The sequence below is a fragment of the Pseudomonas taeanensis MS-3 genome, from assembly GCF_000498575.2.
Classification (GTDB): Bacteria; Pseudomonadota; Gammaproteobacteria; order Pseudomonadales; family Pseudomonadaceae; genus Aquipseudomonas; species Aquipseudomonas taeanensis.
On record NZ_AWSQ01000001.1, the window covers coordinates 574,755 to 689,525 of the forward strand.

104 protein-coding genes (1 of these 104 cut by a window edge) are annotated in these 114,771 nt (G+C 61.6%); 59 read left to right on the forward strand and 45 right to left on the reverse strand.

The window, feature by feature from the left end:
- From TMS3_RS02440 to prlC, 15 genes are all read right to left on the reverse strand, one after another.
- On the reverse strand, positions 1–232 hold the start of the coding sequence (locus TMS3_RS02440) for a carbonic anhydrase (protein ID WP_025163655.1). Its footprint begins 488 nt before the window's first position; the window shows 232 of its 720 coding nt (coding positions 1–232); its start codon is at positions 230–232; the stop codon falls past the left edge of the window.
- Between the two features lie 400 nt (positions 233–632).
- Positions 633–1,892: a maltoporin gene (locus tag TMS3_RS02445; RefSeq protein WP_025163656.1), complete on the reverse strand. Its 1,260-nt coding sequence runs from the start codon at positions 1,890–1,892 to the stop codon at positions 633–635.
- Between the two features lie 180 nt (positions 1,893–2,072).
- Positions 2,073–3,737: a glucose-6-phosphate isomerase gene (gene pgi, locus TMS3_RS02450; protein ID WP_025163657.1), complete on the reverse strand. Its 1,665-nt coding sequence runs from the start codon at positions 3,735–3,737 to the stop codon at positions 2,073–2,075.
- Between the two features lie 50 nt (positions 3,738–3,787).
- The gene (locus TMS3_RS02455; RefSeq protein ID WP_025163658.1) at positions 3,788–4,729 is read right to left on the reverse strand and encodes a carbohydrate kinase family protein; all 942 of its coding nucleotides are present in this window, start codon (positions 4,727–4,729) and stop codon (positions 3,788–3,790) included.
- Positions 4,730–4,820: 91 nt separating this feature from the next.
- A complete protein-coding gene (gene xylB, locus TMS3_RS02460) occupies positions 4,821–6,305 on the reverse strand; it encodes a xylulokinase (RefSeq protein ID WP_025163659.1) in 1,485 nt (494 codons plus the stop codon).
- Between the two features lie 83 nt (positions 6,306–6,388).
- Positions 6,389–7,861: a mannitol dehydrogenase family protein gene (locus tag TMS3_RS02465; protein ID WP_025163660.1), complete on the reverse strand. Its 1,473-nt coding sequence runs from the start codon at positions 7,859–7,861 to the stop codon at positions 6,389–6,391.
- 32 nt (positions 7,862–7,893) lie between these two features.
- Positions 7,894–8,997, reverse strand: coding sequence for an ABC transporter ATP-binding protein (locus tag TMS3_RS02470; RefSeq protein WP_025163661.1), 1,104 nt, complete (start codon positions 8,995–8,997; stop codon positions 7,894–7,896).
- 15 nt (positions 8,998–9,012) lie between these two features.
- The gene (locus TMS3_RS02475; RefSeq protein WP_025163662.1) at positions 9,013–9,846 is read right to left on the reverse strand and encodes a carbohydrate ABC transporter permease; all 834 of its coding nucleotides are present in this window, start codon (positions 9,844–9,846) and stop codon (positions 9,013–9,015) included.
- Between the two features lie 13 nt (positions 9,847–9,859).
- The gene (locus TMS3_RS02480) at positions 9,860–10,789 is read right to left on the reverse strand and encodes a carbohydrate ABC transporter permease (RefSeq protein ID WP_025163663.1); all 930 of its coding nucleotides are present in this window, start codon (positions 10,787–10,789) and stop codon (positions 9,860–9,862) included.
- A 92-nt stretch (positions 10,790–10,881) separates the two neighbouring features.
- Positions 10,882–12,192, reverse strand: a complete 1,311-nt coding sequence (locus TMS3_RS02485; protein WP_025163664.1) for an ABC transporter substrate-binding protein — start codon at positions 12,190–12,192, stop codon at positions 10,882–10,884.
- Positions 12,193–12,405: 213 nt separating this feature from the next.
- Positions 12,406–13,311, reverse strand: a complete 906-nt coding sequence (locus tag TMS3_RS02490) for an AraC family transcriptional regulator (protein WP_025163665.1) — start codon at positions 13,309–13,311, stop codon at positions 12,406–12,408.
- Between the two features lie 207 nt (positions 13,312–13,518).
- Positions 13,519–14,577, reverse strand: coding sequence for a PA0069 family radical SAM protein (locus TMS3_RS02495; RefSeq protein WP_025163666.1), 1,059 nt, complete (start codon positions 14,575–14,577; stop codon positions 13,519–13,521).
- A 142-nt stretch (positions 14,578–14,719) separates the two neighbouring features.
- Entirely contained in the window at positions 14,720–15,217 is a 498-nt protein-coding gene (locus TMS3_RS02500; RefSeq protein ID WP_025163667.1) for a VOC family protein, read from the reverse strand.
- A 169-nt stretch (positions 15,218–15,386) separates the two neighbouring features.
- Complete coding sequence (locus TMS3_RS02505) at positions 15,387–15,668, reverse strand: YheV family putative zinc ribbon protein (protein WP_025163668.1); 282 nt, start codon at positions 15,666–15,668, stop codon at positions 15,387–15,389.
- Positions 15,665–17,728, reverse strand: coding sequence for an oligopeptidase A (gene prlC, locus TMS3_RS02510; RefSeq protein ID WP_025163669.1), 2,064 nt, complete (start codon positions 17,726–17,728; stop codon positions 15,665–15,667). The genes TMS3_RS02505 and prlC overlap by 4 nt, the downstream gene beginning before the upstream one ends.
- A 282-nt stretch (positions 17,729–18,010) precedes the next feature.
- Between prlC and TMS3_RS02515 the strand changes: the two genes are divergently transcribed.
- Together TMS3_RS02515 and TMS3_RS02520 are read left to right on the forward strand one after the other, a co-directional pair.
- Positions 18,011–18,556 carry a gamma carbonic anhydrase family protein gene (locus TMS3_RS02515; RefSeq protein ID WP_025163670.1) on the forward strand — a complete coding sequence of 182 codons (546 nt, stop codon included), beginning with the start codon at positions 18,011–18,013 and terminating at the stop codon, positions 18,554–18,556.
- Between the two features lie 189 nt (positions 18,557–18,745).
- Positions 18,746–19,393 (forward strand): HAD family hydrolase, encoded by a 648-nt coding sequence (locus tag TMS3_RS02520; RefSeq protein WP_025163671.1) that lies wholly within the window; start codon positions 18,746–18,748, stop codon positions 19,391–19,393.
- 283 nt (positions 19,394–19,676) lie between these two features.
- On the opposite strand, the gene TMS3_RS02525 is transcribed toward TMS3_RS02520, so the two are convergent.
- Both TMS3_RS02525 and TMS3_RS02530 read right to left on the reverse strand, forming a co-directional pair.
- Positions 19,677–19,907 carry a DUF1161 domain-containing protein gene (locus tag TMS3_RS02525; RefSeq protein ID WP_025163672.1) on the reverse strand — a complete coding sequence of 77 codons (231 nt, stop codon included), beginning with the start codon at positions 19,905–19,907 and terminating at the stop codon, positions 19,677–19,679.
- A 62-nt stretch (positions 19,908–19,969) separates the two neighbouring features.
- Positions 19,970–21,034, reverse strand: a complete 1,065-nt coding sequence (locus TMS3_RS02530; protein WP_043301802.1) for an aminopeptidase — start codon at positions 21,032–21,034, stop codon at positions 19,970–19,972.
- Between the two features lie 98 nt (positions 21,035–21,132).
- Between TMS3_RS02530 and TMS3_RS02535 the strand changes: the two genes are divergently transcribed.
- Together TMS3_RS02535 and TMS3_RS02540 are read left to right on the forward strand one after the other, a co-directional pair.
- The gene (locus TMS3_RS02535; protein ID WP_025163674.1) at positions 21,133–21,555 is read left to right on the forward strand and encodes a PA0061/PA0062 family lipoprotein; all 423 of its coding nucleotides are present in this window, start codon (positions 21,133–21,135) and stop codon (positions 21,553–21,555) included.
- 144 nt (positions 21,556–21,699) lie between these two features.
- On the forward strand, positions 21,700–23,010 hold the full coding sequence (locus TMS3_RS02540) for a cation:proton antiporter (protein WP_025163675.1): 1,311 nt from the start codon (positions 21,700–21,702) through the stop codon (positions 23,008–23,010).
- Here TMS3_RS02540 and TMS3_RS02545 read toward each other — a convergent pair whose 3' ends face one another.
- The 4 genes from TMS3_RS02545 to TMS3_RS02560 all read right to left on the reverse strand — a co-directional run bounded on the left by TMS3_RS02545 (position 23,011) and on the right by TMS3_RS02560 (position 26,003).
- A complete protein-coding gene (locus tag TMS3_RS02545) occupies positions 23,011–23,436 on the reverse strand; it encodes an OsmC family protein (protein WP_025163676.1) in 426 nt (141 codons plus the stop codon).
- A 119-nt stretch (positions 23,437–23,555) separates the two neighbouring features.
- Positions 23,556–24,551, reverse strand: a complete 996-nt coding sequence (locus TMS3_RS02550) for an LLM class flavin-dependent oxidoreductase (RefSeq protein ID WP_025163677.1) — start codon at positions 24,549–24,551, stop codon at positions 23,556–23,558.
- A 229-nt stretch (positions 24,552–24,780) separates the two neighbouring features.
- Positions 24,781–24,996, reverse strand: a complete 216-nt coding sequence (locus TMS3_RS02555; RefSeq protein WP_025163678.1) for a dodecin — start codon at positions 24,994–24,996, stop codon at positions 24,781–24,783.
- A 116-nt stretch (positions 24,997–25,112) separates the two neighbouring features.
- On the reverse strand, positions 25,113–26,003 hold the full coding sequence (locus tag TMS3_RS02560; RefSeq protein WP_025163679.1) for a LysR family transcriptional regulator: 891 nt from the start codon (positions 26,001–26,003) through the stop codon (positions 25,113–25,115).
- Positions 26,004–26,135: 132 nt separating this feature from the next.
- On the opposite strand from TMS3_RS02560, the gene trpB reads away from it, so the two are divergent.
- The 7 genes from trpB to TMS3_RS02595 all read left to right on the forward strand — a co-directional run bounded on the left by trpB (position 26,136) and on the right by TMS3_RS02595 (position 33,616).
- Positions 26,136–27,347 carry a tryptophan synthase subunit beta gene (gene trpB, locus TMS3_RS02565; protein WP_025163680.1) on the forward strand — a complete coding sequence of 404 codons (1,212 nt, stop codon included), beginning with the start codon at positions 26,136–26,138 and terminating at the stop codon, positions 27,345–27,347.
- Positions 27,344–28,153 (forward strand): tryptophan synthase subunit alpha, encoded by an 810-nt coding sequence (gene trpA, locus TMS3_RS02570; protein WP_025163681.1) that lies wholly within the window; start codon positions 27,344–27,346, stop codon positions 28,151–28,153. Before trpB ends, trpA begins: the two co-directional genes overlap by 4 nt.
- 178 nt (positions 28,154–28,331) lie before the next feature.
- Positions 28,332–29,246 (forward strand): LysR family transcriptional regulator, encoded by a 915-nt coding sequence (locus TMS3_RS02575; protein ID WP_025163682.1) that lies wholly within the window; start codon positions 28,332–28,334, stop codon positions 29,244–29,246.
- A 6-nt stretch (positions 29,247–29,252) separates the two neighbouring features.
- Positions 29,253–30,158: a LysR family transcriptional regulator gene (locus TMS3_RS02580; protein ID WP_025163683.1), complete on the forward strand. Its 906-nt coding sequence runs from the start codon at positions 29,253–29,255 to the stop codon at positions 30,156–30,158.
- Positions 30,159–30,328: 170 nt separating this feature from the next.
- Positions 30,329–30,955 carry a glutathione S-transferase family protein gene (locus tag TMS3_RS02585; protein WP_025163684.1) on the forward strand — a complete coding sequence of 209 codons (627 nt, stop codon included), beginning with the start codon at positions 30,329–30,331 and terminating at the stop codon, positions 30,953–30,955.
- A gap of 67 nt (positions 30,956–31,022) precedes the next feature.
- The gene (locus TMS3_RS02590; RefSeq protein WP_025163685.1) at positions 31,023–33,110 is read left to right on the forward strand and encodes a 2Fe-2S iron-sulfur cluster-binding protein; all 2,088 of its coding nucleotides are present in this window, start codon (positions 31,023–31,025) and stop codon (positions 33,108–33,110) included.
- 29 nt (positions 33,111–33,139) lie between these two features.
- Positions 33,140–33,616 (forward strand): nuclear transport factor 2 family protein, encoded by a 477-nt coding sequence (locus TMS3_RS02595; RefSeq protein ID WP_025163686.1) that lies wholly within the window; start codon positions 33,140–33,142, stop codon positions 33,614–33,616.
- Between the two features lie 308 nt (positions 33,617–33,924).
- On the opposite strand, the gene pbpG is transcribed toward TMS3_RS02595, so the two are convergent.
- Positions 33,925–34,839 (reverse strand): D-alanyl-D-alanine endopeptidase, encoded by a 915-nt coding sequence (gene pbpG / locus TMS3_RS02600; protein ID WP_025163687.1) that lies wholly within the window; start codon positions 34,837–34,839, stop codon positions 33,925–33,927.
- A gap of 133 nt (positions 34,840–34,972) precedes the next feature.
- Entirely contained in the window at positions 34,973–35,893 is a 921-nt protein-coding gene (locus TMS3_RS02605; RefSeq protein WP_025163688.1) for a choline sulfate utilization transcriptional regulator, read from the reverse strand.
- A 110-nt stretch (positions 35,894–36,003) separates the two neighbouring features.
- Here TMS3_RS02605 and betC point away from each other — a divergent pair, with 110 nt between their 5' ends.
- The 3 genes from betC to TMS3_RS02620 all read left to right on the forward strand — a co-directional run bounded on the left by betC (position 36,004) and on the right by TMS3_RS02620 (position 40,340).
- Positions 36,004–37,512 carry a choline-sulfatase gene (gene betC, locus TMS3_RS02610; RefSeq protein WP_025163689.1) on the forward strand — a complete coding sequence of 503 codons (1,509 nt, stop codon included), beginning with the start codon at positions 36,004–36,006 and terminating at the stop codon, positions 37,510–37,512.
- Positions 37,513–37,577: 65 nt separating this feature from the next.
- Positions 37,578–38,504, forward strand: coding sequence for a choline ABC transporter substrate-binding protein (gene choX, locus TMS3_RS02615; RefSeq protein WP_025163690.1), 927 nt, complete (start codon positions 37,578–37,580; stop codon positions 38,502–38,504).
- A 267-nt stretch (positions 38,505–38,771) separates the two neighbouring features.
- Complete coding sequence (locus TMS3_RS02620; RefSeq protein ID WP_025163691.1) at positions 38,772–40,340, forward strand: SulP family inorganic anion transporter; 1,569 nt, start codon at positions 38,772–38,774, stop codon at positions 40,338–40,340.
- 36 nt (positions 40,341–40,376) lie between these two features.
- On the opposite strand, the gene TMS3_RS02625 is transcribed toward TMS3_RS02620, so the two are convergent.
- The 5 genes from TMS3_RS02625 to hemF form a co-directional block, all read right to left on the reverse strand.
- Positions 40,377–40,982 (reverse strand): hypothetical protein, encoded by a 606-nt coding sequence (locus TMS3_RS02625; RefSeq protein WP_025163692.1) that lies wholly within the window; start codon positions 40,980–40,982, stop codon positions 40,377–40,379.
- Entirely contained in the window at positions 40,979–42,262 is a 1,284-nt protein-coding gene (locus TMS3_RS02630) for a peptidylprolyl isomerase (RefSeq protein ID WP_025163693.1), read from the reverse strand. The genes TMS3_RS02625 and TMS3_RS02630 overlap by 4 nt, the downstream gene beginning before the upstream one ends.
- A complete protein-coding gene (locus TMS3_RS02635) occupies positions 42,243–43,229 on the reverse strand; it encodes a phospholipase C/P1 nuclease family protein (protein ID WP_025163694.1) in 987 nt (328 codons plus the stop codon). The genes TMS3_RS02630 and TMS3_RS02635 overlap by 20 nt, the downstream gene beginning before the upstream one ends.
- Before the next feature lie 137 nt (positions 43,230–43,366).
- Complete coding sequence (gene aroE / locus TMS3_RS02640; protein WP_025163695.1) at positions 43,367–44,191, reverse strand: shikimate dehydrogenase; 825 nt, start codon at positions 44,189–44,191, stop codon at positions 43,367–43,369.
- A 194-nt stretch (positions 44,192–44,385) separates the two neighbouring features.
- Positions 44,386–45,303 carry an oxygen-dependent coproporphyrinogen oxidase gene (hemF, locus tag TMS3_RS02645; protein WP_025163696.1) on the reverse strand — a complete coding sequence of 306 codons (918 nt, stop codon included), beginning with the start codon at positions 45,301–45,303 and terminating at the stop codon, positions 44,386–44,388.
- A gap of 180 nt (positions 45,304–45,483) precedes the next feature.
- Here hemF and TMS3_RS02650 point away from each other — a divergent pair, with 180 nt between their 5' ends.
- A complete protein-coding gene (locus TMS3_RS02650; RefSeq protein ID WP_025163697.1) occupies positions 45,484–46,461 on the forward strand; it encodes an NADPH:quinone reductase in 978 nt (325 codons plus the stop codon).
- 95 nt (positions 46,462–46,556) lie between these two features.
- Here the strand turns inward: TMS3_RS02650 and TMS3_RS02655 are convergent, their stop codons facing one another.
- The 3 genes from TMS3_RS02655 to TMS3_RS02665 form a co-directional block, all read right to left on the reverse strand.
- Positions 46,557–47,114, reverse strand: a complete 558-nt coding sequence (locus tag TMS3_RS02655) for an L-threonylcarbamoyladenylate synthase (protein WP_025163698.1) — start codon at positions 47,112–47,114, stop codon at positions 46,557–46,559.
- Positions 47,115–47,160: 46 nt separating this feature from the next.
- Positions 47,161–48,261: a DNA-processing protein DprA gene (gene dprA, locus TMS3_RS02660; protein WP_025163699.1), complete on the reverse strand. Its 1,101-nt coding sequence runs from the start codon at positions 48,259–48,261 to the stop codon at positions 47,161–47,163.
- Positions 48,262–48,353: 92 nt separating this feature from the next.
- Complete coding sequence (locus tag TMS3_RS02665) at positions 48,354–49,379, reverse strand: LysM peptidoglycan-binding domain-containing protein (protein ID WP_025163700.1); 1,026 nt, start codon at positions 49,377–49,379, stop codon at positions 48,354–48,356.
- Positions 49,380–49,532: 153 nt separating this feature from the next.
- Between TMS3_RS02665 and def the strand changes: the two genes are divergently transcribed.
- From def to TMS3_RS02690, 5 genes are all read left to right on the forward strand, one after another.
- Positions 49,533–50,039 (forward strand): peptide deformylase, encoded by a 507-nt coding sequence (gene def, locus TMS3_RS02670; protein WP_025163701.1) that lies wholly within the window; start codon positions 49,533–49,535, stop codon positions 50,037–50,039.
- Positions 50,040–50,237: 198 nt separating this feature from the next.
- Positions 50,238–51,179 (forward strand): methionyl-tRNA formyltransferase, encoded by a 942-nt coding sequence (gene fmt, locus TMS3_RS02675; protein WP_025163702.1) that lies wholly within the window; start codon positions 50,238–50,240, stop codon positions 51,177–51,179.
- A gap of 13 nt (positions 51,180–51,192) precedes the next feature.
- Positions 51,193–52,503, forward strand: a complete 1,311-nt coding sequence (gene rsmB, locus TMS3_RS02680) for a 16S rRNA (cytosine(967)-C(5))-methyltransferase RsmB (RefSeq protein WP_025163703.1) — start codon at positions 51,193–51,195, stop codon at positions 52,501–52,503.
- Positions 52,504–52,515: 12 nt separating this feature from the next.
- Entirely contained in the window at positions 52,516–53,889 is a 1,374-nt protein-coding gene (gene trkA, locus TMS3_RS02685) for a Trk system potassium transporter TrkA (RefSeq protein WP_025163704.1), read from the forward strand.
- Between the two features lie 47 nt (positions 53,890–53,936).
- Positions 53,937–54,260 carry a tetratricopeptide repeat protein gene (locus tag TMS3_RS02690; protein ID WP_025163705.1) on the forward strand — a complete coding sequence of 108 codons (324 nt, stop codon included), beginning with the start codon at positions 53,937–53,939 and terminating at the stop codon, positions 54,258–54,260.
- A 5-nt stretch (positions 54,261–54,265) separates the two neighbouring features.
- On the opposite strand, the gene TMS3_RS02695 is transcribed toward TMS3_RS02690, so the two are convergent.
- The 3 genes from TMS3_RS02695 to TMS3_RS02705 form a co-directional block, all read right to left on the reverse strand.
- Positions 54,266–54,529: a PilZ domain-containing protein gene (locus tag TMS3_RS02695; protein WP_025163706.1), complete on the reverse strand. Its 264-nt coding sequence runs from the start codon at positions 54,527–54,529 to the stop codon at positions 54,266–54,268.
- Between the two features lie 129 nt (positions 54,530–54,658).
- A complete protein-coding gene (locus TMS3_RS02700; RefSeq protein ID WP_025163707.1) occupies positions 54,659–55,546 on the reverse strand; it encodes a lysophospholipid acyltransferase in 888 nt (295 codons plus the stop codon).
- A gap of 74 nt (positions 55,547–55,620) precedes the next feature.
- Complete coding sequence (locus tag TMS3_RS02705) at positions 55,621–56,181, reverse strand: DNA-3-methyladenine glycosylase I (RefSeq protein WP_025163708.1); 561 nt, start codon at positions 56,179–56,181, stop codon at positions 55,621–55,623.
- 83 nt (positions 56,182–56,264) lie between these two features.
- Here TMS3_RS02705 and glyQ point away from each other — a divergent pair, with 83 nt between their 5' ends.
- Genes glyQ through TMS3_RS02725 form a run of 4 tightly spaced genes read left to right on the forward strand, consistent with a single transcriptional unit; the run spans position 56,265 to position 60,711 of the window.
- Complete coding sequence (gene glyQ / locus TMS3_RS02710) at positions 56,265–57,257, forward strand: glycine--tRNA ligase subunit alpha (RefSeq protein WP_025163709.1); 993 nt, start codon at positions 56,265–56,267, stop codon at positions 57,255–57,257.
- Positions 57,254–59,368, forward strand: a complete 2,115-nt coding sequence (glyS, locus tag TMS3_RS02715; RefSeq protein ID WP_025163710.1) for a glycine--tRNA ligase subunit beta — start codon at positions 57,254–57,256, stop codon at positions 59,366–59,368. The genes glyQ and glyS overlap by 4 nt, the downstream gene beginning before the upstream one ends.
- 3 nt (positions 59,369–59,371) lie before the next feature.
- On the forward strand, positions 59,372–59,902 hold the full coding sequence (gene gmhB, locus TMS3_RS02720) for a D-glycero-beta-D-manno-heptose 1,7-bisphosphate 7-phosphatase (protein ID WP_025163711.1): 531 nt from the start codon (positions 59,372–59,374) through the stop codon (positions 59,900–59,902).
- 35 nt (positions 59,903–59,937) lie between these two features.
- Positions 59,938–60,711: a lysophospholipid acyltransferase family protein gene (locus TMS3_RS02725; RefSeq protein WP_025163712.1), complete on the forward strand. Its 774-nt coding sequence runs from the start codon at positions 59,938–59,940 to the stop codon at positions 60,709–60,711.
- Positions 60,712–61,007: 296 nt separating this feature from the next.
- On the opposite strand, the gene TMS3_RS02730 is transcribed toward TMS3_RS02725, so the two are convergent.
- The 5 genes from TMS3_RS02730 to dnaA form a co-directional block, all read right to left on the reverse strand.
- On the reverse strand, positions 61,008–62,168 hold the full coding sequence (locus TMS3_RS02730) for a BCCT family transporter (RefSeq protein WP_025163713.1): 1,161 nt from the start codon (positions 62,166–62,168) through the stop codon (positions 61,008–61,010).
- Between the two features lie 1,674 nt (positions 62,169–63,842).
- Positions 63,843–66,260 carry a DNA topoisomerase (ATP-hydrolyzing) subunit B gene (gene gyrB, locus TMS3_RS02735; protein WP_025163714.1) on the reverse strand — a complete coding sequence of 806 codons (2,418 nt, stop codon included), beginning with the start codon at positions 66,258–66,260 and terminating at the stop codon, positions 63,843–63,845.
- A 3-nt stretch (positions 66,261–66,263) separates the two neighbouring features.
- Positions 66,264–67,367, reverse strand: a complete 1,104-nt coding sequence (gene recF / locus TMS3_RS02740) for a DNA replication/repair protein RecF (RefSeq protein WP_025163715.1) — start codon at positions 67,365–67,367, stop codon at positions 66,264–66,266.
- A 7-nt stretch (positions 67,368–67,374) separates the two neighbouring features.
- Positions 67,375–68,478, reverse strand: coding sequence for a DNA polymerase III subunit beta (gene dnaN, locus TMS3_RS02745; protein ID WP_025163716.1), 1,104 nt, complete (start codon positions 68,476–68,478; stop codon positions 67,375–67,377).
- A 31-nt stretch (positions 68,479–68,509) separates the two neighbouring features.
- The gene (gene dnaA, locus TMS3_RS02750; protein WP_025163717.1) at positions 68,510–69,976 is read right to left on the reverse strand and encodes a chromosomal replication initiator protein DnaA; all 1,467 of its coding nucleotides are present in this window, start codon (positions 69,974–69,976) and stop codon (positions 68,510–68,512) included.
- 537 nt (positions 69,977–70,513) lie between these two features.
- On the opposite strand from dnaA, the gene rpmH reads away from it, so the two are divergent.
- The 26 genes from rpmH to TMS3_RS02870 all read left to right on the forward strand — a co-directional run bounded on the left by rpmH (position 70,514) and on the right by TMS3_RS02870 (position 95,305).
- Entirely contained in the window at positions 70,514–70,648 is a 135-nt protein-coding gene (gene rpmH / locus TMS3_RS24420; protein ID WP_003213577.1) for a 50S ribosomal protein L34, read from the forward strand.
- Between the two features lie 13 nt (positions 70,649–70,661).
- Positions 70,662–71,063 (forward strand): ribonuclease P protein component, encoded by a 402-nt coding sequence (gene rnpA, locus TMS3_RS02755; protein WP_025163718.1) that lies wholly within the window; start codon positions 70,662–70,664, stop codon positions 71,061–71,063.
- Entirely contained in the window at positions 71,056–71,301 is a 246-nt protein-coding gene (gene yidD, locus TMS3_RS24425) for a membrane protein insertion efficiency factor YidD (RefSeq protein WP_235576597.1), read from the forward strand. Before rnpA ends, yidD begins: the two co-directional genes overlap by 8 nt.
- A gap of 2 nt (positions 71,302–71,303) precedes the next feature.
- Positions 71,304–72,977, forward strand: coding sequence for a membrane protein insertase YidC (gene yidC, locus TMS3_RS02760; RefSeq protein ID WP_025163719.1), 1,674 nt, complete (start codon positions 71,304–71,306; stop codon positions 72,975–72,977).
- A gap of 87 nt (positions 72,978–73,064) precedes the next feature.
- Entirely contained in the window at positions 73,065–74,432 is a 1,368-nt protein-coding gene (gene mnmE / locus TMS3_RS02765; RefSeq protein WP_025163720.1) for a tRNA uridine-5-carboxymethylaminomethyl(34) synthesis GTPase MnmE, read from the forward strand.
- A 565-nt stretch (positions 74,433–74,997) separates the two neighbouring features.
- Positions 74,998–76,890, forward strand: coding sequence for a tRNA uridine-5-carboxymethylaminomethyl(34) synthesis enzyme MnmG (gene mnmG, locus TMS3_RS02770; protein ID WP_025163721.1), 1,893 nt, complete (start codon positions 74,998–75,000; stop codon positions 76,888–76,890).
- Positions 76,890–77,537, forward strand: a complete 648-nt coding sequence (rsmG, locus tag TMS3_RS02775; protein WP_025163722.1) for a 16S rRNA (guanine(527)-N(7))-methyltransferase RsmG — start codon at positions 76,890–76,892, stop codon at positions 77,535–77,537. Before mnmG ends, rsmG begins: the two co-directional genes overlap by 1 nt.
- A 12-nt stretch (positions 77,538–77,549) precedes the next feature.
- Complete coding sequence (locus tag TMS3_RS02780) at positions 77,550–78,338, forward strand: ParA family protein (RefSeq protein ID WP_025163723.1); 789 nt, start codon at positions 77,550–77,552, stop codon at positions 78,336–78,338.
- Positions 78,339–78,348: 10 nt separating this feature from the next.
- Positions 78,349–79,221, forward strand: a complete 873-nt coding sequence (locus TMS3_RS02785; RefSeq protein ID WP_025163724.1) for a ParB/RepB/Spo0J family partition protein — start codon at positions 78,349–78,351, stop codon at positions 79,219–79,221.
- A gap of 154 nt (positions 79,222–79,375) precedes the next feature.
- The gene (locus TMS3_RS02790; RefSeq protein WP_025163725.1) at positions 79,376–79,783 is read left to right on the forward strand and encodes a F0F1 ATP synthase subunit I; all 408 of its coding nucleotides are present in this window, start codon (positions 79,376–79,378) and stop codon (positions 79,781–79,783) included.
- A gap of 16 nt (positions 79,784–79,799) precedes the next feature.
- Positions 79,800–80,669: a F0F1 ATP synthase subunit A gene (gene atpB / locus TMS3_RS02795; protein ID WP_025163726.1), complete on the forward strand. Its 870-nt coding sequence runs from the start codon at positions 79,800–79,802 to the stop codon at positions 80,667–80,669.
- A gap of 158 nt (positions 80,670–80,827) precedes the next feature.
- Positions 80,828–81,085 carry a F0F1 ATP synthase subunit C gene (gene atpE, locus TMS3_RS02800; protein WP_003097235.1) on the forward strand — a complete coding sequence of 86 codons (258 nt, stop codon included), beginning with the start codon at positions 80,828–80,830 and terminating at the stop codon, positions 81,083–81,085.
- 56 nt (positions 81,086–81,141) lie between these two features.
- Complete coding sequence (locus tag TMS3_RS02805) at positions 81,142–81,612, forward strand: F0F1 ATP synthase subunit B (RefSeq protein WP_025163727.1); 471 nt, start codon at positions 81,142–81,144, stop codon at positions 81,610–81,612.
- Between the two features lie 14 nt (positions 81,613–81,626).
- The gene (locus tag TMS3_RS02810) at positions 81,627–82,163 is read left to right on the forward strand and encodes a F0F1 ATP synthase subunit delta (protein ID WP_025163728.1); all 537 of its coding nucleotides are present in this window, start codon (positions 81,627–81,629) and stop codon (positions 82,161–82,163) included.
- 21 nt (positions 82,164–82,184) lie between these two features.
- The gene (atpA, locus tag TMS3_RS02815; protein WP_025163729.1) at positions 82,185–83,729 is read left to right on the forward strand and encodes a F0F1 ATP synthase subunit alpha; all 1,545 of its coding nucleotides are present in this window, start codon (positions 82,185–82,187) and stop codon (positions 83,727–83,729) included.
- A 50-nt stretch (positions 83,730–83,779) separates the two neighbouring features.
- The gene (gene atpG, locus TMS3_RS02820; RefSeq protein WP_025163730.1) at positions 83,780–84,640 is read left to right on the forward strand and encodes a F0F1 ATP synthase subunit gamma; all 861 of its coding nucleotides are present in this window, start codon (positions 83,780–83,782) and stop codon (positions 84,638–84,640) included.
- Between the two features lie 30 nt (positions 84,641–84,670).
- Positions 84,671–86,047, forward strand: coding sequence for a F0F1 ATP synthase subunit beta (atpD, locus tag TMS3_RS02825; protein ID WP_025163731.1), 1,377 nt, complete (start codon positions 84,671–84,673; stop codon positions 86,045–86,047).
- Between the two features lie 39 nt (positions 86,048–86,086).
- Positions 86,087–86,515, forward strand: a complete 429-nt coding sequence (locus TMS3_RS02830) for a F0F1 ATP synthase subunit epsilon (protein WP_025163732.1) — start codon at positions 86,087–86,089, stop codon at positions 86,513–86,515.
- Between the two features lie 181 nt (positions 86,516–86,696).
- On the forward strand, positions 86,697–88,061 hold the full coding sequence (gene glmU, locus TMS3_RS02835; protein ID WP_025163733.1) for a bifunctional UDP-N-acetylglucosamine diphosphorylase/glucosamine-1-phosphate N-acetyltransferase GlmU: 1,365 nt from the start codon (positions 86,697–86,699) through the stop codon (positions 88,059–88,061).
- Positions 88,062–88,386: 325 nt separating this feature from the next.
- Entirely contained in the window at positions 88,387–89,157 is a 771-nt protein-coding gene (locus TMS3_RS02840; RefSeq protein ID WP_025163734.1) for a DeoR/GlpR family DNA-binding transcription regulator, read from the forward strand.
- A gap of 10 nt (positions 89,158–89,167) precedes the next feature.
- Complete coding sequence (gene glmS, locus TMS3_RS02845) at positions 89,168–91,030, forward strand: glutamine--fructose-6-phosphate transaminase (isomerizing) (protein ID WP_025163735.1); 1,863 nt, start codon at positions 89,168–89,170, stop codon at positions 91,028–91,030.
- 343 nt (positions 91,031–91,373) lie between these two features.
- Positions 91,374–91,625: a BufA2 family periplasmic bufferin-type metallophore gene (gene bufA2 / locus TMS3_RS02850; protein WP_025163736.1), complete on the forward strand. Its 252-nt coding sequence runs from the start codon at positions 91,374–91,376 to the stop codon at positions 91,623–91,625.
- A 72-nt stretch (positions 91,626–91,697) separates the two neighbouring features.
- Positions 91,698–92,543, forward strand: a complete 846-nt coding sequence (gene bufB / locus TMS3_RS02855) for an MNIO family bufferin maturase (protein ID WP_025163737.1) — start codon at positions 91,698–91,700, stop codon at positions 92,541–92,543.
- Positions 92,534–93,319: an HvfC/BufC N-terminal domain-containing protein gene (locus tag TMS3_RS02860; protein WP_025163738.1), complete on the forward strand. Its 786-nt coding sequence runs from the start codon at positions 92,534–92,536 to the stop codon at positions 93,317–93,319. Before bufB ends, TMS3_RS02860 begins: the two co-directional genes overlap by 10 nt.
- 80 nt (positions 93,320–93,399) lie before the next feature.
- Positions 93,400–94,584, forward strand: a complete 1,185-nt coding sequence (gene cfaB, locus TMS3_RS02865) for a C17 cyclopropane fatty acid synthase CfaB (protein WP_025163739.1) — start codon at positions 93,400–93,402, stop codon at positions 94,582–94,584.
- A 133-nt stretch (positions 94,585–94,717) separates the two neighbouring features.
- Complete coding sequence (locus tag TMS3_RS02870; RefSeq protein WP_025163740.1) at positions 94,718–95,305, forward strand: LysE family translocator; 588 nt, start codon at positions 94,718–94,720, stop codon at positions 95,303–95,305.
- Here the strand turns inward: TMS3_RS02870 and TMS3_RS02875 are convergent, their stop codons facing one another.
- The gene (locus tag TMS3_RS02875; protein ID WP_025163741.1) at positions 95,306–96,136 is read right to left on the reverse strand and encodes an AraC family transcriptional regulator; all 831 of its coding nucleotides are present in this window, start codon (positions 96,134–96,136) and stop codon (positions 95,306–95,308) included.
- Between the two features lie 300 nt (positions 96,137–96,436).
- Between TMS3_RS02875 and TMS3_RS02880 the strand changes: the two genes are divergently transcribed.
- The 5 genes from TMS3_RS02880 (at position 96,437) to TMS3_RS02900 (ending at position 103,694) form a co-directional block, all read left to right on the forward strand.
- A complete protein-coding gene (locus TMS3_RS02880; protein ID WP_025163742.1) occupies positions 96,437–98,191 on the forward strand; it encodes a sensor histidine kinase in 1,755 nt (584 codons plus the stop codon).
- A 188-nt stretch (positions 98,192–98,379) separates the two neighbouring features.
- Positions 98,380–99,723: a sigma-54-dependent transcriptional regulator gene (locus TMS3_RS02885; protein ID WP_025163743.1), complete on the forward strand. Its 1,344-nt coding sequence runs from the start codon at positions 98,380–98,382 to the stop codon at positions 99,721–99,723.
- A gap of 407 nt (positions 99,724–100,130) precedes the next feature.
- Complete coding sequence (locus TMS3_RS02890; RefSeq protein WP_025163744.1) at positions 100,131–101,084, forward strand: TAXI family TRAP transporter solute-binding subunit; 954 nt, start codon at positions 100,131–100,133, stop codon at positions 101,082–101,084.
- Between the two features lie 163 nt (positions 101,085–101,247).
- Positions 101,248–103,275 (forward strand): TRAP transporter permease, encoded by a 2,028-nt coding sequence (locus TMS3_RS02895; RefSeq protein ID WP_025163745.1) that lies wholly within the window; start codon positions 101,248–101,250, stop codon positions 103,273–103,275.
- Positions 103,272–103,694: a DUF1850 domain-containing protein gene (locus TMS3_RS02900; RefSeq protein WP_025163746.1), complete on the forward strand. Its 423-nt coding sequence runs from the start codon at positions 103,272–103,274 to the stop codon at positions 103,692–103,694. The genes TMS3_RS02895 and TMS3_RS02900 overlap by 4 nt, the downstream gene beginning before the upstream one ends.
- A 131-nt stretch (positions 103,695–103,825) precedes the next feature.
- Here the strand turns inward: TMS3_RS02900 and TMS3_RS02905 are convergent, their stop codons facing one another.
- Positions 103,826–104,563 carry a substrate-binding periplasmic protein gene (locus tag TMS3_RS02905; protein WP_025163747.1) on the reverse strand — a complete coding sequence of 246 codons (738 nt, stop codon included), beginning with the start codon at positions 104,561–104,563 and terminating at the stop codon, positions 103,826–103,828.
- A gap of 86 nt (positions 104,564–104,649) precedes the next feature.
- The gene (gene cls, locus TMS3_RS02910) at positions 104,650–106,089 is read right to left on the reverse strand and encodes a cardiolipin synthase (protein WP_025163748.1); all 1,440 of its coding nucleotides are present in this window, start codon (positions 106,087–106,089) and stop codon (positions 104,650–104,652) included.
- A 233-nt stretch (positions 106,090–106,322) separates the two neighbouring features.
- On the opposite strand from cls, the gene TMS3_RS02915 reads away from it, so the two are divergent.
- On the forward strand, positions 106,323–107,990 hold the full coding sequence (locus TMS3_RS02915; protein WP_025163749.1) for a BCCT family transporter: 1,668 nt from the start codon (positions 106,323–106,325) through the stop codon (positions 107,988–107,990).
- A 77-nt stretch (positions 107,991–108,067) separates the two neighbouring features.
- Here TMS3_RS02915 and TMS3_RS02920 read toward each other — a convergent pair whose 3' ends face one another.
- Complete coding sequence (locus TMS3_RS02920; RefSeq protein WP_025163750.1) at positions 108,068–108,805, reverse strand: 3'-5' exonuclease; 738 nt, start codon at positions 108,803–108,805, stop codon at positions 108,068–108,070.
- Positions 108,802–110,694, reverse strand: coding sequence for a DUF294 nucleotidyltransferase-like domain-containing protein (locus TMS3_RS02925; RefSeq protein WP_025163751.1), 1,893 nt, complete (start codon positions 110,692–110,694; stop codon positions 108,802–108,804). Before TMS3_RS02925 ends, TMS3_RS02920 begins: the two co-directional genes overlap by 4 nt.
- 780 nt (positions 110,695–111,474) lie before the next feature.
- On the opposite strand from TMS3_RS02925, the gene zigA reads away from it, so the two are divergent.
- Both zigA and TMS3_RS02935 read left to right on the forward strand, forming a co-directional pair.
- On the forward strand, positions 111,475–112,683 hold the full coding sequence (zigA, locus tag TMS3_RS02930; protein ID WP_025163752.1) for a zinc metallochaperone GTPase ZigA: 1,209 nt from the start codon (positions 111,475–111,477) through the stop codon (positions 112,681–112,683).
- Complete coding sequence (locus TMS3_RS02935) at positions 112,683–113,315, forward strand: DUF1826 domain-containing protein (RefSeq protein ID WP_025163753.1); 633 nt, start codon at positions 112,683–112,685, stop codon at positions 113,313–113,315. The genes zigA and TMS3_RS02935 overlap by 1 nt, the downstream gene beginning before the upstream one ends.
- Before the next feature lie 14 nt (positions 113,316–113,329).
- Here the strand turns inward: TMS3_RS02935 and TMS3_RS02940 are convergent, their stop codons facing one another.
- On the reverse strand, positions 113,330–113,683 hold the full coding sequence (locus TMS3_RS02940; protein ID WP_025163754.1) for a hypothetical protein: 354 nt from the start codon (positions 113,681–113,683) through the stop codon (positions 113,330–113,332).
- A 116-nt stretch (positions 113,684–113,799) separates the two neighbouring features.
- Here TMS3_RS02940 and TMS3_RS02945 point away from each other — a divergent pair, with 116 nt between their 5' ends.
- A complete protein-coding gene (locus TMS3_RS02945; protein WP_025163755.1) occupies positions 113,800–114,765 on the forward strand; it encodes a CobW family GTP-binding protein in 966 nt (321 codons plus the stop codon).
- The last annotated feature ends 6 nt before the right edge of the window (positions 114,766–114,771 follow it).

Consider the following 114,771-nt stretch of genomic DNA (forward strand, 5'->3'; position numbering starts at 1 on the left):
ACAGGTCGCCGGGATCACTCTGGGTAATCAGCTCGGGGACGATGCGCGAGTCGGCACAGGTGATGAACATCGCCCGCGGCGTCTGTTCATGGGCGAGCTTCTTGAACAACGCCTGTTGCTGCGGCACGACCTCCTCACGAAAGCGTCGAAAACCCTCGACAATGTTGTGCAGCGCCTCCTCGGCGCTCTCAGTCACGGTCACTGGCGTGGCGCTGTGCTGTTCGTTATCCATACTGGCAACCTCAATAAAACTGCGGAAATCACAATCGCCCGACGTGGCAGGTGCTCTGGGCAGGTTGTTACATACCCTAAGTGGACACTCGCCGCGAACCTTCGGTCACCACGCGTCCTTCCAATAGTCACCCGCGCCCCCAGATACAACCCTGCCAGGAGATGCTCAACAGCAGCCCCTGGCAGTATTGTCGGCGCACCAGGCAAGCGCCGCAGTCTAGTGGTCTGGGTGGCAAGTTCACCTTAGTCAAGTTCAGCGAGTGAGGCCCCGGTACTGCGTTGCCGCTCCTCGCCATAGCCTGCTATGACTCGTCGCAGCGTCTGGTCTCGGAACCTCAACCATCCGAACTTGAGTTAACCAACTATCCGTACAGCCCACCAGTCGCTAGCGTAACTGGCGGTCACCACCAGTACTCGACCTGCGCACCGAAGTTGGAGCCATGCAGCGCGGTCTCGAAGGCACCGCTGTCGGACAAGGCAGAACCTGCTGCCAACTCACTGGCTGCACGCTGTGCTGCCTGGTTCCAGGTGGCATAGGTGTAATACAGGCGGAACTCGGGGCGTACCCAGAAACCAGGACCGGCCGGCGACCAGGTCGGTGCGATGGTGAACTTGGTCAGCTTGCGGGTGCCGCCCGGCGCCTGGACCTGATCACGACCCAGTTCGCCAATCAGCTTGAACTGCTCGGTGAAGGCATACGTCGTCCGCCCACCCACCGACAACCAGTTCTGGTAGCTCTGGTCCATTTGCTTGTCCTTCTGGTAGACCACCTGAAACTGCCCACCGATACGCGGAGTCATCTGCCAATCGAAGAACTCGACCAAGCGATAGCGTTTGGCGCTGTCGTCCAGGTTGACATCGCCGGTAGAGCCCAGCGCGGTACCGGGGCCAGCACCGTACTGCAGGGCAAAGGTGTTGTTGGCGCCGGAGCCGAAAACATCCTTCTGCTTATGCTGAGCGGTGATCGACCAGCCGCTGTAGGCGCCTTCGATATGGCGCGGCTTGTCGATATAGCTCAGGCCGAATTCCAGCTCACCCCCCGGATTGGTATCGAAGCCGGCCACGTTGAAGTCGTGACGGTTGATGTACTCCTGCTGGAACACACTGTCCTTACGCGAAAAGGCGTAGCTGTACTTCAGGCCACCCAGCTCGTAGTCCTCGATACCGGCGCCGGTGGCGCTCTGGTTCCAGTAGAAGAAGTCGGAGATATGGATGTCGTTGCGTTTGTAGAAGCGTCGTCCGGCCCACAGCGAACCGCCATTGAGCGCCGGCACGTTGCTCCATTCGGCGAACATCTGGTTCATCCGGGTAAAACCATGCTCGCCGGTGAACTCAGGCGTATGGCCGTACTCGTTGAACAACTGCGCCATGGCCTCGACACTCACCACCGAGCCGTCATCCAGGGTCAATAGATCCTGACGCAGGTCGAGCTCGGAATACTGCTCGCATTCGTTGCCCAGGCGATATTTCGATTGGGCACCGGGCAATTGGAAGCAGGACTGACTGCCATTGCCGTCCGCACTACCCACACCGCTGCGCACATAGCCGGTGAACTCCAGGGCCTGGACCTGGGGCAAAGCCAGGGTCAGGGCCAGCAGGTAGGGGGCGACGCGTACAGCGCCGGGTAGACGCGATGACCGAGGGTTGAGACTGATCTGCATGATTACTCCTGATTGTTTTTATTGTGTGAGGTGCTTCGGATAACCGCCGAAGCGACGGGTTGTTGCGGGTTATTCAGGCGCACAGCCTCCCTACCGAGCGGCGAATCGCTCGGCTTTGCGCACATGTAATGACTTGAGGGGGACGCTGCCGCGTTTTACTTCAGGCTTGGCGGCGTCCTATCAGCCACGATGACGACCGCGGAAGAAGTCGATCAAACCCTGGGTCGAGCCATCTTCGGCGGCACCTGTGTCGCTGCCGACCAGACGTGAATACACGCCCTTGCCCAGCTGCTTGCCCAGTTCCACGCCCCACTGATCGAAGGCGTTGGTGCCCCAGATCACGCTCTGGGCGAACACCTTGTGCTCATAGAGCGCAATCAAGGCGCCGAGCCGGCGCGGACTGACCCGTTCCATCACCAGGGTGTTGCTCGGCCGGTTGCCCGGGACCACCTTGTGTGCTGCCAGGCGCTGCACCTCGTCTTCGCCCAGGCCCTGGTCACGCAGCTCCCGCTCGGCCTCATGCAGGGTCTTGCCGAGCATCAATGCCTGGCTCTGCGACAGGCAGTTGGCGAACAGCCACTGGTGGTGATCGGCGACCGGGTTATAGCTGCTCACCGGCACGATGAAATCCGCCGGAATCAGCTGGGTGCCCTGGTGCAGTAACTGGTGATAGGCGTGCTGGCCGTTGCAACCGACCCCGCCCCAGATCACCGGGCCGGTTTGGAAATCCACGGCGCTGCCGTCCTGACGCACGCGCTTGCCGTTGGACTCCATGTCCAGTTGCTGCAGGTGCTTGGTGATATTGCGCAAATAGTGGTCGTACGGCAGGATCGCCTGGCTCTGCGCGCCCCAGAAATTGCCATACCAGATGCCCAGCAAGGCCAGCAGTACTGGCATGTTGCGTTCGAACGGCGCGTTCTGGAAGTGCTGGTCCATGCGGTAGGCACCGGACAGCAGCTCCTTGAAGTTGGACATGCCGATCGACATGGCGATGGGCATGCCGATTGCCGACCACAGCGAGTAGCGACCACCGACCCAGTCCCACATCGGCAGAATGTTCTCCTCGCGAATGCCGAAGGCCACTGCCGCGGGCGTATTGCTCGACACCGCGATGAAGTGGCGGTGCAGCTCGCCCTCGGTGCCGCCCTGGGCCAGATACCAGCCGCGCGCCGCCTGGGCGTTCTTCAGGGTTTCCAGGGTATTGAAGGTTTTCGACGAGACAATGAACAGGGTGGTTTCCGCGCGCAGCTTGGCCGACAGCTCATGGAACTCGCTACCATCGATATTGGCCAGATAATGGCAGCGCACACCGCGCTGGGCGAAAGGCAAGAGGGCTTCGGATACCAGCTGCGGTCCGAGGAAGGAGCCGCCGATGCCGATGTTGACCACATCGGTGATCGGCTTTTCGCTGTAGCCACGCCACAGGCCGTCATGCACACGGCCAACCAACTCGGTCATTTGATTGAGCACGCGATGCACCTCGGGCATCACATCCACCCCATCGACCAGCACCTTGTCGCCAATCGGTCGGCGTAGAGCCGTATGCAGGGCCGGGCGACGCTCCGAAGCGTTGACCAGCGCACCGTCGTACAACGCGTGAATCGCACGCTCCAGACCCGCTTCGCGCGCCAGACCGACCAGCAACTCGCGGGTCTGGGTGGTGATCAGGTTTTTCGAGTAGTCGAGGAACAGCCCGCAGTCTTTAAGGGAGAATTCGTCGAAACGCTCAGGCTGCTCGGCGAATGCCTCGCGCATGCTGAAACTGCCAAGGCTCTCGCGGTGCGCAGCGAGGGCCTGCCAACTGGGCAACTGGGTAACATCGAACGGTGACTGGGGGTACTGCATAACGACTCCTGCGGACGTGGATGCAAAAAAGGGTGAGGCCGCGGCCTGGCTCATGGCTGTTCCAGCTCATGGGCGTAGGGCAGATCCGGCCCGACCCGCGAGCAGGTCACTGCGGCTGCGCGGACGGCGTAGCCGAGCATTGCCTCGATGTGCCCGCGGGACAGCTCGGCCAGCGCCGCCGGGCTGTCCAGCCCATAGCGGGCCAGGTAGGCGAGCAGCGCGGCCTGGAAGGTGTCACCGGCGCCGACGGTATCGCGGGTCTGCACCGCCTGCGCCGGCACCGACCAATGCCCGTGCTGGCGGCTGTGCACGCTGGCACCGTCGCTGCCGTGGGTGAGGAACACCAGCTGACAACGCTGACCGAGCCACTGGCTGACGACCTCCTCGGGCTTGCGCTGCGGGTAGAGCAGCGCCAGGTCTTCCTCGCTGACCTTGATCAGGTGCGCCTGGGCGGCGAATGCCTCGATGCGCTGGCGCCACAGTTCGATACTGGGCTCGACGCCGAGGCGCACATTGGGGTCGAGGCTGATCAGGCGCTGATCGCACTCGCGCCGCACCAGTTCGAACAGGGTATCGGCGATGGGCGTCACCACCAGGGAGTAAGAGCCGACATGGATGCCGCGCACCTGCGTATCGAGTGCCGGCAGATGCTCAGTGCGCAGCTGCCGATCGGCGCAGCCCTCGCCGCGAAAGCTGTAGTGCGGCACGCCCTGGGCATCCACAGCGACCATCGCCAGGGTGGTTGGCGCGTCGCTGTCGACCAGATAGCGCTCGCTCACGCCTTCCTCCTGCAACACCCGGCGCAGCCGGGCACCGAGGAAGTCGCTGGACATCCCGGCGAACAGGGCCGAGTCGCTGCCCAGACGGCGCAAACCGACCGCCACATTGAACGGCGAGCCGCCGGCAATCGCCTGCAAATCCAGCTGACTGCTGCGCGCGCCGGCCGCCAGGCTGAAGACATCGAACAGGGCTTCACCACACACTAGATACATAACCGTCTCCGCTTCGGGGAAAGGCGCCGCAGCGCACAGGACATTCAGGTTCGGCGTAGCGCGTCTGGCTGGCAGACCCGCCGCCGGGTATTTATTGCAGCTGCTGCACCTGCTCGCGATAGCGCTGGTACACCACCTCATAGCGCGCACTGCGTTCAGGGTCCGGCTCGGTTGCGCAGCTCTCATCGAGGCTGACGCAGGTCGCACACAACTCGTCCAGGCTGGTGCTGCGCCCCTGTTCACGCGCCAGGCTCCAGGCCGCCTGAATCGCCGCACCGAGCGCCGCCGCCTCGGTATGCCGCGGACAGACCAGCGGGGTGGCCATGATGTCGGCGACGATCTGTCGCCATATCGGACTATTAGCGCCGCCACCGATCAAGCGGATGCTGCGGCATTCGATACCGCTGGCGCGCAACAGATCGAGGCCATAGCGCAGGCCGAAGCTGGTGCCTTCGACCACCGCCCGGCAGAGGTTGGCGCGGGTCAGGTTGTCGCTGGTCATGCCGAACAGGCTGGCGCTGGCATTCGGCAATGGCGGCACCCGTTCGCCATTGAGGAACGGCAACATCAGCAGCCCCTCGGCGCCGATCGGCGCTTGTGTCACCAGGGCGCCGAAGCTGGCCAGGTCCAGCTCCAGCAATTGCTGGATGGCGCCCGTGGCGTTGGTCAGGTTCATGGTGCAGATCAACGGCAGCCAGCCGCCGGAAGACGAGCAGAAACTGGCGACCTGCGGCTGCTGGCTGACCTGCGGTTGCTCGGCATAGGCGTACAGAGTGCCGGATGTGCCCAGGCTCATGGTGATCGCACCGGGGCGGATGTTGCCGGTGCCGATGGCCCCCATCATGTTGTCACCACCGCCGCTGGCCACCAGCGCACGCGGGTTGAGCCCCAGGCGCTGGGCGACTTGCGGGCGCAGCGGGCCGAGGCAGCGACCTGACTCGATGAGCTCCGGCAGGGCCGCCACCAAGCGCCCCGACGGATCGATATGCTCGAGCAAGGCGCTATCCCAGCGGCGCCGACGCACATCGAAATAGCCGGTGCCGGAAGCATCGCCATACTCGCTGCAGTAACGGCCGCTCAGCCAGTAGTTGAGGTAGTCGTGGGGCAGCAGGATATGGGCGATGCGCGCGAAGACGTCAGGGTGCTGCTCCTGGGTCCAGAGCAGTTTGGACACCGTGTAACCAGGCGCGATGGCCACGCCCAGACGCTCCAGCGAACCCGCCTCGCCGCCTAGGTAGTCGAGCAGGCGCTGATTCTGCGGCGCCGATTCGGTATCGCACCACAACTTGGCCGGCCGCAACACCTCGCCCTGCTCATCGAGCAACACCAGGCCGTGCTGTTGACCGGACACACCGACCGCGAGAATGGCGCTGCCGGGCACCCCGGCCTGCTCCAGGGCGGCGCGGGTGGCCTGCTCGAACGCCAGCAGCCAATCGGCCGGCTGCTGCTCGCGCTTGCCGTTAGCCGCGCTGATCAGCCGGTGCGCGGCACTGCCTTCGCCGAGTACCCGGCCGCTGTCGGCGTCCAGCACCAGCGCCTTGGTGCCCTGGGTTCCGCAATCGATGCCTAGAAACATACGCGTCTGATCCCGTGAATTCAGCCCAGGCTCTGCACTTTCAGTTGTTCGAGCAGGCTGGACATATGGGGGCTCCTGGTGGCTTAACCGAGCAGGGTTTGCAGGGTGGCGCTCACGCCCTGGCTGCGCAGGCTGTCAAGGTTGCGCTGGAAGGCCGCAACGAACGCCGCCGACTGCGGGATCGCCGTGCCGAAGATCGCTTCGGCCCCCAGCAGCTTGACGCTGATCTGCTCACGCTCGGCGACCAGCGCCTGGCAATAGTCTGCACGCGGATCGACGATGTTGAAGCGCTCACCACGCTCATCGACGCCTTCGAGGTACAGCGCCCAGGCCGCTATCACCAGCGCGACCCGCTCCAGCGGGCGACCGTCGGCGATCAGCCGGTTGAGGGTCGGCACGATGAACTTGGGCAGCTTCGACGAACCATCGGAGCAGATCCGCTCCAGTTGATCGGCGATGGCCTGGTTGGAGAAACGCTCGATCAGCGTGTCCTTGTACACATCCAGGTCGATACCCGGCACCGGCGCCAGTTGCGGGGTGACATCCAGGTCCATGAAGGTCCGCACGAAACGCCGTAGCAACGGATCGTTCATGGTCTCGTGCGCGAAGCGATAACCCTTGAGAAAGCCCAGGTAAGTCAGCGCCAGATGGCTGCCGTTGAGCAGCTTGATCTTCATCTCTTCGTAGGGCGTGACGTCGTCGGTGAACTGCACCCCGACCTTTTCCCAGGCCGGCCGACCGTTGACGAACTTGTCCTCCAGCACCCACTGCACGAAGGGCTCGCAGACCACCGGCCAGGCGTCCTCGATGCCGTGGCGCTCGGCCAGTTGCTGGCGGTGCGCGTCACTGGTCATGGGGGTGATGCGGTCGACCATGGCATTGGGGAAACTGACGTTGGCCTCGATCCAGGCCGCCAATTCGGGGTCGGCCAGGCGAGCGAAGCTGAGCAGCGCCTTGCGCGTCACCGCACCGTTGTGCGGCAGGTTATCGCAGGACATCAGGGTGAAGGCCGGGGTGCCGGCGGCGCGGCGCTTGGCCAAGGCCGTGCAGAGAAAGCCGAAGACGCTGCGCGGGGCCTCGGGATGGGCCAGGTCGTGCTGAATGTCGGGCAGCTCGGCGAGAAACTCGCCGCTGCTGTCGTCCATGCAGTAGCCGCCTTCGGTGATGGTCAGCGAGACGATGCGAATCGCCGGATCAGCCAGTTTGTCGATCAGCGCCTGCGGCGAATCCTCGGCCAGCAGCATGCCACTGATGGCGCCAACCACTTGCACCGCGTTGCGCGCGTCGTCACCCAGCTCGACCAGGGTGTAGAGGTAGTCCTGCCCGGCCAGAGCATCGCGCATGGCGCGATCGGCACCGCGCAAGCCGACGCCACAGATGCTCCAGTCGAGGGCTTCGCCCTGGTTCATCAGGGCCTCGGTATAGAACGCCTCATGGGCGCGGTGGAAGCCGCCGACACCGATGTGGGCGATGCCCTGCTGGGTCGTGTCGGCACGGTAGGCGGGCAGCGCGATAGGCGCCGCCAGCTGTTCGAGATGCTGGCGATTGAGTTTCATCTGAGCTTCCTAAGCGGGTCTGACGGGCGGCCTCAGGCCGCCTGCTGGAGTCGTTTGGCAATGGCCTGGCCATCGGCATCGAAGAGGTGGCAATGCGCCGGATCGAACGCCAGTTCCAGGGTTTCGCCAGCGCGCGGGGCGAAATCACCACGCACCCGAATGGTCAGCATCTCCTTGGAGGCCGTGCGCACGTGACAGTAGGTGTCACTGCCCAGACGCTCACTGACATCGGCGATGACCCGCAGCTGGCCTTGGCCGGCCGGCACTATGTTGAAGTGCTCGGGACGCACACCCAGGGTCACCGGGCTGCCCGCGGCGAGGCCGCCAGCGGCCAACGGCAGGCTCAGTTGCGCGCCGCACTCCAGCTTCACCTCGCAGGCGGCGCCGTCGGCCTTGCCGGCCTGACCACGCAGGAAGCCCATCTTCGGTGTGCCGAGGAACCCGGCGACGAACAGGTTGGCCGGCTGGTGATAGAGTTCCATCGGCGAGCCGACCTGCTCGACACGTCCGCCGTTGAGCACCACCACCTTGTCGGCCAGGGTCATGGCTTCGACCTGGTCGTGGGTCACGTAGATCATGGTCGCCTGCAGCTCCTGGTGCAGGCGCGCCAGCTCCAGTCGGGTCTGCACGCGCAGGGCGGCGTCGAGGTTGGACAGCGGCTCGTCGAACAGGAAGATCTTCGGGTTGCGCACGATGGCGCGGCCGATGGCCACGCGCTGGCGCTGACCGCCGGAAAGCTGCTTGGGCTTGCGCTCGAGCAGCGGCTCCAGTTCGAGGATGCGCGCGGCGTTCTGCACCTTTTCCTTGACCTCACTCTTGGCCACACCGGCCAGGTCGAGGGCGAAGGACAGGTTCTTGCCCACGGTCATGTGCGGGTACAGGGCGTAGGTCTGGAACACCATGGCCAGGTCGCGCTTGGCCGGGGCCATGTCGGTGATGTCCTTGCCATCCAGTTCGATGGTGCCGCTGGTGACTTCCTCGAGCCCGGCGATCAGCCGCAGCAGGGTGGACTTGCCGCAGCCGGACGGACCGACGAACACGACGAACTCGCGGTCGCGTACGTCCAGGTCGATGCCCTTGATGATGGCGGTGCCGTCGAAGCCTTTTTTCAGGTTACGAATCTTCAAATCTGCCATGGGAAAATCCTCTTGTTACTTGACTGCGCCGAAGGACAGGCCGCGTACGAGTTGTTTTTGGCTGATCCAGCCGAAGATCAGGATGGGCGCACAAGCCAGGGTCGAAACCGCCGAGAGCTTGGCCCAGAACAGGCCTTCTGGACTGGAGTAGGAAGCGACCAGCGCGGTGAGCGGGGCGGCGGCCGAGGAGGTCAGGTTGAGCGACCAGAACGCCTCGTTCCAGCACAGGATCAACGACAGCAACATGGTCGAGGCCAGGCCGCCGCGGGCGATCGGCAGCAGCACGCGGCCGATTTCCTGCAGGGTGGTGGCGCCGTCCAGGCGTGCGGCTTCGAGGATGTCGACGGGGATGTCCTTGAAGTAGGTGTAAATCATCCAGACCACGATCGGCAGGTTGATCAGGGTGTAGATGACGATCAGCGCGATGCGTGAATCGAGCAGGCCCAGGCTCTGGCAGATCAGGTAGATCGGCATCAGCACGCCCACCGGTGGCAGCATCTTGGTCGACAGCATCCACAGCAGCGTGCGCTTGGTGTGGCGGCTCTCGAAGAACGCCATGGAGTAGGCCGCCGGCACCGCGATGAGCATGCACAGCAGGGTCGCCACGGAGGAAATCAGCAGCGAATTCCAGGCGAAGCTGAAGTAATCACTGCGCTCATTGATCAGCAGGTAGTTCTCCAGCGTCGGCATGAAGAAAAATTGCGGCGGCGTGGCGAACGCATCGATCTCGGTCTTGAAGCTGGTGAGGATCATCCACAGGATCGGGAAGAAAATCAGCGCGGCGATAGCCCAGGATGAAGTGCCGACCAGCACACTCTGCAGGCGACGGGATTGTTTAAGCGTGAGCATGATCAAAGCCTCATTACTGGTTGGTGAGGTTCTTGCCGATCATCCGGATCAGCACGATCGCCGCGAGGTTGGCGATGACCACTGCGATCAAGCCGCCAGCGGATGCCATGCCGACGTCGAACTGCAGCAGCGCATGGTTGTAGATCAGGTAGGCCAGGTTGGTGGACTCGAAACCGGGGCCGCCGCTGGTGGTGGTGAAGATTTCGGCGAACACCGAGAGCAGGAAGATCGTCTCGATCATCACCACCACGGCGATCGGCCGGGCCAGGTGCGGCAGGGTCAGGTGCCAGAAGATCGCAATGGGCCCGGCACCATCGAGGCGCGCGGCCTCCTTCTGATCCTGATCCAGCGACTGCATGGCGGTCATCAGGATCAGGATGGCGAACGGCAGCCACTGCCAGGACACGATGAAGATGATCGACAGCAACGGATGCTGCGCCAGCCAGTCCACCGGTTGCGCGCCGAAGAACTTCCAGATGGCGGCGAGGATTCCGGAGACCGGATGGAAGATCAGGTTCTTCCACACCAGCGCACTGACCGTCGGCATGATGAAGAAGGGCGAAATCAGCAGCACCCGCACGATGCCCCGGCCCCAGAACTCACAGGCTTCCAGCAACGCGGCGATCAGCACGCCGAACACCACGCTGATCAGCAGTACGCTGCCGACCAGGGCCAGGGTATTGAGCGCACCCGGCATGAAACCAGCGTCGGTGAGGAAGTATTCGAAGTTCTCCAGACCGACGAACTGGTTCTCACCGGGGTACAACAGGTTGTAACGAATCAGCGAGAAATAGATGGTCATGCCCAGGGGGATGATCATCCATAGCAGCAGCAGGGCCACTGAAGGGCTGACCAGAAACCAGCCAGGCTTGAGCGAGCGGCGCTTACCGCCGGCAGCCGCGGGCGCACTTTTCAGGTGCGTGTCGAGGGTCGAAGTAGTCATGGCGACTCCGTGTTGATTCGGCAAGAACAGACGGTCGGACACCGGCATTCAGGGCTGTATGCGCGGTGCCTGGACGGCCTATGGGAGGTGGGCTACTTCGGATAGCCCGCGCGTTTCATCTCACGCGCTGTGGACTGCTGGGCCGCCATGAGCGCCTGGTCGACCGACATGTGGCCGGTGAGCGCTGCGGTGAACTGCATGCCGACCTGGGTACCGATGGCCTGGAACTCAGGAATGGTGACCAACTGAATACCGACATAGGGCACCGGCTTGAGCGTCGGATTCGCCGGGTCGGCCTGCTTCAAGGATTCCAGGGTGACCTTGGCGAACGGCGCGGCGGCCATGTAGGCATCGCTATAGGTCGAGGCGCGGGTGCCCGGTGGCACGTTGGCCACGCCATCGGTCTCGGCGACCAGCTTGGCGTACTCCTGGGAAGTGGCCCAGGCGCTGAAGAGCTTGGCCGCGGCCTTGGACTTGGAGCTGGTGGGAATCCCCAGCGCCCAGGAATACAACCAGGCCGAACCCTTGTCGGTGACCTGCTGCGGCGCATGGCTGAAGCCAACCTGGTCGGCAATCTTGCTCTGGCTGCTGTCGGTGACGAAGGAGCCCGCCACGCTGGCATCCACCCACAGCGCACACTTGCCGCTGTTGAACAGCGCCAGGTTCTCGTTGAAGCCGTTGCTGGAGGCGCCCGGCGGGCCGTAATGCTTCATGGTGTCGACGTAGAAGTTCAGCGCCTGCTTCCACTCGCTGCCAGTGAATTCGGGCTGCCATTGCTCGTCGAACCAGCGCGCACCGTAAGCGTTGGCCACGGTACTGATCAGCGCCATGTTCTCGCCCCAGCCGGCCTTGCCACGCAGGCAGATACCGTATTGCTCCTGCTCCGGCTTGTGCAGCTTGGCGGCGAACTCGCCCATCTGCTCCCACGTCGGATAGTCGGGCATGTTCAGCCCCGCCTGCTCGAACAGGTCGGTGCGGTAGTAGGTGATCGAGCTTTCGGCGTAGAACGGCAGGGCGTACAGCTTGCCCTTGACCGACAGGCCTTCGCGTACGGAGGGGAAGACATCATCGAGCGCATAGTCGGCCGGCAGGTCGGTCATTGGCTCAAGCCAGCCTTTCTCGCCCCACAACGAGGCCTCGTACATGCCGATGGTCAGCACGTCGAACTGGCCGCCCTTGGTGGCGATATCGGTGGTCAGGCGCTGGCGCAGGACATTCTCTTCGAGCACCACCCACTTCAGGTTGATCTGCGGGTTCTGCTCTTCGAAGGTTTTCGAGAGCCGCTGCATGCGGATCATGTCGCTGTTGTTGACCGTGGCGATGGTCAGGTTTTCGGCGGCGTAGGCGAACGCCGACAGGGACAGGCAGGAAACAGTAACTAAGGCTTTAGCTGAATGGTTCATTGTTTTGAACTCCTCTCCTGCGTCGCTACAGCGACCGGAGATCGATATTGTTTTTGTATTAGTCGACCTGCATTACACCCCCAGAGTCAGCCTCGAACAAATCCTTGGCTGCACCTAAACAGATACGTTTTTGCACTGAACAATCAGCGCGAAATCCAGAAACCCTGCTGCAGCTCAATAAAATCAGGCAAGCCCAGCAAGCTCACCGACAAATCAGTACAGGTTTTGCTCGGTCAACCGCTGCGCCACCTGCTTGCGGTAGTCGGATGGCGTCATACCCTTGAGCGCATGGAAGCGTCGGTTGAAGTTGGAAATATTGCTGAAGCCGGACTCGAAACAGATCTCGGTCACTGGCATGTCGCTCTTGCTCAGCAGCTCGCAGGATTTGCTCACCCGCAGGCGATTGACGAACTCGACGAAGCCGCGCCCGGTGGCGTGCTTGAAGAAGCGCGAGAAGTAGGTCGGGGTCATGCCCAGATACTCCGCTACCTCTTCCTGGCTCAGGTCCTGAGCATAGCGTTGGAAGATGTAGTCCACCGCGCGGTTGATGCGGTCGACATGCAGCTCATCAGCCGGTTGCGTGGGGAGCCGGCCGGAGAGCAGTTGGTAGTCCTCGCTGGCGGCCAGCAGCTCAAGGAGGATGAAGAAGTGGCCGAGGCGGGTGGCGCCTTGGGAGTCGGCGATCTTCTGCAGCAGCTGCCGCGCCTCGCGGATGCAGCGCGGATCGCGGAACTCGATGCCGAACTGCGCCCGCGCCAGCAACGGTGCCAGGCTTTTCAGCTCGTCGAACACCGCGATGCCGCGGTCCAGTACCTTGTCGGTGAAATTGACCAGCATGTCGCGCTCGGCGAAATCCTCGCCCTCGGCGGCCTGGCTGATCCAGTTGTGCGGCAGGTTAGGCCCGGTGAGGAACAGGCTGTCCGGGGAAAAGTTGCCGATGTAATCGCCGATGAATACCTTGCCGGAACTGGCGACGATCAGGTGCAGCTCGTACTCCTTGTGGAAATGCCAACGTACCAGCGGGCAGGGAAAGCCATGCTGACGATAGATCAGCGAGTGGCCTTCGTGATCATCCATCAACTCGAAGGAGGGGTCGGGTACACGGACTGTACGGGTCATGGTTCGCGGTCAATTTTTGGTGGCTCATGCTGCGCAGCAGAACGCGCCTGCGCTGGCTCGGAGCTCGCGGCGGAACACTGCATCCTGGCCAAGCCGGGCGACGGTGGATGGCAAGGCCTGCGTGCAGTGAAGTTTGTCAGCCTCAAGTATTAATTTAAGCACATCCAACACAGGCAGGGCAGGCACGTGTCGAATGCTCCGCTGCGCTTATAACAAGGCCAGCTGCCCACCCGGCGGGCAGAAGCGCGAGCAGTCCAGGTTGAAGCTCTCGCGACGATTGAGCCCCAGACGCTTGAGCGCCACCGTGAAACGCTGCGCCAACAGCTGGGCGAATGCGCCTTCACCGCGCATGCGTGAGCCAAACCGGCTGTCGTACAGCTCACCGCCGCGGCTCTGGCGGATCAGGCTGAGCACATGCTCGGCGCGTTGCGGGTAATGCGCCTGCAGCCATTCCTCGAACAACGGCGCCACCTCGCGCGGCAGCCGCAGGAACATGTAGGCAGCGCTCTGCGCCCCGGCGTTCTTCGCCTCGGCCAGCAGATGTTCCAGCTCGCTGTCGTTGATCATCGGAATCATCGGCGCACAGAGCACGCCCACCGGAATGCGCTTGTCGCGCAGCACCCGGATCGCCCGCAAACGCGCCGCCGGCGCCGCCGCGCGCGGCTCCATGATGCGTTTCAGTTCATCGTCGAGAGTGGTCAGGCTGATCATCACCGCGACCAGACGCTGTTCGGCCAACTGGCTGAGCAGGTCGAGGTCGCGCAGGATCAGCGAACCCTTGGTGACGATGGTCACCGGATGGCGGTAGTCGAGCAGCACCTTGAGGCTGTTGCGGGTCAGTTGCTGCTGACGCTCGATCGGCTGGTAAGGGTCAGTGTTTGAGCCCAGGTTGATCGGCGCGCAGACGTAACCGGGCTTGGACAGCTGCTGTTCGAGCAGCGCCACGGCGTTGGTCTTGGCGATCAGCTTGGTCTCGAAATCGATGCCCGGCGACATGTCCCAGTAGGCATGACTGGGCCGTGCGTAACAATAAATACAGCCGTGCTCGCAGCCGCGATAGGGGTTGATCGAACGGTCGAAGGGCAGGTCCGGCGATTGGTTGCGAGTGATGATGGTCTTGGCTGTTTCCGCGCGCACCTCGGTGGCGCGACTCGGCGGCACCTCGTCAAACCAGCCATCGTCAGTGGCGATGATGCGGGTCGGCGCGAAGCGGTTATGCGGGTTGCTGGCAGTACCGCGACCACGTGGCGGCAGGGAAACGGACATGGCGAGTCCTCGATTAAATACTGTATATAGATACAGTATTTAATCGCTATCACCAAGTGCCTGTCGTCGCTGCCCTCCATGCAGATCCGAGGCACGAGGTGAACCAAGCTCCCTAGTCTGGATTAGCGCCCGCCGCGTGCGGTTAGCCGGCATATGCCTGTTGCAGCGTGGCGATGTCGAGCTTGCGCATCTGTAGCAGCGCCGTCATGACCCGTTGCGACTTGCTCGGGTCGGGGTCACTGAGCAGCTCCGGCAACACGCTGGGCACGATCTGCCAGGACAGGCCATAGCGATCCTTGAGCCAGCCGCACTGTTGCGCAGCCGGATCGCCGCCCGCACAAAGTGCTTCCCAGTAGTGATCCACTTCGTCCTGAGTCTGGCAATTGACCTGCAGCGAGATGGCCTCGTTGAAGCGGAACGCCGGTCCGCCGTTGAGTGCGGTAAAGGCCTGGCCATCCAGTTCGAAGGCCACGGCCATCACCGTGCCCGGCGCCTTGCCGTGGAGCTCGCGTCCCGCTTCGCCGTAGCGCGAGAGGCTGACGATCCGCGAATTGGCAAAGATGGACAGGTACAACGCGACGGCCTGTTCGGCCTGGTCATCGAACCACAGGCAGGGGTTGATTCTTTGTATGCGCGACATGGCAGCTCTCCTCGGCTGGAGGCACGGTCGATAATGACCGTGACTACCTGCTAGTCGATTACCCAGGGGCAAAATCGACACGCTGAACCAGACCGTGGCCTGGGCGCAACCCGGGAAACGCTCCCCCGGATTACGCTGGTGCTTATCCAGGCTACGAGACCGGGCGGGTTTACTCCGTCGGCTTCTTCAGTTTCGGATTGGGGAAGAACTGCACCGCCTGCACCTTGGTGTCGGCGGGTTTGGCCGGCGCGGCGCTGACCCGTGTGCCCAGCTCCTTGGGCACCGACTGCCCCTGGGCATTGAGGGTGTCGACATAGCCGCAGCCCACGCACTCGCGGTGCGGCACGCCGTCTTCGTCCCACATCTTGATGCTGTCCATGGCGCTGCACGCCGGGCACACGGCGCCGGCGATAAAGCGTTTCTTGCTCACGTTGACGGGTGCATCGCTCATGCTGCCTCCTGACTCAGGCCGAGGTGGCGGAGCAAGGCGTCGATGCGCGGCTCACGACCACGGAAGTCGACGAACAGCTGCATCGGTTCCTGCGAGCCGCCACGGGCGAGGATCGCCTCGCGGAAGGCGCGGCCGGTCTCGCTGTTGAACACGCCCTCTTTCTCGAACCGGGAGAAGGCATCGGCGGACAGCACCTCGGCCCACTTGTAACTGTAGTAACCGGCCGCGTAACCGCCGGCGAAGATGTGCGCGAAGCTGTTGGGAAAGCGGTTGTAGGCCGGCGGTCGCAGCACCGAAACCTCGTCGCGAATACCTTCGAGCACCTCAAGCACGCTGCGACCGTCGCCGTGGGTGGCGTGCAGCTCGAAGTCGAACAGCGAGAACTCCAACTGGCGCACCATCATCAGCCCGGACTGGAAGTTCTTCGCCGCCAGCATCTTGTCCAGCAGGTCCTGGGGCAGCGGCTCACCGCTCTCATAGTGAGCGGAGATCAGCGCCAGGCCTTCCGGCTCCCAGCACCAGTTCTCCATGAACTGGCTCGGCAGCTCGACCGCATCCCAGGCCACGCCGTTGATCCCCGAAGCGCCGGCATGTTCGACGCGGGTCAGCAGGTGGTGCAGGCCGTGGCCGAATTCGTGGAACAGGGTGGTGACTTCGTCGTGGGTCAGCAGCGCTGGCTTACCGTTCACCGCCGCAGTAGCGACTGGCGGAGTGAAGTTGCACACCAGGTTGGCCACCGGGCTGATCAGCTCGCCCGAGGCGGCGCGGCGCTTGTCGCGGGCGCCGTCCATCCAGGCACCGCCACGCTTGTTGGCGCGGGCGTAGAGGTCGAAGAAGAAGCGGCCGACCGGCGCGCCATTCTCGCTGATCTGGAACAGGCGCACGTCCGGGTGCCAGGCGTCGAAGCCGCTGAGCTCCTCGATCTGGATACCGTAGAGCTTCTCGACGATGGCGAACAGGCCGCTCAATACCTTGTCGATCGGGAAGTAGGCGCGGAGGATTTCCTGGGAGATGCTGTAGCGCTGCTCGCGCAACTTCTCGCCGTAGTAACCGACGTCCCAGCTCTGCAGATCGGCGCAGCCCTGCTCGGCGGCGAAGGCTTGCAGCTCCTGCAAGTCCTGAACGGCGAAGGGTTTGCTGCGCTGCGCCAGGTCGCGCAGGAAGTGCAGCACCTGGTCCGGGGTTTCGGCCATCTTGGTCGCCAGGCTCAGATCGGCGTAGCTGGCAAAACCGAGCAGCTTGGCCAGTTCCTGGCGCAGGCCGAGAATCTCCTCCATCACCGGGCCGTTGTCGTGCTGGCCGGCGTTCGGCCCTTGATCAGAGGCGCGGGTACAGTAGGCGGCGTACAGCTCTTCGCGCAGGGCGCGGTCGTCGGCGTAGGTCATCACCGCGAAGTAGCTGGGGAACTCCAGGCTGATCAGCCAGCCGTCGAGGTCCTTGGCCTTGGCTGCCTGGGCCATCTGCGCCTTGGCCGAGTCGGTCAGGCCGGCCAGCGCCGCTTCATCGGTGACGTGCTTGGTCCAGGCCTGGGTGGCATCCAGCAGCTGGTTGGAGAAGCGGCTGGCCAGCTCGGACAGCTTCATCTGGATGGCGCCATAGCGCTGCTGCTCGGCCTCAGGCAGATCGATGCCGGACAGATGAAAGTCGCGCAGGGCGTGTTCCAGGATGGTCGTCTGCGCCACCTCGAACGAGGTCGCATCGGGACTTCTGGCCAGCGCGTCATAGGCCTGGTACAGCGCACGGTTCTGCCCCAGTTCGGTCCAGTACTCGGACAGCTTGGGCAGGCAAGCCTCGTAGGCGGCGCGCAGTTCGGCGTTGTTGCACACCGCATTCAGGTGGCTGACCGGTCCCCAGGCACGGCCGAGGCGCTCATGCAACTCATCGAGCACTAGCACCAGACCATCCCAGCTCGGTGTGCCAGACTGTTTACTCAAGAGTTCGCCGATCGCTGCGCGGTTATCGGCGAGAATCGCATCCACCGCCGGCTCGACATGCTCGGGCCGGATAGCTGAATACGGTGGCAGGTCGAAGGAGTGCAGCAGGGGGTTATTGGCAGTCAAGACAGGGCACCTGTATCGAAATGGGTTGCATGCTGTGACCCCCCAGCGGAGCAAAAGGCTCCAAGCAGGCCTGGTGAAAACTACTGCGCTCGGTCATGCAGCGTTAAAAACAGCTTCGAAATGCTCATTTACAGCTCGTAAACTGCGCTTTCTCAGCTGTTTTCGCCTTGCCTGACCTTTGCTCGCTACGCTTTCACTGGGCCTGCAAGACCAGGATGTCAGCGGATATGCCCGCTATCTTAATTACAATCAGCGCTTACCGCAGCTTAAGAGGTTTCTATCGTGTCGATACGCAGTTACCAACAGTTCACTCCGCTACTCGGCGAGCGGGTGTTTGTCGATGCTTCCGCCGTGGTCCTCGGCGATGTGGAAATCGGCGATGACAGCTCGGTCTGGCCGCTGGTAGTGATCCGCGGCGACATGCATAGCATCCGCATCGGCGAGCGTTCCAGCGTGCAGGATGGCAGCGTGCTGCACATCACCCATGCCGGGCCCTTCAACCCCGGCGGCTATCCGCTGAATATCGGCGACGATGTGACCATCGGCCACAAGGTCACCCTGCACGGCTGCAACGTCGGCAACCGGGTGCTGATCGGCATGGGCAGCATCGTCATGGACGGCGTGGTAATCGAGGACGAAGTGGTGCTCGGCGCCGGCAGCCTGGTACCGCCGGGCAAGCGCCTGGAGAGCGGCTATTTGTACGTCGGCAGCCCAGCCAAGCAGGCTCGTCCGTTGAGCGAGAAGGAGCGCAGCTACTTCAGCTACAGCGCCGCCAACTACGTACGCCTGAAGGACCAGCATTTGATGGAAGGCTACTCGTCCAACTGAGCCGAGGCAGACCAGCCGACTAGTGGGCTGTACGGCTAGTTGGTTAACTCAAGTTCGGATGACTGAGGTTCCGAGACCAGGCGCTGCGACGAGTCATAGCAGGCTATGGCGAGGTGCGGCAACGCAGTATCGGGGCCTCAGACGCCGAAATTGACTGATTGAACTTGCCACACAGGCCACCAGGTATCCATGCACTACCAGAACATCCTCTTCGACCTCGACGGCACCCTCACCGACCCGCGCGAAGGCATCACCCGCTCGGTGCAGTTCGCCCTGAGCCGGCTGGGCATCGACGAGCCTGATCTGCGGGCGCTGGAGCACTTCATCGGCCCGCCGTTGCTGCAGTGTTTCATGCACAGCTATGAGTTGGACGAAGCCACTGCCTGGCAGGCGGTAGCGCATTATCGCGAACGCTTCGCCGAAGTCGGCCTGTACGAAAACCGCGTGTTCGCAGGAGTCGACCCACTGCTGCAATTGCTCCAGGCCCAGGATCGCCGCCTGTATATCGCCACCAGCAAACCGACGCTGTTTGCCGAGCAAATTGCCCGGCATTTCGACTTTGCCCGGCACTTCGAAGTGGTCTACGGCAGCGAGCTGGATGGCACACGCACCGACAAGGTCGAGTTGATTCGCCACCTGCTCGAGCAGGAAGGCCTGAGCGCGGCAGACTGCCTGATGATCGGCGACCGCAAACACGACCTGATCGGCGCCCGGCGCAACGGTGTGGATGCGGCGGCGGTGGGCTATGGCTTCGGCAGCGCCGAAGAGTTGCGGGCCGAGGCGCCGACCTACCACTTCCAGACACTGGCAGAACTGCACCGGGCGTTTATGACCTAGGCCGCCGGCACGCTGTAGGTGGCCTAGTCCGGGAAATATCTATGGCCTCACACAGTTGAGCCGGACTGACGACCTTCGCGGTCAAGACCGCTCCCACTACCCCTGCGCTGCCAGCTCAGGCCCCTAGTGGCCTGTGTGGCTGGTTCAATTAGTCAATTTCGGCGCCTGATGCCCCGATACTGCGTTGCCACTCCTCGCCATAGCTCGCTATGGCTCGTCGCAGCGCCTTGTCTCGGAACCTCAGTCATCCGAACTTGAGTTAACCAACTAACCGTACAAGCCACTAGCCGTTTTTCTGGTAGATGATCTTCTTGCTGCCGCCATCGCAACTGCCGACCACCAGGTTCTCGTCATGCACTTCGTCGTTGGGCACAATCTCCAGGGTGTAGCTGACCACGCCGGCGGCCTGGATCTTCACTTCGATCTCCTGCTTCAGCTCCTCGCAGGGTTTCGGCGCCGCCAATGCCGCGCCACTCAGCAGACCCAACAGCAACAGCACGCTCCATCTGTTCATTGCACACCGCCTGTGTTTTGCGAGACTCGTAGGTGTTGGACTGGTCAAGCCTGGGGCAAGTTCTAGCCGGCATCCTGCAAGGCTTGCAGCGCCTCGGTTCGCGCCTCGATCGGCAGCGCGCCCAGGGTCGCCACGCGCCGGTAGAACAGCGGCCAATCACCCTGTACCTGGACGAACAGGGCGGCGAACGCCGGTACCCACTGATCGTAAAGGCCGAACGGCAGCAGCTTGGCGTTGTTCAGCGGCGCCTCGATCCAGGCATCGTAGCGCCCGCTGCCGCCCCACTGGCGATCGCGTAGCGTTCGGTAGTCGGCGCGCAGGCGCTCGAACTCGGCCTGCTTGGCGGCGCGCATGACCGGCACCGGCAGCTCGCTGGCATACAGCCGCTCCAGTCGGGCTCGGCTGGCCAGGACCAGCGCGGTGAACTGCTCGCGTTGCTCGCTGCCGTGCAGGTCTGCGGGCGCCAAACCACGGGCCGCACGCCACTGACGCGAACCTTCGCGTTCGACGAAGGTGGCGAAGGACTCATTGAAGGCGGTGTCGTCGCTGACATACAGCTGCTGATGGGCCAGCTCATGAAAGATCACTGCAATCAGCCGCTCATCGCTCCAACGCAACATGGTGTTGAGGATCGGATCGTCGAACCAGCCCAGGGTCGAATAGGCTTCGACGCCGCCCAGGTAGGTATCGAAGCCGCGCTGTTTGAGCAACGCCGCAGCCCCGCGAGCGCGACTCTGCTGGTAATAGCCGCGGTAGGCCACGCATCCGGCGATGGGGAAACAGTGCAGTTCGGGCTTGAGGGAGAACTCGGGCGTGGCGAACAGGTTCCACAGCACATAAGGCCGTTGCACATCGGCATACAGGCGGTAACTGCGGTTATCCGGCAGGCCCAGGGCAGCGCTGGCGAAACTGCGCGCCTGCTGAGCCAGGGCCAGACGTTGGCGCAGCTGCGGCGAAACCTGCGGGTCATCGAGCAGGCGGTTGATCGGTTGCCGCGCCTGCAGCAATTGCAGCTGACCACGCGCCAGGTGGCCGTAGTAGTCGAGCGTGCCGCAGCCGCCCAGCAGCAGCGCCGCCAATAGCGGAACCCAGCGCCAGCGCACTGAGTCGATAGGAAAGAACGTCATGCTATGCGTCATGCCGGCCACGCTAGCGCATTGTGCGCACTGCCTCCAGCACCGGATCGGCGTAAGCTGAACTCAACTGCTAGCTTTCGGAGACCGCCATGTACCGCTTAAGCCTGCTTGCCAGCCTAGTATTACTCAACGCTTGCGCCTCGCCGGTGCCGCCGCACGATCCAGGACACGCCTGGGTCGAGCTATCCACCACCGCCAGCGATTTGCTGATGGCCGACCGACTCGATGGCAACCGCCTCAACGATGGCCGTTACTTCCAGGTACCGCCCGGCTCCCATGAACTGCTGGCGCGCTTCCAGTTCGAAGTACCGGGCGGGGGCGGCGGCAATATCATGTCGTCCGAACCCGAGCAACGCACCTGCGAGATCCGCGTGCGCTATGCCGATTTCGCCGCCGGTCAACGTTACCGCCTGGAAGCCCGACCGCTGGTGAGCAAAGCCCAGGCCTGGCTGTATGACGACCAGCGCAATGTACTGGCGCGCGGCCGGGTACTGCGCTGCGGCACCTTCTGAGTGCAACAACGCACACAAATGGGCGTCGGACTTGAACGCGAGGCCCGCCCGCAACGCGGATAAGCACAGTGCGGCCACGCTGAATGGCTCTGAGCAAAGCAGGCTATCGTTGTCAGCCAGGGACCTGTAAGGCGACTTAAACCTATGAGCTTTTTGCACTGGATGGCGGTGCTTGGCAGCTTGCTGCTGATCCTGACCCTGGCATCGGCCTATTTACGCTGGCTGCCCGTCACCACCTCGACGGTTTACTTGGTCTTTGGCCTGGCGATCGGTCCGCTGGGACTGGGCTTGTGGCAGGTCGACTTCCTGCACATCGCCAGCTGGATGGAGCACCTGACCGAAGTGGTGGTGCTGGTTTCATTGTTCATCGGCGGCATGAAGCTGCGCCTGGCCTTTCGTCATTCGGCCTGGTTCAGTGCCTACCTGCTGGCCGGACCGGTGATGCTGGCCTGCATCCTCGGCGTCACGCTGGTGTGCCATTACGGGCTGCAACTGAGCTTAGGCACATCGCTGCTGATCGGCGCCCTACTGGCGCCGACCGACCCGGTACTGGCGAGCCTGGTGCAGGTCAGTCATGCGCGGGATTACGACCGGGTACGCTACGGTTTGTCCGGTGAGGCGGGCTTCAACGATGGCGTGGCGTTCCCTTTCGTGATCTTTGCCTTGTTGTTTATCGAACAGGGCGAAAGCACCAGTGGCTGGCTGCTCGACTGGACCGTGCTGCGTCTGCTGTGGGCGGTGCCGGCCGGCCTGCTGATCGGTTTTTACCTGGGTCGAAGCGTAGGTCGGCTGGCAATTTACCTGCGCACCCGGCATGCCGATGCGGCCGTATCACCCAACGACTTTCTCGCCCTGGCGTTGATTGCGCTGTCCTACTTTATCGCCGAGAGTCTCGGCGCCTGGGGCTTTCTCTCGGCGTTTGCCGCCGGGGTCGGCCTGCGTCACGCTGAGGTCGCCGCGTCCGGGCGCTCAGCGACACCGGCCGAAGAGGTGGTGCCGACGTTGCCCCGCAGCAGCCTGGAAGACGGTCATGCCCCCGCCGGGGTGTTGATCAAGGACATCCTCTCCTTCGGGCATATTCTGGAGCGCATCCTCGAGGTGTTGCTGGTGACCATCCTCGGTGCGCTGCTGGCGCTGCACTGGGACTGGCGTGCGGTGCCGCTGGGTCTGGCGCTGTTCGCTGTGATACGTCCGTTGAGCGTCTGGCTACTGGTGCGCGTCAAGACGGTCAGCACCCAGCAACGACACCTGCTGGGCTGGTTTGGCATTCGTGGGATCGGCAGTCTGTACTACCTGAGCTATGCCCTGAACCATGGGCTGGCGCAAGGCGCCGTGGATGACAGCATCAATCTCACCCTGTCGGTGGTGGCGATGAGCATCGTGCTGCACGGTCTGACCACGCAGCCGTTACTGGATCGCTACGAACGTCAGCAATCCAGCAGCGACACTCCGTGATCAGCTGTCGAGCACGGAATCCAGGGTAATCTTGGCATTCAGCACCTTGGACACCGGACAACCTTTCTTCGCGGTTTCCACCGCCTTGTCGAAGGCCTCACGGTTGGCACCGGGGATTTTCGCCCGCAGCGACAGGTGCACGGCGCTGATGACAAAGCCGCCGTCGACCGTGTCCAGAGTGACCTCGGCCTTGGTCTCGATACTCTCGGCGGTCATGCCGCAGTCACCCAGCTCCTTGGACAGCGCCATGGAAAAACAGCCGGCATGGGCCGCGCCGATCAGCTCCTCTGGATTGGTCCCCGGCTGATTCTCGAAGCGTGAGTTAAAGCCATAAGGGTTGTTCGACAACGCCCCGCTCTGGGTAGAAATCGTGCCTTTGCCGTCCTTGATACCGCCTTGCCAATGTGCCGATGCAGTCTTCTTCATCTGGATTCTCCATTTCATAAGGGCCACAGAGATCAGAGGGGTTTACCCCGCACAAGTTCGCCGCGATTTGCCCTGCATCAGCTCGCACTAGCGCAAGTGGCCGCAACGCAACGGCTGAGCTAGCGCAACTGGGCGAGGATTTCGAAGGCGCGCAGGCGGTCGGCAAACTCGTACAGGTCGCAGGTGAAGATCAGCTCGTCGGCGCCGGTCTGCTCCAGCAACACCTCAAGGCGAGCGCGGACTTTCTCCGGACCACCGACCACCGCCATGCCGAAAAAGCTGCCGACCGCCTCCTTCTCATGCGGTAGCCACAGACCGTCCATGCTTTGCACCGGTGGCCGTTGCACCAGGCTCTGGCCACGGATCAGGGCGAGGATGCGCTGGTAGGCCGAGGTCACCAGGTAGTTCGCCTGTTCGTCGCTGTCGGCCGCCACCAGCGGCACGCCGAGCATCACGTAGGGCTGATCGAGCACCGCCGAGGGCTTGAAGTGGTTGCGGTAGACACGAATCGCCTCGTGCATCATGCGCGGTGCGAAATGTGAGGCGAAGGCATAAGGCAGGCCTCGCTCACCGGCCAACTGGGCACTGAACAGGCTGGAGCCGAGCAGCCAGATCGGCACCTGGGTACCACTGCCCGGCATGGCGATCACCCGCTGGTCCGGCGTGCGCGGGCCCAAGTAACGCTGCAACTCCGCCACATCCTCGGGAAAGTCATCGGCGCTGCCGGAGCGTTCGCGACGCAGCGCCTGGGCGGTGAACTGATCGGCGCCCGGCGCCCGGCCCAAGCCCAGGTCGATACGCCCCGGATACAGGGTGGCGAGAGTGCCGAACTGTTCGGCGATCACCAGGGGCGCGTGATTGGGCAACATCACCCCACCCGAGCCGAGGCGAATGCTCGACGTATTGGCCGCCAGATATCCGAGCAGCACCGCGGTCGCCGAGCTGGCGATGCCGTCCATGTTGTGGTGTTCGGCCACCCAGAAACGGCTATAACCGAGACGCTCGACATGCTGCGCCAGCGCCAGGGAATTGCTCAGTGCCTGGGCAGGGCCGCCGTCATCACGAATCGGCGCGAGGTCGAGGGTGGAAATCTTCGTCTGTGCTAAAGCGCTCATCAGCCCTACCTGTTTGATTAATCGGAGCTATCGGCGCAGTCAGCGGCAATACCCGAGTTAATTAGTGGGGCTTGTTTCAAGTAACTTCAAGGGTGAGCAGTGCACAACGACTCAACGCGAACCGTACGGGACCGGGGAACAACGGGCCAGCAGTACCGCTCGTGCCTGATTGCCACGAGCAGCGCTGCAACCAAGGGTAGCGGTAGCGGAGTCGGGCCAGCGTCCGCACTCAACTGCTGCTGATGCGGAAACCGACCTTGAGGGTCACCTGGTAATGGCCGACCTTGCCGTTTTCGATATGCCCGCGAGTCTCGACGACTTCGAACCAATCCAGGTTGCGGATCGACTTGGCGCATTCGGCCAAGGCATTGTTGATCGCCTCATCAATGCTGTTGTGCGAAGAGCCGACGATCTCGATTTTCTTATAGGTGTGGTGGTCAGACATGGCGTTTCTCCTCGAGGGGATAGTTAAACGCTAGTCGAGAAGCACCGGGCGCGTGACCAGTATTTGGCATATAGGGCCAAACCAAACGCGATAGTCAAAAAACCAGCGAAGCCTCGCTAGCGCTCGCTCAGTTCGCGTCGCAACCACTCGGCCAACTGCTGCGCACGCTTGTCCAGGCGGCGCGCAGGCACCCACAGAGCCAGGCACGCGGGGGTTTCGACGAAGCCCCAGGGCGCCACCAGGCGGCCCGCCGCAAGGTCATCGGCCACTAGTTGTTGCGGTGCGATCGCCACCCCAAGGCCAGCGGCAGCGGCTTCCAGCAGGTAGTAGAGATGTTCGAAACCCTGGCCCAGCCTGAGCGCCTCGGCGTCCAGGGCATTGCCCGCCGCCCAACTCGGCCAGGCCTGCGGCCGCGAACTGGTGTGTAGCAAGGGTTCACCGAGCAACGCCGCGGCCGGCGCCTGATGCAGCTCGGCGAAACGTGCGTAGCGTGGACTCAGCACCGGGCCGATGCGCTCGGCGGCCAGCTCGAACACCTGCATGTCCGCCGGCCAGGGTGGTTCGGCAAACCATAGGGTGGCGTCGACACCGGCGCGCCGCGGGTCCAGCTCACCTTCGCTGGCCGACAGTTGCAGGCGCAACTCCGGCAGCTCACGGTTGAGCCGATCCAGCCGCGGGATGAACCAACGCGCCAGCAGGCTGCCCGGGCAAGCCAACACGAACGGCGCCTCGGCCTGGCCCTGCTGTAACTCGCCGCACACCGCGCGCAGACGCGCGAAGGCCTCGCTGCTGACATCGCGCAGCCGGCTACCCGCGTCTGTGAGTTTAACGCCGCGTCCTTCCTTGACGAACAAGGCCACGCCGAGGTGCTCTTCCAGCGCCCGTATCTGCCGGCTGACCGCACCGTGCGTGACGTTCAGCTGCTCGGCAGCCTGACTGACGCTCTGCAGGCGGGCCGCCGCCTCGAACGCGCGCAGGGCATTGAGGGGGGGAAGGCTCTGGCTCATAGGTGAGTTTTCCTGACAGGTTGTGGCGATCTTATCGCTTTTGTCCCAGGCCACACAGCCTTATCCTGTGGCCATTGTCGTAGGTAGCCAGCACTCTGGTGCCTACATGCCCAACACCCGCAGGAGAACACCATGACTTCTTTGTGCAGCGGCCCCGACGCCAACGGCCTGTTCGGCTCGTTCGGCGGCCAATACGTCGCCGAAACCCTGATGCCGCTGATCCACGACCTGGCCGCCGAGTATGAGAAGGCCAAGCTCGACCCGGAATTTGCCAAGGAACTGGCCTACTTCCAGCGCGACTACGTCGGTCGGCCCAGCCCGCTGTACTTCGCCGAGCGCCTGACCGAGCACTGCGGCGGCGCCAAGATCTACCTCAAACGCGAAGAGCTGAACCACACCGGCGCGCACAAGATCAACAACTGCATAGGCCAGATCCTCCTGGCCCGGCGCATGGGTAAAAAACGCATCATCGCCGAGACCGGCGCCGGCATGCACGGCGTGGCCACCGCCACCGTGGCCGCGCGCTTCGGTCTGGACTGCGTGATCTACATGGGCACCACCGACATCGAGCGGCAGCAGGCCAATGTGTTCCGCATGAAGCTCCTGGGTGCCACGGTGATTCCGGTGGTTGCCGGCACCGGCACCCTCAAGGATGCGATGAACGAAGCACTGCGCGACTGGGTAACCAATGTCGACAGTACCTTCTACCTGATCGGCACCGTGGCCGGCCCGCACCCCTACCCGGCGATGGTGCGCGACTTCCAGGCGGTGATCGGCAAGGAAACCCGCGAGCAGATGCAAACCCAGGAAGGCCGCCTGCCAGACAGTCTGGTCGCCTGCATCGGCGGCGGCTCCAACGCCATGGGCCTGTTCCATCCGTTCCTCGATGATAAAGACGTACAGATCGTCGGCGTCGAAGCGGCCGGTTACGGCATCGACACCGGCAAGCACGCGGCCAGCCTCAACGGCGGCGTGCCGGGCGTGCTGCACGGCAACCGCACCTTCCTGCTGCAGGACGACGACGGTCAGATCATCGACGCCCACTCGATTTCCGCCGGCCTCGACTACCCCGGCATCGGCCCGGAACACGCCTGGTTGTATGACATTGGCCGGGTCGAATACACCTCGGTGACCGACCAGGAAGCCCTCGACGCCTTCCACAAATGCTGTCGCCTGGAAGGCATCATCCCGGCCCTGGAAAGCGCCCACGCCCTGGCCGAAGTGTTCAAGCGCGCACCGACGCTGCCCAAGGAACACCTGATGGTGGTCAACCTGTCCGGCCGCGGCGACAAGGACATGCAAACCGTGATGCACCATATGGGCGAACTGGAGAACCAAGCATGAGCCGCCTGCAGAGCCGCTTTGCCGAGCTGAAGCAACAGAACCGCGCCGCCCTGGTGACCTTCGTCACCGCTGGCGACCCCAACTACGACGCCTCGCTGGCGATCCTCAAGGGCCTGCCGGCGGCCGGTGCCGACGTGATCGAGCTGGGCATGCCGTTCACCGACCCGATGGCCGACGGCCCGGCGATCCAGCTGGCCAACATCCGCGCCCTGGCGGCCAAGCAGAACCTGGCCAAGACCCTGCAGATGGTCCGCGAGTTTCGCGAGGGCGAGCAGGACACGCCACTGGTGCTGATGGGCTATTTCAACCCGATCCACAAGTACGGCGTCGAGCGCTTCATCTCCGAGGCCAAGGAGTCCGGGGTCGACGGCCTGATCGTGGTCGACCTGCCGCCGGAACATAACGTAGACCTGTGTGACCCGGCGCAAGCGGCGGGTCTGGACTTCATCCGCCTGACCACCCCGACCACCGACGATGCGCGCCTGCCCAAGGTGCTCAACGGCAGCTCCGGCTTCGTCTACTACGTCTCGGTGGCGGGCGTCACCGGTGCCGGCGCGGCGACCCTGGAACACGTCGAGCAGGCGGTGGCGCGCCTGCGCCGGCATACCGAGTTGCCGATCAGCATCGGCTTCGGCATCCGCACCCCGGAACACGCGGCGACCATCGCCCGTCTGGCCGACGGCGTGGTGGTCGGCTCGGCGCTGATCGACCAGATCGCCCATGCCGAGGACAGCGAGCAGGCCGTGCAGGGCGTGTTGAGCCTGTGCCGCGACTTGGCCGACGGGGTGCGCAACGCCCGTCTGTAAGACTAGCGAGACAAACAAAGCCGCTACAGCCGCCAAGGCGTAGCGGCTTTTTTGTGTGCCCAGAACCAGCAGGCGACAATCAACGCCAGCCTGACTAGCTGAGATGCTGAATAACCATAGTCAAAACCCGAGTACTGTTGTCCATAATGCAATGACCAGCCAAGCAGGAGACGCGCGAGTGGACAGGTTTCAGGAAATGCAGGTGTTTCTCGCCGTCGCCGAGGAACAGGGCTTTGCCGCCGCCGCCCGTCGTTTGCACCTGTCGCCCCCCAGCGTGACCCGCGCGGTGGCGGCCCTCGAAGAACGCATCGGCACGCTGCTGCTGGCGCGCACTACACGCAGCGTGCACCTGACCGAAGCGGGCCAGCGCTATGTGGAAGACTGCCGGCGGATTCTCGCCGAACTGCAAGAGGCCGAAGAGTCGGCGGCCGGCAGCCATGCCATCGCCCGTGGTCAGCTGACACTGACCGCCCCGGTGCTATTTGGCGAGCTGTTCGTCACCCCGCTGATGGTCGACTACCTCGAGCAGCACCCGGCGGTGACGATCAAGGCCCTGTTGCTCGACCGCGTGGCAAGCATGGTCGACGAAGGCATCGATGTCGCCGTGCGCATCGGCAACCTGCCGGACAGCGGCTTGCACGCCGTGCCGGTCGGCACGGTACGCCAGGTGGTCTGCGCGGCCCCGGCCTACCTGCAAAGGCACGGTCGGCCAGAGCATCCGCGCGACCTGCACGCCGCGCGCATCGTCCTCGCTGCCAGCAGCAGCCTGCTCACCGATTGGCAGTTCAGCGCGCCCGAGGGCACCCTGAACATTCGCCCTGAGGCCCGCCTGATCGTCAGCGCCAACCAGGCTGCGATCAATGCCGCACAGCTGGGCTGGGGTCTGACCCGCGTGCTTTCCTATCAGGTCGCCAGCCAGGTGACCGCCGGCGAGCTGGAATTGCTGCTGGAACGTTTCGAGCCGCCACCGCTGCCCATCCACGTGGTCTATCAGGGCGGACGCACGGTGCCGGCCAAGGTGCGCAGCTTTGTCGATTACTGCGTCGAGCGTTTGCGCGCAGACGCAGGACTCAACCCCCCGATCCGGGGCTGACGGACGATGGACCGCTATCAACAGATGCGGGTATTCCAGGCCGTGTTCGAAGACCTCAGCCTGGCCGCCGCGGCGCGCCGCCTGAACATTTCCGTGGCCACGGTGACGCGCGCCATGGCCATGCTCGAGCAGCGCCTCGGCACGCCATTACTGAGCCGCAGCACCCGCGGCGTACAGCCGAACGAGGCCGGTGAGCGCTTCGCCCTGGACTGCCAACGCATCCTCCAGGAAGTGGCGGAGGCGGAAGCCTCCGCCAGTGGCCTGCATGTGCACCCCCGCGGCCAGCTGACCCTGGCCATGCCCCTGCTGTTTGGCCAGCAAGTGCTCACGCCGATCCTGCTCGATTACCTGGATGTCTATCCCGAGGTGCAGATTTTCGGCCAGTACCTGGACCGCGTGCCCAACCTGCACGAGGACGGGGTGGATGTCGCGATCCAGGTCGGCGAGCTGGCGGATTCGTCGCTGTACGCCCTCAAGGTCGGCAGCATTCGTCATGTGATCTGCGCCAGCCCGGCGTATCTGGCCGAGCAAGGTGAGCCTGAGACACCGCAGAGCCTGAGCAGCGCGTGGATCATCCATGCGAGTGCCGATACGCGCCTGCCGGAATGGCGCTTCCAGAATAACGCTCGGGCGCTGACGGTTAACCTGCACCCGCGCCTCAACTGCGCCACCCATCAGGCGGCGATTGTCGCGGCCTGTGCTGGCGCCGGTCTGACCCGCTGCATGAGCTATCAAGTCCATGCCCAGCTGCAGGCGGGCCAACTGAGGACGGTGCTGGATGCCTTCGAGCTACCGCCCCAGCCGGTCCACCTGCTGTACCGGGAAGGGCGCAAGGCCGCTGCGCGGGTGCGCAGCTTCGTCGATTTCGCGGCGGCGAAATTACGTGAGCACCCCGCGCTCACACAGGGTTGATGGCAACTGCAGGCTCCCTGCCAACATTTATTGCATTTGGTGAAACAATGGATTGCCATTTATGGCGATTCTTCTTCTGATGCAGTGGGAGGAAGATGACTTACATCGGCACGGCCTCTGCTTTTCGGTCACCGCCGAATAACTCATTCAACCGTCTCACGGAGACTCCCATGTCCCAGAAAGCCATCAAACTCTTTGGTTTCCCCCTGTCCGGTCACTCCCACCGGGTCGAGCTGATGCTGTCGCTGCTCGGCCTGCCGAGTGAGTTCGTGCTGGTCGACCTGACCAAGGGCGCGCACAAACATCCAGAATTCCTGGCGATGAACCCCTTCGGCCAGGTGCCGGTCATCGACGACAACGGCACCGTGCTGGCCGACTCGAATGCCATTCTGGTTTACCTGGCGCAGAAATACGGCGAAGTCCACTGGTTGCCGAGCGATGCCGCGGGTGCCGCCGCCGTGCAGCGTTGGCTGTCGATTGCCGCCGGGCCGCTCGCCGCGGGACCGGCCCGTGCACGGCTGATCACCGTGTTCGGCGCGCCCTACAACGCTGAAGAAGTGATCGCCAACGCCCACGCCCTGCTCAAGGTGATCGAAGCCGAATTGAGCGGTCGACAGTACCTGGTCGGCGAGCAGCCGAGCATCGCCGATGTCGCCAGCTACAGCTATATCGCCCACGCTCCGGAAGGCAACGTGTCGCTGGCCGACTACCCCAACCTGCGCGCCTGGCTGGCCCGCATCGAAGCGCTGCCGCACTTCGTAGCGATGCCGCGCACGGCCGCCGGTCTGCAAGCCTGACTCGCGGCGCCGGTCACCCGCACGGTAGCCGGCGCACTGTCGTCTGAATTGTTCTGGAGTCGCCGCGATGTTTTCCCAGCGCCCCGAAAACGCCTCTTCGCCCTGGCATGCCGGGGAAAAAACCCTGCAGCAACGCGTCGGCGTGGCCGAGCGCATGGAGGCGTTCGGACGCAGGGTGATCCGCGATCACCTGCCCGAGCAGCACCGCGACTTCTACCGCCAACTGCCCTTTATCCTGCTCGGCTCGGTGGATGCCGAGGGCAACCCCTGGGCCAGCATTCTCGAGGGCCTGCCAGGCTTTGCCCATGCCCCCGAGCCACACTTGCTGCAACTGGATGGCCGACCAGACGCCAACGACCCGGCGGCGGCCAACCTGGCCGACGGCGCCGCGGTCGGCCTGCTCGGCATCGAACTGCACAGCCGCCGGCGCAATCGCCTCAATGGCCATGTGACGGGCTCTTCCGCAACCAGCTTCGGTGTGAAGGTGGAGCAGGCCTTCGGTAACTGCCCGCAATATATCCAGCAACGCGAGGCGAATTTCATCCGCGAACCCGGGCCACAACAGGGCCTCCGGCAGCAGCGGTTCGATGCGCTGGACGAGGCCGCCCGCGAGCTGATTCGCGGCGCCGATACCTGCTTCGTCGCCAGCTATATTGACCCGGACGGTGACCCCGCGCGGCGCTCGGTGGACGTCTCGCATCGCGGCGGCCAAGCCGGCTTCGTTCAGGTCGAGGGCGATTGCCTGAGCATTCCGGATTTCGCCGGCAACCTGCACTTCAACACCCTCGGCAACCTGCTGCTCAACCCGCGCGCCGGCCTGCTGTTCATCGACTTCAGCAACGGCGATCTGCTGCAGCTCAGCGGTCATACCGAGATCATCTTCGATGGCCCCGAGGTGGCGGCCTTTCAGGGCGCCGAACGGCTCTGGCGGCTGCACGTCAGCGCAGTGGTACGGCGCCCGGCCGCCCTGGCGCTACGCTGGACATTTCAGGGCTTTTCGCCGAACAGCCTGATGACCGGTTCCTGGCCACAGGCCCAGATCCAAACCCAGCCACGCCTGCAGTCCGAAGCGATGCACCACACCTGGCGCAACCTACGGGTGACGCGCATCGAGGAGGAAAGCGCGGCTATTCGTTCGTTCTATCTTGAGCCCGTCGACGGCGCTGGCTTGCCGCTGTTTCAGGCCGGTCAGCATCTGCCTATCCGCCTGCAACTGCCGGGTACCTCGGCAACGCTGATCCGCACCTACAGCCTGTCCAGCGCGCCCTCGGATGACTGCTGGCGCATCAGCGTCAAACGCGAAGGCGCGGTGTCCGGCTACCTGCATGAGCACGTCACGGTGGGCGACCTGCTCGAAGCGCGGGCACCGCAAGGCAGCTTCGTTGTCGCTGCCGACGAGCGACGACCGCTGGTGTTGCTGGCCGCTGGCGTCGGGGTGACGCCCCTGCTGTCGATGCTGCGCGAGGTGGTCTATCAGGGCCAACGAATCCGCCGCACACGCCGCACCTTCTTCGTGCAGAGCGCGCGCACCCTCGCTCAGCTACCGTTCAAGGATGAACTGGCAGAACTGATGAACCGCGCCGGTGATGCACTGAGCGTGCTGCGCCTGCTCAGCCAGCCGGAGGCGCATGCCCGTGCAGGCAAGGACTTCGAGCGGGCAGGACGCATCGACATCGCGCTGCTGAAGGCGCTGCTGCCCTTCGATGATTTCGATTTCTACCTGTGTGGACCGAGCCGCTTCACCCAGGGTTTGTATGACAGCCTGCGTGCGCTGCGCATCGCTGACGCGCGCATCCACGCGGAAAGCTTCGGGCCCTCGACCCTGCGCCGCCAGCCCGACCCGGGCCCAGAGCTGATCGAACAACCGCCAGCAGCCACGGGACCGGTGCCGGTGCTGTTTGCCCAGTCGGCCAAGGAGGCGCGCTGGACGCCCGAAGGCGGCAGCCTGCTGGAACTGGCCGAGAGTCATGGCCTGAGCCCGGAATTCAGTTGTCGGGGCGGTTCCTGCGGCACCTGTAGCACCCGCCTGGTCAGTGGCCAGGTGCATTACCCGATTCCGCCGGCCGAGTTACCGCCGAGCGGTGAAGTGCTGATCTGCTGTGCCATCCCAGCGCATCCCAGCGAGGGCTCAAACGGCCTGGTGCTGGAGCTTTAATCCACCGCCCACTACTGCGAGGCAACCCCATGAATAACGCCGAAACCCGTCCACCCTTGCCGCCCTTTACCCGCGAAACAGCGATACAGAAAGTACGCATGGCCGAAGACGGCTGGAACAGCCGTGACCCACAGCGGGTGGCCCTGGCCTATACCCTCGACAGCCGCTGGCGCAACCGCGCCGAATTTCCCCAGGGCCGCGCCGAGATCCAGGCCTTCCTCGAAGGCAAATGGCAACGCGAGCGGGAGTACCGCCTGATCAAGGAGCTCTGGGCCCATGACGGCAACCGCATTGCCGTGCGGTTCGCCTACGAATGGCACGATGCCGAGGGCAACTGGTTCCGCTCCTACGGCAACGAGAACTGGGAGTTCGACGAACAGGGTCTGATGCGCTTGCGCTACGCCAGCATCAACGACCTGCCGATCAGCGCCGCCGAGCGCAAGTTCCATTGGCCGCAAGGACGGCGCCCGGACGACCACCCGGGGTTGAGCGAACTGGGCCTGTAACTGTTCCGCCCATGAAAAAGCCGCTGTTCCGGCGAGGAACAGCGGCTTTGCAGTACAGCCTTGTAGCCCGGATGCAATCAGGGGGACGGTTGGGCGGCTGCCGACGCTGCCCGGATTGCATCCGGGCTACGCAAGGACAACCAGCAGTAATCGTGCCCATGCCTGCACCTGGGCGAAATCTAACCGGACCACACCTACTGAAGCCCGCGTCTTGTTGACCGGCTACTGCGCTTGAAGCCTCGCCTGGCTGCAACCAGATCACAGTAACGATGAGGCTCAGCCCTGCAGATTGATACAGCGTTCAAGCATCAGGGCTGCGAAGCCTGCAACTGACGCTGCGCCAGTTTCTGCTTCTTGTAACTCAGGGCTGCTGCCGGCACGGTGCTGACCTTGCCGGTTTCCAGCCAGCGCTTCAGGCGGTTGGCGTCGGCCATGTGGGTGTATTTGCCGAAGGCATCGAGCACCACGAACGCCACTTGGCGCTTGGCCATGACCGTGCGCATCACCAAACAATGGCCGGCCTCGTCGGTGAAACCGGTCTTGGTCAGCTGAATACTCCAATCGGTCTTATGCACCAGGCGATTGGTATTGCGAAAACCCAGGCTGTAATTGGGCTTGCGGAATGCCACGCTGCGCTCGCGGGTGGTGCTGAACTGCTCGATCAGCGGGTACTGCTGGCTGGCCTTGAGCAGCAGCACCAGGTCGTTGGCACTGGAGACGTTGCGCTCCGACAACCCGGTCGGCTCGACGAAGTGGCTGCGGCTCATACCCAAGGCGCGGGCCTTGGCGTTCATCGCTGCGACGAAGGCCGCGTGCCCACCCGGATAATGATGGGCCAGGCTGGCCGCCGCGCGGTTTTCCGAAGACATCAGCGCCAGCAGGAGCATGTCGCGGCGGCTGATCTCGCTGCCCACCCGCACCCGCGAGAACACCCCGCGCATCTCTGCGGTGTCGCGGATAACGATCGGCAATTGTTGATCCAGCGGCAGCTTGGCATCCAGGGCGACCATGGCGGTCATCAGCTTGGTCACCGAGGCGATTGGCACCACCACATCCGGATGGCTGGAATACAGCACCTGATTGGTTTTCAGGTCGACCACCAAGGCACTGCCCGAAGCCAGCTCCTGATAGGCAGGGGCCTTTTCGGCGGCCTCAAGGTTCGACGCAACTACAGCCGCGCTGCACAGCAGCAACAGACTTACTATCGAATGACGAATTTTCACGGGTTGCTTCACAAGAATAGGTGAGAGAAGGGCAGAACTGTGCGTTCTGACCGCCGTAGTATACGAAAATCGGCTCGCGTTCTTGGAGTGTAGGGCGTCTACAGCGCTGTATTTGTCCGTTCGGCGGAAGGTTTCAGGCGGGTGCGCCTTCATCCCTCAGTTCGACCTGCAACCAGTCGACGAAACGCTGGGTCAGGCGCTGGCGACGTTTACGCTCGGGCAGGACCACGTAATAGCCCAGCTCTGAGCGTGCCTCCTGCGCACAGACGCGACACAAAAGATTCTGCGCGAGCAAGTTATCGACCAGATGACGCCAGCCAATCGCCACCCCTTGCCCGGCGATGGCGGCCTGAATCAACAGCGTGTAGTTATCGAAACGCAGCAAGCCCGAGCTAGGCGCCTCGGCGATATTCATGGCGCGGAACAGACCCTTCCAGTCGAACCAGCGGGTATGAACTTCGGGACGCAGATGCAGCAAGGGCAGTTGCGCCAGTGCCGCTGGTTGCAGGGGCAATGACTGACCCTTGAGCAGTTGCGGGCTGCACACCGGAAATACCTCTTCGGCAAACAACAGGTGGGCCTCGCCGTGTTTGAAGCGGCCGTCACCGAAGGCGATGGCCACGTCGATCTCCGGGGGCATGCTGCTGAAGTCACGCTCGCTGGTGATCAGGCTGACATCCACATCGGGGTGCGCCTGATGAAAGCGGTGCAGACGCGGCATCAGCCAATAAGCGGCAACGGCGAAATCGGTGGCCACCTGCAGCACTTCTCGCTGCTGCCCGGCACTAACCGCGGCGAGGCCGGCATCGAGCACCTCGAGGCCTTCCTGCACGTAACGCAACAACAACTCACCGGCTTCGGTGAGGACAATGCCGCGATAGACCCGGTCGAACAGGCGAGTCGCCAACTGCTGTTCCAGGCGCTTGATCTGCTGACTGATCGCCGGCTGGCTGCTGCCCAGCTCGGCGGCTGCCGCGGTAAAGCTCAACTGGCGGGCGGCGGACTCGAACACCCGCAAAGCATCCAGAGAGATGCCCTCGATTGCCCTTAACATAAGCTGTACTTATCCAAGCTATGTATTCCTGCCGGGTTTACCGTGATTTTGTTTTGGCTTGATGATAGCCACAGCACTTTCGCATAATTCTTTTATATGGAATACCCGCCATGAAGCGTCCCAATATTCTGTTCATCATGGCCGACCAGATGGCCGCGCCGCTCCTGCCCATCCATGACCCGGCCTCGCCGATCAAGATGCCCAACCTGGTGCGCCTGGCCGAGTCTGGCGTGGTATTCGATTCCGCTTACTGCAACAGCCCGCTCTGCGCGCCGTCGCGCTTCACTCTGGTCAGCGGCCAGCTGCCGAGCAAGATCGGCGCCTACGACAACGCCGCCGACTTCCCCGGCGACGTGCCGACCTATGCCCACTACCTGCGCAACCTCGGTTACCACACGGCGCTGTCCGGCAAGATGCATTTCTGCGGCCCGGACCAGCTGCATGGCTACGAGGAGCGCCTGACCAGCGACATCTACCCGGCCGACTACGGCTGGGCGGTGAACTGGGACGCGCCCGAAGAGCGTCTGAGCTGGTACCACAACATGTCCTCGGTATTGCAGGCCGGTCCCACCGTGCGCACCAACCAGCTGGATTTCGATGAGGAGGTGGTGTTCAAGGCCCAACAGTACCTCTACAACCATGTCCGCGAGAACGCCGAGCAGCCGTTCTGCCTGACCGTGTCGATGACTCACCCGCACGACCCCTACTGCATTCCGGAAGAGTTCTGGAGCCTGTACCGCGACGAGGACATTCCGCTGCCAGGGGTCAACATCGACCAGCAGGACCTCGACCCGCACTCGCAGCGCATCCTCAAGGTCATCGACCTGTGGGGTAAGGATCTGCCCAAGGAAAAAATCAGGGACGCGCGGCGCGCCTATTTCGGTGCCTGCAGCTACATCGACTCGAATATCGGCAAGCTGCTGAAGACCTTGGGTGACTGTGGCCTGGCCGAGGACACCATCATCATCTTCTCCGGCGACCACGGTGACATGCTTGGCGAACGCGGCCTCTGGTACAAGATGCACTGGTTCGAGATGGCCGCACGTGTGCCCTTCGTGGTCCATGCGCCGAGTAAGTTCGCCGCACATCGGGTCAGTCAGTCGATGTCCACTGCCGATCTGCTGCCGACCCTGGTGGAGTTGGCCGGCGGTGCCGTAGACCCGAGCTTGCCGCTCGATGGCCGTTCCCTGCTGCCGCACCTGCAAGGCAACGGTGGGCACGATGAAGTGCTCGGGGAGTACATGGGTGAAGGCACCAACAGCCCGCTGATGATGATCCGCCGCGGTGACTGGAAGTTCATCTACTCCGAAGTCGACCCGTTGCTGTTGTTCAACGTGGCCAATGACCCGAAAGAGCTGGAGAACCTGGCTCAGTCGCCCGATCACCAGGGTCTGCTCACCGAGTTCCTCGAGGACGCGCGCCAGCGCTGGGACATCCCGGCGATCCATCAGGCCACCCTCGCCAGCCAGCGCCGTCGACGCTTCGTCGCCGAGTCACTGACCAAGGGCAAGCTGAAGAGCTGGGATCATCAACCCATGGTCGATGCCAGCCAGCAGTACATGCGCAACCACATCGACCTGGATGATCTGGAGCGCCGTGCACGCTTCCCGCAGCCCTGATTCTGAGCCATTCCTATTAGGCGCGTGCCCTGCCCGCGCCGAACCAAACTCCGAGGAAAGTCGCCATGAAAACAATTAAAAACGCCTGCGTCGCCAGCTTGCTGCTTGGCACAGTCGCGCTCACCGCCCAGGCCGAAGACGCCAGCTGCGCCAAGGTCAGGCTGGGTGATCCAGGCTGGAGCGACATCGCCGTGACCAACGGCATTGCCCAGTTCCTCCTTGACGGTCTGGGCTACAAGACCGAGACACAGATCCTCGCCGTACCGATCATCTATGCCGGACTGCAGAAGGGTCAGGTCGATGCCTTTCTCGGCAACTGGATGCCGGCCCAGCAGGACAACTACGACAAGTTCGTCGCCAGCGGCATCGTCGACAAACTGGCACAAAACCTCAGCGGCACCGAATACACCCTGGCCGTGCCCACCTACGCCTATGAGGCCGGGGTGAAAACCTTCGCCGACCTGGACAAGTTCGCCGACCAGTTCGACAGAAAACTCTACGGCATCGCCGCCGGCTCACCGGCCAACGAATCGATCAGGAAGATGATCGCAGCCGACGAGTTCGGCCTCGGTGACTGGAAGCTGGTCGAGTCCAGCGAGCAGGCCATGCTGGTCCAGGTCGGGCGCGCGGTGAAACGGGACAAGTACGTGGTCTTCCTCGGCTGGACCCCGCACCCGATGAACGTGCAGCACGACATGAAATACCTCAAGGGCGGCGAGCAGCACTTCGGCGACAGCGGCCACGTCAACAGCCTGGCGCGCAAGGGCTACGCCAGCCAGTGCCCGAACGCCGGCAAGCTGCTGAGCAACCTGAGCTTCACCCAGGAGATGGAGAACGCCATCATGAACCAGGTGCTGAGCAAGCAGGCCAATAACCAACAAGCCATCAAGAACTGGCTGAAAGCCAACCCGACGGTTATCGACGGCTGGCTGCAAGGGGTCACCACCCGCGATGGCGGCGATGCACTGGCAGCGGTCAAAGCGCGTCTTTGAATAATCCAGGTGGATTGGCGTAGGCTGGGCTCCAGCCCCGCCTGAAACAGCCGTACAAACAGGCCGTTGAAAAATGTAGCGAGCGATGGCTAGGCAAGGCGAAATCAGCCAAAAAAGCGCAGTGTACGAGTAGTACATGAGCATTTTGAGACGCCGCGTCCCGGGCTGATTTCAACGCTGCATAGCCGAGCGCAGTAGTTTTTCAACGGCCTGCTCAACTCGCGTGGGCAGACTCCCGTAAGCCCACGCCAGGACCGAGCGACACCCATGCCGCTACCCAGCCGCCAGACCTTGCTGCCCTTTCTCAGATGGTTGCCCAACACCACTCGGCGCAGCCTCGGCAATGACCTGCTGGTCGGCCTGACCGGCGCGATTCTGGCCTTGCCACAGTCCATCGCTTACGCGCTGATCGCCGGACTGCCACCCGAGTACGGCCTGTACGCCGCCATACTGCCGGTGATCATCGCCTGCCTGTGGGGCTCGTCTTGGCACCTGATCTGCGGCCCCACCGCGGCCATCTCCATCGTCCTGTTCACCAGCGTCAGTCCACTGGCCACGCCCGGCAGCGCCGACTTCGTGGCCTTGGTGCTGCTGCTGACCTTTCTCGCCGGCGTGTTCCAGTGGCTGCTCGGGTTGTTGCGCTTCGGCGCTCTGGTGAATTTCGTCTCGCACTCGGTGGTGCTCGGTTTCACCCTCGGCGCTGCCGTGGTGATCGCCCTCGGTCAGTTACCCAACCTGCTCGGCATCCAGATTCCCAGCCAGCCCACGGCGCTGGATACGCTGCTGAACATTGGCCAGCACCTGGGCGAGAGTGATTGGCGTGCCCTGCTGCTGACCCTCTTCACCCTCGGCCTGAGCCTGCTGATCCGCCGCCTCTGGCCACGTGCGCCGGCCTTGCTGCTGGGCATCAGCGCCGGCAGCCTGCTGGTGTTCCTGCTACCCGAACAGGCCGCAGGGATTGCCTTGGTCAGCGCCTTCGAAGGTCAACTGCCGCCCTTCAGCCCGCTGACCTTCAAACTGTCGAACATCCTCCAGCTGCTGCCGGCAGCCGTGGCCTGCGGCATGCTCGGGCTGGTCATCAGCCTGTCGATCGCCCGCGCCCTGGCCAGTAAATCGCAACAGTTTCTCGATGCCAATCAGGAGGTTCGCGCCCAGGGCCTGTCGAATATGTTCGGTCCGTGGTTTTCCGGTTCGCTGTCGGCCGGCTCCTTCACCCGCTCGGCGCTGAACCTGCAGGCCGGCGCCCGCTCGCCGCTGGCCGGGGTCTGTTCGGCGCTGCTGGTGGCGTTGTTCGCGGTGTTCGGCGCACGCCTGATCGCGCACATCCCACTGCCCTGCATGGCCGCGAGCATCCTGCTGATCTGCTGGGGACTGATCGATATCGCCGGGGTCAAGGCGTTGTATCGGGTCAGTCGCTCGGAGTTTCTGGTAATGCTGCTGACCCTGCTGGCCACCCTGCTGCTGGAGCTGCAGACGGCGATCTATGCCGGGGTATTGGCCTCGCTGTTCTTCTACCTCAAGCGCACCTCGCAACCGCGGGTGAAGGTCTGGCAGGAAGGCGAGGAAGAGCTCTTGCGGGTCGAGGGTTCGATCTTCTTCGGCGCCTGCCAGTACCTGCAACAGCTGCTGCAACGCAGCCACGGCGAGCGGGTGGTGATCGACGCCCACCACGTCAACTTCATCGACTACGCCGGGGTGGAAATGCTCCATCAGGAAGCGCGTCGCCTGCTGGCGCAGAATCGCAGCCTGATCCTGCGCCGCGCCCGGCCGCAGGTGATCGAGGAGATTCATAAACTGGAAGGCGCCGAGCACTGCCCGGTGCAGTTCGAGGACTGAACCGAGTCAATGAGACTATCGCGTTGACTCCGCGCCTCAGCGACTGGCAGAGGGCGGCGCAACGCCGCTGTCGCCGCCCGGCAGCAGCTCCGGGGACTCGCGTTGCAGGCGGCTGTGCAACTGCTGCAACTGCTCCAGCGCCGCCCGCGCCTCGTCGATCTCCACGGCGCTGCGCTCGCCACTTTGCGCGGCCTGCTCGATGCGCTCGCGGATAGAGGGGATCTGCTGCACGCCACTGGCCCAGACCTGCACCAAGGCGCGCGCCTGCTTATCGGCAAAGGCGGCGTACTGCTGCGGATCGGCCAGTTGCGCCTCGCTGGCCTGTGTCCGCGTTTGCAACTGGCCCAGCGCAGGCTGGCGCGGATCGCCTTGCTCGGCCATCAACTGGATCAGCATCTGCGCTTCCGCGACCGAGTAGGCCGCGGGCACTTCCAGCGCGTCTTCTGGCTTCAGCGGCGCAGGCACCGGCCTATTCGCCACCGGCGTTTTCACGACCAAGTGCGGTGCGAGCAATAACTGCGGGGGCGCTGGCTGGCTTGCGCCGGCCGTGACTGGCGGCGCCGATACGGCCGGCAGCAGCCAGACACTCGCCCCCACCGCCAGACCAGTGCTGGCCAGCGCCAGGCTCAGCCAGCCCTTCACAGACCCTCCACCCTGGCGGCGGCGGTCAAGGCTTGCAGGCGCGCCTGGAACTGCGCCGCCAGCTGCTCCTTGGCCACCGCCTGATTGACCTCGTAGCGCACGCTGGGGTCGCTAAGCGGCAGCTGGCGATCTTCACGGGTACGCACCTGGACGATCTCGAACCCACCCTCGATCAACATCGGCTGCGAGAACGTGTCGGCCTTCTGAATCAGTGCGGTCTTGCGCAAGAAATCCAGATGCGGGTCGTCATACCGAATCAGCCCCAGGTCGCCGGGCCGCGCGCGTTGCTTGTCCTCGGCGATCGAATACCGGCGCACCGCCTGCTCGAAGTCCAGGCCCTGCTGCAACTCGGCGTACACCCGGTCGGCGCTGGCCTGATCGGGCAGACGGATATGCGCGGCCTGGACCTGGGCGACGTTGCGGTACTGGGCCAGGTTGCGCCGGTAATAGGCCTCGGCGTCGGCGTCGCTGACGCTGCGCGCCAGCTGCTTGAGGCCAGCCGTTTCATGGTGAAAGTCGCTGAGCAAACCAATCTGCTGCAGGTACTTGTGCCGCACCAGCTTATCGCGCACCAGCCTGCGCACGCCTTGCAGCTGTGCTTGGCTGTAGCCTTGCCGAGCGAGCTGATACCAGAGGTAATCGCGCATTGCGTAGTCGTGCACCAGTTGCGCCATCAGCCTCAGGTTGCCCTGCTGCAGTTCGACCTGGCCCTGCACGCTGACGCCCCGGTACAGTTCGAGCAGGTTCAGGCGTTGGGTCGGCTGGTCGGGAAACTGCCAGCTGATCAGTTCGACCCGCATCGCCTCGGCCTGCTGCGCCTCGCTCAGCAACAGACTATTGAGCACCACGCCTTGCGACTTGGGCGCCAGAGTCTCGCGCAGGCGTTGGCTGCTGAGCGCCTTGGGCTGTATGAGAAAGGGTGCGAGATCGTGCTGCAGTTGCTGGCCATACACCTGCTCGATCAGGTTGGCCGCCTCGACTTCGACCAAGGCCTCCAGGTCCTGACGGGTGGCCAGTTCCAGCTCGGCTTCGACGGCCCGCGCCAGCACATGGTTTTCCACCAGGCCCAGACGCAGCGTGTGCGCATCGCTATCGGGCTTGACCCGGCTCAGCGCCTGCTCCAGCAACTGGATGCTTTTAGCGGGCAGTACCTCGCCATCGATGCGCAGGTCCTGGCTGGCACTGGCGGGCAGACCGAAGCCGCTCAGCCCGAGCAGCAAAGCCCCGGTGCAACCCGCCCGCCAGAACGGGTTGCGTGACTTACAGGCCACCTTGTCCATAGAAGCTGTTCGCGCCCTTGGTGAGTACATTGACGGTCAGCGCGATGGACTCCGGAATCAGCTCCTTGGCCACGCGCAAGCGCGTAGCGTAGCTGCTGTCGTACAGCGGCTCGGGATGCTGGTAGGCCACCTGGGCGGTCTGGGTCAGCAGGTCGCGCAAGGGTTTGCGTGGGTCATAGTTACCCACCAGGTTGACCACCGCCGCCTGGGTGTTCAGCTGCTCGCTGAAGTAGTGATCATCTACCCATCCTTCCCAGCTGGAATGGCCATTGGCCGAGGTGATCCAGGTGTGGTGCGGTTGCGCCACGTCGCCGGTGGCATGCAGGGAGAAACCAATGGTTTGCAGCGACGGCGCCGCCTTGAACTGATCGAACCAGTACTTGGCCAGGTTATCGATCGGCTGGAAGGCGGCCACCTGGAAGTCGTCGTAATGCTCCTTCCAGTTCGAGGTACTGCCTTGGCGATAGTGTGCCTCGGTGCTGTTGTAGTCCTCGGTCTTCAAGCCGCGGTTGTACAGGTAGACCATGGCGTACCAGTCGACGTCCGACGCACTGCCGTCGACCTTGTGGTAGCGGTAGTCGTAGCCGCCATGGTCATTGCCATGGGCGTCGCCCTGGCGTCCCATATTGATGAAGTGCCAGTACGAGGTGTAATTGACCAGGGAGGCCCCGGCGTTCCACGCCGGGGCGTATTCGTAGCCCACCCACCAACCACCCAGGCGGGTGTCCTGGAAGTCGTCGACATCATAGGCGGCCTGGCCGAGTACCTCTCCGGCCCTGGCTTCACTGCCGGCGGCCTGCACATAGAACTGATAGGCCCGGCGCATGTCCGCCGTGGCATAGGTCGAGTTCATGTAGGCCAAGGCGTCCTTGACGATGTTTTTATGCGTAGGTTGCGACCAGGCGCCAGCCTGGGATGCCGAGAACGCCAGGCCTAGGCCAGCGATCAGCAGGGGGAGTTTTTGCATGGGGAAGCGCTCTCTTGTAATTGGACTTGAGCAGCATTACCCGGTGACATGGCAGTTGCGTGACCATGCCCGGCCCATGACTAGAGCCGATAGCCTTGGCCTTCGCCTAGCCAACTAAGGTTTGGACTAGACCAGCGTCACCCCTGCGCCAGTAACACCCGCATGTGCTGCAGGACTGGCGCCGAGTCTGGACGCACCCCACGCCACAGGTAGAACGCCTCGGCGGCCTGCTCGATCAACATGCCCAGGCCGTCCAGGGTGCGCGCGGCGCCATGCGCGGTAGCCCACTGATTGAAGGCAGTGGTGTGCTTGCTGTACATCATGTCGTAACACTGGGTGTGGCCGGGCTGGATCAGGCTCGGGGCAATCGCCGGCAGCTCTCCGGCCAGGCTGGCCGAGGTGCCGTTGATGATCAGGTCGACCGGTGCGTCGATCCAGTCGAAGCCGCTGGCCAGCACCGGGCCCAGGTCGGCGAACTCGCGCGCCAATTGCTCGGCTTTCTCCACCGTGCGGTTGGCGATCACCAGCGCCGCTGGCTGCTCGGCCAGCAGGGGCTCCAACACCCCACGCACCGCACCGCCAGCACCGAGCAGGAGGATGCGTTGGCCGCGCAAATCGAGGCCGGCATTGATCGTCAAATCGCGGACCAGACCGGCACCGTCGGTGTTGTCGCCGAGCAGGCTAGCGTCGTCGAGTCGTTTCAGGGTGTTCACCGCGCCGGCGCGCTGGGCGCGCGCCGTCAGGCTATCGGCCAGCTGGTAGGCCTGCTCCTTGAACGGCACTGTGACGTTGGCGCCCTTGCCTGTGCTAAAGAACGCCTTGGCAAAGCCGTCGAAGTCCTCCAGCGGCGCCAGCAAGGCCTCGTAACTCAGTTGCTGGCCGGTCTGCTCGGCAAACAGTCGATGGATCAACGGCGACTTGCTGTGGCCGATGGGGTTGCCGAATACGCCGTAGCGGTCCATGAAAAGTCCTTTGCTTGCGGAGAACACACTCGCTGGGTTAGTGGCGAGGCACCGACCTGAGAAACACGAAAAAGTAAAAGGCCACGACATAACCCAACGCAGCGCCAGCAGGCATACCGGAGTGATGGGTTACGCCCGCATATACACAGCAGCATCGAGCGTATATCGGCTGTGCGGCTAGCCCATCCTACAATTTATTGCGCCGCGCCGAGCCAGTCACGATCGGTCAGGAAGTACTCGGTGAGTCGCGCTTCCTCACTGCCCGGTTCGGCCTGCCAGTCGTAACCCCAGCGCACCAGCGGCGGCAACGACATCAGGATCGATTCGGTGCGTCCGCCGGACTGCAGACCGAACAGCGTGCCGCGGTCGTAGACCAGGTTGAACTCGACATAGCGCCCGCGGCGGAAGGCCTGGAACTCGCGCTGCTGCTCGCTGAACGGTGTGGCCTTGCGCCGCTGCACGATCGGCAGGTAGGCCTCAAGGTAGGCATCGCCGATGGCACGGACGAAGGCGAAGCTGGTCTCGAAGTCCCATTCGTTCAAATCGTCGAAGAACAGGCCGCCGATGCCACGCGGCTCGTTGCGATGCTTGATATGGAAATAGCGGTCGCACCAGGCCTTGTAGCGCGGGTACACGCCCTCGCCGAAGGGCGCGCACGCCGCTTGCGCGACCCGGTGCCAGTGCACGCAGTCTTCCTCGACGGCGTAGTAGGGCGTCAGGTCGAAACCGCCGCCAAACCACCAGACCGGTTCCTCGCCTTCCTTCTCGGCGATAAAGAAGCGCACGTTGGCGTGGGAGGTGGGGATGTGCGGGTTTTCCGGGTGCATCACCAGAGACACGCCGAGCGCCTCGAAACCACGACCGGCCAGTTCGGGACGATGGGCGCTGGCCGAAGGCGGCAGGCCGCTGCCGAACACATGGGAGAAGTTGACCCCGCCCTTTTCGATCACTGCGCCGTTCGCCAGCACCCGCGTGCGCCCGCCACCGCCGGCCGGACGCTGCCAGGCGTCCTCGACAAACTCGGCGCTGCCGTCCTCGGCTTGCAGGGCAGAACAGATACGGTCTTGCAGGTCGAGCAGGTAGGCCTTCACGGCCTCAGTACGATCACTCACAGCGGCACCTTAAACGGGTCAGGCCGCACAGCCCCAGGCTGGCGGCGAAATCGGCGGCTAGCATAGCATTTGCGCCTTGCCCCTCGCAGTTGACGCAGGTCAATGGGGACGATTGGATAGGTGCTTGTTTTGCCCACGCCCGGCATTATCACCGGCTTAACCGTTCGACAGGAACCTGACATGGCCAAGCGTATCCAGTTCAGCCGCCACGGCGGCCCCGAAGTCCTCGAGTTTGTCGATTACCAGCCTGCCGTCCCCGGCCCCCATGAGGTGCGCGTGCAGAATCGGGCGATTGGCCTGAACTTCATCGATACCTATTTTCGCAGCGGCCTCTACCCGCCACCTGCCCTGCCTTCTGGCCTGGGCACCGAGGGGGCAGGCATCGTCGAAGCGGTCGGCGCAGCCGTCAGCCAGTTCCAGGTCGGCGACCGCGTGGCTTATGCCACCGGCCCACTGGGCGCCTACAGCGAGTTGCATGTACTGCCCGCCAGCAAACTGGTCAAGCTGCCGGATGCGATCAGCTTCGAGCAGGCGGCAGCGGTCATGCTCAAGGGCCTGACCGTGCAGTACCTGCTGCGCCAGACGTTCGCCCTCAAGGGCGGTGAGACCATTCTGTTCCATGCCGCCGCCGGTGGCGTCGGTTCCTTCGCCTGCCAGTGGGCCAAGGCCCTGGGCGTGAAATTGATCGGCACGGTCAGCTCCACTGCGAAAGCCGAAAAGGCCATGGCACAAGGCGCCTGGGCGACCATCAACTACAGTCATGAGAACGTGGTCGAGCGAGTGCTGGAGCTGACCGACGGCCAGAAATGCCCGGTGGTGTATGACGGCGTCGGCAAGGACACCTGGGAGACCTCGCTGGACTGCGTCGCCCCGCGCGGCCTGCTGGTCAGCTTCGGCAATGCCTCAGGCGCGGTGACCGGGGTCAACCTGGGCATCCTGGCGCAGAAGGGCTCGCTGTACGTCACCCGCCCGACCCTGGCGGGCTACGCCGATACCCCCGAGCATCTGCAGGGCATGGCCGACGAGCTGTTCGGCATGATTGCCAGCGGCCAGTTGCAGGTCGAGATCGGCCAGCGCCATACCTTGGCCGATGCCGCTGCCGCGCAGACGGCCCTGAGCGCGCGGCAGACCACCGGCTCGACCATTCTGTTGCCGTAGAGGGAAGCCATTCGCGGCCAAGGCTGCTGCCACAACCAACGCGCCAGTGTGGCAGCGGCCTTGGCCGCGAAATGCTTGCGATCCTCCAGGACATGCTATGCCGGGCGGATCACCTCAGCGGTGCGCAGGTCGCGGATCACGCTGGGGTTCTTGCGACCGCCGAGCGCGCCGCCCAGCACCTTGTCCAATTGCCGCGGGAAATACTGCTCGACCCGTAGCCGCGTACGCGCCGCCGGGCGACCGGCAGGGTTGGCTGAGGTTGACACCAGCGGGCCGGTGAGGGCACACAGCTGGCGTACCAGCGGATGATCGCTGACGCGCAGAGCGACGCTGCTATGCCGGCCGGTAATCCATTGCGGCAGACGATCCTGATGTGGCACCAGCCAGGTATTCGGTCCCGGCCAGGTGCTGGCCAGGCGCTCTTGCCAGACGTCTGGCAAATCGTCGAGGAGAAAATCGAACTGCTGAATGTCGTTCGCCACTAGGATCAGCCCCTTGTCCATCGGCCGCTCCTTCAGCGCCAGCAGACGATCCACGGCCAATTCATTCCACGGGTCGCAGCCCAAGCCCCACACTGCTTCAGTCGGGTAGGCGATCACACCGCCTTCACGCACCACGCGCGCCGCCTGCTGTACCTGCCACCTGCTGACCATTCACTGCACTCCGTCCCGCTGAAGAATGCTGCGCAGTGTATCCAAGCTAGGCGGTGCGGCCCAGCCAGAGCGCGCCTTCACGCGCGATGCGGCCGTCCAGCTCGAGTTCGGTCAACGCCGCCAACACCTCGGACAACGGCCAGCCACTGGCCGCCGCCAAGGCTTCACTGCTGTGTGGCGCGGCGTGCAGCAACTCCAGCAGCGGGTGCTGCGCTGGCACTGCAGCGGACTCAGGCGCCAGCGCCTGCCAACCGCGCAAGGCCTCGAGAATATGCTCTATGCTCTCCACCAGCGTGGCGCCATCGCGAATCAACTGATGGCAACCGCGAGCGCCCGGGTGATGGATCGACCCGGGAATCGCATACACCTCACGTCCCTGCTCGGCCGCCAGACGTGCGGTGATCAAGGACCCACTGGACGGGCTGGCCTCGACCACCAGCACACCGAGAGACAGGCCGCTGATGATGCGATTACGCCGGGGAAAGTTGCTCGCCTGAGGTGGCGAATCAAGCGGTAACTCAGAGACCAGCGCGCCACCTTGCTCGACGATGGCCGCGGCCAGTGCTTTGTGTCGTTGCGGGTACAAGCACTGCAGCCCGGTGCCGAGTACCGCAATGGTCTTGCCCGCGACATCCAGCGCGCCCTGGTGGGCGGCGCCGTCTATGCCCAATGCCAGTCCACTGGTGATCACGAAGCCGCCAGCGGCCAGGCTGCGGGCGAAGCTCTGCGCGGTGTCCAAGCCGGGCCGCGAGGCCCGGCGACTGCCCACCATGGCCAGCTGCGGTTGCTCCAGCAAGCCGGGATCGCCAGCGATGAACAGCAAGGGTGGCGCATCACTCAACTCAGCGAGCAAACCCGGATAGTCAGGATCGTCCCACATCAGCAGATGATGCTGCTGCGCCCCGAGCCAAGCCAGCGCAGCAGCGGCTCGCTCACGCACCTCGGCACTGCGGCGTGGCTCGGCACAGGCGGCCGGAAGGCCTAAAGCGCGCCAGGCGCTGGCCGGGGCACTGAGGGCTGCCGACGCACTGTCGAACGCCGTGAGCAGTTTGCGAAAACGCCGAGGTCCCAGCTCCGGCAGGCTATGCAGGCGCAGTCGGGCTTCGAGTTCCGCAGGGGAAATGCAATGGCGGGTGCCGTGCGACATTTGATCATCCTTGATCGGTCGCGCCGCACAGGCGACTGGAGGACGGCGCGACTCATAAAGCACAAGCCCCGCATTGGCGGGGCTTGTGGGTGTTAGGGGTTACGCACCTTGTCCAGCAGCTCGAGGGAGCGGGTCGCTTGCAACACCACACCGTAGCTGAGCTTGTCGTAGGTGCGGAACACCATCAACAGACCGGCACGCTCGTCTGGGATCTTCACCTGCTCACCGGTGATGCGATCACGCACGGTTTCGCCGGTCTTGTACACCGCCAGTACGTTGCCCTCGGCCAGGCCATCACGCCCCCCTTTGTTCAGGGTGACCACGTCGAACTGGCCAATCTGGGTTACGCCACGCGGCACATCGAGAATCAACCCGCGGATCTCACTGGCTGGCTCGCTGGGCATGAACGTCGAGTTGATGGCCCGCTCCTCGGTCGGGAACAGACGATCGCCGAGGCGTACTTCCTGGGTCGTGCGAATCAGGTTCATGGTGCCGATATCGCCTTCTTCGGCAACTATTTCACCGCCGCCGATGTCATCCGCGTTGATCCCGAGGAACTCCTCGGTGTCTGGATCGATGTAGGTCTTGCCCTGACGGAAGATGCCGTACACCGGTGCGCTTTCATCGAACGCCCCGCGGGCGTAGACCCGGTCACCGGCGCCGCTGACCACACGCTCGGCATTGCCGGCGACTATATAAGGGGCACCCTGGAAAGCTTCCGGGGTATCGACGATGCGATTGCTCAGCAGGAAGCTGTTGATCGCCTCCAGCGGAATAGCCGGGATGGCTTCGGCCATCGGTGTACGCCGCACTTGCGGCGACAACTTGATGGTGCCGCGCGACTCGCCACGGTTGAGCATCAGACGTGGTTGACCATCGACATAGACCAGACTGAGCAGGTCGCCGGGATAGATGAGGTGCGGGTTTTCCACCTGCGGATTGGCGTGCCAGATTTCCGGCCACTTCCACGGCTGGCTGAGAAACTTGCCGGAAATATCCCAGAGCGTATCGCCCTTGACCACGGTATAACGGTCTGGGTGACCGTCCTTGAGTTGCACTTCGGCCTGAGCTAAGCCGCCTGCGGCTAGCAGTAGCAGGGCGAGTAGTGATTTCCTCATGCGGTGAATCCCTTTATTATGTGCCTTCACGTGGAGCGCCCTAGCGCCGCGACCAAACCCCAGTAGAACCGCGGCGTGAAGCCGTTTTTCATTGCTGCTCATCATCTTAGCAGCGGATTTTGACTTTATTCTACAAGTGCATCACAAACGCATATGGCGATCTTAAACATCCTCGAATTTCCCGATCCACGTCTACGCACCATCGCCAAGCCGGTGGAGGTGGTCGATGACGCGCTGCGTCAGCTGATCGACGACATGTTCGAAACCATGTATGACGCCCCAGGCATCGGCTTGGCAGCCACCCAGGTCAACGTGCACAAGCGTGTAGTGGTGATGGACCTGTCCGAAGACAAGTCCGAACCACGGGTGTTTATCAACCCCGAGTTCGAGACCCTGACCGACGAGATCGACCAGTATCAGGAAGGCTGTCTGTCGGTACCCGGCTTCTACGAAAACGTCGATCGACCGACCAAAGTCAAGATCAAGGCCCTGGACCGTGACGGCCAGCCCTTTGAGCTGATCGCCGAAGACCTGCTGGCGGTATGTATCCAGCACGAATGCGACCACCTCAACGGCAAGCTGTTCGTCGACTACCTGTCCACGCTGAAACGCGACCGCATCAAGAAGAAGCTGGAAAAGCTCCACCGCCAGCACGCTTGAACCCCGACTTATACAAAGGCTTGCACCCAGGGTGCGTGAGAACGTCGCGAGCAAAGGTTAGGCAAGGATAAAACAGGCGAGAAAGCGGAGTGTACGAGCTGTACATGAGCGTTTCGAGCCTGTTTTTAACGCCGCATAACCGAGCGCAGCAGTTCTCACGTAGCCTGAACGGCAAGCCTTTTCTCTTAGCGAGCACCCATGACTGAAGCACTGCGTATCGTCTTCGCCGGCACTCCGGACTTCGCCGCCGAGCACCTCAGGGCCCTGCTCGACACGCCCCACCAGGTCATCGCGGTCTACAGCCAGCCGGACCGCCCCGCCGGCCGCGGGCAGAAACTCATGCCCAGCCCGGTCAAGCAGCTCGCCGTGCAGCATGCAATACCGGTATATCAGCCGCAGACCCTGCGTGACCCGACGGCGCAAGCCGAACTGGCGGCGCTCAAACCCGACCTGATGGTGGTGGTCGCCTACGGCCTGATCCTGCCGCAGGTGGTGCTGGATACGCCGCGCCTCGGTTGCATCAATAGCCATGCCTCGCTGCTGCCCCGTTGGCGCGGTGCAGCGCCGATCCAGCGCGCCATCGAAGCCGGCGACCTCGAGTCCGGGGTGACCGTGATGCAGATGGAAGCGGGGCTGGATACCGGCCCCATGCTGCTGAAAGTCAGCACGCCGATCGACGCAGAAGATAGCGGCGGCAGCCTGCACGACCGCCTCGCCAGCCTCGGCCCGGCAGCGGTGATCGAGGCCATCGCCGGTCTCGCCAGCGGCACGCTGAAGGGCCAGGTGCAGGACGACAGCCTGGCCACCTACGCACACAAGCTGAACAAGGAGGAGGCGCGCATCGACTGGAGCCGTCCAGCCATCGAACTGGAACGGCTGATCCGCGCCTTCAACCCCTGGCCGATCTGTCACAGCACGCTGAACGATGCGCCCTTGAAAGTCCTCGGCGCGCAACTGGGCGAAGGGCAGGGCCAGCCGGGACAGATTCTAAGCGCCAGCAAAGACGGCCTGAGCGTGGCCTGCGGCGTTGGCGCACTGCGTTTGACGCGCCTGCAGTTACCGGGCGGCAAGGCGCTGGCTTTCGCCGACCTGTACAACAGCCGCCGCGAACAATTTGCCGCTGGCGCGGTGCTGCTGTGATGAGGATCTACCCATGAACCCACGTCTAGCAGCGGCCCGGGCACTGGCCGCGGTACTCTCAGGCAAGGCCTCGCTGGGCAGCAGTCTGCCGCCCCAGCTGGACAAGGTCGACCCACGTGACCGTGGCCTGACCCAGGAACTGGCCTTCGGTACTGCACGCTGGCAACCGCGCCTGGCCGCGTTGGCGGAAAAACTCCTGCAGAAGCCGTTCAAGGCGGCCGACAAGGACGTCGAAGCCTTGCTCCTGGTCGGCCTCTACCAGCTGCTCTACACCCGCATTCCGGCCCACGCCGCCCTCGGTGAAACCGTCGGCTGCGTCGACAAGCTGAAAAAGCCCTGGGCCAAGGGCCTGCTCAACGCCGTGCTGCGTCGCGCCCAGCGCGAGAGTGAGCAACTGCTGGCGGAACTGGAACACGACCCGGTGGTGCGTACCGCCCACCCGCGCTGGCTGCAAAAAGCCCTGAAGGCGCACTGGCCCGAGCACTGGGAGGCCATCTGCGCCGCCAATAACGCCCATCCGCCGTTGATCTTGCGGGTCAATCGCCGCCACGGCAGTCGTGACGACTACCTGGCCGAACTGCACGCCGCCGACTACCAAGCCGAACCCTGCAGCTTCAGTTCTGACGGTATTCGTCTTCAGCAGGGCTGCGATGTCACCGGCCTGCCGGGCTTCGCCGAAGGCCGGGTCAGTGTGCAGGATGAAGCCGCGCAACTGGCCGCCGAGTTGCTGGAACTGGCGCCCGGACAACGGGTGCTGGACGCCTGCTGCGCCCCAGGCGGCAAGACCTGTCACCTGCTCGAAGCCGAGCCACAGCTGACCGCTGTGGTGGCGGTCGACCTGGAGGAGAAACGCCTGGTCCGCGTGCGCGAAAATCTCCAGCGCCTGGGCCTCAACGCCGAGCTGATAGCCGCCGATGCCCGCGCGGTCGATGAGTGGTGGGACGGCCAAGCCTTCCAGCGCATCCTGCTCGACGCGCCTTGCTCCGCCACCGGTGTGATTCGCCGCCATCCCGACATCAAACTGACCCGTCAGGCCGATGACATTGCCGCCCTGGCCCAGTTGCAGGGCGAACTGCTGGACGCTTTATGGCCGACGCTGGCAGTCGGCGGCATCCTGCTCTATGCCACCTGTTCGACTCTGCCGACCGAAAATACCGAGGTCATCAAAGGCTTTCTCGCACGTACCTCGGGCGCACGCGAGCTGGATATTGCCGGGCCCTTCGGCCTGAAACAGCCGCACGGCCGCCAACTGCTTGCGCAGCCTGACGGTCACGACGGTTTTTATTATGCCAAGCTGATCAAAATCGCCGCCGATCGCGGCTGAGGAACAGAGCGGATGAAGATCATCATTCTCGGCGCCGGCCAAGTCGGCGGCACCCTGGCGGAACACCTGGCCAGCGAGGCCAACGACATCACCGTGGTGGACACCGACGGCGACCGTCTACGCGACCTCAGCGATCGCCTGGATATTCGCACCGTACAGGGCCGCGGCTCGTTCCCCACGGTGCTGCGCCAGGCCGGCGCCGACGATGCCGACATGATCATCGCGGTGACCAACAGCGACGAGATCAACATGATCGCCTGTCAGGTCGGCTACACCCTGTTCCACACTCCGACCAAGATTGCCCGGGTGCGCGAGCCGGCTTACCTGACCCGCTCCGGGCTGTTCAATAACGACTCGATTCCGGTCGACGTACTGATCAGCCCGGAACAGCTGGTGACCAACTACATCAAGCGTCTGATCGAGCACCCGGGCGCCCTGCAGGTGATCGACTTCGCCGGCGGCAAGGCCCAGCTGGTGGCGGTCAAGGCCTATTACGGCGGCCCGCTGGTCGGCCAGCAATTGCGCCAGCTGCGCGAGCACATGCCCAATGTCGACACCCGGGTAGCGGCGATCTACCGCCGCAACCGACCGATCATCCCCCATGGCGACACGGTGATCGAGGCCGACGACGAGGTGTTCTTCATCGCCGCCAAGGCGCATATCCGCGCGGTAATGAGCGAGCTGCGCCGCCTCGAGGACAGCAACAAGCGCATCGTAATCGCCGGCGGAGGGCATGTCGGCGAGCGCCTGGCCGAGGCCATCGAAAGCCGTTACCAAGTGAAAATCATCGAGATGAACCCTGCGCGCTGCCGCTACCTCTCGGAGAATCTGGAGAGCACCATCGTACTGCAGGGCAGTGCCTCGGATCGCGACCTGCTGGTGGAAGAAAACATCAACGACGCCGACATCTTCCTGGCCCTGACCAACGATGACGAAGCCAACATCATGGCCTCGCTGCTGGCCAAGCGCTTGGGCGCGCGCAAGGTGATGAGCATCATCAACAACCCGGCCTACGTCGACCTGGTGCAAGGCGGCGAGATCGACATCGCCATCAGCCCGCAGTTGACCACCATCGGCGCCCTGCTGACCCACGTGCGCCGGGGCGATATCGTCAGCGTGCACTCACTGCGCCGCGGTGCCGCCGAGGCCATCGAAGCCATCGCGCATGGCGACGCCAAGTCGAGCAAGGTGGTCGGCCGCGCCATCGAGGACATCGCCTTGCCGCCAGGCACCACCATCGGCGCGATCATTCGCGACGAAGAGGTGTTGATCGCCCATGACGACACGGTGATCCAGACCGGCGACCATGTCATCCTGTTCCTGGTCGACAAGAAATACATCCGCGACGCCGAGCGCCTGTTCCAGGTCGGCCTGACCTTCTTCTGATAGAGGTTGAGCGGGCCTGTCTCGCTCCACTTGGCTGGAGACCCTCAATGAGCACCGAATCCCTGGAAAAGCTGCTGGCCAAGGGCATGGACAACGCCCTGCTGCGTTTCGGTCTGGGCAAAGGTTATCTGGATGCCGGGGAGTTCGCCCGTGCGGCCGAGCACTTGCAGCGCTGCGTCGAATTCGACCCCAAGTATTCCGCGGCCTGGAAACTACTGGGTAAGGCGCAGCTGGAGCAGGGCGATAGCCGCGCCGCCGAGCAGGCCTGGCAGCAGGGCATCGCCGCGGCCCAGGGCCACGGCGACAAACAGGCCGAGAAGGAGATGACGGTATTTATCAAGCGCCTGCAGCGGCAAGCCCCATCGAGCTGAAACCGTCAGACCTCGACGAAGCGCAGGCCGACGCCTTCGGCATCCACACGCATCACTTCCATGCGCAGCACCGGCGCCTCTATTGGCAAGTCCTGTACCTGGCCCGTGACGATAGCGCCCAGGGGCAGGGCAGTCAGGTCTGGATGCTTGGCATAGATCCCACCGTCGGACAGGTCGCTGGTCTGGGCCAGCCGCTCGCCGAAGCTCGGATGACAGATCTTGATCCGACATTTCATCGGCGTACGCGGATGTTGGCGTTGATTGGACATTGAGCCAGGCGATCCTAGACGGAGAGGGTGGCGTTTTAATAACGCAAATTGCCTGAAAGGCCCAGTGCTCTAAATAAAAAAGGTGCCTGATGGGCACCTTTTTTCAGCACAGTGATGCAGGCGTGGCCATCAGTACCACTTCGCCTCACCCGCCGGGCGCTTCTTGAAACGCTTCATGCTCCACATGTACTGGCTGGGATAAGCCCGCACATACTTCTCCAGCACCGTACTCATGGCCGCCACGGCAGTTTCCACCTGGTCGCTGTACATATCGGGCGGCGCCGCCTCGAGAATGACCTTGTAGCCGGAGCCGTCACTCAGGCGCAGGGCATGCAGGAACACCCCGACTGCCTTGCCACCGGTGAGCATGCCGGGCACGAACTTGCTGGTCAGCGCCTGGGTCGCGCAGAACGGCACGAATACGCCTGCGGACAAGCTCGGTTCCGGATCGGCGGGAATGCCTACGGCACCGCCTTTGCGGACTTCCTTGATGACACTGATAATGCCTTCTTTGGTCGACGGGGCGACGCGGTTGCCCAGTTGCACCCGCTGCTGACGCAACAGCTCATCCACCGCCTTGAGTTTCGGCGGGCGGTAGAAAATGATCGGTTTGCACTGAGCACAGTAGAAGTGATTGAGCACTTCCCAATTGCCCAGGTGGCTGGTGATGCCGACCACCCCTTTGCCTGAAGCCAGTGCCGCCTGCAACACCTCCAGCCCCTCGACTTCCTGTACCAGCTCGATCGACTTCTGCGCCGGCCAGATCCAGGCGCAGGCGCTTTCAGTCAGGGTCCTGCCGATGTTCATAAGACTCTGGCGCAGCAGTTGCTGATGGGTCGTCGCATCGAGTTCGGGAAAACATTTGCTCAGGTTGATGCTGGCGACCGCGCGCGAGCCGTTCGGCAACGTCCACATCATCCAGCCAATAGCCGCCCCCACGCCTTGTACGGCACGCCAGGGCAGCAGGGCGAACAGGCGCAGAAAACCTACCACCAAGGCGCCTTTGAGCTTTTCCACAGGCAACTCCACACGGTCGAAAACGCCTATTGTAACCATGCCCAGGGCCGGTGATGAAACGCGCGGCAAGCAGGCTAAGGCGTCGCCTTGCTCAGTACGGCATAGCGATCGCAATCGCGTGTGTGATCCATGACCATCCCCGTCGCCTGCATATAGGCGTAACAGATGGTCGGACCGACGAAGGTAAACCCGGCTTTTTTCAGCGCCTTGCTCATGGCCTCGGCTTCGACCGTCACCGCCGGCACCTGTTCGCGGCCGGCGAAGTGATTGATCTTCGGAGTGCCGCCGACGAACGACCACAGCAGCGTCACCGGATCGTCCAGCTTGAGCCAGGCTTGCGCGTTCTGCCGCGCAGCCTTGAGCTTGAGGCGGTTGCGGATGATCCCGGGGTCCTGCATGCGCTCATCGATTTCCGCGTCACTCATCTGCGCCAGACGCTGCGGGTCGAAGCCGAACAGTACCTCGCGGTAGCGGGCGCGCTTCTTCAAGACGGTGATCCACGACAAGCCAGCCTGGAAGCCTTCGAGCAGCAACAGCTCGAACAGCGCCTGTGGCGCGCGCAGTGGAACCCCCCATTCCTCGTCGTGGTAAGCCATGTAAAGCGGGTCGTCGTTGCACCAAAAGCAGCGTGGCATAGGGCCTTCCAGGGCGGTGGAGGCCGTACGGATTGGGGTATACTCCCGCCCTTTCTGTCGCAGCCTCAACAGGTGAATTTTCCGTGAGCCAGACTACGCCTGCCGTGCGCACCTTCCAAGACTTGATCCTTGCCCTGCAACAATACTGGGCCGAACAGGGCTGTGTAGTGTTACAGCCCTACGATATGGAAGTGGGCGCCGGCACCTTTCACACCGCCACCTTCCTGCGCGCCGTTGGCCCGGAAACCTGGAACGCCGCCTACGTGCAGCCCAGCCGCCGCCCAGGCGATGGCCGCTATGGTGAGAACCCCAACCGTCTGCAGCACTACTACCAGTTCCAGGTGGTATTGAAGCCGAACCCGGAAAACTTCCAGGAACTCTACCTCGGCTCGCTGAAACACATCGGCCTCGATCCACTGGTTCACGATATCCGTTTCGTCGAAGACAACTGGGAATCGCCGACCCTCGGCGCCTGGGGTCTGGGTTGGGAAATCTGGCTGAATGGCATGGAAGTGTCGCAGTTCACCTACTTCCAGCAGGTCGGCGGGATCGAGTGCTACCCGGTGACCGGCGAAATCACCTATGGCCTGGAGCGCCTGGCCATGTACATCCAGGGCGTCGACTCGGTCTACGACCTGATCTGGACCGACGGTCCCTTCGGCAAGGTCACCTACGGCGACGTGTTCCACCAGAACGAAGTGGAGCAATCGACCTACAACTTCGAACACGCCAACGTCGACAAACTGTTCGAATTGTTCGATTTCTACGAGTCCGAAGCCAATCGTCTGATCGAACTGGAACTGCCGCTACCGACCTACGAAATGGTGCTCAAGGCCTCGCACACTTTCAACCTGCTGGATGCCCGCCGCGCCATTTCGGTGACCGAACGTCAGCGTTATATCCTCCGCGTGCGCACCCTGGCGCGCGCCGTGGCGCAGAGCTATCTGCAGGCGCGGCGCAAACTCGGCTTCCCGATGGCCACCCCCGAACTGCGTGACGAAGTACTGGCCAAACTGACAGAAACGGATCTGCTTCAAGGCAAAGCCCTGGGCAATAAGCTGGAGGCAGCAGAATGAGTGCACTGGATTTTCTGGTTGAACTGGGCACCGAAGAGCTGCCGCCGAAAGCCCTGAAGACCCTCGGTGCAGCTTTCCTTGCAGGCATCGAAAAGGGCCTGAAAGCGGCCGGCCTGAGCTACGCCAACGCCCGCTATTACGCCGCGCCACGCCGCCTGGCCGTACTCGTCGAGCAGCTTGAAACGCAACAGGCGGATCGCGCGCTGAACCTCGATGGCCCGCCCATGCAGGCGGCGTTCGACGCCAATGGCAATCCAACCCAGGCAGCCCTGGGCTTTGCCAAGAAGTGCGGGGTCGAGCTGAGCGAAATCGATCGCAGCGGGCCCAAGCTGAAATTCAGCCAGAACATTCCCGGCCAGGCCGCCGCCAGCCTGCTGCCCGCTATCGTCGACACCTCGCTGAATGAACTGCCGATTCCCAAGCGCATGCGCTGGGGCGCGCGCAAGACCGAGTTCGTCCGCCCGACCCAGTGGCTGGTGATGCTGTTCGGCGACCAGGTGATCGACTGCGAAATCCTTGCCCAGCAGGCTGGCCGGGTCTCCCGTGGCCACCGCTTCCACCATAACGTCGAGGTACGCATCTCCGCGCCGGCCAATTACGCGCAAGAACTGCGCGCAGCCTATGTGATTGCCGACGCCGATGAGCGCCGCGAACTGATCGCCCAACGCGTGGCACAGTTGGCCGCCGAGCAGCAGGGCACGGCCATAGTGCCGCCGGCGCTGCTCGAGGAAGTCAGTGCTTTGGTCGAATGGCCGGTGCCGCTGGTCTGCTCCTTCGAGGAGCGCTTCCTCGAGGTGCCGCAGGAAGCACTGATCACCACCATGCAGGACAATCAGAAGTACTTCTGCCTGCTGGATAGCAACGGCAAGTTGCTGCCGCGCTTCATCACCGTGGCCAACGTCGAGAGCAAGGATCCGGCGCAGATCATCTCCGGCAACGAGAAAGTGGTACGACCCCGCTTGACCGATGCCGAGTTCTTCTTCAAGCAGGACAAGAAGCACAAGTTGGAGCTGTTCAACCAGCGCCTGGCTAATGTCGTCTTCCAGTCCCAGCTCGGCTCGGTCTATGAAAAAGCCCAGCGGGTTTCTGCCCTCGCGGCCTTTATCGCCGAGCGCGTCGGTGGCGATAAGGATCGCGCGGCGCGTGCCGGGATACTCTCCAAGTGCGACCTGGCCAGCGAGATGGTCGGCGAGTTCCCGGAAATGCAGGGCATCGCCGGTTACTACTATGCCAAGCATGATGGCGAAGCTGACGATGTCGCCCTGGCACTCAACGAGCAGTACATGCCACGCGGGGCAGGGGCCGAACTGCCCAGCACCCTGACCGGCGCGGCCGTGGCCCTGGCCGACAAACTCGACACCCTGGTCGGTATCTTCGGTATCGGCATGCTGCCCACCGGCAGCAAAGACCCCTATGCCCTGCGCCGTGCGGCCCTCGGTGTGTTGCGGATCCTGATCGACAAGCAGCTGGATCTCGATGTGGTTGAAACCATTCAGTACGCCATTGGCCTCTACGGCCCGGGGCTTGAACAAGAGTGGAATACCATCGTCGCCAGCAAGCTGCAAAAGCAAGTCGGCGCCAACCCCACTGCCAGCGGCTTGGCCGAACAGGTGCAGGACTTCATCTTCGATCGCCTGCGTGCGCGCTACGAGGACGAAGGGGTCGATGTGTCCGTCTATCAGGCCGTACGCGCCCTGAGCCCGGCCGCGCCGCTGGACTTCGACCAGCGCGTGCAAGCGGTCCAGGCTTTCCGCGCGCGCAGCGAAGCCGACGCCCTGGCTGCGGCGAACAAGCGCGTGTCGAACCTGCTGAGCAAGTTCGACGGCGACGTACCGAGCCACGTCGACAGTACGCTGTTGCACGAGCCGGCCGAGCAGATGCTGGCCCAGGCCGTCGCCGACGCCGAACTGGCGGTCATGCCGATGGCTGCCGCCCGCTGCTACCGCGAGGCACTGGAGCACCTGGCCAGCCTGCGTGAACCGGTCGACGCCTTCTTCGAGGCGGTACTGGTGAACGCTGAAGATACCGCCGTGCGCGCCAACCGCTACGCACTACTGGCCAAGCTGCGCGGCTTGTTCCTCGGTGTTGCCGATATTTCGGTACTGGGCTGAGTGATGAAGCTGCTGATCCTCGACCGCGACGGTGTGATCAATTACGACTCCGACGCCTATATCAAGTCGTTGGAGGAGTGGATTCCTCTGCCCGGCGCGGTCGAAGCCATTGCCCGCTTATCCAAGGCGGGCTGGACCGTGGCAGTGGCGACCAACCAGTCTGGCTTGGCGCGTGGCTATTACGACCCAGCAACGCTGGACGCCATGCACAATCGCTTGCGCCAGTTGGTCGCGGAGCAGGGCGGGCAACTCGGCTTGATCGTGCACTGTCCACATGGCCCGGAGGACGGCTGTAACTGTCGCAAACCCAAGCCCGGCTTGCTCCAGCAGATCGCCACACATTACCGGGTTGCCCTGACTGGCTTGTGGTTCGTCGGCGATAGCACTGGTGACCTGCAGGCTGCGCAAGCCGTCGATTGTCAGCCGGTGCTGGTCAAGACCGGTAAAGGCGAACGCACCCTGGACAAGCCATTACCATCGGGCACCCTGGTATTCGATGATCTTGCGGCGGTCGCCGAACACCTTCTCCATTGATAGAGCAGGCCTGACCTGCAACGGTAAAAGTTCCTATGTCGACAGTGCGGGCCTTCAGAATCTTCCTCTTTTACCTGCTGCTGTCTTCCAGCGCCTTGCTCTGGTGCACCCTCAGCTTCTTCGTCGCCCCCTTACTGCCGTTCCGCGCTCGCTACCGCTTCGTCAACCAGACCTGGTGCCGTTGCGCCGTCTGGCTGAGCAAAGTGCTGCTGGGCATTCATTACGAAGTCAAAGGCCTGGAAAATATCCCAGCAACCCCCTGCGTGATTCTCGCCAAACACCAGAGCACCTGGGAAACCTTCTACCTCTCAGCCCAGTTCGAGCCACTCAGCCAGGTGCTCAAACGCGAGTTGCTGTACGTGCCGTTCTTCGGCTGGGCAATGGCCATGCTCAAGCCCATTGCGATTGACCGCAGCAATCCGAAAGCCGCGCTCAAGCAACTGGCCAAGCAGGGCCATGAGCGCCTGGAGCAGGGCGCTTGGGTGCTGATTTTTCCGGAAGGTACACGGATTCCCGCAGGTCAGATCGGCAAGTTCTCCCGCGGTGGTGCAGCTCTGGCAGTCAATGCCAACTTGCCTGTGCTGCCCATTGCGCACAACGCCGGAGAGTTCTGGCCGAAGCAGGGGTGGAATAAAAACCCCGGCACCATCCAGGTTGTCATCGGCCCCGTGCTGCATGCCGAAGGCACGGGCCCTCGCGCCATTGCCGAACTGAATGACCGCGCTTTCGCCTGGGTCAGCCAGGCACAGCGGGATATGGGGGCACTTGAAACTGAGGCCTCTGGCAATGGTTCAAGTGCAGCAGCCTGAACCAGGTTGTGGATAACCTATCTCGATCGCTAGCAGCTCATTAAGCGCTAGCTGTACAGACTCACCAAATCCTCAGCCCAGCACTGAGTCTCACAAGGACACGACCAACAAAAAAGCCGCCTCTTGAAGGGCGGCTTTTTGTTGGTCGAGCCTAAGGGCCTTAGATCCATCAGCACAGCATGAGGCCTCCTGTGGAGGCGTTAGCCCTCTACAGGCCACCGTCCCTTCAATAGAACCGCTTAAGGCTCAGACTGCTCTCGTACTGAACGACATGCCTTGCAGCAAAACCAATGCGACTATCGCTCAGCTTCTAATGCCGTCTGCTTCGAGATAGCTGCCAGCGCCGGTCTGTGGCGTAACGTCATGGTCACAATCGCTGCCGCATACAGCGCAATCACAATCAACCCGACCCATTGAATCTCGAACGGAGTGAACTTGAACAACAGAACCAGAGTCGCCAGAACACCAACGTTCAGCAGGATAAATCTAGGGCGACCCAACTTCTCGACACTCATGCCCAGGTTGTCGGTGTACAAACGTACCAGCGAGTCGACCGAGTTGATCACGAAGATCACCCCCACAGTAACCATCGCCAGCTTCCAGAACAGCGTGATTTCGATGGCATTGGCGAAATAGTAATAGAGAACGGAAAACCATACGGCCAGGGGAATTGAAGGGATCACCAGCAACGCCAACAGCAGCTGATAGGTTTTAATACCGCCTACAAAACGCGCAACAAACTGGCCGATCATCACACTCCAGGCAAACCACCAAAACAGATAGAAGGCGTGATAGTCACTCAGGGGCAGAACGAACTTATGCAGATTGGCGAAGTAGCCGGAAGCAATCGCGCTGGTCGCCTCGGAAAAATAGCTCAAGCCCACGTCTGCCATCAGCCACATCCCGCCAATCAAGGCGAAGAATAGCCATGTTGAAGCGACGCTAAGAATTTTCAAATATTTGATATCGGTGCTCGAGTAGGCCGCTGCTAACAAGATTGCCAGCACCACCAGATAACTCCACCCCTCGCCGAGTTCTGGCGCATACCAGGCGATGTTCACCAGGAACAGATAGGCGGTGAATGCACAGGTTGCGACAATCACCAGATTATTGATGATCTTCACTGGCTTTAATTCGAAGAACTTGACCCGAGGCTCTATCACACAGAAATAAAAAGTCGTGATGAAGTAAAAAGCCCAAATCAGAAATCCCCAAAAACCAAACTCGACGCCTAACGGGTTAGAGAACTGATATTCAGCTTCCTTGGCGTAAACCGGGAACTCGGTGAGGGGAAAGATAATCAACCCCATGTCGAGGCCAGAGGTAAACAGAATCGCCAGGAAGGTGAACAGGCTCACCGGCTCTGGCCCTAAACACCGCTCATTCCCCCAACGCACGAGCACAAACAGGGTGCTGACTAACAGGACGATAATCGCGACTGACAAAATACTATTCATAAGGATCCCATACGTATCATCCGAGCCAGAGTCGCACCGTGTATCGTCGCGACTCTGGCCGGCCTCTTCATTATGTTTATTATTGGAACGGTTAATCGGGCGTTCTAGAACAGAGCATGTCTCCCCATAGCACTTACTGGGCTATGGGCCGCTGTCATCCGACTTTGTCCTTTGCGTCATCGCTCAGGCTATTCAGTGTGACTATCAGCGAGGGTAGTGGGGTGAGCGGTGTCTGTGGCGCCGAATTGCTAACCTGTCGTACGGCAGATTGACCCGTCACTCACCGCCACTGCTTCACGCACCTGATTGAAGGACTGCCCGAAGCCAGGCTGGTGCTTATCCTGTCGCGGCATGATTGGACCTGCTTTCCTCAGCACGACTCCTTGTGGCCTATCTCCGGCGGTGTTCTTTCTCATCAATTGTCTGCGGCAGGAAAACCACGAACACCCCGGCCGGCAAGCGAGGCAAGTTGCTTCAGTTACGCTTAGCCAATATTTTGCAGATAGCTGGTATTTGGCCGCGCAATCAGTCTATTGCTTGAACTATTTTCAAAGCATCTGAAAGCATTGGGTGCATTTTCGGCAGCCAACAAAAAACCCGCCGAAGCGGGTTTTTTCCTGACCATCCCGACATCCTGTCGGTAGCTATCCTAGCCATGGCCAATCATCCTTGATTCCGAGCGCGTCCTGCGCCTCAGAGGATTTATCAAGATTAATGATCTGCCTCCAAGTTCAATAGCAGCAAACGCCGTCAAGCCGTGTAAGCCATTCGCTATACCTATCAGCAGACAACTGAGACGACCCTACCAGCTTGAGGACTTTCGACAGCCCGATTGGCTTCGTTAGCTATCAATGCCGCCAGCGAGCGGAGTCCCCCAACGCAGGCTCGGCAGACAATCACAGTTCAACCCGAGTGGCCTTCATTACATTGCTCGCCGCGTGTTACTGCGTCGGTGCTCAGGTAACAAAGTCGAGTAGGACAGGAACAGAACCGCTCCCTTTGTGGGCATCACGCGTGTCATAAATTACACTAACACTTTGATTTATAATGACTTTTAATAAATGGCACGGGCTATGCTTTGTTATAGGGACAACAATAATAAAATCAGCAAAGAAATCGACTCGATTCTGACATAACAAAAACAACAAGCCAGATGAGTAGCAAACAGATTTTTTTGGAGAGGGTGTGCTTTTCCAGGAGTTAACCTGGCGACCAGAGGAAAACAATAAAACTACCTTGAGGTAGCTGAACTGGTTGAATCATCAAGTGACTATGGCACCACCAGCATCCAAAAAAATACGTTTACCTTTGAACCCACCGGGCTCAGAAAATCTTGTTCGACGATAGCGGTCACTAAAAACAACAACAGACTGTTTAACAACAAAAACAAAGCATGCAGCAATTATTTGAGGGGAGCTACGGCTCCCCTCAGTGCTTTCTGCTGTCCCTTCTCCCTATGAGCTTAGGGAATGCTCCGCGCAACATTGATGAGCGCCGAGTCACTTAGAATGCCTCCCAGAACCCCATTTCACAGCCCGATCAACGGTTTTCAAACCCGTTGATTAACTGGTGATCTAGAAAGAAAAACCCCGGCACTAGGCCGGGGTATGAGGTTCTGTGCCATGGCGATAACAGGTACGACCCTGTCATTTAGCCTGTCAACCGACACAAGTACTAGAAGTCCAAATTAGAAACCGCCAGTGCATTGCTCTCGATGAAGTCTCTGCGTGGTTCTACGGCATCGCCCATCAGCGTGTTGAAGATCTGATCCGCACCAATAGCATCTTCGATGGTGACCTTGAGCATGCGACGGACTTCCGGATCCATTGTGGTTTCCCACAGTTGATTCGGATTCATTTCACCCAACCCCTTATAGCGCTGAATGCTATGACGCTTGGTGCTCTCAGCCATCAGCCAGTTCAATGCTTCCTTGAAGGTGGCTACCGGCTTTTTGCGCTCTCCACGTTGCACATAGGCTCCGTCCTCCAACAGGCTATTGAGCTGATCCCCAAGGCTGGTGACAGTCTTGTAATCATTACTGGAGAAGAAGTCGCGGTTGAACGTGACGTAGCTGGAGACGCCATGGGAGATCAGCTCGACTTCAGGCAGCCATAGGTGACGCTCATGGTCTTCGCGCAGGCTGGTCTTATAAACCAAGCCAGACTTTTCCATGCCCCTTAACCGCGCTTCGAGCTGAGTGATCCAGCCCTGCATGGCAGCGTGATCGGCCAACTGCTCGAGGGTCACGCGCGGCAGATAAACGAAGTGCTCGGTCAGTTCCTGCGGGTATAGACGCGACAACCGCTTGAGGGTCTTCATGACCAAACGGTAATCGTTGACCAGACGCTCCAGGGCTTCACCGGCAAGGCCGGGGGCGCTTTCATTGACGTGCAGGCTGGCATCTTCAAGAGCCGACTGGGTCATGTATTCATCCATGGCCTCGTCATCCTTGATGTACTGCTCCTGCTTACCCTTTTTGACCTTGTACAGCGGCGGCTGGGCGATATAGATATAGCCGCGCTCGACCAACTCTGGAAGCTGTCGGAAAAAGAAGGTCAGCAGCAGGGTACGGATGTGTGAGCCGTCGACGTCGGCATCGGTCATGATGATGATGTTGTGGTAACGCAGCTTGTCGATGTTGTACTCGTCACGTCCGATACCGCAACCCAGCGCAGTGATCAGGGTGCCGACTTCCTGCGAGGAAATCATCTTGTCGAAACGAGCTTTCTCGACGTTGAGAATCTTGCCCTTGAGCGGCAGGATCGCCTGAGTCTTGCGGTTACGGCCCTGCTTCGCAGAACCGCCCGCGGAGTCCCCTTCCACTATGTAGAGTTCGGATAATGCCGGGTCTTTTTCCTGGCAGTCAGCCAGTTTTCCAGGCAGTCCGGCGATATCCAGGGCGCCTTTGCGGCGAGTCATTTCCCGTGCCTTACGCGCCGCTTCACGAGCCCGTGCGGCGTCGATCATCTTGCCGACTACGGCCTTGGCTTCGTTGGGGTTTTCCAGCAGGAAGTCGGAGAAGTACTTGCCCATTTCCTGCTCTACCGCCGTTTTCACTTCGGAGGAAACCAGCTTGTCCTTGGTCTGCGAGCTGAACTTGGGGTCGGGGACTTTGACTGAAATGATTGCAGTCAGACCTTCACGGGCGTCATCACCGGTGGTGGCAATCTTGTGTTTCTTGGCCAGGCCTTCCTGCTCGATATAAGCATTCAGGTTACGCGTCAGCGCCGAACGGAAACCGGCCAGGTGTGTACCACCGTCGCGCTGTGGAATGTTATTGGTGAAACACAACAGGTTCTCGTTGAAGCTGTCGTTCCACTGCAAGGCGATTTCCACGCCAACGCCATCATCACGCTGCACGTTGAAATGGAACACCTCGTTGACCGGAGTCTTGTTTACATTGAGGAATTCCACGAAGGCACGCAGGCCACCTTCATACTTGAACAGTTCTTCCTTGGCGCTACGCTCGTCCTTGAGAACGATGCCAACTCCAGAGTTCAGGAATGACAGTTCACGCAGGCGTTTGGCGAGAATATCCCAGCTGAAATGAATATTGTGGAACGTGTCTTCGGACGGCTTGAAGTGGATCTGCGTGCCGGTGTCATCAGTATCGCCCACTGGCGCCAGCGGAGATTGAGGCACACCGTGTATGTAAGTCTGTTCCCAGATCTTGCCGCCCCGCCGAATCGTCAGTACCAGCTCTTTGGACAGCGCGTTGACCACCGAGACACCCACACCGTGCAGGCCGCCGGAGACCTTATAGCTGTTATCGTCGAATTTACCGCCTGCGTGCAGCACGGTCATGATGACTTCGGCGGCGGATACACCTTCTTCCTTGTGGATATCCACTGGAATGCCGCGACCATTATCGCGCACGCTGATGGACTCATCGGGGTGGATGGTAATGGTGATATCGCTGCAATGACCGGCCAGCGCTTCGTCAATCGAGTTATCGACCACCTCGAACACCATATGGTGCAGACCACTGCCATCGTCCGTATCACCGATGTACATACCCGGTCGCTTGCGTACGGCATCCAGGCCCTTTAAGACCTTGATGTTATTGGAGTCGTACGTTTGGTTTTCGCTCATGCTTCACTCCCGGTGGTCGTGGGTCTGGGTGACACAGCCATGTTCCACGTGGAACATGGCAACCGGCGTGTCCGTGCGCCAGCCTTCCCGCAACAATTCATGGTCTACGCAGGTAATGAATACCTGGCAGTGCAATTCTTCTAACAAACAACACAGGGCCCGCCGATGTTGTTCATCCAACTCTGACGGCAAATCATCCACCAGATAAATACATTGGCCGCGCTTGGCCTGACTTACTAAATGACCTTGTGCAATTCGCAAGGCACAGACAACCAGCTTCTGCTGACCTCTCGATAAAATGTCTGTGGCATTGTGCACTCCCGAACGCAACCTGAGATCAGCCCGCTGGGGGCCGGCCTGGGTATGGCCTATCTGCTGATCTCGGGAAAGGGAAGCACGCAATACTTCATCCAGCTGGCGATCCTTATCCCATCCTCGGTTGTAACTGAGGGTAAGCCCATTCAGATCAACCAACTCACTCAGGATTCGTTCAAACACCGGTTTCAGCGCCTGAATATAAGTTCGCCTATAACCGTCAATTTCATCGCTAGCCAGGCATAGCTCACGGTCCCAGGCCGCCTGCGAAGCGGCGTCAAGTGTACCATGCCGCAGCCACGAGTTCCGCTGCCGCAAGGCCTTCTGCAGGCGCTGCCACGCAGGCAGAAATCGAGGTTCCACGTGGAACACTCCCCAATCCAAAAATTGTCGGCGAATCTTCGGCGCGCCTTCCAAGAGGCGAAAACTATCAGGGTTAATCAATTGCAACGGCAGAGTTTCGGCTAGCTGTGCAGCACTGCGCGCGTTCTGCCCGTCGATACGGATCTGAAAGTCGCCCTGACGCTCACGAGAGATACCCAAACTGCTCAGTCTGCCATCGGCCAACAGCACCTGACCAAAAACCGTGCAGGCTACTTGCTCGTACTGAATGACTGGAAGCAGTCTGGCACTGCGAAATGAGCGGGCAAGGCCAAGCAGATGAATAGCTTCCAGCACGCTGGTTTTGCCGCTGCCGTTGTCGCCATGGAGGATATTGATACGTGGGGAGGGGGAGAGTGTCACCGGGTGCAGATTACGCACCGCGGTGACTGTAACGCGGGTCAGGGACATTGAAGTCTTACAAACGCATAGGCATCACGACGTACGCTGAGTCGTCGTTGTCTGCCTCCTGTACCAGGGCGCTGCTGTTGGAGTCGGAGAGGATAAGACGGACCTGCTCGGTGGTCATTACGCCCAGTACATCCAACAGATAACTGACGTTGAAGCCGATCTCCAATTCACTACCGTTATAATCGACGGCGATCTCTTCTTCGGCTTCTTCCTGCTCTGGGTTATTCGCCTGAATCTTCAGTAGGCCAGAAGCCAGTTGCAAGCGGATACCGCGATACTTTTCATTGGACAGAATCGCGGTGCGGCTGAACGCCTCGCGCAAGCCTTGACGGTCAGCCACCACCAATTTATCACCGCCACGAGGAAGTACACGTTCGTAGTCGGGGAACTTGCCGTCAACCAGCTTGGAGGTGAAAGTGAACTCACCCGTGGTTGCACGAATGTGATGCTGACCGAGGACGATACTCACGCTGCCGTCCTGCTCTGTCAGTAGACGCGCCAGTTCCAGAATACCCTTACGCGGCACGATGACCTGGTGGCGATCGACTTGTTCGATAGCCGCTTCCATCGAACACATGGCCAGGCGATGACCGTCAGTTGCCACAGCACGCAGCACACCGCTTTGTACCTCGAGCAACATGCCGTTGAGGTAGTAACGCACGTCTTGTTGAGCCATGGCGAAACTGGTGCGCTCAATCAATCGGCGCAACTTGCTTTGGCCCAGATCGAAAGTTAGTGAGCCAGGACCTTCCTCGACGGTCGGGAAGTCATTGGCGGGTAGAGTCGACAGGCTGAAGCGACTGCGACCGGCTTTCACCAACAGTTTCTGCTCATCGAGACGGATATCGATCAGGGCATCGTTCGGCAGACTTTTGCAGATATCCATCAGCTTGCGCGCAGGAACGGTGATTTCGCCTGGCTCGGCCGGCTCTTCCAAGCTGACCCGACCAACCAGTTCGACTTCGAGGTCGGTACCGGTCAACGACAGTTGCTGGCCTTCAACCACCAGCAACACGTTGGAGAGCACCGGCAAGGTCTGGCGGCGTTCCACGACGCCGGCGACCAGTTGCAGAGGTTTCAACAGGGCTTCGCGTTGAATAGTGAAATGCATGGTCTAGTCCCTTGCCTAGTGGAGTTGCGTATTAGGTAGTCAGTGTACGCAGCAGATTCTTGTAGTCCTCGCGGATATCCGCGTCGGATTCCCTAAGTTCAGCAATCTTACGGCAAGCATGCAATACCGTAGTGTGATCACGGCCGCCAAAGACGTCGCCGATTTCCGGCAGGCTATGGTTGGTCAGCTCCTTCGACAGCGCCATCGCGACCTGCCGGGGTCGTGCCACTGAGCGCGAACGACGCTTGGAGAGCAGGTCTGACATCTTGATCTTGTAGTACTCGGCAACCGTTCTCTGGATATTGTCGATGCTGACCAGCTTGTCCTGCAGCGCCAACAGATCCTTCAAGGACTCGCGGATCAACTCGATGGTGATGTCGCGGCCCATGAAGTGCGAGTGCGCGATGACTCGCTTCAACGCACCCTCCAGTTCACGCACGTTGGAACGTATGCGCTGGGCAATGAAAAAGGCAGCATCGTGAGGTAGATCAACTTTGGCCTGATCAGCCTTCTTCATCAAGATGGCCACACGGGTTTCCAGTTCGGGCGGTTCCACCGCGACCGTCAACCCCCAGCCGAAACGTGATTTCAGACGCTCTTCAAGGCCTTCGATTTCTTTCGGGTAACGGTCGCTGGTGAGAATAACCTGCTGGCCACCTTCGAGTAAGGCATTGAATGTATGGAAGAATTCTTCTTGCGAGCGTTCTTTCTTGGCGAAGAATTGAATGTCATCAATCAACAGTGCATCCACCGAGCGGTAGAATCGCTTGAACTCGTTGATGGCGTTCAGTTGCAGGGCTTTGACCATGTCGGCGACGAAGCGCTCAGAATGCAGGTAGACCACCTTGGCATTCGGATTCTTCTGCAACAGGTGATTGCCGACTGCGTGCATCAAGTGGGTTTTACCCAAGCCGACCCCCCCATACAGAAACAGTGGGTTGTAGCCATGCTTGGGGTTATCGGCCACCTGCCAAGCAGCCGCCCGAGCCAATTGGTTGGATTTACCTTCGACAAAATTATCGAACGTGAAAGTACGGTTCAAATAGCTGGTGTGCTTGAGTCCGCCTTCAACCTGCACCGTGCGTTCGGTGCGCGCCGGGGCCGTTTGACTAGCCGCACCAGCCATGGGATCGAAACTGGCACGCGAGGGTTCTTCCACTCTAGCTGCCGGTTGCTGGGTTACAGACGCAGTGCTCTCTACCTGAGGCTGAGCAGCAGCCGGAGCAGCGGCGGCCACTCGAGGAGCGGCGTTACGTTTACTGCCTATTAATAGGGACAAAGCAGGCACCAGACCGTTGGTGTGTTCGTCCAGCAGTTCCAGCATGCGACCCAGGTATTTTTCGTTGACCCAATCGAGCACAAAACGGTTCGGCGCGTACACGCGCAGCTCGTCGCCTGTAGCCTCGACCTGTAGTGGACGGATCCAGGTGTTGAATTGCTGGGCAGGCAGCTCATCGCGCAGAAGCTCTACACACTGCTGCCAAAGTTCCACGGACACGGATATCCCCTAAGTCGAAAAGCGCTGAGGCAAAAAACAGCTGCCATTGTAGCCGCCGAAGCCGGAGTTATCCACACGTAAACACTTAAGCCAGCAAGCTAAATCAAGCTGTTACTGCTTATCAGGGTCATGCACAGGCCAATCGAAAACACTGTGGATAACCAAGCGTAAGCCTGCGGGATAAACCTGGGTACAAACGGTTGGAAAACCACGCTGTGGATAAAAGCTCATTTCATCCCCAGCTTATCCGAATGCTTCACACAGCTCCCTCACCGTTTCTGGACAGACTTACATCACTCTGAAAACCCTTCTGCTACTGGCCTATAGGCACTTATCCACAGATCCACTGCGCACTAGTAATTACAGACACTACAAAAGATCTTTAAATATTCTCTTCTTTATATTTCTATCTCTTCAGTCTTCTGCCCAGCGAAAAGCTGGTTGGAAATTGACCTGGCCTTCGGCTTTCTCTAGAATCGCCGGTCTCTTAAAACGGGGGCCATTCCGGCCCGTAGTCGACGACCCAGGTAAAGCATCATGAAACGCACTTTCCAACCCAGCACCATCAAACGCGCTCGCACTCACGGTTTCCGTGCTCGCATGGCTACTAAAAACGGTCGCGCCGTCCTGTCGCGTCGCCGCGCCAAGGGCCGTGCCCGTCTAGCTGTCTAATTTCAGTCTTGTGGTGAGTCGAGGCTTCGGCCGGGAAAAGCGTTTACTAACCCCCCGGCAATTCAAGGCAGTCTTCGACTCCCCCAGCGGCAAAGCTCCGGGCAAGAATGTCCTGCTGCTTGCGCGCAACAACGAGCTCGATCATCCCCGTTTGGGCCTGGTGATCGGCAAGAAGAGCGTCAAGCTCTCGGTTGAGCGCAATCGCCTGAAACGCCAAATCCGCGAGTCGTTCCGGGCCAATCAGGAAAATCTGGTTGGCTGGGACATCGTGGTAGTGGCACGCAAAGGCTTGGGTGATCTGGAAAATGCCGAACTCGCTCAGCAATTCGGCAAGCTCTGGAAACGACTCGCGCGCAGCAAACCTAACCCGCAGGCGAATGCCGAAACGGGAGGAAGCGACAGTACCCATGCGTAGACTGGTGTTAGCTTCAATCCAGTTTTACCGCTATGCCATCAGTCCGTTGATGGCCAGCCACTGTCGCTTCTACCCGAGTTGTTCTTGCTACGCGCATGATGCCATTGCTCAACGTGGCGTCATGCGTGGTGGCTGGCTGACCTTGCGTCGGCTTGGCCGCTGTCACCCGTGGAATCCCGGTGGCTACGACCCGGTCCCCCCCGCGAAAACCTCAAGCCCCTCTTCGATGGCCGAATAATCATGGATATTCAACGCTCGATCCTGATCGTCGCCCTGGCAGTCGTGACCTATATGATGGTTCTCCAGTGGAACCAGGACTATGGTCAAGCTCCCCTGCCGACTCAGACTTCCGCAGCCAGCAGCACAGTTCCTGGTTTACCGGAAATTTCTGGAGCCACCGACGGTAGTGACGTTCCTACGGCGAATGCCATCGGTAGCGAAGCGAGTGTGGCGCCCAGCGTGATCAGCGATGCGCTGATCCGGGTGAAAACCGATGTCCTCGAAATGGCCATCGATCCACGTGGCGGGGATGTGGTGCAGTTGATGCTGCCACAATTTCCGCGTCGTCAGGATCATCCCGACGTGCCCTTTCAGCTGTTCGATAACGGTGGCGAGCGACTGTATCTCGCACAGAGCGGTCTGACCGGCACAAACGGACCTGATGCCCGCGCCAGTGGTCGTCCGCTGTACAGCAGCGAGAAAACCAGCTACGAACTGAGCGATGGTCAGGACCAGCTGGTCGTCGAACTGAAATTCAGTGAGGCCGGGGTCAACTACATCAAGCGCTTTACCCTCAAGCGCGGACAGTACGACCTGAATGTCAGCTACCTGATCGACAACCAGAGCGCTCAAGCCTGGAGCGGTAACCTGTTCGGTCAGCTCAAGCGCGATGACAGTGGCGATCCGTCTTCCAGTACCGCCACCGGCACCGCCACTTACCTGGGCGCCGCCATGTGGACCCAGGAAAAACCCTATACGAAGATATCCACAGGCGACATGGATGACAAAAACCTGCGCGAAACTGTGCAAGGTGGCTGGATCGCCTGGTTGCAGCATTATTTCGTAACCGCCTGGGTGCCGAGCAAAGACAGCACCAACGTGGTGCAAACCCGCAAGGACAGCCAAGGTAACTACATCATTGGTTTCACCGGCCCGGCACTGAATATTCCGGCCGGCGCCAGCGCGGAAACCAATGCCATTCTGTATGCCGGACCCAAATCCCAGGGGAATCTGGAAGCCCTGTCTCCTGGGCTCGACCTGACCGTCGACTACGGCATTCTGTGGTTCCTGGCCAAGCCGATATTCTGGTTGCTCGGACATATCCAAGCGCTGCTGAATAACTGGGGATGGTCGATCATCGTTCTGACCATCATCATCAAACTGGCCTTTTTCCCACTGTCGGCGGCCAGTTATAAATCCATGGCGCGCATGCGGGCCGTGGCGCCAAAACTGGCAGCGCTGAAGGAACAGCATGGCGACGATCGGCAGAAAATGTCGCAGTCGATGATGGAGTTGTACAAGAAAGAGAAGATCAATCCACTGGGCGGCTGTCTGCCGATCCTGGTGCAGATGCCGGTATTCCTGGCGCTGTACTGGGTGTTGCTGGAAAGCGTGGAAATGCGCCAGGCGCCATGGATGTTCTGGATCACCGACCTGTCGATCAAGGATCCGTTCTTCATCCTGCCGATCATCATGGGCGCGACCATGTTTATCCAGCAGCAACTCAACCCGACTCCACCGGACCCGATGCAAGCCAAGGTGATGAAAATGATGCCGATCATCTTCACCTTCTTCTTCCTCTGGTTCCCGGCCGGTCTTGTGCTGTACTGGGTGGTCAACAACTGCTTGTCGATTGCACAGCAGTGGTACATTACCCGCAAGATCGAAGCAGCAACCAAGGCGGCTGCGGCCTGATAAGCCAGAGCGTTTAAGCTCGAGCTAGCCGTTATACAAGACGCCCCCATCGTGGGGCGTCTTGCTATCCAGGATTTGGAGTCCCGCATGCAAGCAGGCCGTGAAACCATTGCAGCAGTAGCTACCGCCCAAGGGCGTGGTGGCGTCGGTATCGTGCGGGTCTCCGGTACCCTGGCCAAACAAATGGCGCAGGCGGTTTGCCAACGTGAGCTGACGCCCCGTTATGCCCACTACGGGCCTTTTTTCGCTGACGCCGAGCAGGTGATCGATGAAGGCCTGGCCTTGTATTTTCCCGGGCCGAACTCCTTTACCGGCGAAGATGTGCTGGAACTGCAGGGCCACGGTGGTCCGGTGGTACTGGATCTGCTGTTACGTCGCTGTCTGCAGCTTGGTGCGCGGTTGGCCCGCCCCGGCGAATTCAGCGAGCGCGCCTTCCTCAATGACAAACTCGACCTGGCCCAGGCCGAGGCCATCGCCGACTTGATCGAAGCCAGCTCGGAACAAGCCGCGCGCAACGCCTTGCGCTCACTGCAAGGCGAGTTCTCAAAACGTGTGCATAACTTGACCGAGCGCCTGATCAGCCTGCGGATTTATGTCGAAGCGGCTATCGACTTTCCCGAGGAAGAAATCGACTTCCTCGCCGATGGTCACGTGTTGAGCCTGTTGCAGGAGGTACGCGCCGATCTCGCCGCAGTGTTGCGTGAAGCGGGCCAAGGTGCGCTGCTGCGCGATGGCATGACCGTGGTGATCGCCGGCCGCCCGAATGCCGGCAAGTCGAGCCTGCTCAATGCCTTGGCCGGGCGTGAGGCAGCCATCGTCACCGAAATCGCCGGCACCACGCGGGATGTGCTGCGCGAACATATCCACATCGACGGCATGCCGTTACACGTGGTGGATACTGCCGGTTTGCGTGACACCGAAGATCAGGTTGAGAAAATTGGGGTCGAGCGGGCCTTGAGCGCCATTAACGATGCAGACCGGATTTTGCTGATGGTCGATACCACGGCCCCCGAGGCGGCGGATCCATTCGCCTTGTGGCCGGAGTTTCTCGATCGGCGACCCGATCCGGCCAAGGTCACGCTGATTCGTAACAAGACAGACCTGTCCAACGAACCTACAGCCTTGAACGTCTGCGCCGACGGCCATGTCACCATCGGCCTGTCGGCTAAATCGAATGCAGGCCTGGAGCTGCTGCGCGAACATCTAAAAGCCTGCATGGGTTATCAACAGACCTCTGAAAGCAGCTTCAGCGCCCGCCGACGCCACTTAGAGGCGTTACGTCAGGCGGATACCTGCCTGCAACACGGTCACGCACAGCTGACCCTGGCGGGCGCCGGTGAGCTGCTGGCCGAAGACCTGCGTCAGGCCCAGCAGGTCCTTGGCGAAATCACCGGTGCCTTCAGCTCGGACGACTTGCTCGGGCGCATTTTTTCCAGTTTCTGCATCGGCAAATAAGCCTGTACTAGCGCCTGCTATCCACTGATTTCCCGCATAGGGCGAGATCGTCTGGGCGCGCCTCATCGGTTGTGCATCACCCGCGACCCGCAAAACTCATTTTTTAATCCAGCTCGCCGACTCGCGAGGCGGCTTTTACGTGGGCGAAGCCTGGCATAAGCCCTGTGGAAAACCGCCCCTAAACCCGGTCTATAAGCAGGGGGGAAAGCTGCCTATAAATCCCGCTGTGGACAACTAGCTGTTTAATCCACAGGTTTAGGGCGCTTATCCAAACCCCTCATCCCCTGCTAGGCACAGCCTTATACATGAATTAATACCTTGAAAATAAAGGGCTGTAGCCATCTATCCACAGAAAGCAACGGCAGTAGTAATAAACATAAAAACAAAGCTTTAAATAAATTCATTCTTTCTATACTTATTAACCGAGCGGATTTCACACGACCTGAGGGTTGGCTATTTTTTGTCCAGGAGGGTTCTTTCAGGGGCGGTAAGTGCCTATACTTGCCGGCTTCCCGCTTTTCCCGATAAAAGCCTCCCCCATTTCTCAACAGGCACGAGGTGCGTGGTGGATTTCCCTTCCCGTTTTGATGTGATCGTGATCGGCGGTGGCCACGCCGGCACCGAGGCTGCGCTCGCGGCTGCACGTATGGGGGTAAAAACCCTGCTGCTGACCCATAACGTGGAAACCTTGGGGCAGATGAGCTGCAATCCAGCCATTGGTGGCATCGGCAAAAGCCACTTGGTCAAGGAAATCGACGCTCTCGGTGGCGCCATGGCCCATGCCACCGATCTTGCGGGTATTCAATTTCGTGTGCTGAACAGTCGCAAGGGCCCCGCTGTCCGCGCGACCCGCGCCCAGGCCGATCGTCTGTTGTACAAGGCCGTCATCCGCGAAACCCTGGAAAACCAGACCAACCTGTGGATATTCCAGCAAGCCGCGGATGACCTGATCGTCGAGAACGAACAGGTCAAGGGCGTGGTCACGCAGATGGGCCTGCGCTTCCTCGCCGACTCGGTGGTGCTGACCACCGGCACCTTCCTCGGTGGACTTATCCACATCGGCATGCAGAACTACACCGGTGGCCGCGCCGGCGACCCACCTTCAATTGCTTTGGCCCATCGCCTGCGTGAGTTGCCGCTGCGCGTCGGTCGCCTGAAAACCGGTACCCCACCGCGCATTGATGGCCGTTCGGTAGATTTCACCCAGATGACCGAGCAACCCGGGGACACGCCGATCCCGGTAATGTCGTTCCTCGGTAACCAGCAACAGCATCCCCGTCAGGTCAGTTGCTGGATCACCCATACCAACACCCGTACCCACGAGATCATCGCCGCCAACCTGGATCGCTCCCCCATGTATTCAGGGGTGATCGATGGCGTCGGTCCGCGTTACTGCCCGTCCATTGAAGACAAGATTCACCGTTTCGCCGACAAAGACAGTCACCAGGTGTTCATCGAGCCGGAAGGCCTGACCACCCATGAGCTGTACCCCAATGGTATTTCCACCTCGCTGCCCTTCGATGTGCAACTGGAGCTGGTGCGTTCGATTCGCGGCATGCAGAACGCTCACATCATTCGCCCCGGTTACGCCATCGAGTACGATTACTTCGATCCGCGGGACCTGAAGTACAGCCTGGAAACCAAAGTCATCGGCGGCCTGTATTTCGCCGGTCAGATCAACGGCACCACCGGCTACGAAGAAGCCGGCGCCCAGGGGTTGTTGGCCGGCTGCAATGCGGCGCTGCGTGCCCAAGGCCGCGAAGCCTGGTGCCCGCGCCGCGACGAAGCCTACATCGGCGTACTGGTCGACGATCTGATCACCCTGGGTACCCAGGAACCGTATCGCATGTTCACCTCGCGGGCCGAATACCGTTTGATCCTGCGGGAAGACAACGCCGACCTGCGGCTGACCGAAAAAGGCCGCGAATTGGGTCTGGTCGACGATCAGCGCTGGGCGGCTTTCGAGGCCAAGCGCGAAGGCATCGCCCAGGAAGAGCAACGCTTGAAAAGCACCTGGGTACGTCCGAATACGATGCAAGGCGATGCCATCGCCGAACGCTTCGGCACCCCGTTGACTCACGAATACAACCTGCTCAACCTGCTAGCGCGCCCGGAAATCGACTACGCCGGTCTGGTCGCAGTGACCGGCGGCGGCGCCGAAGATCCGCAGGTCGCCGAGCAGGTCGAGATCAAGACCAAGTACGCCGGTTACATCGACCGCCAGCAGGATGAAATCGCCCGTCTGCGCGCGAGCGAGAATACCCAGTTGCCAACGGATATCGACTACAACGGAATTTCCGGATTATCCAAGGAAATCCAGCACAAGTTGGGTGATGCCCGGCCGCAGACCCTGGGCCAGGCCTCACGGATTCCCGGGGTGACTCCGGCAGCGATCTCGCTGTTGCTGATTCATCTGAAAAAGCGCGGTGCCGGCCGCCAGTTGGAGCAAAGCGCCTGATGTCTCTGGTTACCTCCAGCCATGCCGAAGAACTCAGCCAGGGCGCGCGTGAATTGGGCGTTGAACTGTCCGCCCAGCAACACCAGCAACTGCTCGCCTACCTGGCGCTGCTGATCAAGTGGAACAAGGCCTACAACCTGACCGCGGTGCGTAATCCAGACGAAATGGTCTCGCGCCATCTGCTCGACAGCCTCAGCGTGGTGCCCTATGTGGCAGAAGCTGGGGATAACTGGCTGGATGTCGGTAGCGGCGGCGGCATGCCGGGCATTCCACTGGCCATTATGTTTCCCGAGCGGCGCTTCACCCTGCTCGACTCCAACGGCAAGAAGACCCGCTTCCTCACACAAGTGAAGCTGGAGCTGCAGTTGAGCAACCTGGAAGTTATCCACAGCCGGGTCGAAGGCTTCACTCCCGAGCGTCCGTTCAGCGGTATCTGCTCGCGGGCTTTCAGCTCGTTGCAGGATTTCAGCGACTGGACGCGACACCTGGGCGATGGCAATACCCGCTGGTTGGCGATGAAGGGGGTGCACCCTGACGATGAGTTACAAGCCCTGCCGGCAGATTTTTCGCTGCTCGCCACTCACGTGCTCAAGGTTCCCGGTTGCCAAGGTCAGCGCCATCTGCTGATACTGCGACGCTCGGTCTAGGGGAAAAGCAGCATGGCTAAAGTATTCGCAATCGCCAACCAGAAAGGCGGTGTGGGCAAGACCACCACCTGCGTCAATCTGGCCGCGTCGCTGGTCGCGACCAAGCGACGCGTGCTGTTGATCGACCTCGATCCACAGGGCAATGCGACCATGGGCAGTGGGATCGACAAGCATGCCCTGGAGCATTCGATCTATGACGTACTGATCGGCGAATGCGACCTGGTGCAGGCCATGCAGTTTTCCGAGCACGGCGGATATCAGTTGCTGCCAGCCAACCGCGACCTGACCGCAGCCGAAGTCTCCCTGCTGGAGATGAAGATGAAGGAGAGCCGCCTGCGCTATGCGCTGGCGCCGATTCGCGAGAATTACGATTACATCCTCATCGACTGCCCGCCGGCGCTGTCGATGCTGACGATCAACGCGCTGGTTGCCGCCGATGCGGTGATTATCCCCATGCAGTGTGAGTATTACGCACTGGAGGGCCTGAGTGATCTGGTCAACAGCATTCAGCGCATCGGCCAGCTGCTCAATCCGAACCTGAAGATCGAAGGCTTGTTGCGTACCATGTACGATCCGCGCATCAGCCTGACCAACGATGTCTCGGCTCAGCTCAAGGAACACTTTCCCGATCAGCTGTACCAAACCGTGATTCCACGCAATGTGCGCCTGGCTGAAGCTCCGAGCTTCGGCATGCCGGCGCTGGTTTATGACAAGCAATCCCGTGGTGCCATCGCCTACCTGGCGTTGGCTGGCGAACTGGTTCGTCGCCAGCGTGCAAACGCTCACACTGCAACCGCATAAGGAATTCCGCATGGCCGCCAAGAAACGAGGGCTGGGAAGAGGGTTGGACGCCCTGCTAGGGGGAACCAGCGTCGTCGCGTTGCAAGACGAAGCGGCCCAGGCCGACATCAGCGAACTGCAATACGTGCCGCTGGATCTGATCCAGCGCGGTAAATACCAGCCACGCCGGGATATGGATCCCACTGCGCTGGAAGAGCTGGCCCAGTCGATCAAGTCCCACGGGGTGATGCAGCCGATCGTGGTACGGCCGATTGCCGACGGACGCTTCGAGATCGTTGCCGGCGAACGCCGTTGGCGTGCCAGTCATCAGGCGGGACTGGAGAAGATTCCCGCTATGGTGCGCGAGCTTCCAGACGAAGCCACCATTGCGATGGCGCTGATCGAGAACATTCAGCGCGAAGACCTCAACCCGATTGAGGAAGCCATGGCCCTGCAGCGCCTGCAGCAAGAGTTCCAATTGACCCAACAGCAAGTGGCGGAGGCTGTGGGTAAGTCCCGGGTGACCATCAGCAACCTGTTGCGGCTGATCGCCTTGCCGGAAGAGATCAAGACCTTGCTCGCCCATGGTGATCTGGAAATGGGCCACGCCCGTGCCTTGCTCGGTTTACCGGCTGAACAGCAGGTCGAAGGGGCGCGACATGTTGTCGCGCGTGGACTCAGCGTGCGCCAAACCGAGGCACTGGTGCGACAGTGGTTGAACAGTAAGGAGAAACCGGTCACAGAGACCAAGGTAGACCCGGACATCAGCCGGCTCGAACAACGCCTGGCTGAGCGGCTGGGCTCGCCGGTGCAGATCAAGCACGGGCAAAAAGGCAAAGGCCAATTGGTCATCCGCTACAGCTCATTGGATGAATTGCAGGGCGTGCTTGCCCACATTCGCTGAAACAATTGAGGCTGTAGTGTGTAGTCGGAAATCACTACCTGGCAGTTGAATGGGCTGGGAAGCACCCCTATACTCTGCGCGCATTTCGTCGGCACAAAGTATGCCAATTATTTTTTTGGCGCCGGCACTCGAGGACTGATTCAGGAACAACACGATGGATGTTCGCACGCAAAACCGCCTGCCCTTCCATCGTCTGCCGGTTTTTCCGGTATTGCTGGCTCAACTGGTCGTGGTCCTGCTTGCCGCCGTCGTTCTCTGGCAGTGGCGCGGTGTAACGACCGGATACTCTGGCTTGCTGGGTGGCTTGATTGCGTGGCTACCCAATCTGTACTTTGCCCACAAGGCGTTCCGTTTCACTGGAGCGCGGGCCGCCCAAGCCATAGTCCGGTCTTTTTATGCCGGTGAAGCGGGCAAGTTAATTCTGACGGCAGTGCTGTTTGCACTGACGTTTGCAGGGGTGAAGCCATTGGAGGCGCTGGCAGTGTTCGGCGTCTTTCTTCTGACCCAAGTGGTCAACTGGTTCGCACCGCTGTTGATGAAAATAAGATTTTTGAGACCTTAGGGCGTTTGAGGCAACCATGGCAGAACAAACCGCTTCGGGCTACATCCAGCACCACCTGCAGAACCTGACTTTCGGGAAGCTGCCAACGGGTGACTGGGGCTTTGCCCACACCGCAGAACAAGCTAAAGAAATGGGTTTCTGGGCGTTCCACGTGGATACCCTGGGCTGGTCCGTTGTATTGGGCCTGGTCTTCGTCCTGGTGTTCCGCATGGCCGCCAAGCGCGCCACCAGCGGTCAACCGGGCGGCCTGCAAAACTTCGTCGAAGTGCTGATCGAGTTCGTTGACGGCAGCGTCAAGGACACTTTCCACGGACGCAATCCGTTGATCGCACCGCTGGCTCTGACCATCTTCGTCTGGATCTTCCTGATGAACCTGATGGACCTGATCCCGGTCGACTTCCTGCCATTACTGGCCGCAACCATTACCGGTGATCCGCATCTGTCCTTCCGTGTCGTGCCGACTACTGATCCGAACGCGACCCTGGGAATGGCCCTGTCGGTGTTCGCACTGATCATCTTCTACAGCATCAAGGTCAAGGGTATCGGCGGCTTCATCGGCGAACTGACCCTACACCCCTTTGGTAGCAAGAATGTTCTGGTTCAGGCGCTGCTGATCCCGGTCAACTTCCTCCTCGAGTTCGTCACGCTGATCGCCAAGCCAATCTCGCTGGCCCTGCGTCTGTTCGGCAACATGTACGCCGGCGAACTGATCTTTATCCTGATTGCCGTGATGTTCGGCAGTGGCCTGCTCTGGCTCAGTGGCCTGGGTGTTGTCCTGAACTGGGCGTGGGCGGTGTTCCACATCCTGATCATTACGCTGCAGGCGTTCATCTTCATGATGTTGACCATCGTCTACCTGTCGATGGCGCACGAAGACAACCATTAATACCGCACGCAGCTCCCTGGATCTTTTCCTCAACGGCGAAGATCCAGAGATGTGGCGATGTTGATGGACGCCCGCAAGGGCAACAGAAGCAACGATTTAGTTTTACCGCTCTACCTTTAAAAACCTTAACCAATACGACGTAAAAGTCGGGAGGAAAAATGGAAACTGTAGTTGGTCTGACCGCGATTGCTGTTGCACTGCTGATTGGCCTGGGTGCCCTGGGTACCGCTATTGGCTTCGGTCTGCTGGGTGGCAAGTTCCTGGAAGGCGCCGCGCGTCAGCCGGAAATGGTTCCGATGCTGCAAGTTAAAATGTTCATCGTCGCCGGTCTGCTCGACGCCGTGACCATGATCGGTGTTGGTATCGCACTGTTCTTCACCTTCGCGAACCCCTTCGTTGGTCAAATCGCTGGCTAATCACTCGAATAATCGAGTGATTGGTTTGCCGGACAACGAACGAGCGAGGTGTTGGCGTGAACATTAATGCAACCCTGATTGGCCAGGCCGTTGCCTTCTTCATCTTCGTACTGTTCTGCATGAAGTTCGTATGGCCTCCGGTCATTACTGCTTTGCAGGAGCGTCAGAAGAAGATTGCAGATGGTCTGGACGCTGCCAGCCGTGCGGCTCGTGACCTGGAGTTGGCCCATGAGAAAGTGGGTCAACAACTGCGCGAAGCCAAAACCCAGGCAGCCGAGATCATTGAGCAAGCCAAGAAACGCGGTAACCAGATCGTCGACGAAGCCCGTGAACAGGCCCGTCTCGAAGCTGACCGTGTGAAGGCTCAGGCTCAGGCCGAGATCGAACAGGAACTGAACAGTGTCAAAGACGCCTTGCGTGCCCAAGTGGGTAGCCTGGCAGTCAGCGGCGCCGAGAAGATCCTGAGCGCATCTATCGACCAAAACGCGCATGCGGAGCTGGTTTCCAAACTGGCAGCCGAAATTTAAGCGAGGGCGCGATCATGGCAGAATTGACCACGCTGGCCCGACCTTACGCTAAGGCTGCTTTTGAGTACGCTCAGGCCCACCAGCAACTGGCCCCTTGGTCAGCCATGCTCGGCCTGGCCGCTGCGGTGTCGCAAGACGACACCATCCAGCGCATGCTCACGGCTCCGCGTCTGACGAGTACAGATAAAGCCACCGCCTTTATCGAGGTGTGTGGTGACAAGTTCAACGAGCAGGTACGCAATTTCGTCCACGTAGTCGCCGAAAACGATCGTCTGGCGTTGTTTCCAGAGATCGCCGAACTGTTCGAGCTGTTGAAAGCCGAACAGGAAAAATCGGTTGATGTGGACGTCACCAGTGCCTTTGCATTGAACGAAGAACAGCAAGACAAACTCGCCAAGGTTCTCAGTGCACGGCTCGGTCGAGAAGTGCGTCTGCACGCCGCGGAGGATGCCACCTTGATTGGTGGTGTCGTTATTCGCGCCGGCGACCTGGTTATCGATGGCTCAGTACGCGGGAAACTCGCGAAACTGGCCGAAGCATTGAAATCTTGAGTTTGAAGGGGCAGCAGAGCTATGCAGCAACTCAATCCTTCCGAAATAAGTGAAATCATCAAGGGCCGCATCGACAAACTCGATGTAGCCTCGCAAGCCCGTAACGAAGGCACAGTCGTCAGCGTGTCTGACGGTATCGTGCGGATTCACGGTCTGGCCGACGTTATGTACGGCGAAATGATCGAGTTCCCGGGCAGCGTTTACGGTATGGCCATGAACCTGGAGCGCGACTCTGTCGGCGCCGTGGTTCTCGGTGCTTACCAGTCCCTGGCCGAAGGCATGAGTGCCAAGTGCACCGGCCGCATCCTCGAAGTTCCGGTTGGTCCGGAACTGCTGGGTCGTGTGGTCGATGCCCTGGGTAACCCAGTCGACGGTAAAGGCCCGCTGAACAACGTCGCTACCGACGCGGTTGAGAAGGTTGCACCGGGCGTGATCTGGCGTAAGTCGGTCGACCAGCCGGTACAAACCGGTTACAAGGCCGTCGACGCCATGATCCCGGTTGGCCGTGGTCAGCGCGAGCTGATCATCGGTGACCGTCAGATCGGTAAAACCGCTCTGGCGATCGACGCGATCATCAACCAGAAGAACAGCGGCATTAAGTGCGTGTACGTGGCTATCGGTCAGAAGCAGTCGACCATCGCCAACGTGGTACGCAAACTGGAAGAAAACGGCGCGCTGGCTAACACCATCATCGTCGCCGCCAGTGCTTCCGAATCCGCTGCGCTGCAGTTCATCGCACCGTACGCCGGTTGCACCATGGGCGAGTACTTCCGCGACCGCGGCGAAGACGCGCTGATCGTTTATGACGATCTGTCCAAGCAGGCTGTGGCTTATCGCCAGATTTCCCTGCTGCTGCGCCGTCCGCCAGGCCGTGAAGCCTACCCAGGCGACGTGTTCTATCTCCACAGCCGTCTGCTGGAGCGCGCATCGCGCGTATCCGAAGAGTATGTTGAGAAGTTCACCAACGGTGAAGTGAAGGGCAAGACCGGTTCCTTGACCGCTCTGCCAATCATCGAAACTCAGGCTGGCGACGTCTCCGCGTTCGTACCGACCAACGTGATCTCGATCACCGACGGTCAGATCTTCCTGGAATCGGCCATGTTCAACTCCGGCATCCGTCCGGCGGTGAACGCGGGTGTGTCGGTATCCCGGGTAGGTGGTGCGGCTCAGACCAAGATCATCAAGAAGCTCTCCGGTGGTATCCGTACCGCTCTGGCTCAGTACCGTGAACTGGCGGCTTTCGCTCAGTTCGCCTCTGATCTGGACGAAGCCACGCGTAAGCAACTTGAGCATGGTCAGCGCGTAACCGAGCTGATGAAGCAGAAGCAATACGCGCCGATGTCCATCGCCGACATGTCGTTGTCCCTGTATGCCGCCGAGCGTGGCTTCCTGCAGGACATCGAGATCGTCAAAATCGGCAGCTTCGAACAAGCGCTGATTGCTTACTTCAACCGCGATCACGCCGAACTGATGGCGAAGATCAACGTGAAGGGTGACTTCAATGACGAAATCGATGCAGGCCTGAAAGCCGGTATCGAGAAGTTCAAGGCCACCCAAACCTGGTAAGCCGCAGCGGAGGTCGCAAGACCTCCGCCTGCTAACCCGATAGGTGTTACATGGCAGGCGCAAAAGAGATTCGCAGCAAGATTGCGAGCATCAAAAGCACGCAAAAGATCACCAGCGCCATGGAAAAGGTGGCTGTCAGCAAGATGCGCAAAGCACAAATGCGCATGTCTGCCAGCCGTCCTTACGCGGAGCGTATCCGCCAGGTAATTGGTCATCTGGCCAACGCCAACCCGGAATACCGTCACCCATTCATGATCGAGCGTGAAGTAAAGCGTGTCGGTTACGTCGTGGTGAGCAGTGACCGTGGTCTGTGCGGCGGCTTGAACACCAACCTGTTCAAGGCCCTGGTCAAGGACATGGTGGTAAACCGCGAAAACGGTGTAGAGATCGATCTCTGCGTAGTAGGCAGCAAGGGTGCGGCGTTTTTCCGCAACTTCGGCGGCAACGTCGTTGCTGCAATCAGCCACCTGGGCGAAGAGCCGTCGATCAATGATCTGATCGGCAGCGTCAAGGTGATGCTGGATGCCTACCTCGAGGGTCGTATCGACCGCTTGGCCGTGGTTTCCAACAAGTTCGTCAATACCATGACGCAAAAGCCGACAGTGGAGCAATTGATTCCGCTGGTGGCCGATCCGGATCAGGAACTCAAGCATCACTGGGACTACCTCTACGAACCCGACGCCAAAGAGCTGCTTGACGGCCTGATGGTGCGGTACGTGGAGTCGCAGGTGTACCAGGCGGTGATCGAGAACAACGCAGCTGAACAAGCGGCGCGGATGATCGCGATGAAGAACGCTACTGACAACGCCGGTGATCTGATCAGCGATTTGCAGCTGATCTACAACAAGGCACGTCAGGCGGCGATCACCCAAGAGATCTCGGAAATCGTTGGCGGCGCAGCCGCGGTCTGATACCGGTTCATATATTCAGAGGATCCAGCTATGAGTAGCGGACGTATCGTACAAATCATCGGCGCCGTGATCGACGTGGAATTCCCACGCGATCAGGTCCCGGGCATCTACGACGCTTTGAAAGTTCAAGGCGCCGACACCACCCTGGAAGTTCAGCAGCAGCTGGGCGACGGCGTGGTACGTACCATTGCGATGGGCTCGACCGAAGGCTTGAAGCGCGGTCTGGACGTCAACAACACGGGCGCAGCCATCTCCGTACCAGTCGGTAAAGCGACTCTGGGCCGGATCATGGACGTGCTTGGCAACCCGATCGACGAAGCCGGTCCGATTGGCGAAGAAGAGCGTTGGGGCATTCACCGCCCGGCACCGTCTTTCGCTGAGCAAGCGGGCGGCAACGACCTGCTGGAAACCGGCATCAAGGTTATCGACCTGATCTGCCCGTTCGCCAAAGGCGGTAAAGTCGGTCTGTTCGGTGGTGCCGGTGTCGGCAAGACCGTAAACATGATGGAACTGATCCGTAACATCGCCATCGAGCACAGCGGTTATTCCGTGTTCGCCGGTGTGGGCGAGCGTACTCGTGAGGGTAACGACTTCTACCACGAGATGAAGGACTCCAACGTTCTCGACAAGGTAGCCCTGGTCTACGGTCAGATGAACGAGCCACCAGGCAACCGTCTGCGCGTAGCACTGACCGGTCTGACCATGGCCGAGAAGTTCCGTGACGAAGGTAACGACGTACTGTTGTTCGTTGACAACATCTACCGTTATACCTTGGCCGGTACCGAAGTATCCGCACTGCTCGGCCGTATGCCGTCGGCAGTAGGTTACCAGCCGACCCTGGCCGAAGAGATGGGTATCCTGCAGGAGCGCATCACGTCGACCAAGCAGGGCTCGATCACCTCGATCCAGGCCGTTTACGTACCTGCGGACGACTTGACTGACCCGAGCCCGGCGACCACCTTCGCCCACTTGGACGCCACCGTCGTACTGTCGCGTGACATCGCTTCCCTGGGTATCTACCCAGCGGTCGATCCGCTCGACTCCACTTCGCGTCAGCTGGATCCGATGGTTATCGGCCAGGAGCACTACGACACCGCTCGCGGCGTTCAGTACGTGCTGCAGCGCTACAAGGAGCTGAAGGACATCATTGCGATCCTGGGTATGGACGAGCTGTCGGAAACCGACAAGCAGTTGGTATCCCGTGCACGTAAGATCCAGCGCTTCCTGTCGCAGCCGTTCTTCGTGGCTGAAGTCTTCACTGGTGCTTCGGGTAAATACGTTTCCCTGAAAGACACCATTGCTGGCTTCAAGGGCATCCTCAACGGTGACTACGACAGCCTGCCAGAACAAGCGTTCTACATGGTTGGTGGCATCGAAGAAGCCGTCGAGAAAGCCAAGAAACTGTAATCCGTGCGCCCGGTGACGGGCGCTTACGTGAGGCAAGATATGGCTATGACAGTCCATTGCGACATCGTCAGCGCGGAAGGCGAGATCTTCTCCGGCCTGGTCGAGATGGTGGTTGCGCACGGTAACCTGGGCGATATCGGTATCGCCCCGGGTCACGCGCCGCTGATCACCGATCTCAAGCCGGGTCCGATCCGCCTGATCAAGCAGGGTGGCGAAGCTGAGGTGTTCTACATCTCCGGTGGCTTCCTGGAAGTGCAGCCGAACATGGTGAAGGTCCTGGCCGACACCGTACAGCGCGCTGCCGACCTGGACGAAGCCTCCGCTCAGGAAGCCGTCAAGGCTGCCGAGAAGGCCCTGCATGACAAAGGTGCGGAGTTCGATTACGGCTCCGCCGCCGCTCGCTTGGCCGAGGCTGCAGCTCAGCTGCGCACCGTCCAGCAGCTGCGCAAGAAGTTTGGCGGCAGCTGATTCCGTCAGGCTTCATCGCACAGTAGAAAAAGGGTAGCCTTGGCTACCCTTTTTTTCGTCTGATTTTTCACCCGTAGGCTGGGTAGAGCGCAGCGAAACCCAGCCTGCTGGCAGTCGTTGCGCAGCCGGGGTTTCGGCAAAAACGTCTCTACCCAGTCACGCATCTTCAGGATCAACTTTCATGTCGCTCGATATCGTCATCCTCGCTGCCGGCCAAGGCACCCGCATGCGCTCCGCGCTGCCCAAGGTACTGCACCCGGTGGCTGGAAAATCCATGCTCGGACATGTCATCGATACCGCGCGCACGCTACAGCCACAGGGTATTCATGTGGTGATCGGCCACGGTGCCGAACAAGTGCGTGAGCGCCTGGCGGCGGATGACCTGAACTTCGTGCTGCAGACCGAGCAACTGGGCACCGGCCATGCCGTGGCCCAGGCGCTGCCCGCGCTTAGCGCCGAGCGGGTGCTAATTCTCTATGGCGATGTGCCGCTGATGGAACAGGGCACCCTGCAGCGCCTGCTGGAGAAGGTCGGCGACGAGCAGCTTGGGCTATTGACGGTCGACCTCAACGATCCGACCGGTTACGGACGCATCCTGCGCGACAAGACGGGCAAGGTGCTGGCCATCGTCGAGCAAAAAGACGCGACCCCGGAGCAGCGGCAGATCTGCGAAGGCAATACCGGGATTCTTGCGGTGCCCGGCAAGCGTCTAGGCGACTGGCTGGGGCGTTTGTCCAACAGCAACGCCCAGGGCGAGTATTACCTCACCGACGTGATTGCCATGGCGGTGGCCGACGGTTTAGTGGTCGCCACCGAACAACCGTTGGACGCCATGGAAGTACAAGGCGCCAACGATCGCATTCAGCTCGCCGAACTGGAGCGCCATTACCAGCAGCGTGCGGCGCGCCAGCTGATGGCCCAAGGCGTGACCCTGCGTGATCCGGCGCGCTTCGATCTGCGCGGAGAGGTCACTGTCGGCCGCGACGTGCTGATCGATATCAACGTGATCCTCGAAGGCCGCGTGGTCATCGAGGACGGCGTGCACATCGGCCCGAACTGCGTGATCAGCAACAGCACGCTGCGCCAGGGTGCCGTGGTCAAGGCCAACAGCCACCTGGAAGGTGCCGAAGTCGGTGAGGGTGCCGATTGTGGCCCCTTCGCCCGCTTGCGCCCCGGTGCCGTGCTGGGCGCCAAGGCCCATGTGGGTAACTTCGTCGAATTGAAAAACGCCGTGCTCGGCGAGGGCGCCAAGGCCGGCCACCTTAGCTACCTGGGCGATGCCGAGATCGGCGCGCGCACTAACATCGGCGCCGGCACCATCACCTGCAATTACGATGGTGCCAACAAGTTCAAGACGGTACTGGGTGAGGATGTATTCATCGGCTCCAACAGTGCCCTGGTCGCCCCGCTGATCCTGGGCGACGGTGTCACCACCGGTGCGGGCTCGGTGATTACCAGCGATGTACCGGCCGACACCCTGGCAGTCGGGCGGGCCAAGCAGCGCAATATCGAAGGCTGGAAGCGCCCGGTGAAGATCAACAAGTGAGGCTGGTCATAGGATGGGCTAGACGCGTAGCGGCGTAACCCATCACTTAGCAGGCCGTTGAAAAACTACTGCGCTCGGCTATGCGGCGTTGAAATCAGCCCGGGACGCGGGGCCTCAAAATTCTCATGTACAGCTCGTACACTGCGCTTTATCGGGTGGTTTTGCCTTGCCTAGCCTTCGCTCGCTACATTTTTCAACGGCCCGATAGGCAGGATGGGTAGCGCCGTGCTCAACTCATCTAACGGCCTTCCATCGGCTTTACTCTTGACGGAAAAGCTTCATTAGGTTTTGATTCGCGCAATTATCTTTCGAATCGAAACTTAGAATGTCGAAACGCAACACTCCGCAACGCCGTCACGCCATCCTCGCCCTGCTCGCCGAGCAGGGCGAGGTCAGCGTCGATGCGTTGGCCAAGGGTTTTTCGACCTCGGAAGTGACCATTCGCAAGGACCTCGCCGCCCTGGAAAAGAATGGCCTGTTGCTGCGTCGTTACGGTGGCGCGGTGCCAATGCCGCAGGAGTTGATCGCTGACGGCGGGCAGCCGATCTCGAAATACAAGCAGGCGATCGCCCGTGCCGGCGTGGCACGCATTCGTGAGCATGCGCGGATCATCATCGACAGCGGCACCACCACCGCGGCGATGATCCCCGAGTTGGGGCACAAGCCGGGCCTGGTGGTGATGACCAACTCGCTGAACGTGGCCACTGCCCTGCGCGACCTGGAGCATGAGCCGATGCTATTGATGACTGGTGGCACCTGGGACCCGCACTCCGAGTCGTTCCAGGGCCAGGTCGCCGAGCAGGTGCTGCGCTCCTATGACTTCGATCAATTATTCATCGGTGCCGACGGCATCGATCTGGCGCGCGGTACCACCACCTTCAATGAATTACTGGGTCTCAGCCGGGTCATGGCCGAGGTGGCCCGCGAAGTCGTGGTGATGGTCGAGAGCGACAAGATCGGCCGCAAGATTCCCAACCTGGAGCTGCCCTGGAGCAGCATCCATACCCTGATAACCGACGAACGCCTCAGCGCTGAGGCCCGTGAACAACTGACGGCACGCGGGATCAACTTGATCTGCGCGGCCGTCGACGCTTAAGGAGAAGTCTATGTGTGGCATCGTGGGCGCCGTCGCCGAACGTAATATCACCGCCGTGCTGGTAGAAGGCCTCAAGCGCCTGGAATACCGTGGTTATGACAGTGCCGGCGTGGCGCTGTTGAATGACCAGGGTCAGCTCGAGCGCCGTCGTCGCGTGGGCAAGGTCAGTGAGCTGCAAGCGGCGCTGAACGCTGAGCCCTTGGCCGGTCGTCTGGGCATCGCCCACACCCGCTGGGCCACCCATGGCGCGCCGAGCGAGCGCAACGCCCACCCGCATTTCTCAGGTAGAGAGCCCGGCAGTGAGCTGGCGGTGGTGCATAACGGCATCATCGAAAACCACGATGCCCTGCGCGAGCAACTCAAGGGTCTGGGTTACGCCTTCAGTTCGGATACTGACACCGAAGTCATCGTTCACCTGCTGGATCACAAGCTAAAAACTCAGCCTGATCTGACCGCGGCGCTCAAGGAAGCAGTCAAGGAGCTGCACGGTGCCTATGGTCTGGCGGTGATCAGTGCCAAGCAGCCGGATCGTTTGCTCGCCGCGCGCAGCGGCAGCCCGCTGGTGATTGGCCTGGGCCTGGGCGAAAACTTCCTGGCCTCCGACCAGTTGGCCTTGCGCCAGGTGACTGACCGCTTCATGTACCTGGAAGAAGGCGATATCGCCGAGATTTGCCGCGAGAGCGTGCAGATCTGGGACGTCTCCGGTGAGCCGGTGCAACGTGAAAGCGTGCAGTACCACGAAGGCGCGGAAGCCGCCGACAAGGGCGAGTTCCGCCACTTCATGCTCAAGGAAATCTTCGAGCAACCCAAGGTGGTGCAGCGCACCCTGGAGGGCCGCCTGGGCTCCGATCACGTGTTGGTGCAGGCCTTCGGCCCCCAGGCCGCCGAGCTGTTCGCCAAGGTCAAGAACGTGCAGATCGTCGCCTGTGGCACCAGCTACCACGCCGGCATGGTCGCCCGTTACTGGCTGGAAGGTCTGGCGGGTATTCCCTGCCAGATCGAGGTGGCCAGCGAGTTCCGCTACCGCAAGGTGGTGGTGCAGCCGGACACCCTGTTCGTCAGCATTTCCCAATCCGGCGAAACCGCCGATACCCTGGCCGCACTGCGCAATGCCAAGGCGCTGAGCCCTGAGCAGGGCGGTTACCTGGCCAGCCTGTCGATCTGCAACGTCGGCATCAGCTCACTGGTGCGCGAGTCCGACCTGTGTCTGCTGACCCAGGCCGGCCCGGAAATTGGCGTGGCCTCGACCAAGGCCTTCACCACTCAGTTAGTCGGTTTGATGCTGCTGACCCTGTCCCTCGGTCAGGTTCGCGGCACACTGGACAAGCGGCTGGAAGCCGAACTGGTGGATGAGCTGCGCCGCCTGCCGACCCGCCTCGACGAAGCCCTGGCGATGGATACGGTGGTGGAGAAGGTGTCCGAACTGTTCGCGGAAAAGCACCATGCCCTGTTCCTCGGGCGCGGCGAGCAATACCCGGTGGCCATGGAAGGTGCGCTCAAGCTCAAGGAAATTTCCTATATCCACGCCGAAGCCTACCCGGCCGGCGAGCTCAAGCACGGGCCGCTGGCCCTGGTCGACAGCGACATGCCGGTGGTCACGGTGGCGCCTAACAACGAACTGCTGGAGAAGCTCAAATCCAACCTGCAGGAAGTGCGCGCCCGTGGCGGCGAGTTGATCGTGTTCGCCGACCAGCAGGCCGGCATGAGCAACGGCGAGGGCACCCACGTGGTCAACATGCCGCACATTCACGACGCCCTGGCGCCGATCCTCTACACCATCCCGCTGCAGCTGTTGTCCTACTACGTCGCCGTGCTCAAGGGCACCGACGTCGATCAGCCGCGCAATCTGGCCAAGAGCGTGACGGTCGAATAAGGCCGTAACGGTTAAGCCCAGCATCCTGCTGGGCTTTTACCTGGTGCGAGGGTTATCCACAGGGAGCGGACGAGTATGGCTCGCCGCAGCCGCGCCAGTCGTGAACAGGATCCGCAACTAGCAGATTTCTGGGGTGGCTGAACCTGCTCCAGACTCGGCCATACAACCCTGATCCAGGCAGCTCCGATTATCTACAGCGTTGCCCGGCGGTGATGGATCCGTCGAGTGTGTTGAACATTTTTATTGGCGCTTGTAACGCCTGAGAATGACCAGACTCTAGTGGTATGCCTGCATCGAACAAGCCTTGTTCGATTGGCAACCGAAACCACTCGAGGATCACCGCATGTCTATCACTACTACCGCTACTGGTGCTGCCATCGCTTTCGCCGCGGCTACGCTGTTCGCCAGCATGTCCACTGTTGTCGTGGCCGAAGAAGCACAGGTGCATTGCTACGGCGTGAATGGCTGCAAAGGCCAGAACGACTGCAAGACCGCCGCCAACAGCTGTAAGGGTCAAGGTTCCTGCAAAGGTCAGGGCTTCAAGAACATGACCCTGGCAGAGTGCAACAATGCCAAGGGTACCGTCGGCGAGTAAGGGCACACGGAGTGGCCGGCTGCGGCCACTCCAGCCCATTGCCGCCTTTTCAGCTTTTCAGGGAGTTGTCGCATGTCCACTGAGTCAGCATGTCTGGGTTATGGCCTGGGCCTGCGCAGCACCTACTACCAGGAAATTCTCGAGCAGCGGCCGGATGTCGACTGGTTCGAGATTCTCTCGGAAAACTATCTGGTTGATGGCGGCAAGGCGCTCTACTACCTGGATGCCATCGGCGAACACTATCCGTTGGTGATGCACGGCGTATCGCTGTCCATCGGCGGCCCGCATGAGTTGGACCGGGACTACTTGCAACGCCTCAAACATCTGGCTGCGCGGGTTAAACCGGCGTGGATTTCCGATCATCTGTGTTGGAGCCGCGGCAACGCGCACCAACTGCACGACCTGTTGCCGCTGCCCTACACCGAAGAAAGCCTGCAGCACGTCGCTGCGCGCGTGCGCCAGGTGCAGGAGGTTCTCGAGCGCCCCCTGGTGCTGGAGAATGTCTCCAGTTACCTGCGCAGCGCCGATGATCAGTTCAGCGAATGGCAGTTTCTCGCCGCGCTCAGCGAACTGAGTGGTTGCGAGCTGTTGCTCGACGTCAATAACGTCTACGTCAGCAGCCGTAATCACGCCTTCGACCCCTGGGATTTCATCAGCGGCTTGCCCGCGCAGCGCATTCGCCAGCTGCACCTGGCCGGGCACAGCGATTACGGCAGTTACCTGATAGACACCCATGATCAGCCGATCAGCGATCCGGTCTGGCAACTGTATCAGCGCACCCTGCAGCACCTGGGTCCGGTGGCGACCCTGTTGGAGCGGGACGACCACTATCCGCCGCTGTCCGAGCTGCTCGCTGAACTGGATAAAGCCCGCGTCTTCGCGGCGACAGCCTTGCCTGCGGAGCCGTTATGCAACTGAATGACTGGCAGCGCGAGATCGAGGCCTACCTGCTCGGCCAGGAGCCGACGCCCAACCCGGCGTTGCGAGCTAGCCTGCTGAGTAGCCCGGCGCTGAGCGCAGAAGACGGCCTGGCGATTTACCACAATGCCTACCGCGCGCGGCTTTTGGAGGCCGTACGGGATGACTATCATGCCGTGCATGGCTGGCTCGGGGATGAGGAGTTCGACGCGCTGGCTGGCGCCTATATCGAGGCCCATCCCTCGCAGCACTTCAGTCTGCGCTGGCTGGGAGCGCGCCTTGCAGAGTTTATCGAAGGCTATCTGGTGGCCGAACAGAGCGCGCCGCTCAGTGAGCTGGCGCGGCTGGAGTGGGCTTTTACCCTGGCCTTCGATGCGCCCGAGGGCGTTCCCCTGAGTCTGCAACAGATGGCCAGCCTGCCGGCCGAGGACTGGCCGACCCTGCAGGTGCGCCTGCTACCCAGCGTGCAGTGGCAAAGCTGTCGCTATAACAGCGTGGCGATCTGGCGCGCGCTCAAGGACGACACGGCGTTTCCCGGCAGCGTGCTGCTGGAGCAGACGCAGGTTTGTCTGATCTGGCGGCAGGGTTTGATCAGCCGCTATCGCAGCCTGTCCCATGCCGAAGCGACGGCGCTGCAGGGTATGGCGGTGGACGGCTGGAGCTTCGCCGATCTCTGCGCGCAGTTGAGCGAACTCGGCGATAACGCCCCTCTGCAGGCCGCCACCTGGCTGCGCCAATGGCTGAGCGATGGTCTGCTGCAGCGCTATGGCATATAGCCACTGGTTATGGAACCGAAAAGCTGACAAATGAGTCATCTGAACTACCTTTTCAATTATTTTTAAAGGTGGAGGTTCCTATGCTCGCGTATTTGCCGCCAAACCTGCGTGACCTTCAGCTGCCCTTGCGTTTGCGCCTATGGGACGGCACTCAGCTCGACCTCGGCCCTCAGCCACGGGTCACCCTGGTGGTCAAAGATCCGAGTCTGGTGGCGCAACTGGCCCATCCCAGTCTGGATGCATTGGGCGGCGCCTATGTCGAAGGGCGGGTGGAGCTGGAAGGACCGATGAGCGAGGTGATTCGCATCGGCGATGCCCTCAGTCAGGCGCTTGAGGATGAGTCTGACACCTGCCAGATATCGCGCACGCCTCATGACAAGGACAGCGATGCGGCGGCGATCAGCTACCACTATGACCTGTCGAACGACTTCTACGCGCTGTGGCTGGACCCGCAGATGGTCTACTCCTGCGCTTATTTCGAGACCGGCACGGAAGACCTTGAGCAGGCGCAACAGGCGAAAATGCGCCACCTGTGCCGCAAGCTGCGCTTGCAACCGGGGGAACGGCTGCTGGATGTCGGTTGCGGCTGGGGCGGCCTGGCGCGTTACGCCGCGCGCGAGTTCGGCGCCGAGGTGTTCGGCATCACCCTCAGTCGCGCGCAGTTGAAACTGGCCCGTCAGCGGGCCAAGGATGAGGGCCTTGCTCGGCAGGTGCGACTGGAGCTGCTGGACTACCGTGACCTGCCGCAGGACGGCCGTTTCGACAAGGTGGTCAGCGTCGGCATGTTCGAGCACGTCGGGCATGCCAACCTGCCGCTTTACTGCCAGCGCCTGTTCGGCGCGGTAAAGGCCGGCGGCCTGGTGATGAACCATGGCATCACCGCCAAGTTCACCGATGGCCGCCCGGTGGGTCGCGGCGGTGGCGAGTTTATCGGGCGTTACGTGTTCCCCGAAGGCGAGTTACCGCATCTGGCGACCATGACCGCGCACATCAGCGAAGCCGGTCTGGAGGTGGTCGATGTGGAAAACCTGCGGCTGCACTATGCCCGGACCCTGGAGCACTGGAGTGCACGACTGGAAGCACGCCTGGACCAGGCCGCACAGTTGGTGCCGGAGCAAGCCCTGCGCATCTGGCGGTTGTACCTGGCCGGTTGTGCGTACGGCTTTGCCCGTGGCTGGATGAGCCTGCATCAGATCCTCGCGATCAAACCCTATGAGGATGGCAGCCACAACCTGCCCTGGACCCGAGCCGACCTGTATCGCTGAGCTCAGGACCCATCTATACGCGCGCTAGTGAATGTAGAAAATCCCATGCCTGAACAGGGCATTTTTCTTCAATACCGCGATCTTCACGCCTGTCAGTCTGCACCTTCTTTCTAACGACACTGACAGGTATGCGATGACTATTCTGCTTTCCATGGCGGCCTTTGCCCTGGCCGCATCGATCTCCCCCGGCCCGGTTAATCTGGTGGCGCTGAGCGCGGGTGCCCGCTACGGCCTGCGCGCCAGTCTGCGGCATGTGACCGGGGCGACTCTGGGCTTCACCCTGCTGCTGTTGTGCATGGGGCTGGGGTTGCAGCAACTGCTGAATCAGTGGCCCGCGTTGGCGATCTTGATCTGCTGGTCGGGCGTCACCTTTCTGCTGTACATGGCCTATAGCCTGGCGCGTGACGATGGCCGGCTCAATAGTGGCAAGGCGGTACAGGCGCCTTCGCTGCTCACCGGCGCACTCATGCAATGGCTCAATCCCAAGGCCTGGCTGGCGTCGCTGGCCGGCATGGGCGCCTACGCGGCGGACGGCGAACTGCGGCTGGTCGGGCAGTTCGCGGCGCTGTATTTCGTCATCTGTTACCTGTCTATCGCCTGCTGGGCTTACGCCGGTGCATTCCTGCGCCAGTACCTGGACGACCCCCGGCGCATGCGTCGATTCAATCGTATTCTGGCGCTGCTGCTGGTGCTCTCGGCGCTCTACCTGTTGTGGCCGTGATCAGGCCGGGCGCCGGTATTGCCCGGGGGTAGCGGCGAGCAGCTGCTTGAAGGCACGCTGAAAGTGGGCCTGGTCGGCAAAGCCAGCCGCCAGCGCCACCTCGGCGATCTCGCCGCCGCGTCTGAGCCGGGATTGGGCGTACTGGATGCGGCGGTTGATCAGGTAAGTGTGGGGCGTCATGCCGTAGCCGCGGCGAAAGGCGCGAGTCAGGTAGGAGGCTGACAGCCCGGCCGCCGCACAGATGTCTTCCAGCTTCAGGGGCTGGGTGCAATGATCGCGAATAAACTCGGCCGCCAGACGAATGCGTGGATTGTCCTCGCGTCGGAGTTTCGGCGCCGGTTCCAGGCGTTGCTGCAGTTCGCTGAAGCAGTCGAGCAGGGCGCAGTGCTTGTGCAAGGTATCGGCCTGGGGATCGCTGAGCAGGGCGTAGAGGTGATTCAAGCTGCGATAGAGCACCGGGTCGTGGCTGAGGATGGTGGAGAAGTTGTGCAACGGCTGGTTGTGGCTGAAGCCCAGTTGCTGTTGCAGTTCGCTCAACCAGGCTATATCCACATAGAACATGCGATAGGACCAGGGCTGCCCGGCCAGAGGGTTGCAGGCATGTACGTCGCCTGGGTTCATCAGCACTACGCTGCCGGCGCCGATCTGTTGGCGGTTTTTTTCGTTGAGGTAGGTACTGCGGCCCTGAGTGACGGTGCCGATGGAGAAGGTTTCGTGGGAGTGCTTGGCGTAGCACTGCTGACGCCCATCCAGCACGTCCCGCGCCTCGAAGAACGGCAGTGCCGGATCGCGCCAGAAGCGTGGAGTGGTCGTCTGATTGAGCTTTGCCATGTTCACTCTCCTGCAGACTGGTACCCCCGAGCCTAGTGGCCTGTACGCTTAGTGGGTTAACTCAAGTTCGGATGGCTGAGGTTCCGAGACCAGGCGCTGCGACGAGTCACCGCGGGCTATGGCGAGGAGCGGCAACACTGTATCGGGGCCTCAGAAGCCGAAATTGACTAATTGAACTTGCCACACAGGCCACTAGGACTATAGCCGGCCATGGTCATGGCAGAAACCCTCGCATGCAGCGGCCTGCAAGCGAGTGGGCTTTGTCTTACCATGTCGGCACTGTCCTGAGCCGAGCCGCGCATGCCTGGGTTTTTTCTGCGATACCGCGTATTTCTGATCGCCCTGCTGATTCTCCTCGGTCTGTTCGCCAGCATGTGGCTGGCCGGTCGTTACGCCGAGCAGCGCGCCTGGCTGGAGCGCAGTGTCGAGGCGCGCGGACAGTTGCAGCTATATGCCCAGTCACTGCATACCCTGGTCGAGCGCTTTCGCTCGGTGCCCGAGGTGCTGGCACTCGACAGCGATATCAAGTCACTGCTGCGTGCACCGCAGGATCGTCTGCTGCGCGACACACTCAATCTGCGTCTGGAACAGCTGAATGCCGCCGCCGGCTCCAACGTGCTGTACCTGCTGGACCGACAGGGTGAGGCCCTGGTGGCCAGTAACTGGCGTGACTGGAGCAGTTTCGTCGGCAACAACTACGCCTTTCGCCCGTACTTTCAGGATGCTGTACGCCACTCCTCAGGCCGCTATTTTGCGGTCGGGGTGACCACCGGAATTCCCGGTTACTTCCTCTCCCATGCGGTGCATGACGATGACGGCACGCTACTCGGCGTGCTGGTGGTCAAGCTCGAACTGGAGAATCTGCAGCGCGAGTGGGCGGGCCAGAACGGCGTGCTGTTGGTCGCCGACAGTTACTCCGTGGTGGTACTCAGCAATCGTCCGGCCTGGCGTTTTCGTGCCCTGGACGAGCTGAGCGAGCAGGCGCGGGCGGAACTGGTCGAGGTGCGTAAATATGCCGAGCAGGCACTCAAGCCACTGCCCAGCGAGCTGCGCCAGCAGATCGATGACGATTCGCAGTGGCGCCGCGTCGATGGCCCGGACGGACGCCGCGATTACCTCTGGCAGCGTCTGGCGCTGCCCGAGGAAGGCTGGACCCTGCATCTGCTGCTCGAACCACAGACCCTGGTCGACAGCGTGCGTAGTTATCGTCTGGCCGCCGCCGGCGTGTGGATGACCCTGGCCTTCCTGTTGTTGTTTCTCGCTCAGCGGCGCAAGACCCAGCGCCTGCAAGCGGGCATTCGCGCTCGCCTGGAGTCTGAGGTGGCGCTGCGCACCGCCGAGTTGCGTGAAGCCCAGGAAGGCTTGGTCCACGCTGCGAAAATGGCTGCCCTGGGGCAGATGTCAGCGGCGCTGGCGCATGAAATCAACCAGCCGCTGACCGCCATGCAGATGCAACTGGGTAGCCTGCGCTTGTTGCTCGACAGCGGTCGCCAGGACGATGTCCGCGAGGGTCTGCAGCGCATCGATGGCTTGCTGCAACGCATGGCCGGGTTGACCGGTCACCTGAAGACCTTTGCCCGCAAAAGCCCGGCCGGACTCAAGGAGCGCTTGCGCCTGAGTGATGTGCTGGAGCAGGCGCTGCAACTGTTGGCGCCACGTATGCGCAGCGAGCAGGTTGAGCTGCAGTGCGACATAGATGCCAATGCGCAGGTGCTGGGCGATGCGATTCGACTCGAACAGGTGCTCCTCAACCTGCTGCATAACGCCTTGGATGCCATGCGCAACGTCGAGCAACGGCGGCTCAGCATCGTTATTCGGCGGCAGGACGATCACTGCCTGCTGAGCGTGGCGGACAGTGGTGGGGGCATCAGCACCGAGCACCTGGCCAGTGTGTTCGAGCCTTTCTTTACCACCAAACCGGTGGGTCAGGGGTTGGGCCTGGGGTTGGCGGTGTCCTATGGCATCGTCCGCGAGCTGGGCGGTTGCCTCGACGCGACCAATGCCGCGGACGGGGCGCTGTTTACCGTGCGTCTGCCAGCGGCACCGCACACGTAGGGCTGGGGTAAGCGCATACAGCAGGCCCTCTGGTCTGCGGAAAATACGACGTCGCGTGATTTATCGTCTGCATGTATAGGGGGCCGAACCGCTCACCCACTCTACGGCGGGCCTTGCCGTAGACGTTTGTCGCCGCTACCGAATTCCTCGCATGGCGATACACTGCGAGGTATGAAACAGGAGGTGCTATGAGTGGTCGGGTGATTGTGGTCGATGATGAGGCGGCGATCCGCGAGGCGGTCCAGCAGTGGTTGGAACTGTCGGGCTTTCGCGTGCAGAGTTGCGCCACGGCGGCACAAGCCTTGGGTTTGGTCGATCGCGACTTTCCCGGCGTGGTGATCAGTGATGTGCGTATGCCGGGCACCGATGGCCTGCAGTTGCTGGACAAGCTGCTGGAGCTGGATCGCGACCTGCCGGTGATCATGGTCACCGGTCACGGCGATGTGCCGATGGCGGTGCAGGCCCTGCGCCAGGGCGCCTACGATTTTATCGAGAAACCCTTCACCCCCGAGCGCCTGCTCGAAAGCGTACGCCGGGCCCTGGATAAGCGCCGTCTGGTCTGTGAAAACCGCAAGCTGCGTCAGCAGTTCGCCTTCAAGGATCATATCGAGGCGCAGCTCCTGGGCGTGTCGCGGCCGATGGAAAACCTGCGCCGACAGATCCTCGAACTGGCCGGCACCTCGGTGAATATCCTGATTCGCGGTGATACCGGCAGTGGCAAGGAGCGGGTAGCCCGGTGCCTGCATGATTTCAGCACGCGGGTGGCAAAACCCTTCGTTGCCCTGAATTGTGCCGCGATTCCGGAAAGCATCTTCGAGAGCGAGTTGTTCGGCCATGAAAGTGGCGCCTTTACCGGTGCCCAGGGCAAGCGCATCGGCCGCATCGAACACGCCGATGGCGGTACCCTGTTCCTCGACGAGGTGGAAAGCCTGCCGCTGGCGCAGCAGGTCAAACTGCTGCGAGTGTTGCAGGAAAAAACCCTGGAGCGGCTCGGCTCCAACCGCAGTATTCAGGTGGATCTGCGGGTGATCAGTGCGGCCAAGCCGAACCTGCTCGACGAGGTGCACGGCGGGCGTTTTCGTGAGGATCTGTTCTATCGCTTGAACGTCGCCACCGTACAGATTCCGCCGTTGCGTGATCGACGCGAAGACATTCCGTTGCTGTTCGAGCACTTTGCCCATGAGGCAGCCGTGCGGCATAACCGCGAGGCGCCGCCGCTGGCACCCAGCGACCTGGCCCGCCTGCTCGGGCATGACTGGCCAGGCAATGTGCGCGAGTTGATCAACGCCGCCGAACGTCACGCCCTGGGCCTGAGTGCGCCGGCCGAGGCGGTTGATGCGCAGTCGCTGGCCGAACAGATAGAGACGTTCGAGGCGCAATGCCTGCACAACGCGTTGCTGCGCTGCCAAGGCAATATCACTCAGGTGATGGCGTTGTTGCAGCTGCCACGCCGCACCCTCAACGAGAAGATGCAACGCCACGGCATACAGCGCAGCAGCTACAGGCTGGCGGGCAGTGGCGACGATGAGTAGGCAAGATATCGCCTACACTCGATTACCTGTAGGCGGTTTTCCGCTTGTTTAAGCCGGTTATTTTGCATAAATCTCTCTAGAACGGGCTTCTCAGCCCTTGGCACGGCATCTGCTATAGCTCTTGTCAGCCAGGCGCGTTGTCGCGCTGGCGATTAATAAGAAAGACCAGAGGTCAGCCAATGAACTGCCATGCACCCCTCGCGAGTCTGACTCGCCCTGCTGCCATTCACCTCCTCTTGTGCACCAGGCTCAGGCCCGGTGTCGGCGCTCGCCGCTTTCCTGGCCCTGATAACAAGCCCCGATAAAGAGTCCAGCTCCAACCAAGCGCTGCGCAACTGCTGCGCTGGTGGGCATCGACTACAGTGAAAAACTCTGCATTACAGCCATAACAACAACGGAGATTCTCCATGCGATTGACTAAGCGTTTCAGCCTGTTCGCCGCCGCTGCGGCCCTGACTGCCAGCACCGCGGTACTTGCCGCACCAACCTTCATCAACATCCTCACCGGCGGCACCAGCGGTGTTTACTATCCGATCGGCGTCGGCCTGTCGCAGCTGTACAGCAACGGTATCGAAGGTGCCAAGACCTCGGTGCAGGCGACCAAGGCTTCGGTGGAAAACCTCAACCTGCTGCAGGCTGGGCGCGGCGAGCTGGCCCTGGCCCTGGGCGACTCGGTGGCCGATGCCTGGAACGGCGTTGAAGATGCCGGCTTCAAGGCACCACTGAAGAAGTTGCGGGCGATCGCCGGTACCTACCCGAACTACATTCAGATCGTCGCCAGCAAGGAATCCGGCATCAGCACCCTGGCCGACCTCAAGGGCAAGCGCATCTCGGTCGGTGCGCCGAAGTCCGGCACCGAGCTGAACGCTCGCGCCATCTTCGCCGCGGCTGGCCTCAGCTACGAGGACATGGGCAAGGTCGAGTTCCTGCCCTATGCCGAGTCGGTTGAACTGATCAAGAACCGCCAGCTGGACGCCACCCTGCAGTCCTCGGGGCTGGGCATGGCGGCGATCCGCGACCTGGCCGCGACTCTGCCGATCACCTTCGTCGCGGTACCGGCCGAGGTCACCGCGAAGATCGGCAACGATGCCTACCAGGCCGCCGCCATCCCGGCCGGCACCTATGACGGTCAGGATGTCGATGTCGCGACCGTGGCCATCACCAACATCCTGGTCAGCCACGAAGGCGTGTCCGACGAGGTTGCCTACCAGATGACCAAGCTGATGTTCGACAACCTTGAGCGCCTGGGCAATGCCCATTCCGCAGCCAAGGAAATCAAACTGGACGGCGCGGCGAAGAACCTGCCAATCCCACTGCATCCGGGTGCCGAGCGCTTCTACAAGGAAGTCGGCGCGCTGTAATGCCCATGCGCGCTGGGCTTCGCGTGGCGAAGCCCAGCGCGCAGTACCAACCTATTACTTTGCACGCTATACAGAGTTGCGAATAAAACCAGCGTACTGAATACGGCAGGTTTTATTGGCGACTCTTGCGTCTTATCGACGTTGTAATGAGGGCATAAGCTCCATGACTGAACAAAACCACGGCCTCGCGGCGGGCCCAGGCGACTGGCCGAAAGCGCTGTTTTATGTGGCCCTGCTGTTTTCGATCTTCCAGATCACCACGGCGGCCTTTCATCCGGTGTCCAGCCAGATCCTGCGGGCGGTGCACGTCGGCTTCCTGCTGCTGGTGGTATTTCTCAGCATTCCCCTGGTCGGCAAGCACAAGCCCTGGCAACCCCTGGCCTGGCTGCTTGGCCTGGCGGGTATGGGTACGGCGATCTACCAATGGGTGTTCGAGGCGGATCTGATCCAGCGCTCCGGCGATCTGACCAGTGCCGATATGGTCGTTGGCCTGGTGCTGATGGTGCTGGTATTCGAGGCGGCGCGGCGGGTCATGGGCATTGCCTTGCCGCTGATCTGCGGCCTGTTTCTCGCTTACGGCCTGCTCGGCCAGTACCTACCGGGCGATCTGGCGCACCGCGGTTATGGCCTGGACCAGATAGTCAACCAACTGGCCTTCGGTACTGAAGGTTTCTACGGCACCCCGACCTATGTGTCGGCTACCTATATCTTCCTGTTCATCTTGTTCGGCTCCTTCCTCGAGCAAGCGGGCATGATCAAGCTGTTCACCGACTTCGCCATGGGCCTGTTCGGCCACAAGCTCGGCGGCCCAGCCAAAGTCTCGGTGGTGTCATCGGCGCTGATGGGCACCATCACCGGTTCCGGCGTGGCCAACGTGGTCACCACTGGCCAGTTCACCATCCCGTTGATGAAACGCTTTGGCTACCGACCGGCTTTCGCTGGTGGCGTCGAGGCGACCTCGAGCATGGGCAGCCAGATCATGCCGCCGATCATGGGCGCGGTGGCGTTCATCATGGCCGAGACCATCAACGTGCCCTTCATCGAGGTGGCCAAGGCCGCCTTGATGCCGGCGCTGCTGTACTTCGGCTCGGTATTCTGGATGGTCCATCTGGAGGCCAGGCGCGCCAACCTGAGCGGCCTGCCGAAAGATCAGTGCCCGAACCCCTGGGCCGCGGTGAAACAGCGTTGGTACCTGCTGATCCCGTTGTTCATCCTCATCTACCTGCTGTTCTCCGGGCGTACGCCGCTGTTTTCCGGGATGGTCGGCCTGGCCTTGACCGCCATCGTCATTCTCGGTTCGGCGATCATCCTGCGGGTGTCGTCCAAGGTCATGCGCTTTGCCTTCTGGATCGCCCTCGGGGTGCTCTGCGCCGGCTTCTTCCAGCTCGGTATCGGCGTGGTGTTCGGCGTGGTGGCACTGCTGGTGGCGGTTTGCTGGTTCATCAAGGGCGGTCGCGACACCCTGGTGGTCTGCCTGCATGCGCTGGTCGAGGGCGCACGGCACGCGGTGCCGGTGGGCATCGCCTGCGCCCTGGTCGGGGTTATCATCGGCGTGGTCTCGCTGACAGGGGTGGCCTCGACCTTCGCCGGCTACATCCTCGCCATCGGCCAGGACAACCTGTTCCTCTCGCTGATCCTCACCATGCTCACCTGCCTGGTGCTGGGCATGGGTATTCCGACCATCCCCAACTACATCATCACCAGCTCGATTGCCGCCCCGGCGCTGCTGGAGCTGGGCGTGCCGCTGATCGTCTCGCACATGTTCGTGTTCTATTTCGGCATCATGGCCGACCTCACCCCGCCGGTGGCTCTGGCCTGTTTCGCGGCGGCGCCGATCGCCAAGGAGAGCGGGTTGAAGATCAGCCTGTGGGCAATCCGTATCGCCATCGCCGGTTTCGTTGTCCCCTTCATGGCGGTGTATGAGCCGGCGCTGATGCTGCAGAGCGATAGCCTACTGGCGATCATTTATGTGCTGCTCAAGGCGGCGCTGGCAATCGGTATCTGGGGCGCGGTATTCACCGGTTTTCTGCACTGCAAGATGGCCTGGTGGGAGCGCGCGCTGGGCTTCGCCGCGGGCATCAGCCTGATCCTGGCCACGCCGATGAGCGATGAGATCGGCTTCGTGCTGGTGGCGCTGTTCCTCGGGCAGCACTTCTGGCGTGCGCACCGTGCGCAGGCGACTATGGCGTGATCGGATTGTGCATGGGCCTGGCCGGAGTGGTGTGGGCGCAGGTGCCCACGGCCGAGTTCACCCTGGCCTGGCAGCACACCATCGAGAAGATTCGCTGGGAAGAGGATTACCGCGTCGGCGCCGAGGGCTTGTTGCTCGGCGAGGCGCGGGTCAAGGGTTCAGGTGCCGGCATGGAAATCCCTGCCGATGCCGAACTGCGTGGGGGCAGTTGGCACTACCAGCGTCAGCTACCGCCCCTGCAACCGCTGCGCTTGGGGCGAACCCCCGAGGCAGGGGATTACCAACTGTGTTTTAACCAGCGTTGTCACTCGATGAGTGACTGGCTCGGCCCGCCACAAGCGAGCCAGCCGGCGGTGGAACTCTGGAGTTGTGAGCTCGACTCTCCCGCGTCCCTGGTGGACGAGGGCCGGGGCGGCTAAGGCTGCGTCCGCTCCCGGCGCCACAAGCGTCGGTTGTCAAGATCAGAACCCCTATTCGGTGTTGCCGGTGGGGGTTTTTTTCGTCTAGATCAAGATGAACCGTGCAGTTGGCAGGGGGCTTGCTCTGGTTGTTATTCGAGGGCGTATTTGTGTTTCAGGCGTCGTAGCAGCTCTGCGTGTTGCTGCAGGAAGCGGTCGAATGCGGCGATCACCTCGGGGTGGCGCAGGCTGGAGAGATAGTAGTGGTCATCGACATACGCCAGTTCGGGGTCGAACAGCAGAGCGTCGCCCGGCAGGCCCGCAGTGATCAACGCCTGACGGGCCACCTGAGGGTTGAGATAGACCGCATCGACTCGCCCGGATATCGCCATGCGTAGCAGCGAGTCGATGCGGTTGCTCTGGGTCAGAGACATCGCTCCGCCTTCGATTTGCGCCAGGTAAGGCGACGGAGTGAAGCCGAGCTGGGTGCCGAGTACCTTGATGCGTTGCTGACCCTGTCCGAGATGCCTGGGCAGTACCAGTACCCCGTCGGTGTAGGGCAGCACAGGCTGGCTGTAGTAGATCTGCTGACCTTGCTTCTGCTCGACTTTCCAGCGCGGGTTGTCGGGAAACTTGAAGTCCAGGTCGCCGGTCAGAAAGTTGCTCAGCAGGCGTTTGACCGGCAGCGCGACGTAGGTGAACTGGTGACCTTGGCTGACGGCGAAGGCGTCCAGCAGTTCGCGGGCGTAGCCTCGATATTCACCATCCTGCACGGCGAAGAAGGGCAGGTAGGGTTGCAGTTCTACACCGACTCGAAACTGTTCCGCCGGCGCCGGGCTAACGGCACCGAGCAGACTGAAACTGAGAAGGATTGGCAGCAAGGCTTTCATCGGCAGACACTCGTAGTGGCCAGGCAACACGTGGGAGTTCAGCTCTAACCATAGCCCGGACCCGAGTGCGCTGAGCGGACCTCGGCTCAGAGAATAGGTGAGATCAGCCGCGCCACGCGCATGCCCAGTTGTTGCAGGCGGTGCAGGTCCTTGCGGTCTTCGGCGAGCAGTTCGCGGGACTGCCTGAAGTCCTCCTCGAGCATCTGCTCGACTTCGGCGGCGAAGCCGGCATCGACGGTCAACAGGCTGACTTCGAAGTTCAGGCGGAACGAGCGGTTGTCCAGGTTGGCACTGCCGATGGTGCAGGCATCACGGTCGATCAGCATGACTTTCTGGTGCAGGAAACCCGGCTGGTAGCGGAATACCCGCACGCCGGCGCGCAGTGCCTCGAAGGCATAGAGGCTGGAGGCGGCGAAGACCACCCGGTGGTCGGGGCGTGCGGGCAGCAGGATACGCACATCGACGCCACGCAGGGCGGCCAGGCGCAGTGCGCTTAACAGCGCCTCATCGGGGATGAAGTACGGGCTGGTGATCCAGATGCGCTCGCGGGCGGCGTGAATCGCCTCGACAAACATCAGGGCACAGGTGTCCTGTGGATCGGCCGGGCCGCTGGCGATCACCTGGCAGAGCATGCCGCTGTCGGCGTAGGCCTCCGGCAACAGCAACGGCGGCAACTGGCCGCTGGCCCAGAACCAGTCTTCGGCGAAGGATTCCTGCAGGCAGGCGACCACCGGCCCGCGCACCTCGACGTGGGTGTCGCGCCAGGGCGACAGCGGCGGCTTGTTGCCGAGGTATTGGTCGCCGACGTTGTGTCCGCCGAGAAAACCGCGCTCGCCATCGACCACCACGATCTTGCGATGGTTGCGAAAGTTCAGCTGGAAGCGGTTGAGCAAGCCGCCGCCGGTGGGGAAGGCGTGCACCTGCACGCCGCCGGCGCGCAGGCTGTCACGGTAATGCGTCGGCAGGGCGTGACTGCCGATCCCGTCATACAGCAGGTAGACCCGCACCCCGGCCTTCGCGCGCTGCAGCAGCAGTTGTTGCAAGCGCCGGCCGAGTTCATCGTCATGGATGATGAAAAACTGGATCAGGATTACCTGGCGTGCCTCGGCCAGGGCGGCGAAGAGCGCGGCGAAGGTTGCTTTGCCGTCGATCAGCAACTGCACCTGGTTGTTCGCCAGGCAGGGCATCGAGCTCAGGCGCGGTAGCGCACGCAAGCGCCGGAAGGCTTTGGACTCGTGAGCGGCCAAGGCCTCTTCGACCCAGGGGCGCCAGTTCAGGGCCGCCATGGCCCGGTGCATTTCCTGATCGGCCAGGCGGCGTGCCTTGATATAGGCACTGAAGCGGCTGCGGCCGAATACCAGGTACGGCACTAAGGTCAGGTAGGGCATGAAGAACAGCGACAGTGCCCAGGCAATCGCCCCCTGGGCGGTGCGCACGGTAAATACCGCATGTATGGCGGCGAACACGCCGAGCGCATGGATGGCGGCGATCAGGTAGGCGAATAGATGGGGAATGCCGAAATCCATGAGTGTGCGATTCCTCTGTGCTGACTCAGTTTAGAGCAGGACGGTACTACGCAGTTGCGTCATCGTCTGTCGCCAGACCGGCACGCTGCCGCGCGGGGATGGCCACGGACAGGCACGTAGGCGACATGGCTGTTACCCTTGTTGCCACAGCCGGGAACTAACCGGTTGACAGTGAGTCGGGCGAATCCGCTCTACACTTGTCAGTGAGTCAAACGGATCAAGGAGTATCTCGAATGGGCAAAGACCCGACGCATAGCACGGCAGCACCGCCGGACATGCCGCAGCAGGACAGTATTCCAGCGCCGAGCGGGGCGTCCAATCTAATCGATACCGACTACGTTATCGGTCAGGACAACATCAAGGGGCGGTTTCTCTTCAACCTGGATATCCATGGCAAGGTGTTCAGCATTTCCGCGCTGACCATCGTATTGTTCGTGGTCTTGACCCTTGCCTTGCAAAGCCAGGTCGAGCCGCTGTTCAGTGCGATTCGCAGCTGGTTGACCACGAATATGGCGTGGTTCTTTCTCGGCTCGGCCAACATCTTCGTGCTGCTTTGTCTAGGCCTGATCGTGTCGCCGTTGGGCAAGGTACGCCTGGGCGGTAAGGAGGCGACGCCGGACTATTCCTATCTCGGCTGGTTCTCCATGCTGTTCGCTGCCGGCATGGGCATTGGCCTGATGTTCTATGGCGTGGCCGAGCCGATGTCGCACTTTTCCTCGTCCATGGGCGGGGTCAGTGCCGGTGAGGATGGTCTGCGCACCGACTGGGCGCCACTGGGCGCCGCCGTTGGCGATGCTGAGGCGGCGGCCAAGCTGAGTATGGCCGCGACTATTTTCCACTGGGGTCTGCACCCTTGGGCGGTCTATGCCATCGTCGCCCTGGCGCTGGCGCTGTTCTCCTTCAACAAGGGTCTGCCGCTGAGCATGCGCTCGATCTTCTACCCGATTCTGGGTGAGCGGGTGTGGGGCTGGCCGGGTCATGTGATCGATATCCTGGCGGTGTTCGCCACCCTGTTCGGTCTGGCCACTTCGTTGGGCCTGGGTGCCGAGCAGGCGGCCGCGGGACTCGATTATCTGTTTGGCATCACGGCTACCGATACCAGCAAGGTGCTGTTGATCATCGGCATTACCGCGATCGCCCTGATGTCGGTGCTGGCTGGTCTGGACAAGGGGGTCAAACGCCTGTCAGAGATCAACATGGTGCTGGCCATCGGGCTGCTGCTGTTTATCCTGATCGCAGGACCGACGCTGGCCATTGTTACCGGCTTCTTCAGTAACCTGGGTGCTTACCTGACCTACCTGCCGGCGCTGTCCAACCCGGTTGCGCGGGCCGATGCCAACTTCAGCCAGGGCTGGACCGCCTTTTACTGGGCCTGGTGGATCAGCTGGTCACCGTTCGTTGGCATGTTCATCGCTCGCGTCAGCCGTGGTCGTACGGTACGCGAGTTCCTGGTTTCGGTGCTGCTGGTGCCTTCGCTGTTTTCGGTGCTGTGGATGACCGCCTTCGGCGGCACGGCCATCGAGCAGTTCGTCGTTGGCGGTTTCACCGGGGTGCAGGATGCCGCGTTGGAACTGAAGCTGTTTGCCATGCTCGGCCAGCTGCCGTTGACCGCCATCAGCTCCTTCCTCGGGATCGTTCTGGTGATCGTGTTCTTCGTCACTTCGTCCGACTCCGGTTCGCTGGTGATCGACACCATCACCGCGGGCGGCAAGGTCAATGCACCAGTGCCACAACGGGCCTTCTGGGCCATCATGGAAGGCGTGGTCGCCATCGCCCTGCTGCTCGGCGGTGGGTTGGTTGCGCTGCAGGCCATGGCGGTATCGACAGGATTGCCGTTCACCATCGTGCTGCTGGTGGGCTGCGTGTCCATCGTCAAGGGGCTGATGTCCGAGCCGCGCTAAGCGACTCGCGGCGGCGCCCTGTGCGTCGCCGCTAAGGCTCTAGTTAAAGGCGCGTCCGCTTGCGGTCGCGCCTTTTTTTAACTCCACAGTTCGCCGACAGTGACATCCGCCGGGTAGTGGGTGGCGATTTGTGCTTGCAGCAGTTCCGCGGTGGCCAGGGCATCGGTCAGCGCATGATGCGCCTGATACAGCGGTAAGCCGTAGCGCAGGCGGCTGTCGGCCAGGCGGATCGACACCGGTTTCTTGCCCATTAGCCGGGCCAGCCAGCCGGGTTGCTGCTTGCCCCGGTGCAGGCGCGCCTCCAGTTGCATGGTATCGATCAGCGGAAAGTGCAGGCCTTCGCCGACCAGATGGCGCATGGCCTGATCGAGAAAGCCGCGCTCGATGCGTCGGTAGTGCACCACAACCACCTTGCCGGCCATGGCGGCCAGCAGTTCGTCGAACACGCTGGCCAGTGGTGGTGCATCCTGGATGTCCGAGTGGGTGATGTGGTGGAAGGTGACCGATTGGCTGCTCAGTTCGCACACTGGCTTGACCACCCAGTACTTGGCCTCGCCACAGCGGATGCGCCGCAGGTTGAAGGGCACCAGGCCGAGGCTGACGATCGAGTCGCGCTGGCTGTCCAGGCCCGTGGTTTCCACGTCGAGGGCCAGCAGTGGCACCTGGTCCAGTGGCGTGTCCGCGTTTACGGTTCCGGCCTTATAAAAGCGTGATAGCCGTGCATCGATGGTTTTCGCGGTTAGTTCGTCGAGAATGCTCGGCCAATCGAGGCTGGTCGATTTGGCCTCCCTGCGCAGGGTGCCGGGCAGGCTCATAGCGGTCGTCCGAATTCTTGTCCCGGATAGCGGAAGCGCAGGAACTTCTGCGCGTTGCTCAACACCTGGAAGGCCGACTTGAGGCTGTGCCGGTCGGCGGCGGAGATCTGCTCCGGCTCAATGTAGTTGTCCGGCTCGCGGTCTTCCTGAAGGTCCATGGCCTGGTGGCGAATGCGCACAATCGAGAGAAACTCCAGGGCATAGCGCAGCTGGGTGATGGCCTCTTCGGTCAGCAGCTTGGTTTCGCTGATGGCATCCAGGCGTTCCAGGGAATTCTGCGCCTTGGAACCGCAGGCCAGGGCATGCACGCGGATCAGGTCGGTCAGCGGCGCGGTGCCGCGGCCTTTCAGGTTGATGATGTTTTTCTGTTCGCCGTCGGTCTCCATCACGAAGGTGCGGAAGAAGCCCAGCGGCGGCGTGCGGTTGAGCGCGTTGCGCGCCAGGCTGGCGAGGAACAGCGGGCTGCGACTGGCTTTTTCTGCCAACAGGTCCTTGAGGCTCTCGGCCAGGGGGGCCTCGCCGTAGACGCTGTCCAGATCGAAGAAGATGCAGGCGTTGAGCAGGGTTTCCGGGTTGGGGCGTTCGATCCACTGAGTGAAGTAGCCCTTCCACACCCGTAGCGGCTGACGCCATTTGGGGTTGGTGGCCATGATGCCGCCCTTGCAATAGCTGTGGCCGCAGGCCGCCAGACCATCGCTGACGAAGGTCGCCAGCTTGAGGAAATACTCGTCGTGTACCCGCGGGTCGAACCGGTTGTCCAGCACCAGGGCGTTGTCCTGGTCGGTGACGATCAGCTGCTCATCCCGGGCCATCGAGCCCAACGCCAGGAAACAATAGGGCACCGGCGGCGGGCCAAATTCCTGCTCGGCCAGCTCCAGCAGGCGTTGGGTCAGGCTGCGGCCGATGCCCGATATCGCGCTGCCGATCATATGCGCGTTGGCCTGTTCGTTGACCAGGCGCAGGAAGGTCGCGCGCAGATCCGGCAGCAGGGCCTGCAGTTCCGTGACCGACTGGCGGTTGAAGATGTTGTTGACCAGGTACAGGCTGCTCTGGGACTCGTAGCGGATGATGTCGGAGAGGTTGATCACCCCCACCGGTCGCTGGCGGTGTACCACCGGCAGGTGATGGATGTTGTTGCGCAGCATGCACAGCATCGCCTCGAATACCGAATCCTCGGCCTGAATGGTGATCGGGTTGGGTGACATCACCTGATCCACCGGCGTGTCCAGGGCCAGCCCTTCGGCCAGCACCCGGGTGCGCAGGTCGCGGTCGGTGGTAATGCCAGCCATGATCTGGGTCGGGCCGGTGTTGCCGGCGGCTTTGCTGCCGAAGATCACCAGGGAGGACACACCGTGCTCGGTCATCATCCGCGCGGCGTCCTGCACCGAGGTGCCCAGGGGCACACTGACGGTGCGGCGGGTGATGAGTTTGCGCACCTCCGTGCTCATCAGCTCGGTGGCGTTGCCCTGGGGCGCTTCTCGCGGTTTGAGGCGTGACACGCCCTCAGCCTCGACGAAGTCGGCGAAGGCGTCATGGGCCTCGCAGAGCTGCTCGAACAGGCCGCCGGGGATGAAGTAGATCAGGCTGTCTTCGATGGCGCGCGCCGGCAGGCGTACCTTGTGCCCGCGCAGCAGGCCGAATTGGCCGAAGACTTCGCCTTCGGCCAGGCGGTTGTAGAGCTCGCCGTTGCGCCGGTAGATCTCCACGGCGCCACTGCGGATGTAGTGCAGATCCTCGATCGGCGCACCGTAGCTGAGAATGTCGGTGCCGGCCTTGAAGTAGGCGACTTCCACCTGCTGGGCGATTTCGTCGAGGGTGCCCTCGGGCAGCGCATCGAAGGGGGGGAAGCGACTCAGGTGGTCACGGATCTCGATCAACTCGATTTGCATCAGCGCCTCGCGGTCTGGAGTAGGGTTTAGAGCAAGGTCCTGACGACTATGACGTTTTTAGGCCCACGACGCATCGACGAATTAGCGCCTGAGTCGGCCAATCGGTAAGAAAATGTTGAGGCATCGTGCGGAACCCAGGTGGCCCAGGTAGGTTTGGCGACTCAAAGGTGGGCCGCAACCTTGAGGCGTATGCGGTACCAAATTACCAGCGCTATGCCATGGCTCAGGGCGTGGAAGGCGAGTGGAGGGCTATTCAGTGCTGCCTTGGCTAGCCGCCCGATCGATCCCGCACAGCGTGGCTTGGGTATCACTGCCGCACTCGCTTCGATTCGCAGCTGGCAGTCTGTAATGCGCTGGCCGGTGTCTGCTAAGTGCTGCGTTTGAGATGGCGGATGTTTCGTCGTTCGCTCAGTAAGGCTTCACGTTGAGCCTGCTCCTTGGTTCGTTGGACTGTTGGTTTTCCAGAGCGCCGCTGACACGTGCGAGCAATCCGCGCTGTCGGTAGCTCCCGTCGATCAAACTGCCCTATGGTTCCACGTGAAACCCCTATAAATGCTGGTGTGTGCGCATGTCGGCGGCGTCCGGCCAGCTAGGCTGACCAGCGCTGCGCAGTGCCAGCGGGTAGAGGCGCGACCCATTACGGTCAGGGAATTGTGAAAGTTGCGGGTGAGCTTGAGATTATTTATGTTATGTTATAACAATCAATATGTGATCTGAGCATCTCAACCCAAGAGCAGCAGGAACACCGCGCCCACCTGATCGATACTGGAGCCTCTCGGCATGCCCAAGCGTCTACCCGTCACCCTGTTGTCCGGCTTCCTCGGTGCCGGCAAGAGCACCCTGCTCAATCACATCCTGAAGAATCGCGAAGGACTGCGGGTCGCGGTGATAGTCAACGATATGAGCGAGATCAATATCGATGGCAGCGAAGTTCAGCGCGATGTCAGCCTGAACCGCGCCGAGGAAAAACTCGTGGAGATGAGCAACGGTTGCATCTGCTGCACCCTGCGCGAGGATCTGCTGGAGGAGGTCGGCCGTCTGGCCCGCGAAGGGCGTTTCGACTACCTGTTGATCGAGTCCACCGGTATTTCCGAACCGTTGCCGGTGGCCGAGACCTTCACCTTCCGTGACGAGCAAGGCCAGAGCCTGGCCGATCTGGCGCGCCTGGACACCCTGGTGACCGTGGTCGACGGGGTCAACTTCCTCAGGGATTTTCACGAGGCCGAGAGCCTGGCCAGTCGTGGCGAGACCCTCGGCGAAGAGGACGAGCGCTCGATCACCGACCTGCTGATCGAGCAGGTGGAGTTCGCCGACGTGCTGCTGGTGAGCAAGATCGATCTGATCAGCGGCCATGAGCGCGAGGAGCTGATCGCCATCCTGCGCGGCCTCAACACCCACGCCGAGATTCTGCCGATGGCCATGGGCGCGGTGCCGCTGAACAAGATCCTCGATACCGGCCGCTTCGATTTCGAGCGTGCGGCCCAGGCGCCGGGCTGGCTCAAGCAGCTGCGCGGCGAGCACATCCCTGAGACCGAGGAGTACGGCATCGCCTCCAGCGCCTACCGGGCACGGCGGCCACTGCATCCCGAGCGTTTCTTCAGCTTCATCAATCGCGAGTGGACTAATGGTCGTCTGCTGCGCTCCAAGGGCTTCTTCTGGCTGGCCAGCAAGTATCAGGAGGCCGGCAGCTGGTCCCAGGCTGGCGGTCTGATGCGTCATGGCTTTGCCGGGCGCTGGTGGCGATTCGTGCCGAAAGCCCAGTGGCCCGAGGACGATGAAGGCCTGCAGGCGATCATGAAGAATTGGCAGACTCAGAGCGGTGATTGCCGACAGGAACTGGTGTTCATCGGCCAGAACATCGACTTCGCCCGGCTCAGCGCCGAGCTGGATGCCTGCCTGTTGAATGACGCGGAAATGGCTCTGGGTGTGGACGCCTGGCTGGCACTGTCCGATCCGTTCGGCCCCTGGGTCGAGGAGGTTGCCGCTTGATGGTGCGGCAGCCGTTGCAGCAGATTCTCGGCGAGCAAATCGATGTGCTCGCCGAGGTGTTGCGTGATGAGGTCAACCTGGCCATCTGGCAACGTCGATTGCCGGCAGTGCCCGGCGCTTTCGCTGCGGCGTTACTGGTCCGCGGCGAACCGCTGGCAGAGTCCATGGTGCTGGAGTTGGCGCACCCTGAGAGTGCTCCAAAGCTGGACAGTCTGCTGGCCCGCTATGGCGAGTTGCCCGGCCATGCGGCCTTTCTCGCCGATATCGGCTGGCTGGTTGGCGCTTTTGCCTGCCTGGTCGATGCCAAGCGCATCGGCCTGCGTCTGCGCGTGCTGGACAAGGCCATGTGCCCGCGCTTTCACGTCGACCATGTGCCGCTGCGCCTGATCACCAGCTATGCCGGGGTTGGCAGCCAGTGGCTGCGCGAGGGCGTGATGGCGCGTAGTCGTCTCGGCGACCCGGCTGCCGAGCCCGTGGAGGAAGCCCAGATCGAACGCGCCGAGGCCGGCCATGTGTTGCTGGCCAAGGGGGAGAGATGGATCGGTAACGAGGGCGGCGGGCTGATTCACCGCTCGCCGAAACCACCCGCCGACGAGCGCCGTCTGCTGTTGACCCTGGATTGGCTGACATGACGAACAGGTACTATCTAGCGGGCCATCCACACGCCCTTGTTCTGCCGTTCGCAGAACGGCTTGAGGTAGGCGGCGTCGCTGGCCACGCCGTAATAGTGGATATCCTGCTGGTAGGGCGTACCACCGACCCTGGCGTTGCGACACACGCCGTAAGCACCGATCGGGCATTGCTCGACGAAGGCGACTTCGACCTTCTGCCCTTTCAGTTGCGGTTGGCAGAAACCGCTGCGAAACAACTGCGGTGGGATGCTACGGTTCTGCTGGCAGACCTTGACGTCCAGGCGCTCGGCCTGGCTGTGCACCACGCAGGCTTCGCCCCAGGCCAGGCCGGATAAAGCCGATAATGCCAGCAGTATTAAGCAACGCATCGAATGCCTCCTGAAATCTCTGTCGGCGACTCTAGCATGGCGCTTTTCTCGCGTCTGCGCGGGCTGGCGCGTGCCGAGGACTTCTCCTTCGCTCGGTAAAACCGCACCATAGAGCCATGTTGAAAAATATCCCCACGCACCTGATCGCCGGCCCATTAGGCGCCGGCAAGACCAGCCTGATCCGTCATCTGTTGGCGCAACGTCCAGAGCATGAGCGCTGGGCGGTGCTGATCAACGAGTTCGGCCAGATTGGCCTGGACGCGGCCTTGCTCAGCACGGATGACGCCGGCATATCCCTCGGCGAAGTGGCCGGTGGTTGCCTGTGTTGCGTTAACGGCGTGCCGTTTCAGGTTGGTCTGAGCCGCTTGCTGCGCAAGGCCAAGCCGCATCGCCTGCTGATCGAACCTTCCGGTCTCGGCCACCCGCTGGAACTGTTGCGTCAACTCAGTGCGCCGCCGTGGGCCGGGGTGCTGAGTGTGCAGGCGCCGGTGCTGGTGCTGGATGCTGCCGCACTGGCGGCAGGCGCGGCCCTGCCCGAGAGTCAGCAGACGGCGCTGAACAGTGCGGGGTTGCTGCTGATGAACAAGGCCGAGGGCCTGGACGCTACGGCTAAGGCCCTGCTTGCCGCGCAACTGCCGGCCCGGCCGCTGTGTTGGACCAGCCACGCCGCGCTGGCGCTGGCGCAGTTGCCGGGGTTTGCCGCCCAGGCCGAGAACGGTGCAGGGCTGGCGGGGCTGCCTGATTCGCCAGCAACGTTAGCGACGATCTGGCACTCGCCGCAGGAGCCGATTTGCCAGGTTCAGGCTCAAGCGGAGGGCTGGAGCATCGGCTGGAGCTGGCACCCGAGCCAGCGTTTCGAGCGCTTGCGCGTGCAGCAGTGGCTCGCCGTGCTGCCTTGGCGGCGGGCCAAGCTGGTGCTGCACAGCGATGCCGGCTGGTGCTCGGCCAACGCCCTGGCAGGGCAGGCGCTGGAATGGCAGAACAGCGAGTGGCGCAAGGATTCGAGGCTCGAACTGATCTTCGATACGCCACAGGATGAGGCGCGTCTCAAGGCTGGGATGGCGGCGTGTCGGTTGCAATAAAGTCGG

Coding starts and splice junctions, on each gene's coding strand:
- TMS3_RS02520 (WP_025163671.1), top strand. CDS start 18,746: ATGCACTACCAGAACATCCTCTTCGACCTCGACGGCACCCTCACCGAC.
- dnaN (WP_025163716.1), bottom strand. CDS start 68,478: ATGCATTTCACTATTCAACGCGAAGCCCTGTTGAAACCTCTGCAACTG.
- fmt (WP_025163702.1), top strand. CDS start 50,238: ATGACTGAAGCACTGCGTATCGTCTTCGCCGGCACTCCGGACTTCGCC.
- choX (WP_025163690.1), top strand. CDS start 37,578: ATGAAAACAATTAAAAACGCCTGCGTCGCCAGCTTGCTGCTTGGCACA.
- TMS3_RS02635 (WP_025163694.1), bottom strand. CDS start 43,229: ATGCAAAAACTCCCCCTGCTGATCGCTGGCCTAGGCCTGGCGTTCTCG.
- TMS3_RS02780 (WP_025163723.1), top strand. CDS start 77,550: ATGGCTAAAGTATTCGCAATCGCCAACCAGAAAGGCGGTGTGGGCAAG.
- TMS3_RS02890 (WP_025163744.1), top strand. CDS start 100,131: ATGCGATTGACTAAGCGTTTCAGCCTGTTCGCCGCCGCTGCGGCCCTG.
- TMS3_RS02620 (WP_025163691.1), top strand. CDS start 38,772: ATGCCGCTACCCAGCCGCCAGACCTTGCTGCCCTTTCTCAGATGGTTG.
- glyS (WP_025163710.1), top strand. CDS start 57,254: ATGAGTGCACTGGATTTTCTGGTTGAACTGGGCACCGAAGAGCTGCCG.
- TMS3_RS02925 (WP_025163751.1), bottom strand. CDS start 110,694: ATGCAAATCGAGTTGATCGAGATCCGTGACCACCTGAGTCGCTTCCCC.
- glmU (WP_025163733.1), top strand. CDS start 86,697: ATGTCGCTCGATATCGTCATCCTCGCTGCCGGCCAAGGCACCCGCATG.
- TMS3_RS02590 (WP_025163685.1), top strand. CDS start 31,023: ATGTTTTCCCAGCGCCCCGAAAACGCCTCTTCGCCCTGGCATGCCGGG.
- atpA (WP_025163729.1), top strand. CDS start 82,185: ATGCAGCAACTCAATCCTTCCGAAATAAGTGAAATCATCAAGGGCCGC.
- TMS3_RS02525 (WP_025163672.1), bottom strand. CDS start 19,907: ATGAACAGATGGAGCGTGCTGTTGCTGTTGGGTCTGCTGAGTGGCGCG.
- TMS3_RS02630 (WP_025163693.1), bottom strand. CDS start 42,262: ATGGACAAGGTGGCCTGTAAGTCACGCAACCCGTTCTGGCGGGCGGGT.
- TMS3_RS02810 (WP_025163728.1), top strand. CDS start 81,627: ATGGCAGAATTGACCACGCTGGCCCGACCTTACGCTAAGGCTGCTTTT.
- TMS3_RS02650 (WP_025163697.1), top strand. CDS start 45,484: ATGGCCAAGCGTATCCAGTTCAGCCGCCACGGCGGCCCCGAAGTCCTC.
- yidD (WP_235576597.1), top strand. CDS start 71,056: ATGCGTAGACTGGTGTTAGCTTCAATCCAGTTTTACCGCTATGCCATC.
- TMS3_RS02895 (WP_025163745.1), top strand. CDS start 101,248: ATGACTGAACAAAACCACGGCCTCGCGGCGGGCCCAGGCGACTGGCCG.
- TMS3_RS02595 (WP_025163686.1), top strand. CDS start 33,140: ATGAATAACGCCGAAACCCGTCCACCCTTGCCGCCCTTTACCCGCGAA.
- xylB (WP_025163659.1), bottom strand. CDS start 6,305: ATGTTTCTAGGCATCGATTGCGGAACCCAGGGCACCAAGGCGCTGGTG.
- TMS3_RS02920 (WP_025163750.1), bottom strand. CDS start 108,805: ATGAGCCTGCCCGGCACCCTGCGCAGGGAGGCCAAATCGACCAGCCTC.
- TMS3_RS02475 (WP_025163662.1), bottom strand. CDS start 9,846: ATGCTCACGCTTAAACAATCCCGTCGCCTGCAGAGTGTGCTGGTCGGC.
- gmhB (WP_025163711.1), top strand. CDS start 59,372: ATGAAGCTGCTGATCCTCGACCGCGACGGTGTGATCAATTACGACTCC.
- TMS3_RS02705 (WP_025163708.1), bottom strand. CDS start 56,181: ATGCCACGCTGCTTTTGGTGCAACGACGACCCGCTTTACATGGCTTAC.
- TMS3_RS02540 (WP_025163675.1), top strand. CDS start 21,700: ATGAGCTTTTTGCACTGGATGGCGGTGCTTGGCAGCTTGCTGCTGATC.
- TMS3_RS02880 (WP_025163742.1), top strand. CDS start 96,437: ATGCCTGGGTTTTTTCTGCGATACCGCGTATTTCTGATCGCCCTGCTG.
- TMS3_RS02485 (WP_025163664.1), bottom strand. CDS start 12,192: ATGAACCATTCAGCTAAAGCCTTAGTTACTGTTTCCTGCCTGTCCCTG.
- TMS3_RS02465 (WP_025163660.1), bottom strand. CDS start 7,861: ATGAAACTCAATCGCCAGCATCTCGAACAGCTGGCGGCGCCTATCGCG.
- TMS3_RS02605 (WP_025163688.1), bottom strand. CDS start 35,893: ATGTTAAGGGCAATCGAGGGCATCTCTCTGGATGCTTTGCGGGTGTTC.
- TMS3_RS02500 (WP_025163667.1), bottom strand. CDS start 15,217: ATGTCGCGCATACAAAGAATCAACCCCTGCCTGTGGTTCGATGACCAG.
- mnmE (WP_025163720.1), top strand. CDS start 73,065: ATGCAAGCAGGCCGTGAAACCATTGCAGCAGTAGCTACCGCCCAAGGG.
- TMS3_RS02725 (WP_025163712.1), top strand. CDS start 59,938: ATGTCGACAGTGCGGGCCTTCAGAATCTTCCTCTTTTACCTGCTGCTG.
- cfaB (WP_025163739.1), top strand. CDS start 93,400: ATGCTCGCGTATTTGCCGCCAAACCTGCGTGACCTTCAGCTGCCCTTG.
- TMS3_RS02585 (WP_025163684.1), top strand. CDS start 30,329: ATGTCCCAGAAAGCCATCAAACTCTTTGGTTTCCCCCTGTCCGGTCAC.
- TMS3_RS02555 (WP_025163678.1), bottom strand. CDS start 24,996: ATGTCTGACCACCACACCTATAAGAAAATCGAGATCGTCGGCTCTTCG.
- atpE (WP_003097235.1), top strand. CDS start 80,828: ATGGAAACTGTAGTTGGTCTGACCGCGATTGCTGTTGCACTGCTGATT.
- pgi (WP_025163657.1), bottom strand. CDS start 3,737: ATGCAGTACCCCCAGTCACCGTTCGATGTTACCCAGTTGCCCAGTTGG.
- TMS3_RS02875 (WP_025163741.1), bottom strand. CDS start 96,136: ATGGCAAAGCTCAATCAGACGACCACTCCACGCTTCTGGCGCGATCCG.
- TMS3_RS02840 (WP_025163734.1), top strand. CDS start 88,387: ATGTCGAAACGCAACACTCCGCAACGCCGTCACGCCATCCTCGCCCTG.
- dprA (WP_025163699.1), bottom strand. CDS start 48,261: ATGTCGCACGGCACCCGCCATTGCATTTCCCCTGCGGAACTCGAAGCC.
- TMS3_RS02445 (WP_025163656.1), bottom strand. CDS start 1,892: ATGCAGATCAGTCTCAACCCTCGGTCATCGCGTCTACCCGGCGCTGTA.
- TMS3_RS02730 (WP_025163713.1), bottom strand. CDS start 62,168: ATGAATAGTATTTTGTCAGTCGCGATTATCGTCCTGTTAGTCAGCACC.
- TMS3_RS02455 (WP_025163658.1), bottom strand. CDS start 4,729: ATGTATCTAGTGTGTGGTGAAGCCCTGTTCGATGTCTTCAGCCTGGCG.
- TMS3_RS02870 (WP_025163740.1), top strand. CDS start 94,718: ATGACTATTCTGCTTTCCATGGCGGCCTTTGCCCTGGCCGCATCGATC.
- trpA (WP_025163681.1), top strand. CDS start 27,344: ATGAGCCGCCTGCAGAGCCGCTTTGCCGAGCTGAAGCAACAGAACCGC.
- TMS3_RS02470 (WP_025163661.1), bottom strand. CDS start 8,997: ATGGCAGATTTGAAGATTCGTAACCTGAAAAAAGGCTTCGACGGCACC.
- TMS3_RS02545 (WP_025163676.1), bottom strand. CDS start 23,436: ATGAAGAAGACTGCATCGGCACATTGGCAAGGCGGTATCAAGGACGGC.
- TMS3_RS02790 (WP_025163725.1), top strand. CDS start 79,376: ATGGATGTTCGCACGCAAAACCGCCTGCCCTTCCATCGTCTGCCGGTT.
- TMS3_RS02665 (WP_025163700.1), bottom strand. CDS start 49,379: ATGAGGAAATCACTACTCGCCCTGCTACTGCTAGCCGCAGGCGGCTTA.
- rsmG (WP_025163722.1), top strand. CDS start 76,890: ATGTCTCTGGTTACCTCCAGCCATGCCGAAGAACTCAGCCAGGGCGCG.
- TMS3_RS02830 (WP_025163732.1), top strand. CDS start 86,087: ATGGCTATGACAGTCCATTGCGACATCGTCAGCGCGGAAGGCGAGATC.
- TMS3_RS02535 (WP_025163674.1), top strand. CDS start 21,133: ATGTACCGCTTAAGCCTGCTTGCCAGCCTAGTATTACTCAACGCTTGC.
- aroE (WP_025163695.1), bottom strand. CDS start 44,191: ATGGACCGCTACGGCGTATTCGGCAACCCCATCGGCCACAGCAAGTCG.
- TMS3_RS02495 (WP_025163666.1), bottom strand. CDS start 14,577: ATGTCCGTTTCCCTGCCGCCACGTGGTCGCGGTACTGCCAGCAACCCG.
- bufB (WP_025163737.1), top strand. CDS start 91,698: ATGTCCACTGAGTCAGCATGTCTGGGTTATGGCCTGGGCCTGCGCAGC.
- TMS3_RS02945 (WP_025163755.1), top strand. CDS start 113,800: ATGTTGAAAAATATCCCCACGCACCTGATCGCCGGCCCATTAGGCGCC.
- trkA (WP_025163704.1), top strand. CDS start 52,516: ATGAAGATCATCATTCTCGGCGCCGGCCAAGTCGGCGGCACCCTGGCG.
- TMS3_RS02860 (WP_025163738.1), top strand. CDS start 92,534: ATGCAACTGAATGACTGGCAGCGCGAGATCGAGGCCTACCTGCTCGGC.
- TMS3_RS02480 (WP_025163663.1), bottom strand. CDS start 10,789: ATGACTACTTCGACCCTCGACACGCACCTGAAAAGTGCGCCCGCGGCT.
- TMS3_RS02490 (WP_025163665.1), bottom strand. CDS start 13,311: ATGACCCGTACAGTCCGTGTACCCGACCCCTCCTTCGAGTTGATGGAT.
- TMS3_RS02505 (WP_025163668.1), bottom strand. CDS start 15,668: ATGAGCGATGCACCCGTCAACGTGAGCAAGAAACGCTTTATCGCCGGC.
- bufA2 (WP_025163736.1), top strand. CDS start 91,374: ATGTCTATCACTACTACCGCTACTGGTGCTGCCATCGCTTTCGCCGCG.
- atpD (WP_025163731.1), top strand. CDS start 84,671: ATGAGTAGCGGACGTATCGTACAAATCATCGGCGCCGTGATCGACGTG.
- betC (WP_025163689.1), top strand. CDS start 36,004: ATGAAGCGTCCCAATATTCTGTTCATCATGGCCGACCAGATGGCCGCG.
- TMS3_RS02560 (WP_025163679.1), bottom strand. CDS start 26,003: ATGAGCCAGAGCCTTCCCCCCCTCAATGCCCTGCGCGCGTTCGAGGCG.
- TMS3_RS02785 (WP_025163724.1), top strand. CDS start 78,349: ATGGCCGCCAAGAAACGAGGGCTGGGAAGAGGGTTGGACGCCCTGCTA.
- TMS3_RS02940 (WP_025163754.1), bottom strand. CDS start 113,683: ATGCGTTGCTTAATACTGCTGGCATTATCGGCTTTATCCGGCCTGGCC.
- cls (WP_025163748.1), bottom strand. CDS start 106,089: ATGGATTTCGGCATTCCCCATCTATTCGCCTACCTGATCGCCGCCATC.
- gyrB (WP_025163714.1), bottom strand. CDS start 66,260: ATGAGCGAAAACCAAACGTACGACTCCAATAACATCAAGGTCTTAAAG.
- TMS3_RS02695 (WP_025163706.1), bottom strand. CDS start 54,529: ATGTCCAATCAACGCCAACATCCGCGTACGCCGATGAAATGTCGGATC.
- yidC (WP_025163719.1), top strand. CDS start 71,304: ATGGATATTCAACGCTCGATCCTGATCGTCGCCCTGGCAGTCGTGACC.
- TMS3_RS02550 (WP_025163677.1), bottom strand. CDS start 24,551: ATGAGCGCTTTAGCACAGACGAAGATTTCCACCCTCGACCTCGCGCCG.
- zigA (WP_025163752.1), top strand. CDS start 111,475: ATGCCCAAGCGTCTACCCGTCACCCTGTTGTCCGGCTTCCTCGGTGCC.
- rsmB (WP_025163703.1), top strand. CDS start 51,193: ATGAACCCACGTCTAGCAGCGGCCCGGGCACTGGCCGCGGTACTCTCA.
- def (WP_025163701.1), top strand. CDS start 49,533: ATGGCGATCTTAAACATCCTCGAATTTCCCGATCCACGTCTACGCACC.
- TMS3_RS02530 (WP_043301802.1), bottom strand. CDS start 21,034: ATGACGTTCTTTCCTATCGACTCAGTGCGCTGGCGCTGGGTTCCGCTA.
- TMS3_RS02580 (WP_025163683.1), top strand. CDS start 29,253: ATGGACCGCTATCAACAGATGCGGGTATTCCAGGCCGTGTTCGAAGAC.
- glmS (WP_025163735.1), top strand. CDS start 89,168: ATGTGTGGCATCGTGGGCGCCGTCGCCGAACGTAATATCACCGCCGTG.
- atpG (WP_025163730.1), top strand. CDS start 83,780: ATGGCAGGCGCAAAAGAGATTCGCAGCAAGATTGCGAGCATCAAAAGC.
- rpmH (WP_003213577.1), top strand. CDS start 70,514: ATGAAACGCACTTTCCAACCCAGCACCATCAAACGCGCTCGCACTCAC.
- TMS3_RS02905 (WP_025163747.1), bottom strand. CDS start 104,563: ATGAAAGCCTTGCTGCCAATCCTTCTCAGTTTCAGTCTGCTCGGTGCC.
- TMS3_RS02885 (WP_025163743.1), top strand. CDS start 98,380: ATGAGTGGTCGGGTGATTGTGGTCGATGATGAGGCGGCGATCCGCGAG.
- trpB (WP_025163680.1), top strand. CDS start 26,136: ATGACTTCTTTGTGCAGCGGCCCCGACGCCAACGGCCTGTTCGGCTCG.
- TMS3_RS02655 (WP_025163698.1), bottom strand. CDS start 47,114: ATGGTCAGCAGGTGGCAGGTACAGCAGGCGGCGCGCGTGGTGCGTGAA.
- TMS3_RS02935 (WP_025163753.1), top strand. CDS start 112,683: ATGGTGCGGCAGCCGTTGCAGCAGATTCTCGGCGAGCAAATCGATGTG.
- TMS3_RS02915 (WP_025163749.1), top strand. CDS start 106,323: ATGGGCAAAGACCCGACGCATAGCACGGCAGCACCGCCGGACATGCCG.
- atpB (WP_025163726.1), top strand. CDS start 79,800: ATGGCAGAACAAACCGCTTCGGGCTACATCCAGCACCACCTGCAGAAC.
- TMS3_RS02690 (WP_025163705.1), top strand. CDS start 53,937: ATGAGCACCGAATCCCTGGAAAAGCTGCTGGCCAAGGGCATGGACAAC.
- recF (WP_025163715.1), bottom strand. CDS start 67,367: ATGTCCCTGACCCGCGTTACAGTCACCGCGGTGCGTAATCTGCACCCG.